Origin of the sequence: Agrobacterium sp. OT33, from assembly GCF_017313365.1 — a bacterium.
GTDB classification, from domain to species: Bacteria; Pseudomonadota; Alphaproteobacteria; order Rhizobiales; family Rhizobiaceae; genus Agrobacterium; species Agrobacterium rhizogenes_A.
In genome coordinates this window covers 288,358-373,133 of sequence record NZ_JAFLMZ010000008.1, presented here as the reverse complement: position 1 = coordinate 373,133, position 84,776 = coordinate 288,358, and the positions used below count along the sequence as shown (strand labels likewise).

Genomic DNA, 84,776 nt, shown 5'->3' with positions numbered 1-84,776 from the left:
CGCGGGGTGGAGCAGCCCGGTAGCTCGTCAGGCTCATAACCTGAAGGCCGCAGGTTCAAATCCTGCCCCCGCAACCATCTCAAATTGCGATGCCAATTCGCGCACATCAGCCGCCCCAACCGGGCGGCTTTTTTGCGTCCGCAAGTTCTGATGGTTGCGCCCTCCCGCAACCATCGAAGCTTGGCAACCGGCCAAGTTCTGGCCAATGCCGGTCCCCGCAACCATCTCAACTTGCGATCGGCCCGCCACTCCGGCTGGCCTTTTGACTTTGAGTGAAATCCCAAGGATACCCGCAAGATCGCCACGCACATCGATCTTCAACTCGCCGTCCTCTGGCGTCAGAATGATGTCCTTCACAAGCGAGCGGATCACGTCGGCGGCCGTCATCCTCTTCGCTTCCGAATCCTCCTGAAGCGCCGCATACAGTTCATCGACCTGAACATGATAGTGATGCGCCATGTTCGGATGCAGGAGGGGCGGCGGTTCCTCTGCTTCTTGCAGGAAAGCCGTCAGTTCCTTCTGACGGGCCTCCAGCTCCTTCATCTGCTTCATCATGCGGGTAGGAGCATCGCCGTCACTGGAGGCCATGATGAGCTTCATCAGCTTGTCGAGCTCCCGGTCAATCCGTTTCGTCTCGGCTTCGGCTGCGTCGATCGACGCTCGCCCTTCCATGCGGAGCCGGTTCATCTCACGGGTGAATTCGTCGCAGAATTCCTTGAACAATTCCGGTTCCATCAGATGATGGCGAAGCGCGTTGAGAACGCGCGCCTCAAGCTGGTCGCGCCGGATGTTCTTGCGATTGTCGCAGGTGCCCTTGTTGCGCGCCGTCGAGCAGCCGACCAGATCGCTTGAGATCATCGAGTAGCCACCGCCACAGCATCCGCACTTGGTCAGGCCCGAGAAGAGGTATTTGGGACGCCGGCGCTCGCGAAAATGGTTCTCGGTCTCGTTATCGTCGTTCCGGTTCTGCTTGACTGTCTTCTGGCGCTCCTTCACGGCCTGCCAAAGATCATCGTCGAGGACGCGCAACTCCGGCACGTCCTGGATGATCCAGTCTGCCTCCGGGTTCATCCGGGCCTGGCGTTTGCCCGTGTCCGGGTCCTTGATGAAGCGCTGGCGGTTCCAGATCAGTTTGCCGACATACATCTCGTTGTTGAGGATGCCATTGCCGCGTTTCGGGTTGCCATTGATCGTGCTAAAGCCCCAATCGCCGCCCCCCGGCGCGGGGATGGTCTCGTTGTTCAGCTCGAAGGCAATCCGCTTGGCCGATTTTCCTGCGGCATAGTCGTGGAAGATTCGGCGGATCACACCAGCCTGAAACTCATTGATGGTCCGGTCACCACGGACCGGCTCGCCGTTTCCGTCGAACTTCTTGACCACATCGTAGCCATAGGCGTTTCCGCCTCCCGACTTGCCTAATTCGACCCTCCCACGCTGTCCACGGCGTGTCTTGTCGGCCAGGTCCTTGAGAAACAAGGCGTTCATCGTGCCCTTGAGGCCGACATGCAGATGCGTGACCTCGCCCTCCGAGAGGGTGACGATCTTTACCTCTGAATACGCCATGCGCTTGAACAGCCCGGCGATATCCTCCTGATCGCGTGAGAGGCGGTCCATGGCTTCGGCCAAGACATAGCGGAAACGGCCACGGGTCGCGTCGGAGATCAGGGCCTGGATACCGGGACGGAGGAGAGAGGCGCCGGAGATCGCGTGATCGGTGTATTCCTCAACGACCTGCCAGCCCTGTTTCTCGGCATGAAGGCGGCAGACACGGAGTTGGTCGGCGATCGAAGCGTCGCGCTGATTGTCGGATGAATAGCGGGCGTAGATCGCAACCTTCACAACGCACTCTCCTGTGACATCAGGAGCGCGTCGTTCGGCGTTCCTTCGTCTGCTCCTCGAATGCTTCCCGCGCGGCACGACGGGCGAGCAGGCGAACCAGCTCGACCAGACGCGGGTCCGCACCGTCGCCACGGCGCAAGAGCGTCAATTCCGGCTCGTTGAGCCGAAGCGTACTCCTTTGCTTTGGGCGTTTGCCAGAATTCATCGTTGCGCCGTTCGAAGCCAATTGCAAGTAGATCGGCTTCAAGATTGGCGTGAACCGGAGTATAAGCAACTGCAATCAGAGGCGAATATTCGGCGACACCAGTCGCGTCGTCGTCGGTCCAGGCGAAATCTGGCGTAGCGAAGCGCGTCATAGAAGACGGAAAATACTGACGTTGGTCCGGCCTGCTTTCCGGCCCTCCGAGATCGTCGGGAACTCGCTCTGCCATCCTGTCCTCACTTGTCGGCGCTACAAATCTGGACTATATATCCAGATATAGCATGGAGGATAGTCATGGGCAATGCCGCACAGAAAAGAGCGATGCAGAATTATCGCACGCGCCTGACGCAGCGAGGTCTCACTCGCTTCGAGATCATGGCGCTTGAATCCGACCGTGAGTTGATCCGCACGCTTGCGCGTCGCCTGGCTGAGGAAGGCCCGGAAGCGGAAGACGTCCGTTTGGCGGTCAAGACAGCCGTCGGCGGCAAGCCGCCCAAACCCGGAAATATCCTCACGGCCCTGCGGCGTTCGCCGCTTGTCGGCGCCGAACTCGACCTTTCCCGTCCCCGTGAAGAGGGGCGCAAGGTCGATCTGTGACGCGCTTTCTCCTCGACACCAACATCATCAGCAACATCGTAAAGCCAAAGCCATCGGAGTCGCTGCTGGCCTGGATGGGCGAGCAGCGCGACGAGAATCTGTTTATTGCCTCGCTGACAATCGCCGAAATCCGGCGCGGCATTCTGGAAAAGCCGCGAGGCAAGAAACGTGACAGCCTCGACGCCTGGTTCGCGGGGCCAGAGGGGCCGCAGGCGCTGTTTGCCGGTCGTATCCTGTCCTTCGACGATAAGGCCGGTCTGCTTTGGGCGCGACTCATGGCTGAGGGTAAAATGGCTGGCCGCCCCCGCAGTGGTCTCGACATGATTATTGCGGCCGTCGCAGGCGCAAATGACTGCGTGGTTGTAACGGACAACGAAAAAGACTTCGTGGGGCTCCAGATCATAAATCCGCTGCGCGGCGGTTTGGAGGGGGGAGAATAAAATGACGGCTGCGCCGCCTGTACCTATCGAGTATCAGCTCATTGGCTTGACGGAAGACGGCAACGCCGGCGATCTTCTGCTTGGGCTCGACCAGAAACAAGGCCGCATTCGCCTCCAAGCTCTGATCTCCGAATGGTTGCGAATGGAAAACCTCGTCGTTCTGACGGGATCCGGCACGTCGGTTTCGGCGGGCGGCAAGACGATGGCGAACCTCGAAACTGCCGTCTTTGCGACGATTGAGGCTCTTCCCGATGTGCCGGCCTCTATCAGCCCGATCATCAAGGCGCGGCAGGATGCCGTTTCGATGGCCGATCTTCTTGACGAGCCGGCGCTGGGGTTCGAGGCTTGGCTGTCCTTTGTTGCTAACGCACTCGTCGTTGGACAGTCGAAGGACGCGCCATTCTCCGGTGTCTCTTGGCCGGGCACGCCAGCACCGAGCCTGGACGATCTCAAGTGGCTCGTTCATCGTCTGCGTATGTCGATTTTCGCCGAATGCGCGCTGTCCTTGCCCGATACGGCCAAAGCGAAGTCGGCAAGCGAGATCGCTCCGCAGCTTGCGTTTCTCTCCAAGCTCGTGGCGCGCGACAGCAATCTCGGCCGAACTCATCTTTTCACGTTGAACTACGACACCCTCTTCGAGCAGGCCCTTGAGCTTCTCGGTATCCAGTATTTCGATGGATTCACCGGCCGCGCCGCTGCCCGCTTCGATCCTTCGGTTTACGGGCTCGATATCTATTATCCGGGTGAGGTTGCGGAAGGTCGCGTAAGGCGCTTCGACAAGTTCTTGCACTTCTACAAGCTACATGGGTCCATTCACTGGTTTGAGCAGGACGGCGAGATGCGTGCGCGGCATCCCGATCTTGCCCCGTTCAGAACCTATGCCGGACTGAAGGCGGACGAGAAGGCGGCCGCACTCGTCGATTTGGCAGGGGGGACGCGATCGGTCGGAATTCTGCCGACGGCCAACAAATTCGCGCAGACCCTGACGATGCCTTACGCGCATCTCTTCCGGTCCTTTCAGGTTCGTCTTGGTATCCCGCAGACTTTCCTGCTCGTTCTCGGCTACGGCTTCGGTGACGATCATGTCAGCCGTATCATTGAAAACGCGCTCATGAATCCTTCATTGGTGATGCTCGTCGTTGAGCCTAATCCAGCAAGCCCGGTCATCGAGCGGATACGCCGCTACAAGGATCTCGGCAAACGCGCTTTCGTGCTAACCCCAACCGACGCCGCCTTTGCTGCTGCCAAGTTCAAGCACGCCACCTTTGACGATTTCGCCCGCTCGGTAATGCCCGACGTGCAATGGCTGGACGACTTCCTGCGCCTGCGGCGTTTCGAGAGGCAGATTGCTTCCTCCACGACGCCGACCGAACCTGATCCGGCGGTGTAGGATGGATAATCCACGTCTTATCGGCCACATCGTTTCAGTTCAGGGCTTCCGGGTTAAGGTGGAATTGCTGCCCGAGACCCGTTCGGCGTTGCGGGCGACCCTCGATGGGGTTCAGGTAGCGATCGCCATCAATGCTTATCTCACCTTCTCGTTGGGCGCGGGCGAAACCGTCATCGGCATCATCACCGACCTCGAGGCGCGGGAAAGTTTCGACCCTTCCAGCGGAGATGATCTTAGTCTGGAACTTATGAAGCCACGTCGGATTGCCAGTGTGCAGTTGTTGGGCACCATCGAGCACGCCGATGATGAGCCGTCTTTCAGTCCCGGGATATCCGTTCTGCCGACGTTGGATACAGCGGCAGAAATCGGATCGCCCGACATCCTGCGTGCGATATTTGAGATCCCACCCCGTCGCAACAGGCCGGAAGGCTATGATGACAAGGATTTCGACTACGACCTGAAAATCGGTTTTCCGACTGGCCAGGCGCGCAATGTCGTGCGGGCATCCTACAATGACCTGTTCTCCAGGCCGTTGGCGATCGTTGGAAACACGGGCTCAGGGAAATCCTTCTCAGTGACGAGCCTTATCCAGAAGGCAATGAAGGCACTCGATGGTGCTGCCCAGGAACCGCACGTCTTCATTCTCGACATCAATGGTGAATACGCCAAAGCCTTTCCCGCTACTGTGGCCGAGACACGCCTGCCGGATCGCATCTATCTCAATGGCAAGGAGTTCAGCCTCCCGCTCTGGTTCCTGAACGCGGAAGAGATCTGCGCCTGGCTGAGCGCATCGGAACAGACGCAGGAGCCCGTACTGAAGGACTGGTGGGCGATTGCCAAGGGTGGCAACGCTACGGCTGCCGCCAGCCTCGGTTCGCTTCAGAATGCGATGAGCGCGCTCGATCAGCTTCTCAGCGAACTGACGAAAGTGAAGAGGAAGTTCGCCGGTTCTTACTGCGATGCCATCGTCGGCCATCTGGCTGATACCGACATCGACACCGCAGTCTTCGAGGCCCTTTTCACGGCTCATCGCAGTGTCGATCAGTACAATCAGGACGTGATGGGCAATCAGGCTGCGATTGCTGCCGAAGCGGAGAAGCTCAAAGACGCCATACGGATCAAGATTGTTGGCGGCAGCGATACGGCGGAGGCAGGCGCGCGCACCGCAGATACACCGATCCCGATTGCACGTTCGACGCTGACCGATCCGTCTCTGATCAATCGCGCGGTGTCGAAGGAAGACACGTTCAGGGTGGACGCCCATTTGACGACGCTGAAGCTGCGTTTGAGGACCCGCCTCGACGACAAGCGGTGGCGCGCATTCCTGAACTATGAGGACGCTGACACTGCGATCGCCAATCTATCAACTTGGTTCGCTCGCTTCGGTTTGGGCGCCGCCACAGGCCCGAAGGTGTCTGTGCTCGACCTCTCGATGCTCAGCAACGAAGTGCTTCCCTATGCCTGCGCCGTCATCGGGCGCGTGCTGCTGGAAGCGCGGGAACGCTTGCCCGCGGCGTCACGCTACAAGCACCCATGGGTACTCGTCCTGGAAGAGGCGCACAATTACGCCCGGCCGGCTCGTGCCGACGAGGATCGCGGTCATCGGCTGGCTCGGCTGACCTATGAGCGCATCGCAAAGGAAGGGCGCAAGTTCGGACTGTCGCTCATCATCGCCAGCCAACGGCCGAGCGAGATCAGTCAGACGATCATCAGCCAGTGCGCCAATTTCATCAGCCACCGTCTGCAAAACCCGGACGACATCGACCATTTCCGCCGGATCATCCCGATGCAGGCGCGGCGTCTGCTCGACCAGGTGACGATATTGTCGTCAGGCGAGGCGATCGTTTTTGGAAGCGCATTCCATATCCCGACGCGCGTCCAGTTCGATCGGCCGGAGCCCGGCCCATACAGCCAGACAGCAGCGCCGTATCATGAATGGTCGAAGGAAAAGACCCCATTTCCGCTGGGCACAATCATCGACGCTTGGGGAGCATAGAAAAGCCAACTGCCTCAGTCTTTGAGGCATATACGATGCGCTCTCCGGACCTCTGATGCATCGCCGCTAGCTCTCGAATCCCTCCTTCGGCGACCATCGCCTCGTCTCGAATTTTCGCGGGCAAAAAGGATCGCCCACCAAGGCCAGGCCATCGCGGAACAGCGCGTAATTATAGTCAGAGCCGTCGGCACGCCGACCTCGGCTGTCCTCGCGAATACCGAAACCAGCGGGATCAAAGCTGGGCAGGTCGAGTCGTTCGGGACGATCGCCACCGCCGGCTCGGATCATACCAGTGAGGCTGTCGAGGAATGCCCTGCAGGCCGTCTCCTCCATGACGAACCAACCAACCGTCTCACCCAGCAAACCGCGAACGATATTGTCTCGAATGGCAAGCCGTCGCCAATGCGGATCGTCCCAGAGCTCATCGTGCCACCAATAGGGGCGAAGAGCTGGCCAGATCGAGAAGGCGTTGCCAAGATACCAACGGCCGGCATAGGGAAATCGAACAAAGGTGACTGGTCCGGATTCCACGGGAAACTCGCCAGCCGTATTGATCCAATCGATCCAGTTGACGATGGGGCTCATGCCCATCAGCAAGAAGTTCGACCGGTGCGTCGCCAGCGCCATTTGCGTTGTCACGCCGCGGCCAACAGGCGGCTGGCTCGCGGGCGGCGGAGCCTTTTTCCTTGGTTTCGGAATCCGCGTTTCGGCTATGCTCAGGAAGGCGCCAGACGTGCCCGGCTTCGAGCCAAAGGCTACGGAATAGCCGTGGATGACGTGGCCGAAGGGCGACCCCACATTCACATAGGGTTTCACCTGCCTTGCATATTTGCGCTTTGCTTGCGCGGCGACAGTCTTTGCCGTGGCGCTGGCCGCGAATGAACCGTGGGCTTCAGCCAGCACGACACCGTGACCCTCAGCGTTCCCGCCATCGTAAAGAAAATCCGCGTGCGGATCGAACGCGTTGGAGAGGCAGGCCGCGTTCGCGCGCCAGACATATCCCAAGGCGTTCATATAGAGATCGGTTACTCCAGCTCCGCAGCGCGCGGTGAACAGCGTCCGTTCGGTGTCGGCGAGGTCCGCAAAGTCATCCGTGAGTTCGAACATCGGCGTGTTCGAGATCAAGCATTCCAGTTGCGCGAGTGCGCTCTTCTGAAGGCCCGCCAGCAGTTGTGGTCGAGCCTGACGTGTCGTCGCCGTTCTGGCGACCGCCGCCGCCAGCGCGACGGGAGAGAACGTCAGGGTAGACGCGGCCTGAGGCGCTTCGAAATGCGGTGATACCGGACTAGGAACGTGTCTGTGCTTTGTATGGGTCGTCAGGCCGATCGTGACGTCGACATCCCACAATTCGGCAGTTGCACTCGCCACGTTCATCCATCCCCCCAAAAAGACCCCAACTATTTTGTACTCGTCTTGGCGGTGATGTCGAAGTCGGAAATTGAAAGGCCAACGATCAAGTTGATGAACGTCTTCGCTTCAGCAATAGCGGCCTCGGCTTCTTTCGCATTGCTGAACGTACCTTGATGCACGACCCCGTTTCGAACAGCATTGATGTTCTCAGCCGACTTGATGAGTGATTTCGCGGTTTTGCTCTTGGCCGGGTGAGCAAAGTAAACGGGCACAAACAGGCGCGTCACCTTGCCGTGCAGACCGTTCGCCCACCGCAGGAACTGATCGATAATCGCCGCATCGAATTCGGTTTGGCGAGCCCATTCAGTTCGAATTGCGTAGTTCGCAGCTATTTCAGCCGCCGTGGCGCATCGCACGATGGCGGCGGAAGGCTCATCCCTCAGATGGAGCCCGGACAGCTTGTTCCACTGCGATTGCAGTTTCTCGAGATCGGAACGCTCGTTATAAGGCTTCTTGGATGTCTTCCTGTGGGTCTCATCAACTGCTTTTGTCATATTCCCCCCCCGTTCGTCTTGGTAGCAATGGGCTTCCGCTAGTATCATTGATGCCAAACTCTTCTCCGATGTCACTAAATACCAGAATCCCATGTGATCATAGCCTACGGCTTGGCGTGCTTGTCTGGGAAAACAGTGGTGGCTCATGCTGTTAGAGTTCTTATGAATCGCGAACGCAGAGTGAGCGTGATCATGGCCATGTCCCCGGGGGAAAGCTTTCCCCCTGGCCGGCGCCACGGTCGCCGGCACACCCCCTTCTGCGGGGAGACCCCGCAACGCCCCCACTAGAGGAAGAGGGGGGCCGGGTGTCCGTGACGGGTTAAGGGTCGGAGAAGAGGTCTCCGGCGCCCGGCATGGAGATTGGTCTCATGAATATGCAGATCCTGGACGGCCGTCGTGACGCGAACGGTGGCTACAAAGTGGATGTCAGCCGCGGCGAACGGATCGGCCGCGTGTCATCCGAATGGTTCTCGCGCCCGGCGGACGAACGCTATCTGTCACTTAACGAACTGATGGATTCCGTGCGTAACCGGGCCGAGCGTAGCCGGACACGCGTGGTGGAAAGCGCGCTCATCCATGTGGAGGCAAGCCGCGCAGACGCCGAGCGGCTGCCCCTGATCCTGCCCGGTTCGGACATGCCGGTGGCGCCGACGCACTGGAGCTTCGGCCAGCTCGCAGCCCAAGTCGGTGCTCCGGCCGCCTATCTGCGCCAGCTCCCGGCGGCCCTTGCGGGTATAAATCTGCAATATGGCCTGACCTCCAATCGGGCAGAGCAGATCAAGACGCTCGAAACCGATGATGGCCGCATCGAGCTTCGCGCCGTCACTGGCTCGGACTATGGGCGCATCTACGATTATGAGCTGGTCGAGGCCGTGCAGCGCATCGCCGGCAACGGCGCTGGCGATACCCGGTGGAAGGTGCCGGGGGTGCTCGACTGGTCAACCGGGATCTACAATCCGCACGTTGACATCACCAAGGACACGACGACGCTCTATGCCAGCGACCGCGACGTGTTCCTGTTCCTCGTCGATGATCTGAACCCCATTGAGGCCGGGCGTCTGCCGGACGGCTCGCCCGATCTCTACTTCCGCGGCTTCTATTGCTGGAACTCGGAAGTCGGGGCGAGGACGCTCGGCATGGCAAGTTTTTATCTGCGCGCGGTCTGCCAGAATCGCAATTTGTGGGGCGTCGAGAATTTCGAGGAAATCTCGATCCGCCACAGCAAGTATGCGGCCTCCCGCTTCGCCCACGAGGCGGCTCCGGCGCTGCTGAACTTCGCCAACTCTTCTCCCATGCCCTTCATCAACGGCATCAAGGCCGCCCGCGAGCGGATCGTTGCGAAGAGCGACGAGGATCGCACCGACTTCCTGCGCCGGCGTGGCTTCTCCAAGGCCGAAACTGGCAAGATCATCGACACGGTGCTGGCGGAAGAAGACCGCCCGCCCGCGTCGATTTTCGATTTCGTGCAGGGGATCACCGCAGTCGCACGCGACAAGCCCCATCAGGATGCCCGCCTCGACCTGGAGGCCAAGGCCAAGAAGCTGCTCGATTGCGCAGCCTGAAATCCGTGAAGCCGGAGATGCGGATGTCCGTATTTCCGGCTTTGCGCGTTCGTGCCTTCCCGTTTGTCCGGTTGCGTGGCGCTGCCCTCATAGAGTGAGAGGGCGGCGCTTCGCTTCGTGACGGGTTGGAGGTCGAGAGAGAGGCTCCCGACCGCCCGTCGCGGAGATTATCCCGATGGCTACTGCCACTCAAAAAATCACCCTGTCGTCCTCGCGCGACATCCCCTTCAACAAGCTCGTTTTAAGCCAATCGAACGTCCGCCGCATAAAGGCCGGCGTTTCGATCGAAGACCTTGCGGTCTCGATCGCGCGTCGCGGCCTGATCCAGAGCCTTCACGTCCGGCCAGTCCTCGACGCTGAAGGACAGGAAACCGGAATGTTCGAGGTTCCTGCCGGCGGTCGCCGCTATCAGGCTCTCGCGATCCTCGTGAAGCAGAAGCGCCTCGCCAAGACAGCGCCGGTTCCCTGCGTCGTCGGCGATGCCGCCAGCAACATCCTGATGGAGGAGATCTCGTTCGCCGAGAATCACGAACGCATTCCGCCCCATCCGCTCGACCAGTATCGCGCTTTCCAGACCATGCGCGACAAGGGCATGAGCGAGGAAGACATCGCCGCCGCCTTCCTCATCGACGTCAATGTCGTAAAGCAGCGCCTGCGCCTGGCCTCTGTTTCGCCAGTCCTGCTCGATCTCTATGCCGAAGACGGCATCGAGCTGAAGCAGCTCATGGCCTTTACCGTCTCTGAGGATCATGTTCGCCAGGAGCAGGTTTGGGCGGCGATCAAGGATGGCTGGCAGAAGGAGCCTTGGCAGATCCGCCGCATGCTGACCGAGACTGCGGTACACGCATCCGACAAGCGCGCCGTGTTCGTCGGTATCGACGCCTACGAGGCGGCGGGAGGCTACGTTCTGCGCGACCTGTTCGAGGACGACAACGGTGGCTGGCTGCAAGACCCGGTCCTGCTTGATCGGCTGGTCGGCGAAAAGCTGAAGACCATCGCCGAGGAAATCGCTGGCGAAGGTTGGAAGTGGGTCGAGATCGCCGTCAACTTCCCCTATGGCCACAATGACGGCCTGCGCGAGATCGTCGGCACGGCTGCCGATCTGACCGACAAGGAGCGTACTGCCCGCGAGGCTCTGCGTGACGAATATTGCCGTCTCGAGGCCGAATATGGAGAAGCCGACGAACTGCCCGACGAGATCGATCAGCGCCTTGGCGAAGTCGAACAGGCGCTCAACGCCTTCGAGCAGCGTCCGGTGATCTACCATCCGGCTGAGATTGCCCGCGCCGGCGTCTTCGTCAGCATCGATCGCGATGGTGATCTGGTGGTCGATCGTGGCTATGTCCGTCCCGAGGATGAAGCTCCGCTCGTCATCGATGGCCAAGAGGGCAACGGCGATCCCGATGTCGTTGCTGCAGAAATCGACACTGACGGCGTCATCCAGCGCGCCGTCATCACCATTGGCGGCCTGCCGGTCGAGCCCGAGGACGATGACGAGGAAGACGTCATCAAGCCGCTGCCCGAACGGCTTGTGGTCGAACTGACTGCACATCGCTCACTCGCGCTCCGCGATGCGGTCGGCGCCAATCCGCATGTCGCGCTTACAGCCCTGTTGCACAAGCTGGTCCGCGATACCTTCCAGCGCACCAGCACGTCGGGCGCGAGCCTGCAAGCCTCGGTCAACCACGTCTTCTTTCGTGAACAGGGCAAGGATCTCGCCGATGCTCCGTATGCGAAGTCCGTCTCCCAGCGGCATGAGGACTGGAAGGCGGATATTCCGGCCGACGATGACGCGCTCTGGGATTGGCTTGCCGTGCTCGACAACGCCAGCCGCCAGGCGCTGCTCGCCCATTGTGTCGCCTACGGGATAAACGCGCTTTATGAGCGTCCGAATCCCCACAGCGCCACCGGGATTTCACAGGCGGGGCTTGACCGCCGCATGGCCGAAGCCGATCGGCTGGCGCGCGCCACTGGTCTGGACATGGTGGATGTCGGCTTTCGTCCCACGGTCGAGAACTATCTCGGCCGCGTGACCAAACCTCGCATCCTTGCGGCCGTCCGTGAAGGCGCCGGCGATCGGGCGGCCGATCTGATCGCCCATCTCAAGAAGGGTGACATGGCCACGGAGGCGGAGCGGCTGCTGGCAGATACCGGCTGGTTGCCCGAGCCGCTACGGCTTGCCGATCTCGATGGCGAGGTGATCGCGGAGGCCACGGTGGACGCAACGGTCGAAGCAGATGGCGGCGGCGAAGCGTTGCCCGATTTCCTCGCCAGCGAGGATGAGGACGATATGGACAATGCCGACAACGACGATGATCGTATAGCGATGGTCGCCGCCGAATAGTCGCGACGCGGGGCCGATATGATCGACCCCGCATTTCTGCTGCCCTTCAGACAAGGCGTTCCGCTGTCCGGCGGAGCGCCCTGTCTCATGTTGGCTCCATCATTCCGACGGACAATTCAGGGGTGGAGCTGTATCAATGGCGAACAGCATTTCTTGAATTTCTTGCCGCTCTGGCAAAAGCAGCGGTCATTCGGTCCAGTGTTGCGGGCGAGATCGACGAAGACCGCGCCAAGGCTTTGCTGGACGTCTCGTCCGAGCGCCGCGAGATGGTCGCGATCCATGGTGAACTGGTTTCCGACGGAATGCCGCTCGATCGTTCTCTGCAATGTGTCGGCAGCCCGTATCCAGTCCGGAACGCTCGCAAACAGACCGAGGCTCTTCTTGATATTGATCAGCCGCCTTTGTCCCACGAAATCGTATGTGCGGGTGGGGTCGGGAAGAAACAGGATGTTCGTCTCGCCGTTGATCGGCGGGGTGATATCGGTCAGCACCCCGTCCTTTTCCCAGACGGCATGATGTTCCGCCTCGATGAACACACGCGGCCATTCCCAGATCAGCCAGCCATAGACGAGCGATCCGCCATCACGGCTCACCTTGGCCGTGACATTGTTGAAACATTCGGATGGTTGCGCATCGTCTTCGGCCCGGACCGAAACGTAGAGCGGCATGGTGTCGGAATCGATGCCGTCGCAGAACTCCAGGATCGCCGGGCCAAGCTCCTCCGGCACGGTCGTATAGCTCTTCTTGAACAGGTCGGTGCTGATGGCGGGCACGCCGATCCTCCGGACTCGGTTATGGCGATCAGTCGCGACGCACGACGACGACCTGCGACAGGCCCCGGTCGATAGCCTGCTCCTTTGCCCGCTCGATCACCTCGTTCAGAAGCATGTCGAAGGGGCCGGAACCTCTCCAGTCCTCTTCGTCGCTGACGTGGAAATAACCTTTTTCACTGGTGCCGGGAACGCCGTCCCTGTGAACGCGCACAACGATGTGACGTTCATCCGGCATTTCGGGCGGCGCCCAGATAACTGTTACCATTTTTCGGCCTCCATAACCCATGCACGAGCCGTCACCATAGCGTCATCGACAAGACGGGCCATGTCCGCACCAGGAATCATCCTGTGCCGGGAGAATATCTCAACTCATGGCGGACAGTTCCGATTTATGATCTTCTCCTGCTTATTTCCTTCTGGACAATAGTTTGAATATCCGACGAAACAATATCGCCGCTGCATTTGGGGGATCGCATGGAAGTCGAAGGACAAACGATCCGGGCGATATGGGATGCGTTGCAAAGACCGGAGCCGTCCGATCGCCCTGTTCCGGTTTCGTTGGCCACAAGGATTACTGAGGCCGGATGGGCATCGACAGCCGATATCGAAGATTTGCTGCTAATGCTCGACCGCAGATCGGACCCGCCTGCGGTCATTGATATCGAAAAGTTCGCCGCCGCGCTCAACCTGCCGTTTCGCGCTGTGTTCTCGCGCCCGAAGTATCGGCTCGATGACGGTTTCGGTCGTTCCATGCTTTCCGCGATCGATGCCGCCGCCTTTTGCATCTTCATCGAACGGCTGGGCTTCCGGATCGATCTGACGACCTTGTGCGCTCGGCTCAAGGGGGCAACTCCGCCGGTTTCCCATCTGTGCGAGGACGAGATCTCAGTTCTCTTCTATGATCAGAACCGTCATCGCATGCCGCCTGTGACCCTCTCGGCGCCTCACCGGCCATGGCGGGGAATGCGCACGATGCGACACAAGACGGGATCGGGCTACCGACTGGAATATGTGATTGATGACGATGGCGAGCCCTTGTGGCTGAAGATCGTCGCTCCGAAATATCGCAAGCGCCCAGAGACGCAATCCGTGACCTGCCCCGATTGCGGAATGCTCTACGTCAAGGGCCTGCGGACCGACGAACAGGTGCACCGGTCGTTCCACCGCAAGCGCTTTGCCATCATCGACCCGAAGCCGAACCGGCAATTCGCAGACGCATTGTCTCGCGATCTCGACGCTCCCTGGGTGGATGCGTCTTCACCGAAATGGAAACGCAAGGCGGTTTATGATCGGGCGCTCGAGTTCAAGCGCGAGCTGGGCTACGATTTCGTGCAATGGCAGACCGACCCCGATCACGACAGTGAAGCGGTCGGGTTTCTGTTTTCCGATGACGAGGACCGGATCGTCGGCGCCTGCACGTTTCGCCCCCAGCCGGCTGGACGTGGCAAGAATCCTTGGCGGCTCGACTGGATATGGATGTGCCCCGATGCGCGGCGCCGGGGTCTGTTGGGGCGCCAGTGGGATCGCTTTCGTCAGCGGTTCGGTGTCTTCGACATCGAGCCGCCGATCTCGGAAGCGATGCAGGCGTTTTTACGCAAGCGAGGATGCGCCGGCCTGATCAGGTGATCGTTTCGAGGAATTCGGCCAGCAGCCTGTTAAACGCCTGCGCCTCCTCGCGATGGACGGCATGACCTGTCCCGGCGAGCCGGATCGGCTTGCCCGTCCAGACGTTCCGGTAAGAGAGGCTGTCGACATAGTCCAGATTGACGACGGGATCGTCAGCGCCGTTGATGATCAGCAGGGGGATCGCCGTCGTTTCGGCCACCTTGCGCTGGTCGCTGGTTTTGCCGGCCTGTGCGTCTTCCATCATATATTGCCGCGCCCGGCCGTCGGTGCGCCGGATCGCGGCGAGGAACGTTTCATTGCCTTCGTCCTTTTCCCCGAGCGCCATCCTGGCGATCATTCCGACCTGTTCTTCGGTAATGACGAGGCTGCCGGTATAGGCCATGTCCGGGCTGGGCACGAAACCGGCGATCAGTCCCTCGATGCTGTTTTCGATCGGCGGCGTGCCGAAAAGGGCGGCGCCGGCAATCGACGCTTCGTGGCGCGCGAGCAGTTCCAGCGCGACATGACCGCCGAGCGAGTGGCCAAGAAGCATGTATCGCGTCACGCCGATCCCGACCAGCAACTCGGACACGGCGGACGCATAGCCGCTCATGCTGTAACTTCGACGTGGGTCTGTCGCGTCGGAGGAGCCTCCGTGACCGGGCAGGTCGATGGCAATGGTTCGGTATGTGTTCCCGAATGCCGCAATCTGGGGCGCAAAGCTCTCTTTGCAAATAGAGTTGGCGTGCAACATCACAATCGCAAGGCCATCGGCGCGATTATCGTAAAAAGCTATTCTGCCGTGTGATGTGTCGAAAAACTGTTCTTCCATATGTTCTCTCATGTCGCTTATCGTTCACGTCGCCGTCCCGGATTTGATGGGGACGGTTGCCACGCATGTTCATGACGCGGGGGGAAGCCGCAATATGCAAATCTGCATGTAATGGCGGTTGTCGGAAAGGAAGAGGACCGTGGGACGGGTTTGAGCCCGGGCGGTCGAGAGAGAGCGCTGCGCGGGCTTCCCGTTCCCGCTCTCCTGAGGCTTCCTCTCATGAACATCGCCTTGCCCGTGGCCGCTCCGGTCGCGCCTGTTGCCCATGCGCCCGCCATTCTCGCGGCCGCCAATCACCTTCTCGACCATCTCGAACGCGGTGAGCGCGTCGACACGACTGTCCTGCGCTCGGCCATGGAAACCGCCTTCGGTGTGTCCGATTCCAGCGGAGTCTGGAATTGGAAAGCAGCCTACGACGCTTGCGAAGTCGCCACGGTCCTATTTCTGCGCAAATACGGACGTGCGCTTTTCCGTAAAGCCGTCTCTCCGGTTTCGCGGCTTTCCGCCCTGTCGAAAATCGCCGGTCTCCTGCCGACGCACACTCGACGCTCGGAGGAGAGCCAGGCATTCCAGCAGTTTTCGACGCCCGTTCCGCTGGCCCTGGCGAGCGTGACGGCGGCGGCCATCACGTCGAATGACATCGTGCTTGAACCTTCGGCTGGAACCGGACTTCTCGCCATCCTGGCCGAGATCAGCGGCGGCACGCTCCTCCTCAACGAGCTGGCCGAGGTTCGCGCCGAACTGCTCGCCTCTCTCTTTCCGGCGATCGCCGTCACGCGCGTCGACGCCGCGCAAATCGACGATCATCTCGCACCAGGCGCCGCGCCATCCGTGGTGCTGATGAATCCTCCATTCTCGACCCTGGCGAATGTCTCCGGCCGTGTGGCCGATGCCAGCTTCCGCCATATCGCCTCGGCGCTGAACCGCCTCGCGCCTGGCGGGCGGCTGGTGACGATCACCGGCGCCAACGTCGGTCCGGAACTTCCCGACTGGCGCGACGCCTTCGTCCGCTTGCAGGACAGGAGCACGATCGTCTTTTCCGCCGGTATCGCCGGCCCGGTCTATGCCAAACACGGCACGACCTTCCCGACACGGCTCACGGTCATCGACAAGACGCCTGCTGATGATCCGGCCATCGTCCCGGCCTCGCCGGGCATGGCGCCCGACGTCGCCACGCTGCTCGGCTGGATCGAGGCGCAGGTTCCGGCCCGCCCGCCGGTCGCGTTGCCGCAAATCCCGGCGCAGCTTCCGGCGGCGGCGCCCAAGAGCGTGCGCGGCTATCTCGCCCGCTCGGCCGCGTCACGTCTTGCCGCGACCGTCGTCTCCGATCCCGAAGGTGTGGAGCTGGCCTACGAGACGGTGGATTGGACGCTGCCCGACACCGCTCATCTGACCGACGCCATCTATGAGGAGTACGGATTGCAGTCGATCCGTATTCCCGGCTCTCAGGCGCATCCGACAAAGCTGGTGCAGTCCGCTGCGATGGCGAGCGTCGCGCCGCCGAAGCCGAGCTACCGGCCGATGCTGCCGGCCAACATCCTCGGCCTTCTGTCCGACGCCCAGTTGGAAACCGTGATCTATGCTGGCGAAGCCCACTCCGACTATCTCGCCGGATCGTGGACGGTCGATGATACGTTCGACGTCATTCAGGCCGCCCCGGCCGACGCCGCAAAGGCGGTGCGTTTTCGCCGCGGCTTCATGCTCGGCGATGGGACCGGCGCGGGCAAGGGACGCCAGTCGGCCGGCATTATTCTGGACAATTGGCTTCGTGGTCGCCGGAAGGCTGTCTGGATCTCGAAATCCGACAAGTTGATCGAGGACGCGCAACGTGACTGGTCGGCCCTCGGCATGGAGCGCCTGCTGGTCACGCCGCTGTCGCGCTTTCCTCAAGGCGCAAGGATCACCCTGTCGGAAGGCGTCCTATTTACGACCTATGCCACGCTACGCTCCGACGACCGTGGAGAGAGGGTTTCCAGGGTCCGGCAGATCGTCGAATGGTTGGGCTCCGACTTCGATGGAGTGATCATTTTCGACGAAAGCCACGCAATGCAGAACGCCGGCGGCGGCAAGGGAGAACGCGGCGATGTCGCCGCATCACAGCAGGGGCGCGCGGGCTTGCGGCTGCAGCACGCGCTTCCCGATGCGCGCGTCGTCTACGTCTCCGCCACCGGCGCCACTACGGTCCATAACCTGGCCTATGCACAGCGGCTCGGCCTGTGGGGCGGGGAAGACTCCCCCTTCACCACGCGGGCCGAGTTCGTGGAAGCGATCGAGGACGGCGGCGTTGCAGCCATGGAGGTTCTGGCCCGCGATCTCCGCTCGCTCGGTCTCTATACCGCGCGCTCGCTGTCCTATGACGGCGTGGAATACGAGCTGGTCGAGCACAAGCTGACGGATGAGCAGCGCCGCATCTACGATGCCTACGCCGGCGCGTTCGCGATCATCCATAACCATCTCGACGCGGCGATGGAGGCGGCCAACATCACCGGCAGCGACGGCACGCTGAACAGGCAGGCGAAGTCCGCCGCCCGCAGCGCCTTCGAATCGGCCAAGCAGCGGTTCTTCGGGCACCTCCTGACCAGCATGAAAACCCCGACGCTGATCGGCTCGATCGAGCGCGATCTCGAGGCGGGCCACGCCGCCGTTATCCAGATCGTGTCGACCGGCGAAGCGCTGATGGAGCGTCGGCTGGCCGAGATTCCGACCGAGGAATGGAACGACGTCCGCGTGGACATCACCCCCAGGGAATATGTCCTCGATTACCTCGCCCATTCCTTTCCGGTCCATCTCTACGAGCCGTTCACGGATTCGGATGGCAACCTGTCGTCGCGTCCGGTCTATCGCGATGGCCAGCCCGTCGAAAGCCGCGAAGCCGTCGCCCGCCGCGACGACCTGATCGAGCGGCTTGCTTCGCTCCCGCCCATTCCCGGCGCGCTCGACCAGATCGTCCAGCGCTTCGGCACGGACATAGTGGCGGAAGTGACGGGCCGCTCCCGCCGCATCGTCCGCAAGGCGGGTGCCGCCTCCATGACGGGAGCCGAGCCCGTCGGCGATCGCCTTGTCGTTGAGAACCGTGCGCCATCCGCCAACCTGGCGGAGACGGCCGCCTTCATGGACGACCTGAAGCGCGTGCTGGTCTTCTCGGATGCGGGCGGGACGGGGCGCAGTTACCATGCTGAACTGTCGGCGCGGAATCGCCGCCTGCGCGTCCATTATCTGCTGGAGCCCGGCTGGAAGGCCGATGCTGCCATTCAGGGGCTCGGCCGGACCAACCGGACGAACCAGGCGCAGCCGCCCCTGTTCCGCCCGATCGCGACCGACGTAAAGGCGGAGAAGCGTTTCCTCAGCACCATAGCTCGGCGTCTCGACACGCTCGGCGCGATCACGCGCGGCCAGCGCCAGACCGGCGGCCAGGGCTTGTTCAGGGCCGAAGACAATCTCGAATCGCCCTACGCGCGCGACGCGCTGCGCCAGCTTTATCTCCTGCTGGTGCGGGGCAAGATCGAGGGCTGCTCGCTCGACCGTTTCGAGGCTGCCACCGGCCTGAAGCTGATGGACAGCAACGGCGTCAAGGACGAGTTGCCGCCCATTACGACCTTCCTCAACCGGCTTCTGGCGCTCACCATCGAACTTCAGGGCATCCTGTTCGCCGCCTTCGAGCAATTGCTCGACGCCAAGGTGCAGGGCGCCATCGCCAGCGGCATCTACGATATCGGGCTGGAGACGCTGACGGCCGAGAGCTTCGTCGTCACCGACCGCAAGACGATCTACACCCATCCGGCCACCGGAGCCGAAACGCGGCTGCTCACCATCACCGAGCGGCGGCGCAACCGGCCAATGACGCTCGACGATGCCTTCGGCTGGATCGCCGACGGCAACGGCAAGCTGCTGGTAAATGCCAAGTCAAGTCGTGCCGCCGTGCAGGTTCCGGCGCCTTCGCTGATGCTAGACGATGGCGAGATCGAGCGGCGGGTGCGGTTGATCCGGCCGATGGAGCACCACCATGCTTCGCTGAAGATGATGGCGGAAAGTCATTGGGAGGAAATCGACCGCGAGACGTTCGCCGCCATCTGGAGCCGCGAAGCCTCGGAAGTGCCGGCCTTCTCGGACAGCACCATCCATGTGGTCGCCGGGCTTCTGCTGCCGGTGTGGAAACGCCTGCCGAATGAATCGACGCGTGTCTATCGGCTACAGACCGATGACGGCGAGCGAATCATCGGTCGCCGCGTCTCTCCGGCCTGGGCCGCCAATGCGACTGCGGCCGGCAGGACCGTGCTTGCAGGTGATGATGCCTTCGCCGCGCTGATGGACGGCCGCACGATCCTCGATCTTGCCGAGGGCCTGCAGCTTCGCCGCGTCCGCGTCATGGGCGCGAACCGCATCGAGCTTTCCGGCTTCAGCGGGGCCATGCGCGAGCGGCTGCGCGCGTATGGCCTCTTCACCGAGATCATCTCGTGGAAGCTCCGCTTCTTTGTTCCAACTGATGCCACGGGCGTCACGGCGCTCGGCAAGCTGCTCGAAACCTATCCGGTCGAACGCGTCGCCGAACGGGAGGTAGCGTGATGTCCCGTCACGATGCCTCAGACCTGGCAATCCGTCTCGGCCGACATGCCGAGGCGGTCTGCCGCCATTATCTCTCGTCCGGCCACCGTGCCGGGCGGTACTGGCTGGTCGGAGATCCCCAGAACAGCCCCGGCCGGTCGATGTTCGTGCGCCTTGCCGGGCCGGAAACCGGCAAGGGAGCCGCAGGGAAATGGACGGACGGCGCAACGGGCGAACACGGCGACCTTCTTGATGTCATTCGCGAGGCACTTGGTCTTGTCGACTTCAAGGACGTGGCCGAGGAAGCACGCCGTTTCCTCTCGCTCCCACACCCCGAGCCGGAAAGGACGAGGACACCGACCGGCAGGACATCGAGCATGGCGGTCAGCTCGCCCGAAGCGTCGCGGCGGCTCTTCGCCATGTCGCAGCCGATCGGCGGCACGCTTGCGGAAATCTACCTGGGCGGGCGGGCGATCACGTCGCTCTTCGGCACGGCCGCGCTGCGCTACCATCCGCGCTGCTTTTACAGGCCCGACGAGCATTCTCCCACTGAGACATGGCCGGCGATGCTCGCTTCCGTCACCGACCTTGCCGGACGGCAGACCGGCGCGCACCGCACCTGGCTCGCCCCGGACGGTTCAGGCAAGGCGCCTGTTGAAACGCCGAGGCGGGCGATGGGCGACCTTCTCGGGCACGGCGTCCGCTTCGGCGTGGCCGGCGAGGTGCTCGCCGCCGGAGAGGGGATCGAGACCGTGCTGTCGCCCCGCCAGGTCTTGCCCTTCATGCCGATGCTGGCGGCGCTGTCGGCCGCGCACCTCGCTGCCATCCTGTTCCCGGCAACGCTGCGCCGGCTCTATGTCCTTCGCGATCGCGATCCGGCCGGGGATGGGGCAAGGGACAGCCTGACCGCCCGAGCGGAGAGCGTCGGCATCGAGGCGATTGCGCTATCGCCGGTTGGCGAGGACTTCAACGACGATCTGCGCTGGCGCGGCACCGATGCCCTCCGGGCGGCTTTGAAGGATCAGCTTCATCCCGAAGACATCAGCCGGTTCATGGAGGGGTAAGGAGATCGCCGGTGGATGAGGCGCGCCCCAGGCATCCCCACCTGCCGTCTCCGTCATGCCCGGAAACATCCTTCCTCGTCGGAGAGAGCGGCGCCCACGGCCTTCTGAGAGGGCGATCGGCTCACAAACAGGCCGGCCGGGCAATGGCGCGGCGGCCGACTATTTTCCGCCGGCGGGGACGAGCCCGCCTTTGCAGCGCGAGACAAAATAGTCGGCCTTGGCCATCAAGGCCCTCGCGAAAGTGCGATGGCTGCCAGTCCGTCTCGCCTGTGAGCTTCGACGCCTGCGAAGGCCGCGATGGACGCGGTCTCAGACGAAGGATGCTCCCGATGATGAACGAAGACGACAACGTAGGCTTCGAGCCGGTCCACGCCTCATCCCCCGCCGATCATCTCCTCACCGAACTCCAGCTCTATGGCTGGCGTCCGTTTCAGGACGAACCCGATCCGAGGCCGCTTCCGGAAGGCAATATGGTCGCCGCCGCGGTCACAGATATCTTCGACGCCCTCGTCGCCACACTCGGCGATACCCGCCTCGAACCCGATCTCGACGATCTGCTCTGGGGGACGGTCAATCTCTTCCACCGGGCCACCGGCCGGGTGGAGCGCGACCTCGACGACAACGAGCAGGCGCAGCGCCGCCTTCAGAGGGAACAGGACGGCAGCGAGGTGAAGTCGGTCGAACTGGAGCGCTTGACGGCAGAGGGGCAGACCCTGATCGAGCGGCGCAACAGCATGGAACTCTTCCGAGACCTCTCGGCGGAAGCTTTCGAGCACCACACCGGCACGCCCTGGCGGCCGCGCACCGGCTCGATGGTCAACCATCGCCATCTGACTTCGGCGATGATCGACAGCCGCGACTTCCTTGCCGCGAAGCGCCGGGCCGACACCGAGGTGATGGTGCCCGCCGGTCCCAAGGTTGCCGTGACCGGCGGTGCCGACTTCAGCGACCATCGCCTGATCTGGGCGAAACTCGATCAGGTCCATGCAAAGCACCCCGACATGGTGCTGCTGCACGGCGGTACGCCGAAGGGCGCCGAATTGATCGCTTCCCGCTGGGCAGATCACCGCAAGGTCCAGCAGGTCAGCTTCAAGCCCGACTGGACAAAGCACGGCAAGGCCGCGCCCTTCAGGCGAAACGATGCCATGCTCGATGTCCTGCCGGTCGGCGTCCTCGTCTTCCCAGGCACAGGGATTCAGGAGAACCTTGCGGACAAGGCCCGCAAGCTCGGCATTCCCGTCATGAAGTTCGACGGTGGCGCGTAAAGCGCCGCCGCCCGGCGGCTGTTTCAGCCGCCTTTACTTGACGGAAGTCCCGATTCTGGGTCAAATAAAGCATCCTTGCAGCAACGGTGAAACAGCATAGTCGCAGGTGGAGCGTATCAGCCGGCAGCCTGTCGTGACCATCACCCGTTCATCTGGAGGTTTCCATGACGCTGATTCTGCTTGCCATTTCCTTGACGATCACGCTTTGCGTCATCGCCTATAATTTCGCAATCTATGCCTTGCCCTTTATGGCCGGGCTGACCGCCTTTCAATACGTCCATGGAATGGAAGCCGGGTTCCTGATGTCAGGACTTGCCGCCATCGTTGCGGCTCTGTTTTCGGTGGCGCTGGTGATCGCCGTTGTCGGCTTTGCCAAAAATCCGGGTTTGCGCCTGATAGCGCTCGCCGTCTTCGCTGTGCCTGCCATGATCGCCGGCTATGCCCTCGTTCACGGCGTGACGAAGAATTTCGTCGACTCCACGATCGTGTTGAACCTGCTCGGCGGCGCAGGCGGCCTGTTCATCGGCATCGCGGCGATGCTCAACCTCAACGCGCTCGGTACGTCCGTCCTCTCGCGCTGATGTGGCCGTCGCGATCTGCCGCTCCCTGAGAAAATCCCCGCGACTTGCGGTCGGGGCCTCCGGCTGATTAGACCGGGCCGGTGTGCCAGCGCCGTGTCCAAGGTTTTCGATTTTGCCTCGCCCGGTTCGGGAAGCGGGTCATCGAACCCCAATCCCGCGGCCGCGTATAAGTCGGTGCCCTGCTGGTCGGCCCGCTTGGAGCAGTGGTCAACCGCGAGCACCTTCATTTCCCCATGTCCGCCAATGTCCGTGGATCGAGCTTTCTGCCATTGGGATGCGGAGCGATGCCATCTGCCTGAAGCTCGGTAGCCGTTGGTGTCCCAGCCCGTCTGTCCGGCTGGAGACACAGGTTGCCGGTAAAGGCGGGTCTTGCTGCTGCCCCCGATAATGGGATTGCAGGGGCATCCTGTCAGAACGCTGCTGCCGGCAGGGACGAAGATCCTGCTGTGCGGCTCCGTTTGGGCTCTCAAAGGCACCAATCCCTCCGACTGACTGATCCCCTAAGTCCGTTCAGTTTCCGACCGCAACCCCCGCGGTTTCGGACCGAGTTGGCGCAAAGCGCCTGCCCGCACCACTCCGACCTTGGGGGTCAAGCTGCCGCCGAGGCGTCAGTGCAGGCGTCTCCGGACGGCCTTGGCCGGGTCTCGTCGGAGGGATGGTCCCTCCGAGGAGCAACGGAGACTCACAATGCAGAACATCGTCATTCTCGCCGGCAACATCGGCCAGGACCCCGAAACCCGCAATACCCAGAGCGGCACCAGCATCACCCACTTTACCCTGGCGACCTCGCGCCCACGCTACTCGGAAGGCAAGGTGGTCCGGGACAATAACGGCTACCGGGTCCAGGACACCGAATGGCACCGCATCACCGCCTTCAACGGCCTCGGCAAGACGATCCAGGAACATTGCGAGAAAGGCATGAAGGTTCTGGTTCGCGGCCGCATCCACTACACCAAGTGGACCGACCAGCAGGGCAACGACCGCTATGGCTGCGAGATCATCGCCGAGACAGTCGACTTCCTGAACCGGGCGAAGCAGACCGACAACGAAGATGGTCAGTTCACCGACGACAGCGACATCCCGTTTTGAGCGGGATGCCAGGAGCCCGGCGGCGCAAGCCGCCGGGATTTTCATGTTCGCGTTGATCACGACCATCGTGTTCAGGCCAATCTCGTCCGGCGACGACTGAAGCCCTGTCCGGCTCAGGCGAACAAATCTCGCCCAGTCCCATCCGGTCATATCTGGCGGCGGGCATCACGTTCCATCTCTGGGGCACGCCGAGGATCGAGACCATCAGGGTGGCGCATCGAACAGTTGCAGCGATGGGTGCTGCAAGGTTTTCCGGTTCTTGCCTGCGCGCACCATTCCCCGCTCTTTGAGACGCAACCTTGGTTTCAATCCCGGCCTTCCAGGGTCAACCCTTTCAGGGTCCGCTACGCGAGCGTGCGGTCGCCTCGGCCTTGCCTCCGCGATGACCCCGGTCGGGACCAAAACACTTCGGGCGCCTGTCGAGCGGGGGATGGTCCCCGCCTCCAAACAGGAGCCGGAAAATGTCCCTTGCAGACGCTCATGCCTACGCCCTCAGCCTCGCCGCCACCCTGATGGTCTCGATCGTCATCTTCCGTGCCGGCGACGGAACCGTCAGCGTGATGCCCGCCACCGAGTATGACGGTGATGACGAGACCGTCATCAGGGAGATCGATCCATTCACCTGAGGGATAGGGCTTCGGCCCCGCCGCCGGGGACCGGCGTTGCAGCCGCCGGCTGCAGGTTCCTGCTGGTATTCAAAGCCAGCAGCGACTACTGTAGATGGCACATTCGCGCGCTCCTCAACGAGGCGAAATTCCTCATGCGGAAGCGGATGAGTTGTCGCCTCCGTCGCGATATAATGCCAACTCGCAATTTGAGGGATTTTTGTGCGTTGCATTTTCTGTAAGCAATCATCTTCTTCATCAAAAAGTGTAGAACACATAATTCCTGAATCTCTGGGGAATAAACGGCACGTTTTGCCAAAGGGAATCGTTTGTGACGGCTGCAACAATTACTTTTCCAGAAAGGTCGAAAAGCCGTTTTTGGATCTGCCGGCCGTTCGGCAGTTGCGTTTCCAGCAGGATATTGAAAGCAAGCGCGGCAACATCCCATCGATAACCGGATTGATAGCACCGGATATACCGGCACTGCTTACAAAATATCCGAAGTATGATTTCACCTCAGTCCAGGTGTCCGAGCCGGATCTCGCGAGGCTTCTCCAGGTTAAGGAAGGAACGGTGCTGTTTCCGCTGGCTGGAGACCTCCCCAATACGCCGGTAGTCTCGCGATTCCTAGCGAAGATCGCGCTGGAGGCGATGGCCTTGCGCCTTGTCGAGTTTCCCGAAGGTATTGCCTACATTTGTGACGAGGCGCAGTTTGATGTCCTGCGCGATCATGCCAGAAAGGGTTATGTCAGCCCTTGGCCCGTTCACATCAGGACCATTTATCATCAAAACGGAAAGACTTTCGGGCCCAAGGGTAATGCAGAGCAGATTGTTCACGAGTTCGATTTTCTTGTAACCGATCAAAGCGAATGGTTCTTTGTCCTGGCGATATTCGGGGTGGAGTTTACGATCAACCTGGGAGGGCCCGAAATTTCCGGCTATCGGCGTTGGCTTGAGCAGACTGGCGGCCTTAGCCCACTATACACCGACAGGCATGGCGGCCTTGCCGCGATGCCCAAATAGCAATGTCACCTCCGTTGGTGGACCGAACTACCGATCGAGAAACATTGCGATATCCGGATGCTTGTTCAAAGGGACAACGAACAGAGGGACACTGAGGGCGAGCGCAGCACGATAGGCCGCAAGTACCGACCGTTCCTGATGTTCAGCGAGCTCTTCATGCGATCGAGTCGGTCTCGTTCTCCGTGTATCCGATAAACGTCGCAATGCGATCTTTTCAACGTCATCGACCAGGATAACGAAGCGGGAAACATCGATCGCCGAAAAAACTGAAGGCGAAATTTCCACTAGACCATCAGGGGTGTCTATGACGGTGTGACCATCGAGAACGATCAATCCTTCTTCCGGCGCGCGTCTCATGAAGCCGGATATCAGAAGGGCTTGGTTGTCATCGATATTTCCCTCGCGCAGAAGATCGTGGGCGACAGGCTTGCCTTGGCGCTCCTGCCTCTCCGCCCTGATGAGATCACTGGCCTGTAAATGCTCGAAAACAAGTCCTCGTTGCGCATCTTCGAGAAGCGTCGATTTCCCGACGCCTGGCAAACCCACCAAGGCAATAACCCTCCGCCTACTCATGCTTGAAATCCAAGGTCGACTTGCGAAAGCAGGACATCCAGACGAGGGCGCGGTATGCGGAAAATCGATTGAGGCGGATGCTCCGCAATAACCTTGCTCTCTTGAAGCTGCTTCAACCCGATAGCAGGATCAATATAGGCGGCGAGCAGGTAGTTGATGACTTTGACGGGCGATTCGGCAGATGCCTGCCAGCCCTCGATGTCCTTTTCACTATATACCGACCGTCCGCCTGTCATCTGGAGCAGTTCCCGGGTGGATCGCGCAAGACGAACGTCCTCAAGTATTCCGATTGCCGACATTGCCTGCGACGGTGACGCCGCCGATTTTCCCTTGTAGAAGAACAAGAGTGACCCTGGCGGGCCTAAATTTGATGGGGCGCGGCACAGATAAACCTTTCGGATTGTGTTGCCCGGTCGCCGCGGGCCTCCTCCTAACCCGAGCGCCCCGAAGAGATCCAACTGGTTCTGCTGCTTGAGATCCGGATAGAGGATGTCATGATAACCCTCTTTGATCGGGATACCGAACGCCGCGGTGTCCGGCACGATGGCGAAGCGCGGATAATTCAGCCGATGGACATCAAAGTGATTGTCGCCATCTGTCGGCGTGGGTGCGCGCGTGCCCATACGTTTTTCATAGATCCTCTCATCGTCCTCTTTTGTCGCAGTATGGGTGAACCCGAAATACTCAAGAAGATCAATAAGGGAGGTCTGTCCCTCATATGTGGTGACATAGACGAGGTCATATTTGTTCTTTTGAGCGAACCAAAAGACCTTCTTCAAGAGCAGCTCACCGAGCTTAAGGCCGCGTCTCTCCGGCCGAACCTTGAACGTGCAGATCTTCAGTATCTTGTTGGCTTTTTCAGTTGCGTCGGTATCCGAGCCGGTCTCATCCTTTCTGACGAGAAGGCCGGCAACTCCGTCGTCTTCGATGATCCAGCAAAGACGCCGCTGCTTTACGCATTTTTCCGTCCACCATTTATCGAAACCGGGATAGTCCTCGCGCAGACTGTCGAAGATAGTGTCCGTCAGAGGTATCGCATGAGCGGCGACCTCATCGACGAAACGCACCGGCGCTTCGATCGGTTCATAGGTCGTTCGAAGGAGCTGAACAGCGTCTGCTACATAGAGCACCCGGCGACCGAGTTCCGGAGAATGGCGCCTGGCCCGCTCATGGAGGCCTCTGTCCTGGCTGACAAGAAAGTCCACGGCGCCGATGTGAAGCGCATGGAGCAGGGTGGCGTCGACTATGTCGTTGTGCTTCGGAAGGGGCCCGAATGCCTTTGAAAGGTCTGCGGCGGTCAAGCCGCGGACTTTAGATAGGGATTGAAATTTACCGAGCTTACTTAGAGATATCGCTCTGCGGGCCGTATCCTTGTCGCGGCCAACATCGTCGCGCGCGGCCTCGTGAACGAAAATATCGACCTTGTGCTTGGCGGCGAGGCTTGTAAGTGCGGAAAAGGCCGGCTCTACGGTTTTATTGTCTTCCAGATGAATAATTACATTCGTATCAATCAGATATGTTTGTGTGCTCATTCCGGAGCGCCTTTTGAAGCTCGGGCTTCGCATAGAGGAAAGATTGCGGAGCCTTAAATCCAAATCGCTCTTTCAATTCGGGCAAGGTCAGCGGCCTCGGAAATCGGCGCGGCGTAGACAATTTCAGTGCAAAGCCTTCTTCCAGGCCACTAAAGTACTCGTCAAAATCGGTTTTCCTGATCGAAGCAGATCGACCGTGCTTTTTCCATAGGACAGAAAGCGCAAGACGTTCAACGTTCTCGATTTTAATTGCGCCCACCAAAGCCATTTCTGGTGACGTAGAATAAATATACGCAGTAGCGCCGGGAGCTACTGACAAGGGGAACCGCCTTCTCAGCTCAATGGTCTTAACGCCATCAAATATCTTGCCCGAATAGTTCGGCTTTATGCTGATAACGATGTCCCGTATTGTAGGGCGGGCATCATCGCGGTCGCCAAAAATCGGAAGGACATACTGATCGTCGTCGGCAATGGCTCTACCAAGCTCGGACTGGATCCGTATTCCCAACTCCGAATGGACTGGAAATGCTGCATCAATGCGCAAGCTCGCACCGAGAGCCTCGACATAGCGCTGTAACGAAGATATCTGGACGTCGCCTCGCTGTTCGATTTTGGAAATCGCCGCTTGGCCGACACCCAAACGCTTAGCCATCTCGAGTTGGGTAAAGCCCGCAGCCTCCCTCAACGCCCTGAGAGATTGACCCACGACGCGTCCCGCGTCGCCATCGCCAACCCGGACGGCGTCAACAAATTCGCGCTCACCCGACATCATTCCACACCGTATCTCTCCGAATCACATCACTTTGGATATTCCTTTAAGGGAATATTCGGGCGCGAACAAGACATGTGCGGAACCTGAAGGTCATGCGAAGACCTCCTTGTAGTTTGGCAAAACGACTAAATAAGATCGGAGTCGTGCAAGTAGCGTAGCCCGAATAGAGAAGATGGTTCCATCGGCTCCTCTGATCCCATCCTGTGGCGACCGTGTGCCTACCACGAAGAGAAGCATGATCTAGCGGGAGATTTCGCTCAATTCTTATCGTCGGGCATAACAAGATCGACGTGGCTGACGCCGAGAGCTTGAGCCAGTTCATATAGCGTGATCACGGTCGGATTCCGTCGGCCGCGTTCAAGGCTGCTGAGGTATTGTTGACTAAAGCCAGAACGCGTCTCAACCTCTTCCTGGGTCAGGCCCTTCTCCCGACGCAGGCGGGCGAAGTTTTGGCCGACCAATTTGCGCATATCCATGCGCCGCAAGATCGCGGTTTACATACTTTAAGTTTATCAACTATAGTATGTAAGTGAGCCAATGGCGAAGATTGGGGTCGTGCAAGCAGCATGGCCCGAACAGAGAAGCCGTAGTTTGGAATGTGCGCAGATCTGTGTGAGGGGTGATCATGTAATGACCGCCGCCCGACAATTGTGGGCTGCGCGTGCGTTTCTGGATTGGACACAGGAGACGCTTGCTGACAAGGCCCGGGTATCACGGACCGCGCTCAAGCGCCTCGAATCCGAAAGCGGTCTCGAGGTGTATGAGAGCGCGCGCGATCAGGTACGACGGGTTTCTGAAGACAACAGGATCGTCTTCCTCAACTCCGGCCCTGGTGTGGGAGTGATGCTTGTCAGCGAAAAGCGCTAATTCGGAATCGATCATAGCGGTGCGCATATTCTCGAGCCCAAATTTTACTATACCATTGAAAATTCCGCTCACGATCGCCAGCAACGTGGGCAAAAGCGGAACGGGAGGACTGCATGACCAAAGTTAAACTCGCGGACTGTCCGCCGACCGACGCCGAACTCACGGCCTACGACCGTGAGCATCTCAAGCTTTATCTGCGTCTTCTCGATGCGGAGGCGGAGGGTGCCGATTGGATGGAGGTTGCCGAAGTCGTACTTCTCCTCGATCCGAAGCGCGATGCCGAGCGCGCTCGCCGGATCTATGCAGCTCATCTTGCACGAGCGAAGTGGATGGCCGAACACGGCCATTCCGCCCTTTTGCGCTCAAGCCTTCATTGATCACTGTCGCATGATGCAAAACCTGCATCACGTTACGCGGCCTTCGTTGTTCCCAAAAGCCGACGAAGTTGAGATCGTCCCCCCTCCGTAACCCACAGTCGTAAAATGTGTGGAGGTTTGGAGGAATGCCGCAAGACCAAGACTGGCGATCGGACGCCAACTACGATTTTGTCGATCAATTGACAACTTCCGAACTCGCCTGGGAATTCCTTCGGCGAAACGAAGACTACCGGAGAGCCTACAGGGATCTTGCCGCTCGCGGCCAGCTTCATAGCGACCAAGCGCGCGAAGTCGCTGAAAAATGGGGATTGTGCTTTTGTTGCAGATCCTCAGCGCACAGCACTCGACCAGCCCGTCTTCTGGACCCCGATTGCCGACCCCGGAGCCATTCTGCTCCACAGGGTCTTATTCGCTTCAAGCGATACTGGGACTGCTGAAGAATTCATCCGAGCACACGCGGTCGACAGCTCTGGCGACTGGCACCAGCGGATCAGCGTCCATGAAGAACGTTTCGAGGTCATCCGGATCGATTCCGATTCCGGCGGCATTCTGGTCGCCATCATCATCCTCGACGACGACACACCGGATCGGCTTCACGCGCTAATCCGCTTTTCGGCCATGCTGACCAGCCAGCGCGTCCCGCCCGACAATCGCCTGACGCCGCAGCGTCGGCGGCGCACTCGCCAGATGCTGCGCGTCTTCGATGCTCGCTCAGCCGGCGCGACCTACCGTGACATCGCCATCGCGATTTACGGACGTTCGCGCGTCGCCTCCGAGCCCTGGAAAACATCCTCCTTGCGAGACGCGGTCATCGGCCTCGTTGAGGGCGGCTTTACGATGGTCGATGGCGGCTATCTCCAGTTGCTACGTCGCCGCCGCCGATCCTAGCAGTTTTCGTTCCAGCCATGGGGTGGGGATTTTAGCCCCTTTAAATTCCCCATCCCCCCTGACGGCTCTTCTCCGCCACCGTGGTCGTCATCCGCCGCTGAACCGCAGCGGCCACCAGCAACCCCACGGAGGCCCGATCCATGCGACCCGATCTTGCCGTTTTGCCGCCGCGCTACCTGCGCACCAAGGAAGCCGCGGAATTCCTGAGCCTCTCCGCCCGAACCCTTGAGAAGCACCGGACCTATGGGACCGGCCCGTCCTATCGCAAGCTCGGCGGCCGCGTCGTCTATGCCGTCGACGACCTCGAAGCCTGGGCCGAGCGCGGCGCCGTCACTTCGACCTCCGATCCGCGTGGCCAGGTGCTGCCGGCGAAGCGCCAGACGCTCCCCGCCGTGCCGCAGCCCGGCCGCTACGCACGCTGATCGCGGCCGGTTTCCCGAATGGCGGCGCGGCATCGGTCCTCCTCGGAGCGTGGGCAGCTCGATCTGTTCCGGGCGCTCCCGGGCGACTTCGCGCCAAGAGACGCGCAGGATCTTATGGCTTTCCCATTTTTCTCCCTCTCGAAAACCCATCGTGTCACGCCGATCGACTTCATCGCCGGCAATGTGACGATCCGGGTCGAAGCCGTTCCCGATCACGGCATGGCCACGATCTGGGACGCCGACATCCTGATCTGGGCGGCAAGCCAGATCGTCGAGGCGCGCGACGCGGGGCTGCGCACCTCGCGTCTCATGGCCGCCACCCCCTACGAAATCCTGAAGTTCGTCGGTCGCGGCACCTCGCTTCGGGATTATCAGCGCCTGAAGGCGGCACTCGACCGGCTCCAGTCCACCACCGTCGCCACCACCATCCGCCAGCCCGCCGAGGGGCGCCGTCACCGCTTCTCGTGGATCAATGAGTGGAAGGAACGGACGGACCGGCACGGCAGGCCGGACGGCATCGAGATGATCTTTCCAGACTGGTTCTACCAGGCCGTCCTCGATGACGCGCTCGTGCTCACCATCGATCGCGCCTATTTCGATCTGACGGGCGGGCTTGATCGCTGGCTTTACCGGATCGTCCGCAAGCACGGTGGCCGCCAACGCGATGGGTGGCGCTTTGACTTCCGGCACCTTCATCAGAAATCCGGCAGCCTGTCTCCCTTCCGGCGCTTTGTCTTCGAAATGCGCGACATCATCCGCCGCCAGCCGTTGCCCGGCTACACGCTGTTCATGGAAATGGGGGTCGGTGGCCGGATGCTGCTTGCCTTCGCGCCCTGTGGACAACCTGTGGACGGCCTCGTGCTATCGGGAACGCCCAATATCGTGCCATCAGGAACGCCGGTATCGTGCTATCGGGAACGCAAACAGGGCTTAACCGATGGCAATAAAACCGGAAATCGCGCTCTTAACTTAGAATCTAACCCAGAATCTAACTTTGAAGAGCGCGCGCGCGATGTGCAAAAGCTCATCCGGGAGACCGCAAGCGGCCTTAGCGTAACTGTCGGTTTCCCCAAAAGCGTGGACGGGGGCCGATAAATGATTGAACGGCTCCTTAAATCGTGGACTCGCGTTCCTTTAATCGTTGAACGGGATTTCCCCTTAATCGTGCACTCAGTCATGGGGCTGGCTCCATCGACGAGGGGCACCGACACGGCGACGCACCCATGGCCCATGCTTGCGCAGCAGGCGAGAGGCGACGTCGAGGCTGATCTCCAGCCTGAAGCGCCGGAAGACTTCGTTCTTCACGCGGTTGGATCGCCAGCGCGGCTGGTTGGTCGGAGCTTCGGCGATCCACTGGGCGATCTCGATGGCCTGCGCCTGATTGAGCGCGCCCCGTTGCCGATCGAGGGCGGCTTCGAGGCCACCCTGAGCGCCGCGTCTAAGCCAGATGTAGAGGGTTCGCGGCATGATGCCGGCAGCTTCTGCCGCCAGTTCGACCGGCATGCCGTCGCGCACGTCGGCGAGCGCGAGCAACCGCGCGTGCCGATGCGGGAAGCGATCGACGGCGGCGCGAGCACGCAATTCGTTCCCGGTTTCGGGCAGGTTCTCGATCCAGGCACGCCACCATCCGCGGTCGTCGGCAGGCTTCTGGTCGGGCCATATCGCCAGCAGCAGATCGAGCAGCTTCTGTCGGGTTGCGTCATCGAGATCGCGCCAGCGCTCGATCTGCCGTCGGGGGCGAGGGCCTTGCAGGATCGCAATGGCGGTGCGCAGCCGGTCGGGCCATCCGTCCAGTATCCATGCAAGGATGAGCAGGCCGTCATAGCTGCTGGTCGGCTCCGGCCCGAGCACCCCACGGCCGAAGTCACGTTCGATGCGGGCAACGAGCCGGCGACGGACCACGAGCCTGGTGTCGATCCAGACGGCGCCGAGCAGCACATCGAACAGCGCCAGGGCGACCGGCCAGTCAATGGGGCCCTGTCCGGGCAGATCGAAGACGCCGCTTTCGCGCGCTTCGCGGATTTGTCTATGCAGGGCGACAGCGGCGCGATGGGCCTCGCGCGGCAATGCCGTCGCAAGCCGGAACGCGCAGCGGGGGCAGCGGTCGGGCGCGAAGTAATCGCGCGACGACAGCGCCGGCATACGCAGCTTGTAGCCGCATTCCGGGCAGTCGCCGTTCAATACGGTGTTGTGGTCCGCGCAGACCGTCGCCCATCCGGCCGTCCAGTCCCGGCGAACGTAGGGCACGGCATCATCGGCGAGACAGCATGTGCAGACAGCCACGCGCCGCTGGCGGCGGCTGATCGTCGTCGGAGCACGGAAGCGCTGTGCGGAGAAGCGCTCGCGCAGATCGTCGAGAGGTTCATCGCCCGCTTCGGCTCCGAAGGTCATCTCCGTGATCCCCGCCGGATCGAGGCCGGTCGCGGTTGCCAGCCGTTCGACCAGATGAGGATGCGGACGCCGGCACCAGTCGCCGCGCCCCGTCAACTCCATGTCGCTGTTGCGCAGAAGCAGGTCGTCGGGCGCGATCCCGAAGGGTTCGGCATAGCGCAGCAGCCACGACGCCAGCGCTTCTCCCGGCAAGGGCGCGGTCCCACCCGGCAAGCGCGGGCGCTGCGTTCCCGGCTCATCGCCGGGCGGCTCGAACAGTTCGACCGCGAACAGATCCTTCTCAGACCACTGCATGACGGCGCTCGGAGGGCGATATGAACCCCAGATCATCCAGCATCTCCGGGCAGACTCTTTCCTCTCCCGTTTCGATCGCCGCCACGGCCGCACGGGTGACGATCGACACCACCTCCCCAAGGATGCCCTCCGATATGGAGAGCAACCGCTGCGCCATGGGTGGAGCCGACAGGTTCGACGCGGCTTTCAGCGGCATCGACGCCTCCAGCGTATTGACCAGGCGCGAGAACTCCGCGCCGCCTTCCCACGGTGGCAGCCCGAAGGGCGTGAAGCGGTTGGCGAGTTGGTCGTCACTCTGGATCGCCCGAAGCCCTTCGGCCGTACCGACCGCCACGAGCGGGATTTGCAGCTCGTTGCCGAGCCAGCGCAACAGGTTCAGGAACCGCCGCTGCTGGTCGCGCGACCCGCACAGCATGTTGTGGACCTCGTCGATCACGAGCATGCGCACGCCGGTCGCGCGCATCATGCGCACCGCCGTATCCTGCTTGGTCGAGAGCCTGTCGTTCAGCCGGTCCGGTGCGCCGAGCGCTTCGAGGATCGCCGAGAAGAACCGCCTCTCGTCGGGCGCGGGCGGCATCTGCACCTTGAGCACTGGCACCCGGATCGCGCCGTCGCGTGCGCTTTCCTCCGAACCTGGCAGATGGCTGCGCCGGAACTTCTCGACGATCATCGTCTTGCCGTTGTTGCTCGGCCCGACCAGCAGCAGGTTCGGCATCCGGGTCCGCTTCGGGAAGGACAACAGGTCCTCGAGCGCCGACAAGGCGGCTTCCGCCCGTGCGTAGCCGAGCCAACGATCCGTCCGGATACGCCGTATGCGCGCCTCGGCGGGCGCGTCCGCCAGCGCCTGTACGGCCGGCAGCAGATGGGGATAGGTTTGTTCGGTCACAGCCATTCCTCCACGTTGGTGAACAGCCGCTCGTTCTCTGGCAGCGGTTCGAACGCCGATGGATCGGGACTGGCGGGCTTCGCGGCGTCGGGCTTGACGGGAACCGCCCTTGCGGCCTGCAACCGGCGCTCGCGCTGCCGCCGCATGGTTTTGGTCTCGACGACGGCTCGCTCGGCAATGCCGCGCATCCGGTCGATCGTGGCGAAGATCGCTTCCTCGTCCACCTGTTCGCGGCCTTCCTCGCGCAGGCGCTTCAGCGCCAGGCGATGCTCCCACAGGCTGATCGGCGGTCGCCGCAGATCGGCATAGCTCAGGTCGTAATAACGGCCGTCGGGAGCCCACAGGTAGATCCGGCTCAGGTCGCGCGGATCGTAGCGCACGATCATCTTCTCCCGCTCGCCGATCAGCGTGCGCAGCACGTCCGACCAATAGGCGATCGTGTGCAGGAACACGCCCTGACGGCGCACCAGCCGCCGTTCCATCGGCAGGAAGTCGATCAGGAACTTGCGCGCATCGACCACCGGCGTCGTGCTGCCGCGCCCCGGCTGCTCGTCGCTGCCCTCCAGGCCGCGCTGCCACGCGACGAACGGCGTCGCGCCGATGCCGCGATGCAGTTCGCGATGATAGACGCCGGTGACGGCGTGGGCGAGCCAGCGTTCGACCTCATCGAGCGTCATCGCCGCGCTCTTCGAGGGATCGAGATCGCCCTTCGCCCGCACGTCGGAGAAGGTCGTGCCCGGCAGAAGGTGGACCTTGCCCATCATCGTGCCGATCAGCCGCTCGATATGCGCGCCGTAGTGCGGCGTGCGCACCGGCCGATAGTCAATGTCGATGCCGTGCTCGACGCAGCCCTGCTTCAGCGCGGCAGAACGGAACTCCTTGGCATTGTCGAGGTGCAGACGTTCGGGAATGCCGTTCACCGGCCAGACCGCATCGATCTCGCGCGCTCTCAGCCAGTTGTCCTTCGGCAGGGCGGCGTGAGCGATGCACAGCGCCACGCTCGTCGCCGAGGGCGGTTCGAGCGACAGGTGGAAGCCTGCGACGCAGCGGGAATGCACATCGATCGCCAGCGTCAGCCATGGCCGCTGGATCGACTCGCGCGTCCGGCTGTCGACCACGATCACGTCGACCAGCGTATGGTCGATCTGCACCAGCGACAGCGGCCAGGGCGCATCCAGCGATCCGACCGCCGGGGCGAAGCGGTCGCGGGCAGCCTTGCGGCCATGGCGCTTGCGATGGACTTCGGCAGCTGGTCGCATGCGCAGCCGCAGGTCGATCGCCTTGCGGCTCGGCGCTGCGAAGCCGAGCGCGCGGCAACGCTTGCGCACCTCCATGACTACATCGCTCACGCGCTGCCGCTGGCGCGTCAGGAACAGCTCGTCGATGACCGCGCCGATGATGTCCTCGACCTCTGCCGACAGGACCAACTGGCCTTCACGGCGACCGCGCCGTTCGGGCAGAAGGCTGGTCAGCCGAGGGTCGGCCTCGTAACGGGCAAGCAGCCGGTAAACGAGCGTCAGGCTGATCCCGAGTTCGTCCGCGGCCGCCTGCGCCATGCCCCGCGACCGGCGCTCGGCCAGCGCGAGAGGCTTGAGAACTTCGAGCCGTCGCCGCGCCTTCTCCCATTCCTCCAGGGCGATCCCGGACAGATCGGGGGCGGGCGACGACCGGGTCACGACACCCTCAACCGGGTGTCGAACCCGACCGCAAGCCGTGGGTCGAAGACGAGATCGCCGCGCGCCATCAAACGCCAGACCGCGCCGAGCGCCGCAACGCGATCGCACGGCATGGCCGTCACGGTCTCGCGCAGCGTCGGCGCTCCCATCCGCCGGACAATGGCCCTGGCCGCTTCCGCCATTCCCGCGTCGAGCGGAGCCTTGCGCAGCGGCAGCAGGCGTCGGGCGTTGTCGAGCCGCGGGCAGCGGATCGCGGATTCCGTCACGATCCGGAACCGGCCATTCGCCTCGCGGACGGCATCGCGCGCGGCAACAAAGCCCGGCCGCAATGCCGGCCAGTTCGCGCGCAGATCGGCGCGATACTTCACCTCAACGAGTTCATATCGGCCGTCACTCCAGCTCACACCGAAGTCCGGCGTGTATCGGCGAGGACCATCATTGGTCGCGAACCGGATCGTCATCGGCTGCGACACGATCACCGCGTCGGGATCGTCGAAACTGGCAAGCAACGCGAAGTCACGTTCGAGCGCGCTCTCATGCTCGACGAGGCTGGCCTCAAAACTTCCGAACCCTGTGATGTGCGAACGGCGGCTGAGCGGGATGCGTCTCATCGCTCCCTCCGACTCATCTGCGTGTCACTTAAGCGTACACCCAGATGTAGTGGCCGGTCCACGATTTAAGGACAAAATCTATGATTCAAGGGAAATCGCGCCATGCCCAAGAGTCCGGAAAGACTCAACATTCCTCGCCGACCAGACTCGGATTCAAGGAAAAACGACAGTAACCGCAAAAAAGAGCGGCTGCGGATCGGTTTCCCGTAAGGACGAAACGACGCAAGCCACGGCAGAGACGCCGGAACTTCCTCTCGACGACCGTTCGGGAGGCACGCGATGATCGTGGCCTTCCTCAATCAGAAGGGCGGTGCCGGCAAGACGACGCTGGCGCTCAATCTCGCCGGTGAATGGGCAGCGCGCGGAAAGCGCGTCACCCTGATCGATGCCGACCCGCAGGGCTCGGCGCTCGACTGGTCGCAGCAGCGCGAGCATGAAGGGCTTCCGCGCCTGTTCGGCGTCGTCGGCCTGGCGCGCGACACGCTCCACCGCGAGGCGCCTGAGCTCGCACGGAACGGCGATCATGTCGTCATCGACGGCCCGCCTCGGGTCGCCGGGCTGATGCGCTCGGCGCTGCTCGCCGCCGATCTCGTGCTGATCCCGGTGCAGCCTTCGCCACTCGACGGCTGGGCGTCGGCCGAGATGCTCGCGCTTCTGCGCGAAGCGCGCATCTATCGGCCGGATCTCGCCGCGCGCTTCGTCCTGAACCGCTGCGGCGCGCGCACGGTACTGGCGCGTGAGACGGCCGAGACTCTGGCCGATCACGATCCGCCAGCGCTTTCCAGCACGATCGGCCAGCGCATCGCCTTCGCCGCGGCTGCGCAATCTGGCCGCCTTGTCTGCGAACTTGATGACGACATGCCGGCTGCACGCGAGATCGCGGCGCTGGCCGTCGAGATCGATCGTCTCGGAATCGGAAGGGGGTCATCGTGACCGAGCGTCCGTCCCGTAAAGGTTTCGCCGCTCGGCCTGCCGACCCGGATCACTGGATCAAGGCCGCCGAGGCGCCGCCACGCAATGGTGACGCCGGCGGGTTCACCGCACGGCTCACCATCGACGTAACACCCGAGCTGCGCGGACGGATCAAGATCGCCGCCTTCCGGCGCAGCGTCACCGTCGCCGACATGCTGCGCGACCTGCTCGCGCGCGAATTCCCCCCGACCGAAGGAGACCCCTCATGACCGGCAACGCGGCTCCCCGCTTGCGCGGCGGCCTGTTGCCGTCCGCACGCTCCACCGACGATATGACCCATGTCGAGCTGACATGGATCGAGAAGAAGATCGAATACTGGATCAGGTTCGGCGAGCAAGCGCACGAACTGATCCTCGATCGCCGCCGGCGCGTCGTGTCGTTCCGGCCGAACAGCATGTTCGCGTTCGTCCGATGGGCGGCCAACGATTTCGGCACGATCATATCGCGCATCGACATCGTGCGCGCCGTCAAGCCGGGCGAAGCCTATCAGACGCTGCCCTTCGTGCGCCCCGGCGGCGAAATTCTCCTGAAGATCGAGGGCTGGCCCAAGGTCGAGGACGTGCTGCGCCACATCGACGCCTTGGAGCGCGCCGGCATCGACGCTTGCGACGTGGCGCCCGATCACTGGCGCCATATCGCCCACAGAATGCAGGCAGGTCACCTACCGCGTCCGTACACTGTCGAACGCCATGAGGCATGGCTCAAGCGGCGGGGGATCGGACGATGACCCGCTTCGGCTATGTCATGGTGACGTGTTTCGTGGCAATGGGTGTTTCCGTCGCCGCGTTCATTCCGACGTCGACCAGGCTCGTCTGGAACGCCACCGCCAGCGCGCCGCTCGGGCTCTACACCATCGGACCGGCCGACCGGCTGGAGGTGCCCGAACTGGTCGCCGTCATGCCGCCAGAACCGCTCGCCGACTTCATGGTCGGGCGCGGTTATGTCGGTCGCGGCGCCCCGCTCCTGAAGCGCGTCCTCGGTCTGCCGGGACAGCAGGTTTGCCGGATCGGGCGCGACATCATGATCGATGGCGTTGCCGTCGGATCCGCTCTCAGCCGAGACAAGATGGGCCGCGACCTGCCTGTCTGGCAGGGTTGCCGCACTGTCGCCGACGACGAGCTTTTCCTGATGAACTGGGAAGTCGCAGATAGTCTCGACGGCCGCTACTTCGGGCCGCTTCCAGCTTCCGCCGTGATTGGCCGGGCAATCCCCCTCTACACCGATGAAGACGGCCACGGCCACTTCGTTTGGCGCGCGCCGACGCGGTGACGGCGTGCCCATGCCCATTCCCACCGCAGATCCAAGGAGGCAAGCATGACCCAGATTGGTCAATTCACCCGGACGGAAACTGGCTTTGAAGGAGAGTTCAGAGCACTCGGCATCAGGGAAGACATCACGCTTGTTCCCGCCGAGCACTCGGGCTCCGAGAACGCTCCTGACTATCGCGTCCTGCTCGGAGGCGACGAGGGTTCCGATATCGGCGCGGGCTGGAAGCATGTCGGTGAACGCGCCGGCGAATATGTTTCCATCGAGATCGACAGCCCGCTCTTTGCCAAACCGCTACGCGCCAACCTGTTCCAGTCCGGCGGCGACAGTACGGTCTGGGGGCTGCACATGAACCGGCCCTTCAAATCACGCAAGGAGGATTGAGCGGTGCCGGCTCCGTGTCATAGCTCCTATGCCGGTCGGTCAGCCGTCTGGCATAGGGCTGTCCTTTTTCTCCTTTCCGGCCTGGCCTTCGCCGCGCCTGCCACGGTCTCGGTATGGGCGCAGACACTGCCAGCGACACGCACCGCGACCGCCGATCCTTATGCTACGCACATCGCCGAGGCATCGCAGCGCTTCGGCATCCCGCAGACATGGATCGTCGCGGTGAAGCGTGCCGAAAGCCATGACGACGTGCGCGCCGTATCGCCTGCCGGTGCCCTCGGGCTCATGCAGATCATGCCCGGTACATGGGACGAACTGCGTGCCCGTTACAGGCTCGGCAGCGATCCCTTCGATCCGCGTGATAACATCATCGCCGGTACGGCCTATCTACGCGAGATGCTCGACCGCTACGGCACTGTGCCCGCTATGCTCGCGGCCTACAATGCCGGCCCGGCGCGCTATGACGAGCACCTCGCAACCGGCCGTTCCCTGCCGGCCGAAACGCGCGCCTATGTCGCTTTGCTCGCACCCGCTCTGGGCAGTGCAGCTCCTGCGGACAGGCCGCGAACCGCACTCCAGCCACAGGCCGATTGGCGCGAGGCACCGCTCTTCGTGGCCCGCGGCGATAACCGCCGGCTTGCCGATGATCGAGCCGCCGATCATCCGTCGAGCGGCCGGCAACCTTCCGTTCCGGCACAGGACGATCGCGCCGCCGCATCGCAGCCAGACGCCATTTTCCTCGCCCGGCGCGAGAGGGACGGTCCGCAATGACCCTCAACCGGTTCTTTCGCATCCTGTCGGGCTCTGGCGCATCACGGAGGGTGCCGGGGGTGGAGGCAGGAGAAGCAACCGGAGGATGGCAGGATAAAAGGGCGCACATTGCGCGGCGGTCGGGTGATTGTTTTTGCTGGGGTTTCTGGCCTGTTCCGCACATTGCCGCGCTTGCGCGCAATGTGCGTCAACGACCCAACTCTCTGTATCCGAAAGACTTTTTGCACATTGCAGGGCTCTGCCATGGCCGATGAGCGCGAGTTCCGCATCCGTCCGGGGCGCATCCGGTCCAGCCGGGCGCAATCGGCGCGGCCTTTCATTTCGCAGGCGCTCGCCGCTGCGAAGAAGGCCGGCGGCGGCGTATCGCGCTCCGGCCGCGTGGTCTCCGGCAATCGCTCGCGCTTCGGTCACGGCCAGCGCGCCAGCATCCAGGCCAATCGCCTGATCTCGTCGCGCTCGCGCGGCGCCGTCGTCAAGGCGCGTGTCGTGCGGCATTCGGCACGCACTGCGCCGCTCGGCACCCATCTCAATTATCTGCGCCGAGAGGGAGTGACCCGTGACGGGGAAAAGGCCCGCCTGTTCGGGCCGGACACCGAGAATGCTGACGCCGGCGCCTTCGCCGAGCGGAGCCAGGATGACCGGCATCATTTCCGGTTCATCGTCTCGCCCGACGACGCGCTGGAAATGTCCGATCTCAAGTCCTTCACCCGTGATCTCGTCGGACAGATGGAGAAGGACCTCGGCACCCGGCTCGACTGGGTGGCCGTCGATCACTGGAACACCGAGCATCCCCATGTCCATCTGATCGTGCGCGGCGTCCGCAACGATGGCCAGGATCTCGTCATTTCTCGCGACTACATCAAGGAGGGAATGCGCGACCGGGCGCGCGATTTTATCACCCAGGAACTGGGGCCGCGCACCGACCTCGACATCCGCCGCACGCTGGAGCGCCAGATTGAATCGGAGCGATGGACCCAGCTCGACCGCCAGCTTGTCCGGGATGCACGAGAAACCGGCATCATCGATCTTGCGCCGCAACCGGATCGCACGCCAGACGAGTTTCACGCCCTGAAGGTCGGACGACTGCGCAAGCTGGAAGTCCTTGGCCTGGCTGGACAGGTTGGCCACTCGCAATGGTTCATCAAGCCGGAAGCCGAGGCCGTGCTGCGCGAACTCGGCGAGCGCGGCGACATCATCAAACGGATGCACAAGGCGTTGACGGACCGTGGCATCGAACGCGGCTCGGCCAACTATGTGCTGGCCGGTGAAAGCCTCGATGAGCCGATCATCGGTCGCCTGGTCGATCGCGGTCTCGACGACGAACTGAAGGGCTCGGCCTACGCCGTCGTCGACGGCGTCGATGGCCGTACCCATCACATCAAGCTGCCCGATCTCGATGCGGCCGGCGACAGCGCTCCCGGCTCGATTGTCGAGCTGCGCAAGTTCGATGACGCGCGTGGTGAGCGCCGCGTCGCGCTCGCCGTTCGCTCCGATCTCGACATCGAGCGACAGGTCACGGCATCGGGCGCGACTTGGCTCGACCGGCAGGCGGTGGCAAGAGAACCATTGTCGCTCTCCGATGGCGGCTTCGGCGCCGAGGTGCAGCAGGCTATGGACCGGCGCGCTGACCATCTGATCTCCGAAGGTCTTGCCGAGCGCCAGGGCCGCAGCGTGGTGTTCGCCCGCCGGCTCGTCGACACCTTGCGCCGCCGCGAACTCGATGCGCTTGGCGAGAAACTCGCCACCGAGACGGGCCAGCCATTCAACGGGGCCGCAGGCGGCGAACATGTCGCCGGCACCTATCGGCAACGCTTCGCGCTCGCCTCCGGCCGCTACGCGATGATCGACGACGGTCTCGGCTTCCAGCTCGTACCGTGGTCGCCATCCCTGGAAAAACAGCTCGGTCGCCACGTCTCCGGCGTCGCCCGCAACGACGGCGGCATCGACTGGAGTTTTGGCCGCAAGCGGGGGCTCGGCCTTTAAACCTCAATACATGAAAGGACCAACGCCATGTCCGCGACGAAAATTCTCTGGGGCCAGATCCTCACCGTCTTCCTGATCGTGCTGATGACGACCTGGGGGGCGACACAATGGACAGCCTGGCGCCTCGGCTTCCAGCCCCAGCTCGGCCAGCCCTGGTTCGAGGTGGCCGGCTGGCCGATTTATTATCCACCGGCCTTCTTCTGGTGGTGGTATTTCTACGATGCCTATGCGCCACCGATCTTCGTCGAAGGCGGTATGATCGCGGCGTCTGGCGGCTTCATCGCCATCGCGGTTGCGATCGGTATGTCGGTCTGGCGGGCGCGCGAGGCAAAGAATGTTGCGACCTACGGATCGGCGCGCTGGGCCGAGCTGGAGGAAGTGAAGGCCGCCGGTCTGCTCGACCAGGACGGTGTTGTTCTCGGCAGGCTTGATCGGGCCTATCTGCGGCATGATGGCCCGGAGCACGTCTTATGTTTTGCGCCCACGAGATCGGGCAAGGGCGTCGGCCTGGTCGTGCCCTCGCTGCTCACCTGGCCAGGTTCGGCCATCGTCCACGACATCAAGGGGGAGAACTGGACACTTACCGCCGGCTTCCGATCCCGGCACGGCCGAGTGCTGCTGTTTGACCCGACCAATGCACGATCGGCAGCCTACAATCCGCTACTCGAGGTGCGGCGGGGTGAATGGGAAGTCCGCGACGTCCAGAACATTGCCGACATCCTGGTCGATCCGGAAGGGTCGCTGGACAAAAGGAACCATTGGGAGAAGACCAGCCACGCGCTGCTGGTCGGAGCGATCCTGCACGTCCTTTATGCCGAGAAGGACAAGACGCTGGCCGGCGTCGCGGCATTTCTGTCCGATCCGAAGCGGCCGATCGAATCGACGCTCGCCGCGATGATGAAGACCGCGCATTTGGGTGACGCAGGCCCGCACCCGGTTATCGCGTCGGCCGCGCGTGAGCTGCTGAACAAATCCGACAACGAGCGATCGGGCGTGCTTTCGACCGCCATGTCGTTTCTGGGCCTGTACCGCGATCCTGTCGTTGCCGAAGTGACGCGGCGCTGCGACTGGCGCATTACCGACATCGTCGGCAGCAAGCGCCCGACGACGCTTTACCTCGTCGTGCCGCCGTCCGACATCAATCGCACCAAGCCGCTCATTCGCCTCATCCTAAACCAGATTGGCCGCCGTTTGACCGAGGATTTGCAGGCGAGGGGCGGGCGTCACCGGCTGCTGCTGATGCTGGACGAGTTTCCGGCTTTGGGCAGGCTGGATTTCTTCGAGAGCGCCTTGGCCTTCATGGCGGGCTATGGCCTCAAATCATTCCTGATCGCCCAGTCGCTGAACCAGATCGAGAAAGCCTATGGGCCGAACAACTCGATCCTCGACAATTGCCATGTGAGGGTGTCGTTCGCGACGAATGACGAAAGGACCGCGAAGAGGGTGAGCGACGCGCTCGGCACCGCCACCGAAATGAAGGCGATGAAGAACTATGCCGGGCATCGGCTGTCGCCCTGGCTCGGGCATTTGATGGTCTCGCGCTCGGAAACCGCGCGGCCGCTGCTCACCCCTGGCGAGATCATGCAGCTTCCCCCGGCTGACGAAATCGTCATGGTCGCAGGAACGCCGCCGATCCGGGCGAAGAAGGCGCGATACTTCGAGGATGCAAGGTTTCAGGAGCGGATACTGCCGCCGCCGAAGCTGGTCCGTACCGGCGAACCGCATCCGGACGACTGGAGCCGCCTGCCGATCCCGGCCCGTCTCCCGTTCAACGAAGCCGTGGCGGGCGTCGCCGAGGAGGATGAGGATCCGACCGAATCCGAGCGCCGGCGTCAACCCGAACTGAGCCGCGTGAAACCTGTCGAGAAGAAGGAGCCCATCGAAAACGAATTCGAGATCGATCCTCCCGATGAGATGGAGGAGGAAGCCACCCGGAACCGCCGAATGGCCCGCCTCATGCAAAGTGTGGCGCGACAGGTCTCGCTTGATCCGAATGACGGGATGGAGCTGTGACCCCAATGACTGGCAGAAAAAAGAAAGCGCAGATCTCCGTCTATCTCGAACCTGACGTCATGACGATGCTCTCGGATTATGCAGCGCGCCGGGAGCAGCCGATGTCTTTGATTGCGGAGGCGGCCGTCGCTTCCTTCCTGTCGCCGGACGACGCCGAACGGCGGGAGGCATTGATCGCCAAGCGCCTCGATCAGATCGACCGCCGCATGACGCGACTGGAGCGCGATGTCGGTATCTCGGTCGAAACGCTGGCCGTCTTCGTCCGCTTCTGGCTCGCCACCACGCCAGCCTTGCCTGAACCGGCCGCACAGGCGGCGCGGGCCAAGGCCGGCGAACGCTACGAGGCGTTCGTCACGGCACTCGGCCGACGTCTGGCACAGGGGCCGAAACTCAGGCAGGAAATCTCCGAGGACATCACCGACTCATCCGATGGACAGGTCACGCCACACGCGGGCACATCCCGCGAATAGTCGTCGCCTCGGTTGGTTCAAGAAGACAGCTCCATCGCCGTTTTCCTGTATTTGCACGCTATACTACTACGACGCCATTTCCTTGTTGAATCGCATGAACTTCCGGCTCTTTTAATCATCCCCGTCCGGGGACCGTCTGATTTCCCCGGCGAGAAACGGGGATCGGATGGCAGTCTCGCATCGAAATTCGGAAGGCTTTGCGCGTGGCGCTCGGATGTTGCGCACCGCGTTGGGTGCTGCCGTCGCCCGCTTTCTGGAAGATCCCGGCGTTGTCGAAGTGATGCTCAATCCCGATGGGCGCTTGTGGATCGACCGTCTCTCGGAGGGCATGTCCGACACCGGCGAGCGCATCTTGCCCGCGGATGGCGAACGCATCATCCGATTGGTTGCTCACCATGTCGGCGCGGAGGTTCATGCTGGCGCTCCGCGTGTTTCGGCCGAATTGCCCGACAGCGGCGAACGCTTCGAAGGTCTCCTGCCTCCGATCGTCACAGGTCCGGCCTTCGCCATCCGCAAGCCGGCGATCTCGGTGTTCACCCTCGACGACTATGTTTCGGCAGGAACGATGACCGCCGATCAGGCGGCGTTGCTGCGCGAGGCCGTCGCCTCGCACGCCAACGTGCTGGTCGCAGGCGGCACCGGCACCGGCAAGACGACGCTTACCAATGCACTGCTGGCCGAAGTCGCGAAGGCGCAGGACCGGCTTCTCATCATCGAGGACACGCGCGAGCTTCAAAGCCAGTCCGAGAACAAGGTGCCGATGCGCACCAAGGACTTCATCGCCAATCTGACAGATCTGGCGCGCTCGGCGATGCGCTTCCGGCCCGATCGCATCATCGTCGGCGAGGTGCGAGGCCCTGAAGCCCTTGATCTCCTCAAACTTTGGGGAACGGGGCATCCCGGCGGCATCGGCACCATCCACGCCGGCACCAGCATCGGAGCGCTCCGCCGGCTCGAACAGCTCATTCAGGAAGCTGTCGTCACCGTCCCCAAGGCACTGATCGCCGAGACCATCGACATCGTGGCGGTTCTCTCCGGTCGCGGACCCGCGCGCCGGCTCTGCGAACTTGCCCGTGTCGAAGGACTCGGCCCGGACGGCGACTACCGCGTCGCCCCCGCACGCTTTTCCCCCGACCGCCAACCGCTCCCGAAAGGAGAATAGTCATGTCCCTCCGTGTCCCGCCCGTTCTGTCGAAGCACTTCAGCCCGCCCATCATCTTGTCCATGGTGCCGGTTCAGGCGAGCGGGCACACGCCGTCTTTGCGCGGCTTCCGTCGCCACTTCATGAGCCCGGCTTCCGTCGCCACGATCATGATGATGGCGGCTGCGCCGGCTCATGCTTCCGGGTCCTCCATGCCGTGGGAGGCGCCGCTTCAATCGATCCTCGAATCCATTGAAGGGCCGGTCGCCAAGATCGTCGCCGTCATCATCATCATTGCGACCGGCCTGGCGCTGGCTTTCGGCGATACGAGCGGCGGCTTCAGGAGGCTGATCCAGATCGTCTTCGGCCTGTCGATCGCCTTCGCGGCCAGTTCCTTCTTTCTCAGCTTCTTCAGCTTCGGCGGCGGAGCGCTCATCTGATGGCGGGTGTTCTGGAACACGCTAACGAAGTGCCGGGCTTCACCGTCACCGTACATCGGGCGCTGACCGAGCACATCCTGCTCGGCGGCGCTCCCCGAAGCGTCGCCATCATGAACGGGACGCTCGCCGGAGCCGTCGGCCTCGGCCTCCGTCTCTGGCTGGTCGGCCTCGCCATTTGGGCGGTCGGGCATTTCGCGGCGGTCTGGGCGGCGAAACGCGATCCGCTTTTCGTGGAAGTCGGTCGTCGTCACCTTCGTATCCCCGGACATCTGTCGGTGTGAGGGCGCGTCCATGATGAACCTTGCCGAATACCGCCGCACCGCCAGCCGCCTCGCGGATTTCCTGCCCTGGGCCGCGCTTGTCGGCGAAGGTGTCGTTCTCAACAAGGACGGATCGCTGCAAAGGACCGCCCAATTTCGCGGTCCGGATCTCGAATCCTCTGTTGCTGCCGAACTGGTCGCTGTCGCCGCCAGGCTGAACAATGCCTTCCGGCGTCTCGGCTCCGGCTGGGCGATCTTCGTGGAAGCGCAGCGCCAGGAGGCCGCGACCTATCCCGACGACCGCTTTCCTGATCCGGCCTCGGGGCTGCTTGACGCCGAACGCAAGGCCGATTTCGAAGAGCAGGGCAGTCATTTCATTTCCGGCTACTTCCTCACTTTCACCTATCTCTCGCCTGCCGAAGATGCGGCGCGTGCCGAGACCTGGCTCTATGAGGGGCGGGAACGATCTGGCGTTGATCCGAACGAGATCCTGCGCGGCTTCGTCGATCGCACCGATCGTGTGCTGGCGCTGCTCGACGGCTTTATGCCCGAATGCCACTGGCTCGATGATGCCGAGACGCTGACCTACCTGCACTCGACAGTCTCGACCAAACGGCACCGTGTCCGCGTTCCCGAAACACCGATGTACCTGGACGCGCTGCTGGCCGATCAGTCTCTGACCGGCGGGCTGGAGCCGCGCCTTGGCGACGCTCATTTGCGCATCCTCACCATCGTCGGTTTCCCGACCGCGACCACGCCCGGAATTCTCGACGAACTGAACAGGCTCGCCTTTCCCTATCGCTGGTCGACACGCGCGATCCTCCTGGACAAGACCGATGCCATCAGGCTGCTCACCCGCATCCGCCGCCAGTGGTTTGCGAAGCGCAAGTCGATCGCCGCCATTTTGAAAGAAGTCATGACCAACGAGGCTTCGGTTCTGGTCGATACCGATGCCGCGAACAAGGCGACCGACGCGGACATCGCGCTCCAGGAACTTGGCGCAGACTATGCCGGTATGGCCTATGTGACGGCGACCATCGCCGTCTGGGACACCGATCCCCGCCTTGCCGACGAAAAGCTCCGGCTTGTCGAAAAGGTGGTCCAGGGCCGCGACTTCACGGCGATGCCGGAATCCATCAATGCCGTCGATGCCTGGCTTGGCTCGCTGCCGGGGCATGTTTACGCCAACGTGCGCCAGCCGCCGATCTCGACGCTCAATCTCGCCCACATGATTCCCCTCAGTGCCGTGTGGGCGGGGCCGGAACGGGATGACCACCTGGGTAGCGGCCCCTTGCTCGTTGGCAAGACCGAGGGAAGCACCCCGTTCCGGCTTTCCATTCACGTCGGCGATGTCGGACACACGCTCGTCGTCGGGCCGACCGGCTCGGGAAAGAGCGTGTTGCTCGCCTGCATGGCGCTCCAGTTCCGTCGCTACGCCCAGGCGCAGGTCTTCGCCTTCGATTTCGGAGGCTCGATCCGGGCCGCGGCACTCGCCATGGGTGGCGACTGGCATGATCTGGGCGGCGATCTGACCGAAGGGGATGCGTTTTCCGTCTCGCTCCAGCCGCTTGCGCGCATCCATGACGTGCCCGAACGCGCCTGGGCGGCCGACTGGATCGTCGCCATCCTGACGCGCGAAAGCATCGCGATCACGCCTGATGTCAAGGAGCATATCTGGACGGCGCTGACCTCTCTCGCTTCGGCGCCCGTCGAGGAACGCACCATCACCGGCCTGACGGTGCTGCTGCAATCGAACGACCTCAAGCAGGCGCTCAGGCCGTATTGCGTCGGCGGTCCCTATGGCCGGCTGCTCGATGCCGAAACCGAGCACCTCGGCAGCGCGTCTGTGCAGGCCTTCGAGATCGAGGGGCTGGTTGGCACCGGCGCAGCACCGGCCGTCCTGTCCTATCTGTTCCATCGCATCGGCGATCGGCTCGATGGCTCGCCCACCTTGCTCATCATCGATGAGGGCTGGCTGGCGCTCGATGATGAAGCCTTTTCCGGGCAGTTGCGGGAATGGCTGAAAACCCTGCGCAAGAAGAACGCCAGCGTGATCTTCGCCACGCAATCATTGTCGGATATCGACAGTTCGGCGATCGCCCCGGCGATCATCGAAAGTTGCCCGACGCGTCTGCTTCTTCCAAATGAGCGCGCTGTCGAACCGCAGATCACCGCGATCTATCAGCGATTTGGCTTGAACGCGCGCCAGATCGAGATCCTCGCGCGGGCCACGCCAAAAAAGGACTACTACTGCCAAAGCCGCAGGGGGAACCGCCTGTTCGATTTGGGCCTGTCCGAAGTCGGTCTCGCCCTCACGGCTGCCTCCTCGAAATCCGACCAGTCCGCCATCGCCCGCGTCTTCGCCGAGCACGGCCGGGACGGCTTCCTTGCCGCCTGGCTGCGCCTGCGCGGCGTCGACTGGGCCGCGGACCTCATTCCTGACCTCGCCAATCTCGTCCCCCAGCCCGACAAGGAGGCTCAATCATGAAGACCCACCGTTTCCGCGCGGCACTGCTTGCCGCATCCATTCTCACCTTCTCAGGCCCGGCCTCGATCGTTCTGGCGCCGCCGGCGTCCGCCGCCTGGATCGTCTACGACCCGACCAACTATTCGCAGAACCTCCTGTCCGCCGCGCGCGCGCTGGAGCAGATCAACAACCAAATCACCAGCTTGCAAAACGAAGCGCAGATGCTGATCAACCAGGCCCGCAATCTGGCGAGCCTGCCGTATTCGTCGTTGCAGCAGATCCAGCAGTCCGTTCAGCGCACGCAGCAGCTTCTCAGCCAAGCGCAGAACATCGCGTTCGACGTTGGCCAGATCGATCAGGCGTTTCAGTCGAAATACGCCAATGTCTCGCTTTCGGCGACCGACGCGCAGCTCGTCGCCGATGCAAAGGAGCGCTGGAAGAACAGCGTCGGCGGCCTTCAGGACGCCATGCGCGTGCAGGCCACCGTCGTCGGCAATATCGACACCAACCGCACCGAGATGTCGCAACTGGTCGGTCAGAGCCAGAGCGCGACCGGCGCGCTTCAGGCGGCGCAGGCAGGCAACCAGCTTCTCGCCCTTCAGTCGCAGCAGCTTTCCGACCTCACGGCCCTGCTTGCCGCCAATGGCCGGTCCACTGCACTCACCGAGGCCGAACGCGCCGCCGCGGCCGAACAGGGACGCGTGCAGCGTCAGCGCTTTCTGACGCCGGGCTCCGGCTATCAGGCCGGCAGCGCCAAGATGTTCAACTGAGGGCCCGGGCCATGGACGGGAAGATGCTGGCCCGCCTGGGCGCCGTCGTCTTTGTCGCCGTCGCGATTACCGCGACGGCGACAAAGATGATCAGAAAGAGTGAGGCTCCCGCGCCATGGACACGATCCACAGCGGCCGTCGGAACGCCGGCAGATCCCCTCCGGCTCGGCCAGCGCCGGTGCCAGCAGCTTGGGCAGGCTGCCACCAGCGATCCCGAATGCCTGCGTGTCTGGTCGGAAACACGAGACCGCTTCCTTGGCAGGACTTCCGTGCCGGTCGCCCCACAAACCATCGAAGGGCAGTGAGTCATGGGTGGCAGCGGCGTCATCGACAATTTCCTCGGGGTCTTCACCTCCTATATCGACAGCGGGTTCGGTCTTCTCAGCGGCGAGGTCGCCTTCATCGCCACCACGCTGATCGTCATCGACGTGACGCTCGCCGCCCTGTTCTGGAGCTGGGGCGCCGACGACGACATCATCGCCCGTCTGGTGAAAAAGACCCTGTTCGTGGGCGTCTTCGCCTACCTGATCTCGAACTGGAACAATCTCGCCCGCATTATCTTCGAGAGCTTTGCCGGCCTCGGCCTCAAAGGGTCGGGCACCGGCTTTTCGACGGCGGATCTCCTTCGCCCTGGACGGGTGGCGCAGGTTGGTCTCGACGCAGCCCGCCCGCTGCTGGAATCCATTTCCGACCTGATGGGCTGGGTGGCATTCTTCGAGAATTTCATTCAGATCGCATGCCTGCTGTTCGCCTGGGCGCTCGTCCTGCTGGCGTTCTTCATTCTGGCCATCCAGCTGTTCGTCACGCTGATCGAATTCAAGCTGACCACCTTGGCGGGATTTGTGCTCATCCCGTTCGGGCTGTTCGGAAAGACTGCTTTCATGGCCGAAAGGGTTCTCGGCAATGTCGTGTCCTCCGGCATCAAGGTCCTGGTGCTCGCCGTCATCATCGGCATCGGCTCCACCCTGTTCAGCCAGTTCACCGTCGGTTTCGGCGGCGCCACACCGACAATCGACGATGCTATGGCCGTCGTGCTTGCCGCGCTTTCTCTCCTGGGCCTCGGCATTTTTGGTCCCGGCATCGCCAACGGTCTCGTTTCCGGTGGCCCGCAGCTCGGCGCGGGCGCTGCCGTCGGCACCGGCCTTGCCGTCGGTGGCGCAGCGCTTGCCGCGGGCGGCGCGGCCGGTCTGGCCTTGCGGGGTGGCGCCGCGGCATTGTCCGGTGGCGCGGCCGCCGTTCGGGGTGGAGCAGCGGCGGCGGGTGCCGCATCTACCGCCTATAATCTCGGATCGATGGGACAGAGCGGCGCTTCGGGCGTGGCGTCCGGTCTCGGCGGTGTTGCTCGCGGTGCAGGCTCCGCTGCCGTCTCGCCGCTCAAGCGCGCAGCCGGGCAGGCGGCCGAAAGAGTCAAATCGAATTTTTCCGAAGGCGTGAAAGACGGCTTCAGCGCGACCGGCGGCTCTTCCACGCTTGGCACCGTCGGCGGTGCCGATCCCGCCAATGACGATTCCTTTGCCGCCACCCCATCGGGTTCGCGCGATGGCGCCCCCGATTGGGCCAGGCGCATGAAACGCAGCCAGCACTTCAGCCACGGCGTTTCCGCGGCCGCCCATGCCGTTCGTTCCGGCGACAGCCATGGTGGTGGCTCTTCCGTCAATCTCTCCGAAAGTGACCGCTCATGAGCTTGTTCAAACGACCGGCAACCCATTACGGCAAGACGCCGCAACCCGAAACGCCCTATCAGAAGGCCGCACAGATCTGGGACGAACGTATCGGTTCGGCCCGTGTGCAGGCGCGGAACTGGAGGTTCATGGCCTTCGGAAGCCTGATCCTTTCGGCGGGCTTTGCCGCAGCACTCGTCTGGCAGTCCACGCGTGGGACCGTCGTGCCGTGGGTCGTACAGGTCGACAAGCTCGGCCAGGCCCAGACCGTCGCAGCTGCCACGGCCGACTATCGTCCCACCGATCCGCAGGTCGCATGGCATCTGGCGAGATTCATCGAACAGGTCAGGAGCACTCCCGCCGATCCCATCATCGTCCGCCAGAACTGGCTCCGCGCCTATGACTGGACGACGGATCGCGGCGCAACAGCGCTGAACGACTATGCGCGGTCCAACGACCCCTTCACCAAGGTCGGCAAGCAGCAGGTCGCCGTCGAGGTGTCGAGCGTCATTCGCGCGTCTCCCGACAGCTTCCGTGTCGCCTGGATCGAGCGCCGCTACGAGAATGGTCAGCTTTCCACCACCGAACGCTGGACCGCGATCCTGACCATCGTGCTCCAGGCGCCCCGCGATGCTGAACGGCTCAAGGCCAATCCTCTCGGCATCTACGTCAACGCGATTTCATGGTCGAGGGAGATGGGCGAATGAATAAGCCGCCGATCCGCAAATCCGGAAACCCTTCTTTCCGCAAACCCGCATTTGCTGCCGTGCTCCTGTCCGCCGCCTCCCTTGCCGGCTGCGCTACACTGCAGAAGCCGCCACAGATCCGCTATGACGCCGATGTGCCGGCATTGCCGGCCGTTCCTGCCGTGCTGACCGATGATCGTCCGAAGTCGCTGCACATTCCGCCTGGCTGGACGCCGGCGCGCGGAGGAGCCACGGCAACCACCCCGACCGGGCGGATTCAGAATGCCAATGACGCGGCCCGTGTCGAGCCGCGCCGGGAAGGCTACTACAACTCCATCCAGATCTATCCCTGGAGCGAGGGCGCCCTTTATCAGGTTTATGCCGCACCCGGCCAGATCACCGACATCGCGCTCGAACCCGGCGAAAGCCTGACCGGAGCCGGGCCGATCGCCGCCGGCGATACTACGCGCTGGATTATCGGCGATACCGAGAGCGGCAGCGGCACCACCCGGCGCGTGCATGTGCTGGTGAAACCCTCACGTCCCGACATCACCACCAACCTGGTGATTTCCACTGATCGCCGTACCTACCTGATCGAATTACGCTCCGGTGAAAAACCCTACATGCCATCGGTCGCCTGGTCCTATCCACAGGTGCCGGGCTCTCGACAATCCATCCCCGACACGCCAGCTATTCCGGCCGTGGCGGCGCGAAACTACCGCTATGGCCTCACCGGCGACACGCCGCCCTGGCGGCCGGTCTCCGTTTATGACGATGGCCGCAAGGTCTATGTCGAATTTCCGCGCGGCATCGTACAGGGGGAATTCCCGCCGCTCTTCGTCATCGGCCCGGAAGGCGAGGCGCAGATCGCCAATACCCGAATCTATCGGAACATCCTGATCGTCGATCGCCTCTTCGGTGCGGCGGAACTGCGCTTGGGCAGCGGCAAGCATCAGCAGACTGTGAGGATCGTCCGCACAAGCGGAGTCGTGCAGGTGCCGACAGCCCAAACCAAGGAAGGAGGGCGGTCGTCATGAGCGAGGCCGACAACCGCGAAGATGCAACCCAGGCCCCCGGTCCTGTTCCACACATGCGCTTGCGAGCAGAACCGCCGCGCGTCACCCGGCTATCGCGCAAGGTGCTCGCCGGACTTGGCCTCGTCGCGTCGCTCGGTATCGGTGGCGCGTTGATTTATGCGCTTCAGACTCGAGACCGCGGCAATGGTGGCGAAGAGCTTTACTCGACTGAGAACCGGACCACTGCCGACGGTTTGGCAGGCTTGCCGCGGGACTATACCGGTCCCATCCTGGGGCCGGCTTTGCCGGGGGATCTCGGTCGTCCGATCCTCAGTGCGCGGGATCGTGGTCAGCCTGTCGCTGTGCCGACAATGACGGCTCCGAACGTCGATCCGGCCGAGCAACGACGCCTTGCCGAAGCGGAAGCCGCCCGAACCAGCCGCGTGTTCTTCCAGACAGAAACACGGACAACGGCAAGCGCGATAACGCCCAACGCGAATACGATGCCGAATCTTGCCGGTCTCGATCAGGCCGGCGCTCCCACGGCACAGGACCGGCAAGCCGCCTTCCTCAACGCTGCCATCGATCGCCGCACCGTTGCCGCCGATCGCGTGATGCCGCCGGCGTCGCCCTATGTGCTGCATGCCGGTTCGGTGATATCCGGAGCGCTTATCACCGGCATTCGCTCCGATCTCCCCGGCCAGATTACCGCCCAGGTCACCGAGAACATCTACGACAGCCCGACCGGCCGCATTCTGCTTGTGCCGCAGGGCACCCGCATCATTGGCGAATATGACAACAATGTCGGCTTCGGCCAGAGGCGTGTCCTCCTGGTCTGGAACCGTCTGATATTCCCGAATGGACGATCCATCGTCCTTGAACGACAGCCTGGCGCCGATACGCAGGGCTATGCCGGTCTCGAGGATGGTGTCGACTACCACTGGTGGGAGCTGGCGAAGGCAGCCGGTCTTTCGACGCTGCTCTCGGTTGGCGCAGAACTCGCCACGGACGACGATGATCGGCTGATCCAGGCCATCCGCAACGGTGGCCAGGATACGATCAATGATGCCGGACAACAGATCATCCAACGTCAGTTGCAGATCGCGCCGACGCTGACCATCAGGCCCGGATTTCCGGTCCGGATTATCGTCACCCGGGATCTCGTGATGGAGCCCTATAGAGGTTGACCCAATGGCCAAATTAAAGCTCGGACCCATTGCCGACGATAAGCCTGTAAAGCTCACGGTGGAACTGCCGGCCACACTTCACCGCGATCTGGTGGCCTATGCTGAGGTACTTGGCGGTGAGACGGGCCAGCCAGCACTCGAACCGGCAAAGCTCATCGCTCCCATGATTGAACGGTTCATGGCGACAGACCGAGGCTTTGCAAAGGCTCGCCGGATTCCACGGCGAAACGCTGGTCATGGCCCGGATACAGGCCGCTCGGCATAAGACGCCTTGCTATGTTCCCGAGGCCGGCTTCAGATCCGAACGAGCGGCCGGCTTCTCGATCGGATAGAAAGATCGTGCGGCCGCAAATTTTAGAAACGGCGAGATCGCAGGATTTTGATGCTCTGTGAGCAATACCGCACTGAACTCAACGATGTCTGTGTCATCACCAACGGGAACGAACGCAAGGTTCCTGTAATCCTCGCTGACTGTCGATTCCAGCGTCATGAACACGCCGAAACCGCGAGCCGCGAGGGTAAGCAGGTCATCCCGTCCGACGTCGTGGACCGAGATGCCTGGACTTGACCCGCTCTCGTACAGCTTCCTTAAAAGCAAAGATTCCATTTCGACGCCCTTATCGTTAGCCGGGCTCAAAAAGGTCTCTTCACGCAGGTCGTCCCAGGGAAGGCTTGGCAGCTCCGCGAGACGATGACTTTTCGGCAACGCTACGACAAGACGTTCATTCCACATCCTTGTCGTCGTGCAGCCAGGCAGTTCCGGCGCCCCTGCCAGAAACGCCACATCAAGACGCCGGCTGAGCAAACGAGTGCCGGCGATCCGCTGCGAAACCTCTTCCACACGTACCTCGACCGACGGATAAGCCGCGCGATAGCTTTCCAGCAGGTCTCCGAGAAAGCCGTTGGCCAGAGACGTGACCACACCAATTCGCAACTCCCCGATCTCCCCACGATGAGCTTTGCGTGTGTCAAGGATCGCCTGCTCCATATGCGACGCACCAACCGCAGCCGACTGGAGGAACCGCGCTCCGGCTGGCGTCAATTCGGCGCCTTTGCGGCTGCGATCGAACAACGCAATGCCGATGCGGCGCTCCAATAACTGAACTCGTCGACTGATTGTTGATTGCGAGAGATCAAGAGCCTGTGCCGCCGCCCGAAAACTTCCGTGCTCCGCAACAAGAATGGCATAGGTCAGGTAACGTAGGTCGAGTGACAGGTCTGGCATGTGTATCGTTCCATGCCATCTACGCTCTAGGCGGTTTCTGAGGAGATAAAGGACGGGTTGCCATGCGTGCCAACAAAAATCTGCAGGGCGCATGTAGTACAAACATATTTCATGCTCTCGCTGCCCTGATTTGCGGCAAGATCGGCCAGCTGGTTCAACCAATGCTGCATTCCTCGTCCTCCGTCTAAGTGTCGCCAGTTTCCTTGTCGTCTCTATCCGCTCGATGGCCTGTTGCCCGACCACCTTGGTGTGGCTTTCTTCACTCTCTCTTGCCTGTCGCTAAACCAAGCCCACGTTTCCCCGTGCCACGGTTTGCACATTGCGGATCATTATCTTTGTTTGGTTCTATGGCAGTCTTCGAAGCGATTTGTTGTGCAAGACAAGCTGATAAAACAGCTCTTATGCCAATGGGCCGGTAATTCGCGAGGAGATTTACTTCCCTTTCCTGCTCTTCGCTGAGGTCGTCATCGGCCTGCTCAACCATCTGTCGTCTCCCGAATTTCTCGTGCCAGCACGGGTCAGAGAATTGCTGTTCAATCAACCTTTTCAGGTCCTGCTAGGATGTTTCGGTGCCGAATGAGGGTGCCGCGTACGATGGCGCACAAACAAAGCGACAGCCACGATCGCGATTGGGCTGAGAATGCTCATCGCCAGTTCATCATTCGAGAAATGAAGAGTATGGAACACACCCTTGAAGGTGTATCCCAGCAAGCCGACAACATAGTAGCTGACAGCAGCGATCGAGAGGCCCTCGACGGTCTGCTGCAATCGCAACTGCAATTGCGCTCGCTCGCTCATTCTTTCCAGGATATCGCGGTTTTGCTTCTCCATTGCGACGTCGACCTTGGCGCGCAGCAACTGGGTTGCCCTCGCCAGTTTCCGGGACAAATTGATTTGCCGCTCTTCTATCGAAAAGCAGGTTTGCAGCGCCGGCGCCATCCGCCTGCTCAGGAAGGCCGGGAATGTCTCGCGATCGGCCACCGGTTCAAAGCCGATGGCTCCGATCCGGCCAAGCACGATGTTCTGATAGGCACGGCTAGCCCCGAAACGGAACAACGACTTCGCGGCCCCTGCCTCAAGTCGCGCAGCGAGCACGACGAGCTTGTCCAAGAGACGTTCGTTGTCTTCCAGTGCAAGAGCCCCTGTCATTTCCTGGGTCGTCTCAACCAACGAGTTTTCAATCTCCCGGATGGAGGGCTCCAATCGTTGAGCTTCCGGAAGACATAAAAGTGCCAGCAGCCGATAGGTCTCGAGTTCCAGCAGACGCTGCACCAGCGCACCGATGCGCATGGCTGGCACGTCGGTGTTGATGACCAGGATTTTCACGAAGCCACGATTATCCGGCTTGAAATCCGTCGCAACGGTGACCGCTCCCTTCTCGGCGGTCATAACGCACAGGGATTCCTTCGCGAAAATCGTGTCCAGCTCAGGTATGGAGGATGCTTCGACAATATGCAGATCGACGGCGACGAGGTGCGGGCCAGGCTGAGGGAGCGTATACATTTCGGGGGCCATGGAAGCCGCCGCGAGCGAGAAGCCCTCTGGTCCAGGGTGTTTGTAGTACCAGCAGTATGTCGTGAATTCGTTGTGCCGTTCCCAGCGCAAATGAACATTCTCGAATGACACACGGTGATGTCGAGCGTGGGCCGGAATAGGCTCGTGGCCCTTTTCCTCGCAAAGCGCCGAGAGTATCCTGCGCTCCGCATCCCTGTCAGGCTCTACGGATTGAAACGCAAAATGGACAAGACGGGCTGGGGTTTCGATCGGGCGAAACGGCCGCGCATGAACCTCGCCGAGAACAGATGCACGATCGCGATGAGGCGAGAGCGCTTGTGTTGAATTCTCAGGCGAGGATGTCATATTGTTAGCCTTCCCAGGTTCAGGACGCGGCCAGCAGGGCTTGCCGCCGGAGCAGCATTCCGAAAAGATCCCTTGGCTCGTCTGGGTCGGCTAGAAGGTCGAGTGGGCTGCTGTGGCTTGATCCCTCAACGCGGTCGCGGACGTAACGCAGCGCCGAAAAATCCTCGATCGCAAATCCGACGCTGTCGAAAAGCGTGATTTGCTTGTCGCTCTTTCGGCCGACGTCCTGGCCAGTCATGACGCGCCAAAGTTCGGTAACAGGATGATCGGGCGCGAGTTGCTGGATCTCGCCTTCAATCCGGGTCTGTGGCGGAAACTCCACGAAAATATCCGAGCGCAGCAGGATATCGCGGTGCATCTCGGTCTTGCCTGGGCAGTCGCCGCCGACGCCGTTGATGTGGACGCCGGGGCCGATCATATTGTCGCTCAGGATCGTGGCATTGTGCTTATCGGCCGTCGCGGTCGTAATGATATCGGCACCCTCGACTGCCTGTTCCGCAGACGTACAGGCCTCGATCTGAAAGCCGAACCGCTGGAGATTGCGGGAGCAGCGAGCAGTCGCCTCGGGGTCGATGTCGTAAAGCCGTATCCGATCGACGCCGATCAGCGCCTTGAAGGCCAAAGCCTGGAACTCACTTTGGGCACCGTTGCCGATCAGCGCCATCGTGCGCGCATCTTTACGGGCCAGATACTTTGCCGCGATCGCGGAGGTCGCGGCCGTTCGCAAGGCCGTCAGGATTGTCATTTCCGACAGCAGCAGCGGATAGCCGCTATCGACATCGGAGAGCACGCCGAACGCGGTCACCGTCTGGCGTCCCGACTTCGTGTTTTTCGGGTGGCCGTTGACGTATTTAAAGCCGTAGAGGGTGCCGTCGCTCGTCGGCATGAGTTCAATCACGCCGTCCCGCGAATGCGAGGCGATGCGTGGAATCTTGTCGAAGCTTTCCCAGCGCCGGAAATCTTCTTCAATGTAGCCGGCCAGTTGAACAAGGAAGTTCTCGATCCCGGTGCTGACCGCCAAATCCATCATGTTTTCAACACTGATGAACGGAACGATGTTGAGGTTGACAATTGCTGGCATCTTTTGGCCCCCTTTATTGGTTTGATAGACTGCCGGACGAGCCCCGATCACACGGGTTCGGCCGTGATCGCGTACCCGGTAACTACCCGTTTCTTGAGCGTGGGCAGATCCAGCGGGCCGAGGTCTGGAAGCAGGTCGTTTTCTTCGGAAAAGTCGCGTCCGTAGCAGGCGCTTAAAATTCGCACGCCGCTTTCATGCAAAGGCGCCGATACGCCGGCTGCTTTTGCCAAATGCAGGGTGGGGATCAGACCAAAGGGAACGTCTTCGAGCACGTAGCGAGTATCGAGGCTCTTCGGACCTGCCGGGTCGCTTCCGCGCTCGACCAGGATCGATGATATTTCTGAAACCGATTGGCCGGATATGTCGAACGATAATCGGAAGTGATCGAAGGTGGATCGGACCGTCTTGCCGAAAGCGGACGCGATTGCCAGCCTCTCAAGATCGAGCGCTTCCAGGAAGCGCCCGACGGCCGGGGTGACATTGGTGTTCTGACCCCAGTCCTCAGCGCGTTCGATACGCGACAAATTGCAAAGCGCGATTCCCATATGGTCCTGGGGATTGAGGTTGCTCAATGCGATCGTGAGGATGTCGTCCTTAACGTCGAACCGATCGCCGAACAGAGCGACGCATGTTTCGTGCGCCCGTCCTGCGAAGCGTGCCGGTAGGGTCGCCATATCGACCTTTGCCCGGATGGCACCGATGTTGAACGTATCCGCTGCCCGCGGCTTGCAGGTCAGCACAGTCGTGCTCCATGCCGTGATTGGAATCTCGATTCCACGCTCGGCCAGCCCCTTGGCGAGGTAGAGCGCCGCAAAGGAAAGATGGGCGCTGATGATCACCGAATGACGTGCGCTGAGGTGCGGCAGAAGAGCGTCGAGAACAAAGCGGTGACCATAGGCTGGCAGTGCCAGCACGATCACATCGGCTTCGGCCAATTCCTCGGCGTTCGTGCAGATGTGCGGGTGGAACTCCATGCTGATAGCACCCGTGATCTTCACCGGCGCGCCGGCAGAGAAATCAGTAGTTCTTTCGCGTGAACGCGACCAGATCAATGGCTCATGGCCATTCTGTAAGAGGAACGCCGCATATCCAATGGCGATCGATCCTGCTCCCGCTATTCCAACCTTCATCTTCTTCCTCCTGGTTTCGAAGGGTTGTCTCGATGCGAGAGGCAAACCTCGATCGCACCGGGCCACACCCAGTGGTCAAAATGCTGTTGTCACCCGGTCGAACACGCGCCTGCCGAACAGGCTCGCGGCAAGATCGGTCATCAGTCGGGCCGTACGTCCTCGCTCGTCCAGAAACGGATTGAGCTCCGCAAGGTCGAGCGAGGTGACGAGACCGCTGTCATGGAGCATCTCCATGATGAGGTGTGCCTCTCGGAAAGTCGCCCCGCCCGGAACCGTGGTGCCCACCGCCGGCGCAATCCCGGGATCGAGGAAGTCGACGTCGAGGCTGACGTGCAATCTGCCCTTGGCCTTGCTCACGCGGTCAAGAAAGACGCCCAGCGGGCGTACGACGCCTTGCTCGTCCAGAACCCGCATGTCGGCGACTTCGATACCGATCTCGGCAACCCGGCGCCTTTCTTCCGGGTCGACCGAGCGAATCCCCATCATGGATACGTTGCGGGGATCCACAGGCGCTGCCAGCGGCGGTAGCCCTTCGAAGCCAGGCTGGCCCGTATAGTAGGCGACCGGCGTGCCATGAAGATTGCCGCTTGCAGTCGTGTGTAGGGTATGCAGGTCTGCGTGCGCGTCCAGCCAGAGGACGAATTGCTCCTTGCCGAGTTCGGCCGCTCGTTCGGCCACCCCGGAAACGGTGCCGGCAGACATTGAGTGATCGCCGCCGAGAAAAACCGGAAGATCGCAGCTGCGGGCCATCTCCAGCGCTTTTTTGGAGAGACTGCGCGTCCATCCCACCATAGCGTCGAGGTTCTTAACAGCGGAATTGGTGTGACTGATTTCGGGCTCCGCCGTCGGCGTCGCATCTCCGAGATCGGTGACAAGCCAGCCCAGTTCCGTCAAAGCTCGCGACAAGCCGGCAGTCCGAAAAGCATCAGGCCCCATCAGGCATCCGGGTTGGGATGCGCCGCTTTGAACGGGGGCTCCCAGGATTTGGCACGTCTTCAACTCATTCTCCTTGCGACGCCGCGAGGCGTTCATTTCTTGACTGCAACTTTGGTCACCACGCTGTGGCGATGGCCGAACGATCACTCATGTGTCGACGCTGAAACGACTTCCTCGGCCTGCTGAGCTGCAAGCATCGATACCGTTAGGGGAACAAAGGGAGGCCGCGGATTGAATAGGCCGACCTCGCCGGCGGTCAGACCGGCGACGGACTTCACCAGTTCGTGCACCGGGTAGCCGCACTGCCTTCCCTGACAGGGACCCATGCCCGCGCGTGTAAAACTCTTCAGCTGGTTAGGGCCTCGGCAAGCGCCACGGACAGCAGCTTCCCTCAACACGCCCGCGCTCAACTCTTCGCACCGGCAGACGATCGTTGCGTCGTCAGGCTGGGTCCGCGCAATATTCGGCGGATAGACTCCATCCAGAAATCGCCGGAACGCCTTTTGCCCGGCATGATGTGCCCTTAGCGGTTTTGTCTCGGCATCCGCCTGAGCGGCCGTCAGGGCGCCGTCACGAAGAAGGATACCGGTCGCGGCGATCTCTCCTTCGATCTCGGCATTGACGGCGCCGCCGATCCGAGCACCGTCCCCGGCTATGTACAGTCCGTCCGGACCTGCGTTCATCCACTCGTCGCGCTCAAGCCGGAACGCTGACTGGCCGACATCCCACATCAGTTGCGCGCCAACCGACACCGCCAACTGATGGCTTGGCACCAGCCCCTCGTGAACAAGAAGGGATTTGACCTCCAATCGGTCAGGCCTGCCGTTTGAAGTTTCGAACCGTACAGTTTCCAGTCGTCCGCTTCCTTCGGCGCTGATTTTGACCACGTTGCGTACGTGCCGAATGCCACTGAACTGCGGTAACCAGGCAATCCCTTTCAGGATTTGGCCGGGCTCCTTTAGCGCCCCGCGAAAACCGCGCAGCGAACGGCTGATGAGACCCCGTGGGGTCGTATCGAGATAAGCGACCGGCTTTGCCCCCGCGAGCCGCATCTGCTGCATGTATAGGAGCGGGAGAGGCCCGCTGCCGACGACGGCAATGGGACCTCTCGGCAACTGACCTGCCGTTTTCAATAGGATCTGTGCGGCGCCGACCGTCATGACGCCGGGTAGCGTCCAGCCGGTGAACGGAACCGGGCGTTCCTGTGCGCCCGTAGCGAGCAAGAGATGCCGTCCCATGACAGAGCGAATTTCTCCGCCCCTGACGTATTCCACCGTCCAACCCTGGCTGAGCCTGCTTACCTGAGCATCCGGGATGTAGTCGGCGCCACAGGCCAGGAATGCTTCGACTTGCCGGATGCCGCGTCGATATTCCGCCCCCAGAACGTTTATGACTGGGCTCGTCGCGTTGCGGCCGGCATTGCGCCAGATCTGACCTCCGGGCTGTGATTGCGAATCCAGCACGATGACGGATAGGCCGCTGCGCACAGCTCGCCGCGCTGCGGCCATGCCAGCGGGGCCAGCTCCGACGATTAACAGGTCGGCGCTCGATTTCGGGTTCATTTCAGCCTCTTCGGATGGTCATGGCGTTCGACCCTCATGCCGGCGTGAACCGTTTGCTGACAGCTTCGGATAGTGCCGATGTCTTCGACGTGCACGACACATTCGAAACAGACGCCCATCATGCAGTAGGGCGCCCTGGGCTGGGCGGAAGGAAAGGAGGTCCGCGTATGGATGTCGTCCAGACGCAGAAAGACGGCGGCCAGAGGCTCTCCATCGCGAGCGGTCACGAGACGACCGTCGACGGTGATTTCCACGACTTGGCCGGAGGGAAAGAGAACTTCACTCGTCACGCCGCGATCCCCATCTTGAATCGGCTGCCGCGAAAAGCGTCGTAGGATGGCTCCCTTCCACCGGCTGCCAACCATTCGGCAAAAGGACCTGCATGCAGAGCGGCAAGGGTGACGCCGGAATGGCATGCGACGACGTGGATACCTGGGTATCGCCGCGACCGATCGTAGACAGGCACCCCGTCCGGGGTCAGCACGCGTAGTCCCGCCCACTGCCGTATGACACGCAACGCGCCGACGTCAGGCATCACATTGATCGCGCGATTGGCGATATGACGTGCGCCGGCAGCTGTCACGTCTGTAGACCGGCCCACACGTTCATTCGTAACGCCGAGTTGAAACGTGCCCGTCATGGTCTGACGGATACCGCTGGCGGCGTAAGGGAAAACCGGGGCGACCCGTTCCGTGATGAGAAGCTGCCCCTTTTCCGGGACGAGCAGAAGCGGAAGGTCCAGGCTCTTGGCAAAAGCCATGGAGTCATTTCCCGCTGCAATAATCACCCGCTCCGCCTCTATCATGAGGCCATCCGTCGCCAGTCGGAAGCCGCCAAGCGTGGGCGCGATGCTGTCGACGTGTTCGCCCGTCATCAAGGTTCCACCGAGGCGCACAAATCCGTCCAGCAGAGCGCGAAGGACCAGCAGAGGATTGACGTCACCGTCCATATGACTGAACGACGCTGAACACACCTTCGGCCCGAGACGGATGTCGGGAAGCATGCGCTCAACGCGCGAGCGCTCCAGCATCTCGAAGCGATAGTCAGGATGAATGGCAGCCATCTTCTCGCCGATCGCTTTTTCTTCTTCCGCCTGAGCTTCCGACACACAAAAGAGCAAACCACCGTTGCGGCGGTACTCCACGTCGACACCTGTCAGTTCTTTCAACTCGGATGCAAAACCTGGCCACAGCTCAGCGCTTTGCCGCGTGATGCGATGGTATTCAGGATATTCGTCGCCCTTGCCCTGAACCCAGATCAGGCCGAAATTCGTTCGGGACGCGCGCAGCGCATCGTCCGCGCCATCGATGATGATCACCCGGCGCCCCAACTTAGCTAACCCGTATCCAATTGCGGCGCCCACTACGCCGCCGCCAACAATGGCTGTCTCGAACTCGTGATCCATTTAACCTTCTCACAATACGAAGGCTTCCGTGCCCGGGCGAAACGTTCGATCCGTGGCCATTAGCCCCCAGTGAGCCAGACGCATCCTTCAGTCCTCGTGCGGTCGGCTATACAGTGTGTCCAGCTGTCGCCGTTTGACGGCCAAGTTTTGAGGACCTTCTTTGCTTCGGTTTCATCAGTCTTGAACAGATGATCACTATGTGAAGCGGGTCGATTGCAGATCTGGCTATCTTGGAATTCTTGCCTTCCAGCTTAGGGATAAGGCGTTGCCGTCCATGCTACAAGGGCAGTAATAGGCATACGGCGATGTTCAAATGTTATGAAGGCGGCACGGTCCTGGTGGCCGTCGCGAACCACAGGACGCGACCGGTTAATCTCAGTCTCCTTCGTCGCCCTCAGTTTCTATAAGCAGGCGAGTCTCATCCGTTCCGATTGATTGCCGTTGCCAATCAATCGGTGGGATATGCAAATTCTCCAAACGGAGTGAGCAGCGTATTCATCGCTGAAATATCGCGATGATCATTCCAGGACGGAGACAGGTTTCATGCAGATCAGAACAGATCGAAATACCCCGCAGGCCGACCAACTGAAGAAGCGAGGGTGAGCGGCAGATGCTTAGAATCGGCGTTGATATCGGTGGGACGTTCACAGATTTTTGCGGGTGGCGTGAAGGAGAGGACAGGATCGTCACTCTGAAGGTTCCTTCGACTCCTCCCGCTTTCGAAAACGGTTTCCGCGAGGGATTCGAAAAACTACTGGAACGGCTCGCGCCCGAGCCGGGCGAGGCAGCCTTCGTCATGCACGGCACCACGGTCAGCACGAATGCCGTAATCGAGCGAAAAGGCCCGAAGATCGCGTTCTTCGTAACGAAGGGATACAGGGATCTGCTCGAACTGCAGCGGATCGGCGTCCGCAACCCTCTGAACCTGTTCGAGACCCGAACCAGGCCGCTGATCGATCGCGAGATGGTTTTCGAGGTTGAGGAACGCCTGCTGCGCGGCGGCTTGGTTCGAACCTCGATCGACGAGGCCGCAGTCGAGGCACTTGCCCGTCGTGCAGCCGACGCAGGTGCTGCCGGCTATGCCGTCGCGCTGCTTCACAGCTACGCCAACCCGCAGCATGAAAAAGCGGTCGCGCGGGTTATCCGTAAAGCGGTCGGCGAGGATGCCGAAGTCAGTCTGTCCAGCGAGATCTGGCCGCGGATCGGAGAATACGAAAGAGCGATCGTCAGTGTGCTCAACGCTTTCGTGAAACGCCGGATGAACGAGTATATCGGTGCGGTCGAAACCTATGTGGCTGAACGGCTGCCGGGGTCGCAACTTTTCGTCACACGCTCGAACGGTGGTGCGATGGCCGCCTGTGAGGCGCGCAACTTCCCCGTCCATACGCTTCTGTCGGGTCCGGCGTCTGGCGTGACGGCTGTGCAATATCTCGGCCGCGCCTTGGGCGAACATAACATCCTCACCATGGACATGGGTGGCACCAGCACTGACATCTCGCTCGTGCGCGATGGCGAAGCTCTGACCTCGACTTCGGCCGAGGTGGGTGAGTTTCCGGTTGTCATGCCAGTTACCAGCATCGAGGCGATCGGCGCAGGCGGCGGTTCGGTCGTCACGATTGATGGCGGGGTGTTGCGTATCGGCCCGCGCAGTGCTGGGTCCTATCCTGGCCCTGCCTGCTTCAGCCGAGGCGGCACGGAACCCACGCTGACCGATGCCTTTTTACTTGCGGGCTATTTGCCTGAAGCCCTTCTTGGCGGCGATATGCAGCTCGATCGTCATGCCGCCGAACGCGCTATGGCGCCGATTGCGGAGACTCTCAAGACGGACGTTCTCAGCGCCGCGGAAATGTGCGTCACCGTCGCAAGCTCGAACATGGTAGCGGGCGTCCTGCCGTATCTGGCTCGACAGGGCGTCGATCCTGAAGATCTGACAGTGCTCGTTTATGGCGGCGCTGGCGCGATCCAGGGGCCGCTCCTTGCGGCCGAGATCGGCGTGAACCGCGTCCTGGTGCCGGCGACGCCCTCCGTCTTTTGCGCCCTCGGAGGCCTCGTTTCTGATTTGAGCAACGACGCACTCGAAACCGTCCACGGCCTTGATATCGATGGTTCTCTCATCGCGAAGAAGTTTCAGGTCCTTCGCGAGCAGGGAGCCGAATGGTTATCGCGGCAGGTACCGCCGGAGCGTCTCGTGTCGAAAACGTTCGAGTGCTGGGCCGAGATGCGTTATGTCGGACAGTCCTTCCAGGTCGACGTGCGGCTGCCGGATACGGCGATCGAAGCGCACGACATCGCCGCAATGCATGCCGCCTTCCACCAGGAGCACGAACGCATCTACAGCCACGCCGACAAAGCGGCGCCGGTCGAATTCGTCGACCTGCGCATGCGCGTGCGTGGATCGATGTCGATACCTCAGCCCTCCACACCTGAAACGTCTGGGGCTGGCGATGCGCTCAAAGGGGTTCGTTCGATGCGCTTCCAGAACAAACTCATTCCTGAGGTACGCGTCTTCGATCGCGCGTCTCTCACCCCCAACGATGCGATCCAGGGGCCGGCCGTCATTGAGCAGCGTGATGCGACGATCGTCGTTCCGCCGGAGTTCGTTGCGCGCGTCGGAGCCTATGGCGCAATCCTCATGACCCGGAGCTGATCAATGGATGCCGTTCGTACTGCCGTCATGAACAATCGCTTCAACGCGATTGTCGAAGAAGCCTCTGCCGCGATCTACCGCACCGCCCACACGACTTTTGTTAAGATCGTGCAGGATTACCAGTGTGCGATTGCGACTGCCGAAGGCGAAATGTTCGCTTATCCGATGTTGTCTGGCGTCAATGTCTTCGTCGGCTCCCCGTTGAAGCCGACGCTGGATGCCATCGGCCGGGAGAACCTGAAGCCAGGCGATATCATCATCACCAACGATCCCTTTGCGACGGACGGTCTGGTGACGCACCTGATGGACGTTACGCTGCTTTATCCGATCTTCTACGATGAGAAGCTGATCGCGATCGGCTGGGCCTTTGTCCATGCGTCCGATATCGGCGGCGCCGTTCCAGGAAGTATCTCGCCAGCCTTCACGGAAGTTTTCCAGGAGGGCCTCCGGGTCAGGCCAATGAAGCTCTATGAAGGTGGGGTTTTGAACGATGCGATCAAGTCGATCTTCCAGGACAACAGCCGTATTCCGACCGAGTTGTGGGGCGACATTCAGGCGATGATCTCGGGCCTGAAGAGCATGGACCGGCGGGTCAACGAGCTTTGCGAGCGATATGGTCGTGAGAGTGTCGAGGAGGGGATGCAGGACGTCATCAACTACGCGGAAACGAAGGCTCGCGCAGTTATCAGGACGATCCGGGACGGTGTCTACACCTTCTCCGATTATCTGGAAGGGATTAATGATGGTCAGCTCGCCTATTTCAGCGTGACTATGACGGTGAAGGACAGTGAGATCGAGGTCGATTTTACCGGGACGGATCCGCAATTGGCGGCCGCATATAACTTGGTGACGGGGGCAACGACCCATCCGTATATCATCCAGTGCCTGTATGCCTACATTCTGACCGTTGATCCGCTAACACCGCGCAACTCCGGTATCTTGCGGGCCATCCATGGTCACGCTCCACGCGGCACGGTCCTCAACGCAGTTTTTCCCGCATCCGGCGGCTCGCGTGCCGCGTCCGCGACACGCGCCTACGATGTTATTCTGGGCTGCCTCAATCAAGCGCTGCCGGAGGGGCTTGCAGCGGCCGGCGGCGGCATGAGCGGCGTCATCGTTGTTTCGGCTCCCGATCCTCGTACAGGCCGTGACCGTGTCAACGTGGTGGGCACGATCGACGGCGGCGGCGGTGCCCGCCGTGGCGTTGACGGCCTGGACGGATCGGAAGTGCGCTACTCACAGCGCAGCGTGCCAGTCGAAGTCATCGAGATCGAAACGGTGCTGGTCATGCGGGCGCTGCGCCTTGTTCCGGACAGCCGCCGCGCGGGTCGGTTCGTCAGCGGCGCCGCACTCGAAATCGAAATGGAAAACACGTCAAATCGCGCGATCATAACGGTCAGAAACCTCAACCGGTTTGTGTTTGCGCCGTGGGGCTTCAAGGGGGGAGAGATTGGTCTCCTGGGCAAGGCGGTCGTCAATCCCGACCGGCCCGCTGAGCGATCGGTCGGCAAGATCTCGGTGCTGGAGCTCGGACAGGGTGATATTCTCAGGATCACCAGTTCCACAGGTGGGGCGTTCGGCGAACCTCTCGAACGGGATGTCGCGGCGATCGCACGCGAGATCGAAAACGGCATGCTTTCGCCCGAGCGGGCCGCCGACGTCTATGCTGTCGTCTTCGACCGGGACGGCAAGATTGACGAGGCGGCGACTGCGGAACATCGCCGCGAACGCGGGAACCGAAGGTCAGACGACTTCAATTTCTGCATCGAACGCCAGCGACAGGACCACGTGTGGTCGCAGCAGACACGCAGGGAACTGGCATCGCGGGCACTGACCTATGAACAGCGCATCCGCAGCCAGCTCGTCGATCGCGTTCATCACCGCCTGTTGGCGAAAGGTGAGCGGGTCGATGCCGTGAAACTGGATCAAGTCATCGCCGAAGAAGCCGGCCGGTTGTAGCGGCGATGGTCTTGTGATCGTGAGCAGTTAGTGTGAACGGTCGTCAGAAAGTGCGGCTATTGGAAGGGATGCCTCCTTCAGGAGGCATCCTTTGTTCAATCAGGATTTCACAAGCGCCGCTATTTTCGCGCTGAAATCAGGTTTTGCGCAGCCAACGTCGCAAACTCGACAAAAGGCAGTATCCCCGGAACCGGGCAATCCGGATTCCAGCCCACGGCCATTGAAATTTCGACGGACATATCGTCCACAACTCGGGTAACAACGCCGTCGGTGGCCATCGCAGACACCCACTCTGGCAGGAATGTGATCCCGACGCCGGCAGTCACCAGGGCCAGAGCTGTGTTGGTGTCGGAGACCGCTATGTCGTTCTCGATTAGCAGGCCGGCGCCGGAAAGTTGCTCGAATACAGTCTCAAAACTCGATAGCTCGAAGCGCTTGAGCGCGAAAACACCGTGTCCGGCGAAATCTGACAATCTCAATGCCGGCTTTCTCGCAAGTGCCGATTGGCGAGGCATGACGGCAACAAATCGCTCCGAGAGCAGGTGTCGAAACCGTACCAGATTGCTGTTGGATGGCGGTCGCATCAAGCCGACATGGAAGTCACCACGCTCGATCCCTCGCAGAAGCTCGATGGAATCGAGCTCCTTGACGACAAGTCGTGTTCTGGGAAACCTTTGCCGGAAACGACTTAGGACCAAGGGTAGCAGTTGACTGGTGGCCGGGCTGATCGCTCCGATAACCAGCTCTTCACCGCCGGGGCTGAGCCCGCCGGCTTCCAGCTTGGCGTTGAGGATTGCCTCGTCAAGCTTCAAGAGAATTTCGCGGGCGTGATCAAGGAATGACACCCCCGCGCGCGTCAACTCTACGCGCCGCGTAGAGCGGATGAACAGTTGCACACCCATGAGATCTTCGAGCCGCTTGATCTGCTGGCTGAGCGTCGGTTGCGACATGTTTAGTCGGATCGCGGCCCTGCGGAAATGTAGTTCTTCAGCGGCAACGACAAAACAGCGGATGCTTCCGATCTCTATTTGATACGACATCTCCGCTCACCAATACAAAGCAACGTAACATTCAAACCCGAAGATTTGAATGTTACGTCGACATTCGCCTGAGCGCACTCTTTCGCTCGGTAATCCAACGGGGATTTCCGAGTTCTAGTGCGTCTCCACGGCCTTCGGAACCGTCCCGCCCACCCGGGCGCGCATGTGCGGATTGAGCCACCACTCCGCCAGCATGACCAGACGGCTGACAACGAACGTGATGGACAGGTAGATCGCACCGGCGACGATGAACACTTCGACCGGGCTGTAGGTGGCCGAGATGATCTGCTTCGCCAGACCGGTCACTTCGACGATAGTGATTGTCGAAGCAAGCGACGTCGATTTGATGATGAGCATCACTTCGTTGCCATAGGCCGGCAACGCTTGCCGGATGGCGATCGGGAACACGATTCTCCTGAACTGGAGAATTGTGGACATGCCGACAGCGCGCGCGGCTTCGATCTGCCCTAGAGGAACCGCCTGTATGCCGCCCCGGATGATTTCGCTGGTATAGGCCGCGGTATTGAGGGCCAGAGCGAGGATCGCGCAAAACCACGGTTCGCGGAACGACGACCACAGACCAATTTCCGTGAGAAACCCTCTGAACTGAGCCGACCCGTAGTAAATCAGGAACATCTGCACCAGAAGCGGGGTCGATCTGATCAGGTAGACGTAGCCGTATGCTACCGAAGAAACGATGCGGTTTTTCGAAAGCCGTATAAGCGCGACAGGCACTGAAACAACAAATCCGATGAGGAGCGATATAAACGCGAGCGCCAGCGTCGTGGGGACGGCAGCAATGAGTTTGGGGAAGGACTCGGTGATGAGCTGAATATCCATATTATTGGCTCCTCACACCGCGGTTCGCCCACTTTTCAGCTTTGAGAAAGCCCCGATTTGACACGGAGGAAAGAAGAAGGAAGATCACGAAGGCGGTGATATAGAAGGTAAAGGGCTGCTTCGTCGAACCTGCGCCCATCGCCGCTGTCCGCATGATTTCGACCAGGCCGACAACGGAGATTAGCGACGTGTCCTTGAGCGTGAACTGCCAGACATTTCCAAGGCCTGGGAGGGCGAACCTAGCCGCTTGTGGGATCAGCACCCGGCGCAGCCGCAGCCATGGACCCATCCCAATGGATTTCGCCGCTTCGATCTGGCCGGGGGGAACAGCGAGAACGGCAGCGCGAATGACCTCGGTGGCATATGCTCCGGCACTCACGCTGATGCAGAGGACGCCGATCACGAAGATTGGAGGCTCGATGTACCCCTCGTATCCGAACAGTCCATTGGCGATGGTGCGCAGGAGTGTGCCGCCACCGAAGAATACCAGAAAGATGATGAGCAGTTCAGGGACGCCGCGAACGACCGTCGTATAGACGTCACCGAGCAGGCGTAGTGACCAGAAACGGGATAGCTTTGCCGCAGCAAAAATCGAACCAAAGATGATTCCGAAAAAGTACGAACAGGCTGCGACGACAACAGTCATCATCGCCCCGCGCACCAATTCATCGCCCCAGCCGGCATCTCCCCATTGCAATAGTGTTAAATCCATCGACCACGCCTCAAGCTTGCAAAACGGATAGAGCGCCGGCCACACGAGTGCCGACGCTCCAACTGAAAGTGATTACTGCTTGGGAGACGCGTCGTAACCGAACCACTGTTGGGACAGCTTCTGGACGGTGCCGTCCGCGATAGCGGCATCAATTGCTTTGTCGAACAGAGCTTTGAGATCGGTATCCTCTTTGCGGATGCCAACGCCGACACCCTTTCCGAATAATCCCCCCGTCATCCTCGGGCCAAACATCTTCAGGTCCTTGTTGTCGGGCTTGTCCGTTAGAGGCTTCAGGAAGCTGACCGAAGCCAGGCTCGCGTCGATCCGGCCTGCCTTCAGATCCATCACAACGTTGTCGATGGTGTCGTAGGTCGAAATCTGAACGCTGGGCATCATCTGTTTCATGAACGCTTCATGAGATGTACCGGCCTGAACGCCGAACTTCACGCCCTCAAAAACCTTGGTGAACTTATCCAACTCGGCTTTCTGGTCGGGGGTGATATTGTCGAGCGGAAGGTTCTCGATTGCCGCCTGGGTTTTCAGAAGCGGGCTGTCCGCTGTCGTCAGGAACGTCATCGGCGTGAGGAGATACGGGCGGGAGAACGAAATGACTTTTTCGCGCGCCGGCTGGATGCCCATTGCCGCCATAATGGCATCGTACCGACCCGCGGTAAGGGAAGGTATGATCCCATCCCAAGCCTGCTCGACGAATTTGCATTCAATGTTCATGCGCTTGCAAAGGTCGTTTCCGAGATCGATGTCGAAGCCGATCAGCTTTCCGCCCGCATCCTTGAAGTTGTAGGGCGCGTAAGATCCTTCGGTCGCAATTGTGATGTTTTTGTAGTCCTTGGCCACTGACGGGCCCGCCGCGACAAGGACGCCAGTCACAATTGCCGCAAGCGCATTCAAGTTGAAGAATTTCATGACGTTCACCTCTGTTGCTGTTATTGTTTATTTTCGAATGTTGACTCTTCTGCGCGCCTGCTCGCTCACAGAACGCTGGAGAGGAAGGCCCGACACCTTGGTGACGTCGGATTCTGGAACACTTCTTGCGGCGTTCCCTGCTCTTCGATTTGCCCCTTCTCGAGGAAGAGAACCTTGCTCGATACGTCGCGAGCAAAACCCATTTCGTGCGTTACCACGACCATTGTCCGCCCCTCTTCGGCGAGCTTCCTGATCACCTTCAGGACTTCGCCCACCAATTCCGGATCGAGGGCAGAGGTTGGTTCGTCGAAGAGAAGCGCGCTCGGCTGCATAGCCAGTGCGCGTGCGATGCTGACGCGCTGTTGTTGTCCACCTGACAATTGAGACGGGTAGGCGTCGTGCTTGTCGGCAATACCAACCTTGTCCAGGAAATCCATTGCACGGTCGCGCACGTCGCCCTTGGGCTGTTTGAGAACGTGTACGGGGCCTTCCATAACGTTCTGCAGGACAGTCATATGCCCCCACAGATTGAAGCTCTGGAACACCATGCCGAGTTGCATCCGCATGCGTTCGATCTTTTTGCGATCGACGCCGATCAATCGGCCAGCCGCATCCGTTTTGACGACGACCTCTTCCTGCCCAACTGCGATACGGCCCTTGTTCGGGGTTTCGAGGAAGTTCATACAGCGCAAGAAAGTGCTCTTACCGGAGCCGGAGCTGCCGATAATCGAAACCACATCGCCTTTATTGGCCGTGAGTGAAATGCCCTTCAGAACTTCCAGCGTTCCAAAGTTCTTATGGATATCTTCTGCCACCAGGGTGGGCTGCGTTCCGTCCATTCGCGTTCCCTTGTTCTATCATTCCCGATCTCTTGCGATGCAACGCAAAACCGTGCCGATAGCACTGCCGAGAATGGCGCAACCGGCATCTGCCCGGCTTTCATTCTCAAAGGCGAAACACGTATTGACGTGGTCACCGCGTACATTCTTCGAGAGTAGGACCCAGTTTTTCTATTGTTACTAAAAGCTTGCCTTCCATATCGCAAGGGCAGTAATAGGCATGCGCCCATGTGTATTTGTTATGGAGGAAGCAATGATTCAATCGCGTCAGTTAGAAGCGTTCCGGGCAGTCATGCTGACAGGAGGTATGACGTCAGCAGCGAATCTGGTGAGGATCACGCAGCCCGCGATCAGTCGGCTGATCAGGGATCTCGAAGAGGAAATTGGGATCAGCCTCTTCGAAAGAACGGGCAACCGGTTACGTCCTACGCGGGAGGCCGGTATTCTGTTCAAGGAAGTGTCGCGACATTTCAATGGGATTCAGCACATCGACAAAGTCGCGGCTGAATTGAAGAAGTCTCACATGGGGTCTCTAAGGGTCGCCTGTTATACGGCGCCGGCTCTGAGTTTTATGTCCGGCGTCATTCAGACGTTCATCGCCGGTCGGCCCGACGTGTCGGTCTACCTCGACACGGTTCCCTCCCAGACGGTCCTCGAATTGGTCTCGCTCCAGCACTACGATCTCGGAATATCGATATTGGCTGGCGACTATCCTGGTCTCACCATCGAACCTGTCCCTTCCTTTCGTGCCGTCTGCCTGCTGCCGCCGGGGCATCGTCTCGAAGACAAGGAGACTGTTCATGCGACGGACCTTGAAGGAGAGTCATTAGTTTGCCTCTCTCCAGTGAGCCTTCTACGGATGCAAACGGACGCCGCACTGGACAGCTGTGGCGTCCACTGTAATCGCAGGATAGAAAGTAGTCTGGCGCTGAATCTCTGCGATCTGGTAAGTAGGGGAATGGGGGTTGGCATCGTCGATCCCTTTACTGCCGACTATTATAGCGCCAATCCGGTTATTCAGCGGCCCTTTGATCCAATCGTTCCGTACCATTTCGCCATAGTTTTGCCGACCGACAGTCCACCGCCCCGACTGGTTAGCGAATTTCGAGCAGTTTTGCTCGATGCCTTGAAGGCGTTGCCGTACGAGACAGTTTGATGACGCAACACGTAGAGCTGCGCAGAAATGGCGAGATCGCAGATTTTGCTGTTCTGTGAGCAATACCGCACTGAACTCAATGATGTCTGTGTCATCACCAACGGGAACGAACGCAAGGTTCCTGTAATCCTCGCTGACTGTCGATTCCAGCGTCATGAACACGCCGAAACCGCAAGCCGCGAGGGTAAGCAGGTCATCCCGTCCGACGTCGTGGACCGAGATGCCTGGACTTGACCCGCTCTCGTACAGCTTCCTTAAAAGCAAAGATTCCATTTCGACGCCCTTATCGTTAGCCGGGCTCAAAAAGGTCTCTTCACGCAGGTCGTCCCAGGGAAGGCTTGGCAGCTCCGCGAGACGATGACTTTTCGGCAGTGCTACGACGAGACGTTCATTCCACATCCTTGTCGTCGTGCAGCCGTGCACTTCCGGTGCACCTGCCAGAAAAGCCACATCAAGGCGCCGGCTGAGCAAACGACTGCCGGCGATCCGCTGCGAAACCTCCTCCACACGTACGTCGACCGACGGATAAGCCGTGCGATAGCTTTCCAGCAAGTCTCCGAGAAAGCCGTTAGCGAGACCCGCCAGTCTCTTTTGTTCATCATGTCCGCTTCCAAATGGTCCTTTGGCTCTCTCGGCAGATACATCTGCTCCATTCCGGCTTCCTCAACCGGAAACCTGTATTTCGCATTCACCTGAAGCTGTAATTCTCGCTTTCCGCTTGATGAAATCGATCCGTAGCTCGGCGAGCGCGGCGTCGAGATTCCAAATCAAAACAAGGCTTCCGGCGCCGTCGATTGATGCCTTGAACGATCCATTGAAGGCCGGATGGGTGTTACGGAAGCGGATCAAGTCCGACAGCCGTTTGACAAGCGGGGTTTCAAGAGCGAGATTAATTTCCCGATCTTGGTAAAAATGCCGATTGATGTCACGCCCGACGCCAGTCTCTCCCAGCAATCGCATGTCATTGATCCCGCCCAAAAGGCCGACGTAGTAGACTTGCGGAATACCGGGTGCGAAAAACTGGATTGCGCGAGCGATGAGGTAGTCGTTGTCGTTACGGCCGAGGGCGTCGTAATAGGTGCAATTCACCTGATAGAGATCAAGGTTAGAAGCTGCAGCGCCTGTTGCCAAACGGCTCTGCCCCTCGGAGCGCCTGTGAATTTCCTCGACCAGATGGTCGATTGCCTGCGGTTCTAAAAGTCCGGGCCGGCCATCACTGTGCGCGCCTACATCGATGACGCCGATCCCGTCGTGAGTGTCGAGAACGGTGATTGCGTTGCGAGGGCTGATCTCCAGCCAACGCGCCAGCGCTGTCGCATCGCCCGTGAACAATGAATGCAATATCAGTGGCGGCAGCGCGAAATCGTAGACGCGGTCAACCTTCCTGGCGATTTCGATCTGGTCACGATAGTAACTGTGAATTTCGACAAGAACCTCCATCCCGCGATCCCGTGCCATCTCGGCGAGCTTGGCAAGGAAGGCATAGGTCTCATCAATCATGAAGCAACTGGTTCCGGCCTTCTTGATCGCGTAGCCGGCGGCATCGAGGCGGATTGCCGTTACGTTGGCTTCAGCAAAGCGATCGAGGATGGTCTCCAGGTATAAGGCGCCATGGGCACTGTGGACATCGATGTCGATCTGTTGGGGGGTGAATGTGGTCCACAGCATCCGCTGGCTGCCATCTGCAAGCGTGACCTTTGAAAACGGCAGGCCGGGGCGCGGCCGATAGATATTCAGGAGGTCCTGCTCGCTGGCACCACGGGGAAAGACCTTGCCGAATGTCGTGAACATGTCTGCAAATTCTGATTCAGGCCCTTTTGCGATGAAGTCCTGGAACCAGCTCGATTGCGCCGAGACATGGTTGACAATGAGATCGGCCATGATCTCCACGGAACCGGCTAGGCCGCGAACGTCATCCCAGTTACCGAGGCGAGGATCGACAATCGTGTGATCGGTGGGATCGAACCCGGCATCAGCACCGTCGGTAGGATCGAAGAATGGCAAGGCATGGACACCACCGAACAGGCCTTGCAGCTTCCCGTCGAGCAAAGCTCTCAACTCCGGGAAGCCACCTCCGCTTAACCGGTCGACGTAGGTGATAAGTTGTACTCTGTTCTTCATTTGGGACTCTTCGTCTGCGGCCCTCCACTGAGGAGGGTGTATGGGTCGTTGTGGTCTGTCAGTTAGTTGAATTGCCAGTGAGGAGACGGCTTTCTCCAAGCAGCCCCTGTTCGTCCATGATCGGATGCGCGACGGAAACGATATGGGCGTTGATCCGTTTGAGATCACGCAGGATGTCGAGATGAAGGGAGCTCGTCTGCAGGCTGTCCGCCCGCCCGTCGCGCAATCGTTGAAGGTGTCGCTCCGAAGACCGTTTCTCCATGTGGCGCACCTCGATCTTTCGCTCCATAAGTTGTTTTGCGAGGTTGACATCACGGGTGATGAGAATCGTCTGGGCGATCCTGAGATTGTCGATGGTCAGCTGGAAAAGCTGATGAAGCTCGGCAAACCCGTCCTCGGAGAATCTGAGGCCTTGCCCGATCTTCTTGGTGACTTCGGGCAGAAGACCCTTTTCAATGATGTCACCGATGTGCTCGAGGTTGATGGCGTAGTCGATGATGACGATGGAACGGCGACCTTCATCTTCAGACAGTCCGGCTCGCCCGAGTTTCGAGAGATAGACTTTGACCTCTTGCTGCAGCCGGTCGACCTGACGTTCGAGCGGCGAGATATCCCTGAGCCTGGCGGCATTGTTCCGTTCAAAGGCGTCCGACACTTTCAGGAGCATTCGTTCGATCAGATCTCCGACACCAAGCACCTCGCGTGAAGCGCTGGTGAGGGCCACGATCGGCGTCGAAAGTTCATCCGGATCCAGAAATTTTGGGGTGTTCTCCGTCTGGGCCTGCTCGGGGATCAGGATGGTCATCCAGCGCGCGAGGAGTTTGGAAAATGGCCAGGCCAGGAGCGCCAGAGCGATGTTGAAGGCCAGATGCGCATCGACTGGTAGCTTGGCGTAGGGGAGGGGCAACATCGAAAGCCAGTTGGCCAAAATGCTGGCCGCAGGCAGAGTGAGCACGCAGCCAATCGCCCGAACGATCAGATTGCCCAACGTGACGCGTCTGGAGGCTGCCGTCCCCGACAGAGCAGCAATCACCGGCGGGATCGCGCCTCCCAGATTGGCCCCGAGAACCAGAGCGACAACAAGGCCACCAGACAAAAGGCCGGTCGTAGCTAATGACAGGATGAGGACGACCGCGGCAAGGCTTGAAGATGACACAAATGCGATCATTGCGGCAAAGATCATCGCGACAGGCCACGCGTCGTCGAGCAGCCCGATGAAGGCTCCAAGCGCCTGAGAATGGCGTAAGGGTTCGGTCGCTGCGCTGAGAAGATGCAACGAGAGCAGCATCAGCGCGATACCTATCATTGCCGTGCCAGCGCCTTGGCGGGAGGTCGAGCCGCCTCGATAAAGAATGATGCCCACAACCAACAGGAACGGTGAAATCCACTCAATGCCGGTCGCAACGATCCAGGCTGTGACAGCCGTACCGACATTAGCTCCAAGCAGCACGACCTGCGCCATGCGTGGCTTTATCAATTCCCGCTCAACGAACGACGAAACCATAAGCGCGGTCGCTGTGGAACTCTGAAGCGCAACGGTCGCAACGAAACCCGTCAGGAACGATCGGACGCTGCTTTTCGTCCCGGTGGCGAGACCGGTTCTTAGCTTTGAACCAAGTGCGCGCGAGGCACCATCCTTGACCTGAGCCAGACCGAACAGCAGCAATGCCACGGCCCCGAACAGGTTGATCATGACGATGGTCGATTCCAACCTATGCTCCTCACCAAGATCTTTGCGTAGCGGCTTCCACCGATGAGATACCCGCTGGATGCGGCGGTGTACGAGGTAGGACATCTGCTATGTTGGATTTTGAGCTGACGCGCGTGGCTGCTCTCCATAGTGGGCTCGGTTTAGCCGTCTTTCGGCGAAGGAGCCGGTGGGCGAGCAGGGAGGATCGCTGCCCACCGGCATCCTGCCCGCGCCGCCCCGCGGGCAGGATTGACCTGATGTCGACCCGTTTTGCTGGCTTGCGAAAAACAGGTGAGTTGGCTGCCAGGTTCTCAACGCCGCCCGACATCTCATTAAAGTCCGTCATATTTTTCTCTCCCTTGCCCAACTCTTGCCTGTCGCTGCCTGCCTGATTGATTTCGCTCATTATAACAATGGTTTCGGGGAGAATCTTTTTCTGTTGTTTCGGGAAATCGATCGATAACTGCTCTAACCATCTGCTGCATCGCAGCAAACTGTCATGAAACTTTCATTTGACGAGGAACGATTCCGCTCATATTGTGATCGATATAGATCATATTTCTACCAAAGGGAAGCGCTGGTGTTCAACTCGACTCAGGACCGTCAGGCAAAAATCGTCGAGCTGTTGCGCAGCGAGCAGTTTGTACCGATCGGCAAACTCACGGAGCACTTTCAGATTTCCGTGGCGACTGCCCGGCGAGATCTGAGCGAGCTCCACGAGGCTGGACTTTTGCGCAGGACCCACGGCGGTGCTGTTAGTGTAACTCAAGTCGCTCAGGACAAGCCCAACGCGGCCCGTGCGGTCTGGAATCAGACCGAGAAGGCGGCAATTGCGGCCGTCGTCGCCGGGATGATTGTCGATGGAGACACGGTTCTCCTCGATGCCGGTACGACGGCACTGGAGGTCGCGAGGAAGCTTGCCGGACGCCGGAACCTCACGTTCATTTCAAACGGTCTCGACATCGTTGAGGAACTGACCCGCGGTGAAGGGCAGAGCATCTATTCTGTCGGAGGAGAATATACCGATACGAACCGCTCTTTTCGGGGTCCTCTGGCCGAGCAGTTCATTCGGCAGTTCAATGTTGACAAACTCATTCTCAATGCCGCGTCAATCGATATTGACCGCGGATTGATCTGCACCTCGTCGCCAGTGAATGCGAGTGTCGCCCGCGCCATGATCGAGGTTTCGAGCCGCGTGATCGTTGTCGCGGACCACTCGAAGTTCACCAAATCGAGCCTCTCGGTAACTGCGAAAATCGAGGACATCGGTGTCATCGTCACCGACGCCGGAACCCGAAGCATTATCGAGACAGTACCTGAAAAGCTGCGGAAGAAGTTCGTTATCGCGAACTAGGTTCGAAGCCCGCACGAAATATCAACCACATTCACACGATCTGGGAGGATAACTAAATGCTTAAGACCAATCGCAGGCATTTTATGATGGGCACCGCTGCAATAGCGGTCGCTTCAACTGCAGGCGCCAGGTTCGCCTTCGCGCAGGAACGCCGGGAACTTCGGCTCGGTGTAAACGGATTGCCGAACTCGCTGGAGCCGGTGAATGCGATCAGCAATGTCGGTCCCCGCATCGTCAATCAGATCTTCGACACGCTGATTGCGCGCGATTTCTTTGCCAAGGGAGCGCCCGGCAATGCTATCGACCTGGTGCCGGCGCTCGCCGAGAGCTGGGAGCGGATTGATGACAAGTCGGTACGTTTCAAGCTGCGCCAGAAGGTCAAGTTCCACGACGGCGCGGAACTGACTGCGGAAGATGTCGCATACACATTCTCCTCGGAACGGCTCTGGGGTCCTGAAGCGATGCGGTTACGACGGTACGCCAATCACCTACCACACGATGGGCAACTACTACGCCAACGCCATGCCCGCGTTGATGATGATGATCGAAATGTGGAAGCAGATCGGCGTCAATGTGGTCATGAAAACCTACGCGCCAGGCAGCTTTCCTCCCGACAACCAGACCTGGATCAGAAATTGGTCAAACGGGCAGTGGATGACGGATGCATACGCCACAATCGTTCCCGAGTTCGGACCCAACGGTCAGGTTCAAAAACGTTGGGGTTGGAAGGCACCGGCCGAGTTCAATGAGCTATGCGAGAAGGTGACGATCCTGCCAAATGGTAAGGAACGCTTCGACGCCTACAATCGTATGCGGGACATCTTCGAAGAGGAGGCGCCAGCCGTCATTCTCTACCAGCCATACGACGTCTACGCCGCGCGCAAGGATGTCCACTGGAAGCCGGTCAGCTTCGAAATGATGGAGTTCCGCAACAATCTCAGCTTCGGCTGAACGCGCTAGCGGGTTGGCGCGCGTTGCAGACGCGCGCCGCCTTCGGGAGGAGTTTGAGTTGTCAAATCTACTAACAGTTCGCGATCTGGTCGTTCAGGTACCGGCGCGAGACATCACCATCATAAACCGTGTCAGTTTCTCGCTGGATGCGGGTCAGACGCTCGGACTCGTCGGCGAATCCGGCTGCGGGAAGAGCATGACCTGCTATGCCATAGCAAAGGCGTTACCGCGGGGGATTGTTCAAACCGGAGGTTCCATCAATTTTGATGTCGATCAGCGAGGTGATGGCAAGCCGACTATCGCGATGATCTATCAGGATCCGACGAGTAGCCTCAATCCAGTGCATTCGATTGGTTACTATCTGGAATCCAGCCTCTATCGTCATCAAGGACTGAAGGGTAACGATGCGCGGCTGGAAGCCATGCGCCTTCTGGAGCGAGTCGGCATTGACCGCGCCAAGAGCCGCCTTCGGTCCTACCCGCACGAGTTCTCAGGCGGCATGAACCAGCGCGTAATGATCGCGCACGCACTCGCTGCCAAGCCAAAACTGATGATCGCCGATGAACCCACAACGGCACTCGACGTGACGACGCAGGCCCAGATACTCCATCTTCTGGAAGAGCTCAGATCAGAGACGGGCATGGCGCTTCTGATCGTGTCACACGATCTGGGCGTGATTGCTCGCCTGGCCGATCGTGCAGCGGTCATGTATTGCGGCAAAATCGTCGAGACAGCCCCGGTCGTTGAGTTGCTGGAGCGTGCCGCGCATCCTTATGCTCGCGCCTTGATCGGCTGCATGCCGATAATCGACCCGGACGATCTCGAACCGCCAATACCGATTCCAGGGTCCGTACCCCTTCTCGATAACCTTCCTGCCGGATGCTACTACCATCCGCGGTGTCCTCGCGCGAACGAGCAATGCATCGCCAGTTTTCCCGGTTCTATCAATGTCGGCCCGCTCCACGATGCCGCCTGCTATCATCCGGTGAGCCCATGAGTACGCCTCTTCTTCAAGCCCGAGACGTCACCAAGGTCTTCCGGTTGAAGTCCGGACTGTTCACGAAGCGGTCCGTGCACGTGGCGGTGAACTCCATCAATCTTGAACTCGCTCGACGCGAACGGATAGGTGTGGTGGGAGAATCCGGCAGCGGGAAATCGACACTCGGTCGACTTCTTCTTGGACTGGCTTCCGCAACCGAGGGGGAAGTCTTGTTCGACGGGATGGCGCACACGGATCGCACAGCGCGAGACTGGTCGGCGTTTCGTAAGCAAACATCCCTGGTACAGCAAAACCCGCTTTCCGCCCTTAATCCGCAAATGACAATCGGCGAGCAGGTGGCTGAAGCCGTATGGGTGCACCGCGTCGCAGATCGCACAGGAGCGCGGGATCGGGCTGCGGCCATGCTCGACCGTGTCGGTCTCTCAAGTGCGATGATGAACCGCTATCCGCACCAGATGTCGGGTGGCCAACGGCAGCGCGTCGTTATCGCACGCGCACTTATCCTCGATCCCAAGCTGGTCGTGTTCGATGAGGCGGTATCGGCTCTCGACGTCTCGGTGCAGGCTCAGGTCGTCGCGCTCCTGCGGTCTCTCTGGACGGAGCTGGATCTCGCTTATGTCTTCATCACCCACGATCTGCGCATAGTTCGTCATCTCGTCGATCGCATCGCCGTCATGTATCTCGGCCGTGTCGTGGAAACCGGTGATATAAAATCTGTCTATGAGTGGCCGCGACATCCCTATACGCGAGCGCTGCTTGCCTCTGTCCCGACGATGGATCCGACTGTCCGAAATATCGAGCCGCCCATCAAGGGGGAACTTGACGTCGGGAAGGTTATGAATGGCTGTGCCTTTCGGTCTCGCTGCCCGTTCGCGATCGATAGATGCGTGACCGAAACCCCAGCGCTGCGGCCAATCGCGGGACAAATGGCAGCGTGTCACAGGGCGGAGGAATTCCCCAGATCGATAGCTTCACCAGTCGGTCTGGCGCAGCACGCGGAGGTGGCGCAATGATGAACTTCATACTTGGCCGCTTGGTCCGGGCAATGGCTGTGCTCATCCTGACCGTGACGTTCGTCTTTATTATTCTCAGGTTGGGCGGCGATCCAGCCCGTTCGATGTTGGGCGAGAATGCGACACCAGAAGCGTTAACGGCATTCCGGACGGCATGGGGCCTGGACAGGTCGATCCCCGAGCAGTTCCTGATCTATGTCGCCCACGCGCTCAGGGGTGATTTTGGGGTGTCGGCGGCAGACGGTCGCGAAGTATTCGCCGTCATTGCGGAGCGTATCCCGAAAACGCTGACGCTGACGATATCAGCATTCATATTGAGTCTGCTTGTCGGTATTCCGGCAGGGATCGTCGCGGCGGTGCGTCGCGATAGTGCAGCCGACAAGTCTGTTATGGCAGGGGCCGTCCTTGGATATAGTGTGCCCAACTTCCTACTTGGACTCATGCTCATTTTTGTGTTCGCTGTCTGGCTACGTGTGCTGCCGAGCTCCGGCAGTTCCACCTGGCAACACGCAATCCTGCCTGTAGCAACATTTGGCCTTGTAAATGCTGCCGCGATCGCACGCTTCGCACGTTCCGCGCTCATTGAGGTTTTGGAACAGCCTTATATCGCCGCAGCTCGTGCGGACGGCATCCCGAAGTGGGAGGTGGTTATTCGCCACGCACTACCCAACGCCGCAATCCCGATGGTGACCATGTTGGGTTTTGTGGCGGCCGGTTTGCTGGGCGGGTCGGCGATTGTGGAGACCGTGTTTGCCTGGCCAGGACTGGGTAGCGGGTTTGTGCGCGCCATAACCTTAAGCGACCTCAATGTGGTTCAGGCGATGATCCTCCTCTTCACGGCCTTCATGGTCACGGTCAATCTGATCGTTGATGTTCTCTATGCCGTGCTGAACCCTAAAATCAGGCTGCAAAAAAATGACCACTAACACGCTCGCTTCGCCGAAAAGGCAATTCCTGAAATCTGCCAGCCGGATTCCGGTCAGTATCTGGCTGTGCCTGATCTGGATAGCTGTCGTCGTCTTTGTGGGTGTGACGGCACAGTGGATCGGCCCCTTTGATTATCTTCAGCAGTCACCTCTTGCCCGCTTTGCGCCGCCCGGTGCGCCGGGACATCTGCTGGGGACCGACTATCTTGGTCGCGATGTCCTCAGCAATATCTTGGTTGCAACTCAGACGTCTTTGATGATTGCACTTCTCGGCTCTTTGATCTGCGCGTTTATCGGTACAAGCCTCGGATTCCTGGCTGCCCACTTTGGCGGCTGGGTCGACAACGCAATCATGGGATTTGCGGATGCGAAAGCATCGGTGCCCTTCATCATTTTCGCCCTCGGCGTGCTGGCCTTTCTCGGGTCCAGTCCGCTCATACTTCTGATGCTCGTGGGCGTCGCGTCATTTGAGCGCTATGCACGCCTCACGCGTGGCCTTGTACTGAGCGCCAACCAGGAAGGATATGCTGAAGCTGCCCGGATTGTCGGCGTTCCATCCCTGCGAATTTATCTGCGTCATGTTCTCCCAAACATTGCGGGACCACTTATCGTTCAGATCACTTTGAACTTCCCCGAAATCATCCTTTTGGAAAGCGGGCTGAGCTTTCTAGGGCTTGGAATTCAACCTCCAGAGACAAGCCTCGGGCTTATGGTTGCTGACGGGAGAAACTACATCGCAATTGCATGGTGGCTCATCGCCTTACCCGGCGTCGTTATTGTGCTCACCACTTTGTCCATAAGCCTGCTCGGCGACTATTTGCGCGATCGTTTCGACGCGCGGCTGCGTTAAATGAAAGGAACTGAAATGAATCCGCTCAGAATGACACCTGAGACGATACGTCTTGGCGGTCACAGAGGCCATAGTGCGGGTGCTCCCGAAAACACCCTCGCAGCGTTCAGGAAGGCATTCGAATTCGGTGGCCAACACGTCACTTGTGAAACCGATCTAGGAATTACCCGCGACGGCGAACTTGTCCTGATTCACGACAAGACGGTTGACCGCACCACCAACGGCCACGGTCTGGTGCAGAACATGACGTATTCCGAACTGTCCAAGCTCGATGCCGGCAGTTGGTTTGGCGATCAATTCAGCGGAGAACGTGTGCCGTTGCTGAAAGAGGCGCTGCAGCTCGCCCGCGAACTCGGTATTATCTACCAGCTGGAGCTCAAGATCTACGACGCGAACGATGTGTTCTTTCCGAAGCTGAGGGCACTGATCGACGAGCTGGGTTGCGCGGACCTTCTGCAGTTTTCCTCGTTCGACTACGTTCAACTGAAGGCTGTTAAGCAGGCAATACCTGACGTGCCGACCGTTGGTCTCATGCATTCGCGTCTGATCGACCCTGCCGCTCTCGCGCGCCAGGCCAACCTCGACGCGATGAACATCGAAATCTACCACTTCGCCAGTGGAGAGGCTCGCCAACTTCACGAAGAGGGCTTCGCCGCATTCTGCTACCTACCGGCGGGCTACCACGAGAAACTCCTGAAATATGGCGTCGATATTGAAGCTCAGGTCGTTCAATGGGTTCGTGGAGGTCAGTTGGATCAGCTCCTGGGCGATGACGTCGCGCAAGTGGCAAAGATCAGGGACCGAGCCCATGGTTGAGATGGCTCCTACGACTCTTTCCGCGCGTCCGTTTGAGGCGATTGTTGAAGACATCGCTAGGGAAGCTGGCAAACTGGCCTTGAGCCATTTTGAATCCCTGGCAGACCTTCCCGTCGAAACGAAGGGCCATCTGGACCTCGTGACCCAGGCGGACAAGCAGGTTGAGGAATTCCTGATTGCCAGACTGCAAGAAGCCTTCCCGGATGACGGGATTTTTGGTGAGGAAGGCGGCGAAATCACAGGAACGTCGGGCCGTATATGGGTTATTGATCCAATCGACGGAACGTTCAACTTCGTGCGTGGGGGGCAA

General features: G+C 60.8%; 84 protein-coding genes, 1 tRNA gene and 1 pseudogene (1 of these 86 running past the window's edge). 54 read left to right on the top strand and 32 right to left on the bottom strand.

What is annotated here, in order from left to right; all coding sequences use genetic code 11:
* Positions 1-77 (top strand) — tRNA-Met (locus JZX88_RS20275).
* On the opposite strand, the gene JZX88_RS26460 is transcribed toward JZX88_RS20275, so the two are convergent.
* Together JZX88_RS26460 and JZX88_RS26315 are read right to left on the bottom strand one after the other, a co-directional pair.
* A complete protein-coding gene (locus JZX88_RS26460) occupies positions 34-1,839 on the bottom strand; it encodes a recombinase family protein (RefSeq protein WP_173995706.1) in 1,806 nt (601 codons plus the stop codon). The genes JZX88_RS20275 and JZX88_RS26460 overlap by 44 nt on opposite strands.
* A gap of 19 nt (positions 1,840-1,858) precedes the next feature.
* On the bottom strand, positions 1,859-1,987 hold the full coding sequence (locus JZX88_RS26315; RefSeq protein WP_256436378.1) for a hypothetical protein: 129 nt from the start codon (positions 1,985-1,987) through the stop codon (positions 1,859-1,861).
* A gap of 348 nt (positions 1,988-2,335) precedes the next feature.
* Here JZX88_RS26315 and JZX88_RS20265 point away from each other — a divergent pair, with 348 nt between their 5' ends.
* Genes JZX88_RS20265 through JZX88_RS20250 form a run of 4 tightly spaced genes read left to right on the top strand, consistent with a single transcriptional unit; the run spans position 2,336 to position 6,464 of the window.
* Positions 2,336-2,638: a hypothetical protein gene (locus tag JZX88_RS20265; protein WP_173995659.1), complete on the top strand. Its 303-nt coding sequence runs from the start codon at positions 2,336-2,338 to the stop codon at positions 2,636-2,638.
* Entirely contained in the window at positions 2,635-3,078 is a 444-nt protein-coding gene (locus tag JZX88_RS20260; protein WP_173995660.1) for a PIN domain-containing protein, read from the top strand. Before JZX88_RS20265 ends, JZX88_RS20260 begins: the two co-directional genes overlap by 4 nt.
* 1 nt (position 3,079) lies before the next feature.
* The gene (locus JZX88_RS20255; RefSeq protein ID WP_173995661.1) at positions 3,080-4,468 is read left to right on the top strand and encodes an SIR2 family protein; all 1,389 of its coding nucleotides are present in this window, start codon (positions 3,080-3,082) and stop codon (positions 4,466-4,468) included.
* A gap of 1 nt (position 4,469) precedes the next feature.
* Complete coding sequence (locus tag JZX88_RS20250; RefSeq protein WP_173995662.1) at positions 4,470-6,464, top strand: ATP-binding protein; 1,995 nt, start codon at positions 4,470-4,472, stop codon at positions 6,462-6,464.
* A gap of 66 nt (positions 6,465-6,530) precedes the next feature.
* Here the strand turns inward: JZX88_RS20250 and JZX88_RS20245 are convergent, their stop codons facing one another.
* Together JZX88_RS20245 and JZX88_RS20240 are read right to left on the bottom strand one after the other, a co-directional pair.
* Positions 6,531-7,838 (bottom strand): hypothetical protein, encoded by a 1,308-nt coding sequence (locus JZX88_RS20245; protein WP_206914548.1) that lies wholly within the window; start codon positions 7,836-7,838, stop codon positions 6,531-6,533.
* 23 nt (positions 7,839-7,861) lie between these two features.
* Positions 7,862-8,368: a hypothetical protein gene (locus tag JZX88_RS20240; RefSeq protein WP_206914547.1), complete on the bottom strand. Its 507-nt coding sequence runs from the start codon at positions 8,366-8,368 to the stop codon at positions 7,862-7,864.
* A gap of 368 nt (positions 8,369-8,736) precedes the next feature.
* On the opposite strand from JZX88_RS20240, the gene JZX88_RS20235 reads away from it, so the two are divergent.
* Complete coding sequence (locus JZX88_RS20235) at positions 8,737-9,930, top strand: DUF932 domain-containing protein (RefSeq protein ID WP_206914546.1); 1,194 nt, start codon at positions 8,737-8,739, stop codon at positions 9,928-9,930.
* Positions 9,931-10,105: 175 nt separating this feature from the next.
* On the top strand, positions 10,106-12,274 hold the full coding sequence (locus JZX88_RS20230) for a ParB/RepB/Spo0J family partition protein (RefSeq protein WP_173995665.1): 2,169 nt from the start codon (positions 10,106-10,108) through the stop codon (positions 12,272-12,274).
* Positions 12,275-12,390: 116 nt separating this feature from the next.
* Here JZX88_RS20230 and JZX88_RS26455 read toward each other — a convergent pair whose 3' ends face one another.
* A complete protein-coding gene (locus JZX88_RS26455) occupies positions 12,391-13,047 on the bottom strand; it encodes an SEC-C domain-containing protein (protein ID WP_173995666.1) in 657 nt (218 codons plus the stop codon).
* A 28-nt stretch (positions 13,048-13,075) separates the two neighbouring features.
* Complete coding sequence (locus tag JZX88_RS20220) at positions 13,076-13,312, bottom strand: hypothetical protein (protein ID WP_173995667.1); 237 nt, start codon at positions 13,310-13,312, stop codon at positions 13,076-13,078.
* A gap of 209 nt (positions 13,313-13,521) precedes the next feature.
* Here JZX88_RS20220 and JZX88_RS20215 point away from each other — a divergent pair, with 209 nt between their 5' ends.
* The gene (locus JZX88_RS20215; RefSeq protein WP_206914545.1) at positions 13,522-14,673 is read left to right on the top strand and encodes a C2H2-type zinc finger protein; all 1,152 of its coding nucleotides are present in this window, start codon (positions 13,522-13,524) and stop codon (positions 14,671-14,673) included.
* Here the strand turns inward: JZX88_RS20215 and JZX88_RS20210 are convergent.
* Positions 14,666-15,361 (bottom strand): alpha/beta hydrolase, encoded by a 696-nt coding sequence (locus tag JZX88_RS20210; protein WP_336510554.1) that lies wholly within the window; start codon positions 15,359-15,361, stop codon positions 14,666-14,668. The two genes, JZX88_RS20215 and JZX88_RS20210, sit on opposite strands and share 8 nt — an antisense overlap.
* Between JZX88_RS20210 and JZX88_RS26450 the strand changes: the two genes are divergently transcribed.
* From JZX88_RS26450 to JZX88_RS20175, 8 genes are all read left to right on the top strand, one after another.
* The gene (locus tag JZX88_RS26450; protein ID WP_336510556.1) at positions 15,308-15,460 is read left to right on the top strand and encodes a hypothetical protein; all 153 of its coding nucleotides are present in this window, start codon (positions 15,308-15,310) and stop codon (positions 15,458-15,460) included. The two genes, JZX88_RS20210 and JZX88_RS26450, sit on opposite strands and share 54 nt — an antisense overlap.
* A gap of 243 nt (positions 15,461-15,703) precedes the next feature.
* A complete protein-coding gene (locus JZX88_RS20205) occupies positions 15,704-20,047 on the top strand; it encodes a strawberry notch-like NTP hydrolase domain-containing protein (protein ID WP_173995669.1) in 4,344 nt (1,447 codons plus the stop codon).
* Positions 20,047-21,090 (top strand): toprim domain-containing protein, encoded by a 1,044-nt coding sequence (locus JZX88_RS20200; RefSeq protein ID WP_173995670.1) that lies wholly within the window; start codon positions 20,047-20,049, stop codon positions 21,088-21,090. Before JZX88_RS20205 ends, JZX88_RS20200 begins: the two co-directional genes overlap by 1 nt.
* 329 nt (positions 21,091-21,419) lie before the next feature.
* A complete protein-coding gene (locus tag JZX88_RS20195; RefSeq protein WP_173995671.1) occupies positions 21,420-22,355 on the top strand; it encodes a DUF2493 domain-containing protein in 936 nt (311 codons plus the stop codon).
* Between the two features lie 164 nt (positions 22,356-22,519).
* Complete coding sequence (locus JZX88_RS20190) at positions 22,520-22,936, top strand: hypothetical protein (RefSeq protein ID WP_173995672.1); 417 nt, start codon at positions 22,520-22,522, stop codon at positions 22,934-22,936.
* A 687-nt stretch (positions 22,937-23,623) separates the two neighbouring features.
* Positions 23,624-24,025: a single-stranded DNA-binding protein gene (locus JZX88_RS20185; protein ID WP_060719729.1), complete on the top strand. Its 402-nt coding sequence runs from the start codon at positions 23,624-23,626 to the stop codon at positions 24,023-24,025.
* Positions 24,026-24,486: 461 nt separating this feature from the next.
* Positions 24,487-24,651, top strand: coding sequence for a hypothetical protein (locus JZX88_RS20180; protein ID WP_173995673.1), 165 nt, complete (start codon positions 24,487-24,489; stop codon positions 24,649-24,651).
* 201 nt (positions 24,652-24,852) lie between these two features.
* Positions 24,853-25,653, top strand: a complete 801-nt coding sequence (locus JZX88_RS20175; protein WP_173995674.1) for an HNH endonuclease — start codon at positions 24,853-24,855, stop codon at positions 25,651-25,653.
* A 27-nt stretch (positions 25,654-25,680) separates the two neighbouring features.
* Here the strand turns inward: JZX88_RS20175 and JZX88_RS20170 are convergent, their stop codons facing one another.
* From JZX88_RS20170 to JZX88_RS20155, 4 genes are all read right to left on the bottom strand, one after another.
* Positions 25,681-26,226 carry an AAA family ATPase gene (locus JZX88_RS20170; protein WP_173995675.1) on the bottom strand — a complete coding sequence of 182 codons (546 nt, stop codon included), beginning with the start codon at positions 26,224-26,226 and terminating at the stop codon, positions 25,681-25,683.
* Positions 26,223-27,758 carry a GNAT family N-acetyltransferase gene (locus JZX88_RS20165; protein ID WP_173995676.1) on the bottom strand — a complete coding sequence of 512 codons (1,536 nt, stop codon included), beginning with the start codon at positions 27,756-27,758 and terminating at the stop codon, positions 26,223-26,225. Before JZX88_RS20165 ends, JZX88_RS20170 begins: the two co-directional genes overlap by 4 nt.
* Complete coding sequence (locus JZX88_RS20160; protein WP_173995709.1) at positions 27,733-28,527, bottom strand: helix-turn-helix domain-containing protein; 795 nt, start codon at positions 28,525-28,527, stop codon at positions 27,733-27,735. The genes JZX88_RS20165 and JZX88_RS20160 overlap by 26 nt, the downstream gene beginning before the upstream one ends.
* A gap of 260 nt (positions 28,528-28,787) precedes the next feature.
* A complete protein-coding gene (locus JZX88_RS20155; protein WP_173995677.1) occupies positions 28,788-29,006 on the bottom strand; it encodes a helix-turn-helix domain-containing protein in 219 nt (72 codons plus the stop codon).
* A 154-nt stretch (positions 29,007-29,160) separates the two neighbouring features.
* Here JZX88_RS20155 and JZX88_RS20150 point away from each other — a divergent pair, with 154 nt between their 5' ends.
* The 6 genes from JZX88_RS20150 (at position 29,161) to JZX88_RS20130 (ending at position 32,179) form a co-directional block, all read left to right on the top strand.
* Positions 29,161-29,397: a hypothetical protein gene (locus JZX88_RS20150; protein ID WP_173995678.1), complete on the top strand. Its 237-nt coding sequence runs from the start codon at positions 29,161-29,163 to the stop codon at positions 29,395-29,397.
* A gap of 113 nt (positions 29,398-29,510) precedes the next feature.
* Positions 29,511-29,774, top strand: coding sequence for a DNA -binding domain-containing protein (locus JZX88_RS20145; RefSeq protein ID WP_173995679.1), 264 nt, complete (start codon positions 29,511-29,513; stop codon positions 29,772-29,774).
* A gap of 125 nt (positions 29,775-29,899) precedes the next feature.
* Complete coding sequence (locus JZX88_RS26165) at positions 29,900-30,211, top strand: transcriptional regulator domain-containing protein (RefSeq protein WP_236775390.1); 312 nt, start codon at positions 29,900-29,902, stop codon at positions 30,209-30,211.
* Complete coding sequence (locus JZX88_RS26310) at positions 30,144-30,662, top strand: DUF2285 domain-containing protein (protein ID WP_371741209.1); 519 nt, start codon at positions 30,144-30,146, stop codon at positions 30,660-30,662. Before JZX88_RS26165 ends, JZX88_RS26310 begins: the two co-directional genes overlap by 68 nt.
* Positions 30,663-30,802: 140 nt before the next feature.
* On the top strand, positions 30,803-31,084 hold the full coding sequence (locus tag JZX88_RS20135; RefSeq protein WP_060719725.1) for an AlpA family transcriptional regulator: 282 nt from the start codon (positions 30,803-30,805) through the stop codon (positions 31,082-31,084).
* 18 nt (positions 31,085-31,102) lie between these two features.
* Complete coding sequence (locus JZX88_RS20130; protein ID WP_173995681.1) at positions 31,103-32,179, top strand: replication initiator protein A; 1,077 nt, start codon at positions 31,103-31,105, stop codon at positions 32,177-32,179.
* A 75-nt stretch (positions 32,180-32,254) separates the two neighbouring features.
* On the opposite strand, the gene JZX88_RS20125 is transcribed toward JZX88_RS20130, so the two are convergent.
* From JZX88_RS20125 to JZX88_RS20110, 4 genes are read right to left on the bottom strand one after another with little or no spacing between them, the layout of a single operon-like run.
* Positions 32,255-33,805 carry a TniQ family protein gene (locus tag JZX88_RS20125; RefSeq protein ID WP_173995682.1) on the bottom strand — a complete coding sequence of 517 codons (1,551 nt, stop codon included), beginning with the start codon at positions 33,803-33,805 and terminating at the stop codon, positions 32,255-32,257.
* Positions 33,756-34,661, bottom strand: coding sequence for a TniB family NTP-binding protein (locus tag JZX88_RS20120; protein WP_173995683.1), 906 nt, complete (start codon positions 34,659-34,661; stop codon positions 33,756-33,758). Before JZX88_RS20120 ends, JZX88_RS20125 begins: the two co-directional genes overlap by 50 nt.
* On the bottom strand, positions 34,652-36,331 hold the full coding sequence (locus JZX88_RS20115; RefSeq protein WP_173995684.1) for a Mu transposase C-terminal domain-containing protein: 1,680 nt from the start codon (positions 36,329-36,331) through the stop codon (positions 34,652-34,654). Before JZX88_RS20115 ends, JZX88_RS20120 begins: the two co-directional genes overlap by 10 nt.
* On the bottom strand, positions 36,328-36,942 hold the full coding sequence (locus tag JZX88_RS20110; RefSeq protein ID WP_173995685.1) for a TnsA endonuclease N-terminal domain-containing protein: 615 nt from the start codon (positions 36,940-36,942) through the stop codon (positions 36,328-36,330). Before JZX88_RS20110 ends, JZX88_RS20115 begins: the two co-directional genes overlap by 4 nt.
* A gap of 279 nt (positions 36,943-37,221) precedes the next feature.
* On the opposite strand from JZX88_RS20110, the gene parA reads away from it, so the two are divergent.
* The 20 genes from parA (at position 37,222) to JZX88_RS20010 (ending at position 54,694) form a co-directional block, all read left to right on the top strand.
* A complete protein-coding gene (gene parA / locus JZX88_RS20105) occupies positions 37,222-37,875 on the top strand; it encodes a ParA family partition ATPase (protein ID WP_173995686.1) in 654 nt (217 codons plus the stop codon).
* On the top strand, positions 37,872-38,123 hold the full coding sequence (locus JZX88_RS20100; protein ID WP_173995687.1) for a hypothetical protein: 252 nt from the start codon (positions 37,872-37,874) through the stop codon (positions 38,121-38,123). Before parA ends, JZX88_RS20100 begins: the two co-directional genes overlap by 4 nt.
* The gene (locus JZX88_RS20095) at positions 38,120-38,641 is read left to right on the top strand and encodes a DUF2840 domain-containing protein (RefSeq protein WP_173995688.1); all 522 of its coding nucleotides are present in this window, start codon (positions 38,120-38,122) and stop codon (positions 38,639-38,641) included. The genes JZX88_RS20100 and JZX88_RS20095 overlap by 4 nt, the downstream gene beginning before the upstream one ends.
* Positions 38,638-39,183: a S26 family signal peptidase gene (locus JZX88_RS20090; protein WP_173995689.1), complete on the top strand. Its 546-nt coding sequence runs from the start codon at positions 38,638-38,640 to the stop codon at positions 39,181-39,183. Before JZX88_RS20095 ends, JZX88_RS20090 begins: the two co-directional genes overlap by 4 nt.
* 45 nt (positions 39,184-39,228) lie before the next feature.
* Entirely contained in the window at positions 39,229-39,564 is a 336-nt protein-coding gene (locus tag JZX88_RS20085; RefSeq protein WP_173995690.1) for a DUF736 domain-containing protein, read from the top strand.
* A 3-nt stretch (positions 39,565-39,567) separates the two neighbouring features.
* On the top strand, positions 39,568-40,335 hold the full coding sequence (locus JZX88_RS20080) for a lytic transglycosylase domain-containing protein (protein WP_173995691.1): 768 nt from the start codon (positions 39,568-39,570) through the stop codon (positions 40,333-40,335).
* Between the two features lie 243 nt (positions 40,336-40,578).
* Positions 40,579-42,318 (top strand): VirD2 family relaxase/mobilization nuclease, encoded by a 1,740-nt coding sequence (locus JZX88_RS20075; protein ID WP_173995710.1) that lies wholly within the window; start codon positions 40,579-40,581, stop codon positions 42,316-42,318.
* 27 nt (positions 42,319-42,345) lie between these two features.
* On the top strand, positions 42,346-44,331 hold the full coding sequence (locus tag JZX88_RS20070) for a conjugal transfer protein TraG (protein WP_173995692.1): 1,986 nt from the start codon (positions 42,346-42,348) through the stop codon (positions 44,329-44,331).
* A 5-nt stretch (positions 44,332-44,336) separates the two neighbouring features.
* A complete protein-coding gene (locus JZX88_RS20065; RefSeq protein ID WP_113136923.1) occupies positions 44,337-44,801 on the top strand; it encodes a CopG family transcriptional regulator in 465 nt (154 codons plus the stop codon).
* 166 nt (positions 44,802-44,967) lie between these two features.
* On the top strand, positions 44,968-45,963 hold the full coding sequence (trbB, locus tag JZX88_RS20060; protein WP_173995693.1) for a P-type conjugative transfer ATPase TrbB: 996 nt from the start codon (positions 44,968-44,970) through the stop codon (positions 45,961-45,963).
* A gap of 122 nt (positions 45,964-46,085) precedes the next feature.
* The gene (locus JZX88_RS20055) at positions 46,086-46,382 is read left to right on the top strand and encodes a TrbC/VirB2 family protein (RefSeq protein WP_173995711.1); all 297 of its coding nucleotides are present in this window, start codon (positions 46,086-46,088) and stop codon (positions 46,380-46,382) included.
* Complete coding sequence (locus tag JZX88_RS20050; RefSeq protein WP_173995694.1) at positions 46,382-46,663, top strand: VirB3 family type IV secretion system protein; 282 nt, start codon at positions 46,382-46,384, stop codon at positions 46,661-46,663. The genes JZX88_RS20055 and JZX88_RS20050 overlap by 1 nt, the downstream gene beginning before the upstream one ends.
* 10 nt (positions 46,664-46,673) lie before the next feature.
* Positions 46,674-49,130: a conjugal transfer protein TrbE gene (gene trbE, locus JZX88_RS20045; protein ID WP_173995695.1), complete on the top strand. Its 2,457-nt coding sequence runs from the start codon at positions 46,674-46,676 to the stop codon at positions 49,128-49,130.
* Positions 49,127-49,879 (top strand): P-type conjugative transfer protein TrbJ, encoded by a 753-nt coding sequence (gene trbJ / locus JZX88_RS20040; protein ID WP_173995696.1) that lies wholly within the window; start codon positions 49,127-49,129, stop codon positions 49,877-49,879. Before trbE ends, trbJ begins: the two co-directional genes overlap by 4 nt.
* Before the next feature lie 11 nt (positions 49,880-49,890).
* Positions 49,891-50,184 carry a putative entry exclusion protein TrbK-alt gene (gene trbK-alt / locus JZX88_RS20035; RefSeq protein ID WP_173995697.1) on the top strand — a complete coding sequence of 98 codons (294 nt, stop codon included), beginning with the start codon at positions 49,891-49,893 and terminating at the stop codon, positions 50,182-50,184.
* Positions 50,185-50,187: 3 nt separating this feature from the next.
* Complete coding sequence (trbL, locus tag JZX88_RS20030; RefSeq protein ID WP_173995698.1) at positions 50,188-51,561, top strand: P-type conjugative transfer protein TrbL; 1,374 nt, start codon at positions 50,188-50,190, stop codon at positions 51,559-51,561.
* Entirely contained in the window at positions 51,558-52,247 is a 690-nt protein-coding gene (gene trbF, locus JZX88_RS20025; RefSeq protein WP_173995699.1) for a conjugal transfer protein TrbF, read from the top strand. Before trbL ends, trbF begins: the two co-directional genes overlap by 4 nt.
* Positions 52,244-53,263 (top strand): P-type conjugative transfer protein TrbG, encoded by a 1,020-nt coding sequence (gene trbG, locus JZX88_RS20020; protein ID WP_173995700.1) that lies wholly within the window; start codon positions 52,244-52,246, stop codon positions 53,261-53,263. The genes trbF and trbG overlap by 4 nt, the downstream gene beginning before the upstream one ends.
* Entirely contained in the window at positions 53,260-54,429 is a 1,170-nt protein-coding gene (locus JZX88_RS20015; RefSeq protein WP_173995701.1) for a TrbI/VirB10 family protein, read from the top strand. Before trbG ends, JZX88_RS20015 begins: the two co-directional genes overlap by 4 nt.
* 4 nt (positions 54,430-54,433) lie before the next feature.
* A complete protein-coding gene (locus JZX88_RS20010) occupies positions 54,434-54,694 on the top strand; it encodes a DUF2274 domain-containing protein (protein ID WP_173995702.1) in 261 nt (86 codons plus the stop codon).
* A gap of 9 nt (positions 54,695-54,703) precedes the next feature.
* On the opposite strand, the gene JZX88_RS20005 is transcribed toward JZX88_RS20010, so the two are convergent.
* The 9 genes from JZX88_RS20005 to JZX88_RS19965 form a co-directional block, all read right to left on the bottom strand.
* Positions 54,704-55,654, bottom strand: a complete 951-nt coding sequence (locus tag JZX88_RS20005; RefSeq protein ID WP_173995703.1) for a LysR family transcriptional regulator — start codon at positions 55,652-55,654, stop codon at positions 54,704-54,706.
* Positions 55,655-55,913: 259 nt separating this feature from the next.
* Positions 55,914-56,138, bottom strand: a complete 225-nt coding sequence (locus JZX88_RS20000; RefSeq protein ID WP_172691245.1) for a hypothetical protein — start codon at positions 56,136-56,138, stop codon at positions 55,914-55,916.
* Between the two features lie 62 nt (positions 56,139-56,200).
* Positions 56,201-57,514, bottom strand: a complete 1,314-nt coding sequence (locus tag JZX88_RS19995) for a DUF3422 domain-containing protein (protein ID WP_173995704.1) — start codon at positions 57,512-57,514, stop codon at positions 56,201-56,203.
* 19 nt (positions 57,515-57,533) lie between these two features.
* Complete coding sequence (locus JZX88_RS19990; protein ID WP_162996221.1) at positions 57,534-58,595, bottom strand: ornithine cyclodeaminase; 1,062 nt, start codon at positions 58,593-58,595, stop codon at positions 57,534-57,536.
* A gap of 47 nt (positions 58,596-58,642) precedes the next feature.
* Positions 58,643-59,725 (bottom strand): NAD/NADP octopine/nopaline dehydrogenase family protein, encoded by a 1,083-nt coding sequence (locus JZX88_RS19985; RefSeq protein WP_172690975.1) that lies wholly within the window; start codon positions 59,723-59,725, stop codon positions 58,643-58,645.
* 75 nt (positions 59,726-59,800) lie between these two features.
* Complete coding sequence (gene rocF, locus JZX88_RS19980; RefSeq protein ID WP_206914544.1) at positions 59,801-60,757, bottom strand: arginase; 957 nt, start codon at positions 60,755-60,757, stop codon at positions 59,801-59,803.
* A gap of 47 nt (positions 60,758-60,804) precedes the next feature.
* The gene (locus tag JZX88_RS19975) at positions 60,805-62,223 is read right to left on the bottom strand and encodes an NAD(P)/FAD-dependent oxidoreductase (protein WP_174067311.1); all 1,419 of its coding nucleotides are present in this window, start codon (positions 62,221-62,223) and stop codon (positions 60,805-60,807) included.
* Positions 62,220-62,513: a (2Fe-2S)-binding protein gene (locus tag JZX88_RS19970; RefSeq protein ID WP_174067310.1), complete on the bottom strand. Its 294-nt coding sequence runs from the start codon at positions 62,511-62,513 to the stop codon at positions 62,220-62,222. Before JZX88_RS19970 ends, JZX88_RS19975 begins: the two co-directional genes overlap by 4 nt.
* Positions 62,510-63,628 carry an FAD-binding oxidoreductase gene (locus JZX88_RS19965; RefSeq protein ID WP_173995719.1) on the bottom strand — a complete coding sequence of 373 codons (1,119 nt, stop codon included), beginning with the start codon at positions 63,626-63,628 and terminating at the stop codon, positions 62,510-62,512. Before JZX88_RS19965 ends, JZX88_RS19970 begins: the two co-directional genes overlap by 4 nt.
* Before the next feature lie 610 nt (positions 63,629-64,238).
* Between JZX88_RS19965 and JZX88_RS19960 the strand changes: the two genes are divergently transcribed.
* Positions 64,239-66,275: a hydantoinase/oxoprolinase family protein gene (locus JZX88_RS19960; protein WP_206914543.1), complete on the top strand. Its 2,037-nt coding sequence runs from the start codon at positions 64,239-64,241 to the stop codon at positions 66,273-66,275.
* Positions 66,276-66,278: 3 nt separating this feature from the next.
* Positions 66,279-68,234 carry a hydantoinase B/oxoprolinase family protein gene (locus JZX88_RS19955; RefSeq protein WP_173995248.1) on the top strand — a complete coding sequence of 652 codons (1,956 nt, stop codon included), beginning with the start codon at positions 66,279-66,281 and terminating at the stop codon, positions 68,232-68,234.
* Between the two features lie 119 nt (positions 68,235-68,353).
* Here the strand turns inward: JZX88_RS19955 and JZX88_RS19950 are convergent, their stop codons facing one another.
* From JZX88_RS19950 to nocP, 5 genes are all read right to left on the bottom strand, one after another.
* The gene (locus tag JZX88_RS19950) at positions 68,354-69,274 is read right to left on the bottom strand and encodes a LysR family transcriptional regulator (protein WP_173995249.1); all 921 of its coding nucleotides are present in this window, start codon (positions 69,272-69,274) and stop codon (positions 68,354-68,356) included.
* Positions 69,275-69,388: 114 nt separating this feature from the next.
* Positions 69,389-70,114 (bottom strand): ABC transporter permease, encoded by a 726-nt coding sequence (locus JZX88_RS19945; protein ID WP_173995250.1) that lies wholly within the window; start codon positions 70,112-70,114, stop codon positions 69,389-69,391.
* 1 nt (position 70,115) lies between these two features.
* Positions 70,116-70,826 carry a nopaline ABC transporter permease NocQ gene (gene nocQ / locus JZX88_RS19940; RefSeq protein ID WP_173995258.1) on the bottom strand — a complete coding sequence of 237 codons (711 nt, stop codon included), beginning with the start codon at positions 70,824-70,826 and terminating at the stop codon, positions 70,116-70,118.
* A gap of 72 nt (positions 70,827-70,898) precedes the next feature.
* Positions 70,899-71,750: a nopaline ABC transporter substrate-binding protein NocT gene (gene nocT, locus JZX88_RS19935; RefSeq protein ID WP_173995251.1), complete on the bottom strand. Its 852-nt coding sequence runs from the start codon at positions 71,748-71,750 to the stop codon at positions 70,899-70,901.
* 65 nt (positions 71,751-71,815) lie between these two features.
* The gene (nocP, locus tag JZX88_RS19930) at positions 71,816-72,589 is read right to left on the bottom strand and encodes a nopaline ABC transporter ATP-binding protein NocP (protein ID WP_012654959.1); all 774 of its coding nucleotides are present in this window, start codon (positions 72,587-72,589) and stop codon (positions 71,816-71,818) included.
* A gap of 253 nt (positions 72,590-72,842) precedes the next feature.
* Between nocP and JZX88_RS19925 the strand changes: the two genes are divergently transcribed.
* On the top strand, positions 72,843-73,745 hold the full coding sequence (locus JZX88_RS19925) for a LysR family transcriptional regulator (protein WP_172691247.1): 903 nt from the start codon (positions 72,843-72,845) through the stop codon (positions 73,743-73,745).
* Positions 73,746-73,766: 21 nt separating this feature from the next.
* Here JZX88_RS19925 and JZX88_RS26445 read toward each other — a convergent pair.
* The 3 genes and pseudogenes from JZX88_RS26445 to JZX88_RS19915 all read right to left on the bottom strand — a co-directional run.
* Positions 73,767-74,330: pseudogene (locus JZX88_RS26445) on the bottom strand (LysR family substrate-binding domain-containing protein); the annotation flags it as partial.
* A gap of 78 nt (positions 74,331-74,408) precedes the next feature.
* A complete protein-coding gene (gene gtfA, locus JZX88_RS19920) occupies positions 74,409-75,866 on the bottom strand; it encodes a sucrose phosphorylase (protein ID WP_128287339.1) in 1,458 nt (485 codons plus the stop codon).
* Between the two features lie 58 nt (positions 75,867-75,924).
* Complete coding sequence (locus JZX88_RS19915) at positions 75,925-77,577, bottom strand: Na/Pi cotransporter family protein (RefSeq protein ID WP_128287340.1); 1,653 nt, start codon at positions 77,575-77,577, stop codon at positions 75,925-75,927.
* A gap of 556 nt (positions 77,578-78,133) precedes the next feature.
* Here JZX88_RS19915 and JZX88_RS19910 point away from each other — a divergent pair.
* The 9 genes in view from JZX88_RS19910 to JZX88_RS19875 are tightly spaced (at most 58 nt apart) and all read left to right on the top strand, a layout consistent with a single transcriptional unit that may run on beyond the window.
* A complete protein-coding gene (locus JZX88_RS19910) occupies positions 78,134-78,910 on the top strand; it encodes a DeoR/GlpR family DNA-binding transcription regulator (protein ID WP_128287355.1) in 777 nt (258 codons plus the stop codon).
* 56 nt (positions 78,911-78,966) lie between these two features.
* Positions 78,967-79,659 carry an ABC transporter substrate-binding protein gene (locus tag JZX88_RS19905; RefSeq protein ID WP_246753507.1) on the top strand — a complete coding sequence of 231 codons (693 nt, stop codon included), beginning with the start codon at positions 78,967-78,969 and terminating at the stop codon, positions 79,657-79,659.
* Positions 79,660-79,672: 13 nt separating this feature from the next.
* Positions 79,673-79,861 (top strand): hypothetical protein, encoded by a 189-nt coding sequence (locus JZX88_RS26150; protein ID WP_246753506.1) that lies wholly within the window; start codon positions 79,673-79,675, stop codon positions 79,859-79,861.
* A gap of 58 nt (positions 79,862-79,919) precedes the next feature.
* Positions 79,920-80,858: an ABC transporter ATP-binding protein gene (locus JZX88_RS19900; RefSeq protein ID WP_161974319.1), complete on the top strand. Its 939-nt coding sequence runs from the start codon at positions 79,920-79,922 to the stop codon at positions 80,856-80,858.
* Positions 80,855-81,874: an ABC transporter ATP-binding protein gene (locus JZX88_RS19895; RefSeq protein ID WP_173995253.1), complete on the top strand. Its 1,020-nt coding sequence runs from the start codon at positions 80,855-80,857 to the stop codon at positions 81,872-81,874. The genes JZX88_RS19900 and JZX88_RS19895 overlap by 4 nt, the downstream gene beginning before the upstream one ends.
* Complete coding sequence (locus JZX88_RS19890) at positions 81,871-82,800, top strand: ABC transporter permease (RefSeq protein WP_128287344.1); 930 nt, start codon at positions 81,871-81,873, stop codon at positions 82,798-82,800. Before JZX88_RS19895 ends, JZX88_RS19890 begins: the two co-directional genes overlap by 4 nt.
* Entirely contained in the window at positions 82,790-83,650 is an 861-nt protein-coding gene (locus JZX88_RS19885; RefSeq protein ID WP_128287345.1) for an ABC transporter permease, read from the top strand. Before JZX88_RS19890 ends, JZX88_RS19885 begins: the two co-directional genes overlap by 11 nt.
* A 15-nt stretch (positions 83,651-83,665) precedes the next feature.
* Complete coding sequence (locus JZX88_RS19880) at positions 83,666-84,466, top strand: glycerophosphodiester phosphodiesterase family protein (protein ID WP_080868302.1); 801 nt, start codon at positions 83,666-83,668, stop codon at positions 84,464-84,466.
* Positions 84,459-84,776, top strand: partial view of an inositol monophosphatase family protein gene (locus JZX88_RS19875; RefSeq protein WP_161974321.1) — the 5' end (the start) only. Its footprint extends 501 nt past the window's final position; 318 of the gene's 819 nt are visible here — the first part of the coding sequence; its start codon is at positions 84,459-84,461; the stop codon falls past the right edge of the window. The genes JZX88_RS19880 and JZX88_RS19875 overlap by 8 nt, the downstream gene beginning before the upstream one ends.

Coding starts and splice junctions, on each gene's coding strand:
- JZX88_RS20265 (WP_173995659.1), top strand. CDS start 2,336: ATGGGCAATGCCGCACAGAAAAGAGCGATGCAGAATTATCGCACGCGC.
- JZX88_RS20255 (WP_173995661.1), top strand. CDS start 3,080: ATGACGGCTGCGCCGCCTGTACCTATCGAGTATCAGCTCATTGGCTTG.
- JZX88_RS20250 (WP_173995662.1), top strand. CDS start 4,470: ATGGATAATCCACGTCTTATCGGCCACATCGTTTCAGTTCAGGGCTTC.
- JZX88_RS20245 (WP_206914548.1), bottom strand. CDS start 7,838: ATGAACGTGGCGAGTGCAACTGCCGAATTGTGGGATGTCGACGTCACG.
- JZX88_RS20240 (WP_206914547.1), bottom strand. CDS start 8,368: ATGACAAAAGCAGTTGATGAGACCCACAGGAAGACATCCAAGAAGCCT.
- JZX88_RS20235 (WP_206914546.1), top strand. CDS start 8,737: ATGAATATGCAGATCCTGGACGGCCGTCGTGACGCGAACGGTGGCTAC.
- JZX88_RS20230 (WP_173995665.1), top strand. CDS start 10,106: ATGGCTACTGCCACTCAAAAAATCACCCTGTCGTCCTCGCGCGACATC.
- JZX88_RS20220 (WP_173995667.1), bottom strand. CDS start 13,312: ATGGTAACAGTTATCTGGGCGCCGCCCGAAATGCCGGATGAACGTCAC.
- JZX88_RS20215 (WP_206914545.1), top strand. CDS start 13,522: ATGGAAGTCGAAGGACAAACGATCCGGGCGATATGGGATGCGTTGCAA.
- JZX88_RS20205 (WP_173995669.1), top strand. CDS start 15,704: ATGAACATCGCCTTGCCCGTGGCCGCTCCGGTCGCGCCTGTTGCCCAT.
- JZX88_RS20200 (WP_173995670.1), top strand. CDS start 20,047: ATGTCCCGTCACGATGCCTCAGACCTGGCAATCCGTCTCGGCCGACAT.
- JZX88_RS20195 (WP_173995671.1), top strand. CDS start 21,420: ATGATGAACGAAGACGACAACGTAGGCTTCGAGCCGGTCCACGCCTCA.
- JZX88_RS20190 (WP_173995672.1), top strand. CDS start 22,520: ATGACGCTGATTCTGCTTGCCATTTCCTTGACGATCACGCTTTGCGTC.
- JZX88_RS20185 (WP_060719729.1), top strand. CDS start 23,624: ATGCAGAACATCGTCATTCTCGCCGGCAACATCGGCCAGGACCCCGAA.
- JZX88_RS20180 (WP_173995673.1), top strand. CDS start 24,487: ATGTCCCTTGCAGACGCTCATGCCTACGCCCTCAGCCTCGCCGCCACC.
- JZX88_RS20170 (WP_173995675.1), bottom strand. CDS start 26,226: ATGAGTAGGCGGAGGGTTATTGCCTTGGTGGGTTTGCCAGGCGTCGGG.
- JZX88_RS20165 (WP_173995676.1), bottom strand. CDS start 27,758: ATGAGCACACAAACATATCTGATTGATACGAATGTAATTATTCATCTG.
- JZX88_RS20160 (WP_173995709.1), bottom strand. CDS start 28,527: ATGTCGGGTGAGCGCGAATTTGTTGACGCCGTCCGGGTTGGCGATGGC.
- JZX88_RS20155 (WP_173995677.1), bottom strand. CDS start 29,006: ATGGATATGCGCAAATTGGTCGGCCAAAACTTCGCCCGCCTGCGTCGG.
- JZX88_RS20150 (WP_173995678.1), top strand. CDS start 29,161: ATGACCGCCGCCCGACAATTGTGGGCTGCGCGTGCGTTTCTGGATTGG.
- JZX88_RS20145 (WP_173995679.1), top strand. CDS start 29,511: ATGACCAAAGTTAAACTCGCGGACTGTCCGCCGACCGACGCCGAACTC.
- JZX88_RS26165 (WP_236775390.1), top strand. CDS start 29,900: ATGCCGCAAGACCAAGACTGGCGATCGGACGCCAACTACGATTTTGTC.
- JZX88_RS20135 (WP_060719725.1), top strand. CDS start 30,803: ATGCGACCCGATCTTGCCGTTTTGCCGCCGCGCTACCTGCGCACCAAG.
- JZX88_RS20130 (WP_173995681.1), top strand. CDS start 31,103: ATGGCGGCGCGGCATCGGTCCTCCTCGGAGCGTGGGCAGCTCGATCTG.
- JZX88_RS20125 (WP_173995682.1), bottom strand. CDS start 33,805: ATGATCTGGGGTTCATATCGCCCTCCGAGCGCCGTCATGCAGTGGTCT.
- JZX88_RS20120 (WP_173995683.1), bottom strand. CDS start 34,661: ATGGCTGTGACCGAACAAACCTATCCCCATCTGCTGCCGGCCGTACAG.
- JZX88_RS20110 (WP_173995685.1), bottom strand. CDS start 36,942: ATGAGACGCATCCCGCTCAGCCGCCGTTCGCACATCACAGGGTTCGGA.
- parA (WP_173995686.1), top strand. CDS start 37,222: ATGATCGTGGCCTTCCTCAATCAGAAGGGCGGTGCCGGCAAGACGACG.
- JZX88_RS20095 (WP_173995688.1), top strand. CDS start 38,120: ATGACCGGCAACGCGGCTCCCCGCTTGCGCGGCGGCCTGTTGCCGTCC.
- JZX88_RS20090 (WP_173995689.1), top strand. CDS start 38,638: ATGACCCGCTTCGGCTATGTCATGGTGACGTGTTTCGTGGCAATGGGT.
- JZX88_RS20085 (WP_173995690.1), top strand. CDS start 39,229: ATGACCCAGATTGGTCAATTCACCCGGACGGAAACTGGCTTTGAAGGA.
- JZX88_RS20075 (WP_173995710.1), top strand. CDS start 40,579: ATGGCCGATGAGCGCGAGTTCCGCATCCGTCCGGGGCGCATCCGGTCC.
- JZX88_RS20070 (WP_173995692.1), top strand. CDS start 42,346: ATGTCCGCGACGAAAATTCTCTGGGGCCAGATCCTCACCGTCTTCCTG.
- JZX88_RS20065 (WP_113136923.1), top strand. CDS start 44,337: ATGACTGGCAGAAAAAAGAAAGCGCAGATCTCCGTCTATCTCGAACCT.
- trbB (WP_173995693.1), top strand. CDS start 44,968: ATGGCAGTCTCGCATCGAAATTCGGAAGGCTTTGCGCGTGGCGCTCGG.
- JZX88_RS20055 (WP_173995711.1), top strand. CDS start 46,086: ATGAGCCCGGCTTCCGTCGCCACGATCATGATGATGGCGGCTGCGCCG.
- JZX88_RS20050 (WP_173995694.1), top strand. CDS start 46,382: ATGGCGGGTGTTCTGGAACACGCTAACGAAGTGCCGGGCTTCACCGTC.
- trbE (WP_173995695.1), top strand. CDS start 46,674: ATGATGAACCTTGCCGAATACCGCCGCACCGCCAGCCGCCTCGCGGAT.
- trbJ (WP_173995696.1), top strand. CDS start 49,127: ATGAAGACCCACCGTTTCCGCGCGGCACTGCTTGCCGCATCCATTCTC.
- trbK-alt (WP_173995697.1), top strand. CDS start 49,891: ATGGACGGGAAGATGCTGGCCCGCCTGGGCGCCGTCGTCTTTGTCGCC.
- trbL (WP_173995698.1), top strand. CDS start 50,188: ATGGGTGGCAGCGGCGTCATCGACAATTTCCTCGGGGTCTTCACCTCC.
- trbF (WP_173995699.1), top strand. CDS start 51,558: ATGAGCTTGTTCAAACGACCGGCAACCCATTACGGCAAGACGCCGCAA.
- trbG (WP_173995700.1), top strand. CDS start 52,244: ATGAATAAGCCGCCGATCCGCAAATCCGGAAACCCTTCTTTCCGCAAA.
- JZX88_RS20015 (WP_173995701.1), top strand. CDS start 53,260: ATGAGCGAGGCCGACAACCGCGAAGATGCAACCCAGGCCCCCGGTCCT.
- JZX88_RS20010 (WP_173995702.1), top strand. CDS start 54,434: ATGGCCAAATTAAAGCTCGGACCCATTGCCGACGATAAGCCTGTAAAG.
- JZX88_RS20005 (WP_173995703.1), bottom strand. CDS start 55,654: ATGCCAGACCTGTCACTCGACCTACGTTACCTGACCTATGCCATTCTT.
- JZX88_RS20000 (WP_172691245.1), bottom strand. CDS start 56,138: ATGGTTGAGCAGGCCGATGACGACCTCAGCGAAGAGCAGGAAAGGGAA.
- JZX88_RS19995 (WP_173995704.1), bottom strand. CDS start 57,514: ATGACATCCTCGCCTGAGAATTCAACACAAGCGCTCTCGCCTCATCGC.
- JZX88_RS19990 (WP_162996221.1), bottom strand. CDS start 58,595: ATGCCAGCAATTGTCAACCTCAACATCGTTCCGTTCATCAGTGTTGAA.
- JZX88_RS19985 (WP_172690975.1), bottom strand. CDS start 59,725: ATGAAGGTTGGAATAGCGGGAGCAGGATCGATCGCCATTGGATATGCG.
- rocF (WP_206914544.1), bottom strand. CDS start 60,757: ATGAACGCCTCGCGGCGTCGCAAGGAGAATGAGTTGAAGACGTGCCAA.
- JZX88_RS19975 (WP_174067311.1), bottom strand. CDS start 62,223: ATGAACCCGAAATCGAGCGCCGACCTGTTAATCGTCGGAGCTGGCCCC.
- JZX88_RS19965 (WP_173995719.1), bottom strand. CDS start 63,628: ATGGATCACGAGTTCGAGACAGCCATTGTTGGCGGCGGCGTAGTGGGC.
- JZX88_RS19960 (WP_206914543.1), top strand. CDS start 64,239: ATGCTTAGAATCGGCGTTGATATCGGTGGGACGTTCACAGATTTTTGC.
- JZX88_RS19955 (WP_173995248.1), top strand. CDS start 66,279: ATGGATGCCGTTCGTACTGCCGTCATGAACAATCGCTTCAACGCGATT.
- JZX88_RS19950 (WP_173995249.1), bottom strand. CDS start 69,274: ATGTCGTATCAAATAGAGATCGGAAGCATCCGCTGTTTTGTCGTTGCC.
- JZX88_RS19945 (WP_173995250.1), bottom strand. CDS start 70,114: ATGGATATTCAGCTCATCACCGAGTCCTTCCCCAAACTCATTGCTGCC.
- nocQ (WP_173995258.1), bottom strand. CDS start 70,826: ATGGATTTAACACTATTGCAATGGGGAGATGCCGGCTGGGGCGATGAA.
- nocT (WP_173995251.1), bottom strand. CDS start 71,750: ATGAAATTCTTCAACTTGAATGCGCTTGCGGCAATTGTGACTGGCGTC.
- nocP (WP_012654959.1), bottom strand. CDS start 72,589: ATGGACGGAACGCAGCCCACCCTGGTGGCAGAAGATATCCATAAGAAC.
- JZX88_RS19925 (WP_172691247.1), top strand. CDS start 72,843: ATGATTCAATCGCGTCAGTTAGAAGCGTTCCGGGCAGTCATGCTGACA.
- gtfA (WP_128287339.1), bottom strand. CDS start 75,866: ATGAAGAACAGAGTACAACTTATCACCTACGTCGACCGGTTAAGCGGA.
- JZX88_RS19905 (WP_246753507.1), top strand. CDS start 78,967: ATGCTTAAGACCAATCGCAGGCATTTTATGATGGGCACCGCTGCAATA.
- JZX88_RS19895 (WP_173995253.1), top strand. CDS start 80,855: ATGAGTACGCCTCTTCTTCAAGCCCGAGACGTCACCAAGGTCTTCCGG.
- JZX88_RS19890 (WP_128287344.1), top strand. CDS start 81,871: ATGATGAACTTCATACTTGGCCGCTTGGTCCGGGCAATGGCTGTGCTC.
- JZX88_RS19885 (WP_128287345.1), top strand. CDS start 82,790: ATGACCACTAACACGCTCGCTTCGCCGAAAAGGCAATTCCTGAAATCT.
- JZX88_RS19880 (WP_080868302.1), top strand. CDS start 83,666: ATGAATCCGCTCAGAATGACACCTGAGACGATACGTCTTGGCGGTCAC.